This window comes from Paraburkholderia sartisoli (assembly GCF_900107685.1).
GTDB classification, from domain to species: Bacteria; Pseudomonadota; Gammaproteobacteria; order Burkholderiales; family Burkholderiaceae; genus Paraburkholderia; species Paraburkholderia sartisoli.
Map to the genome: position 1 here is coordinate 739384 of NZ_FNRQ01000002.1, position 115343 is coordinate 854726.

Here is a 115343-nt window from a genome sequence, read left to right on the forward strand (position 1 = left end):
ATCACGCTCACCACGGTCGGACATCGCCTGGGCGAAATATCCTGGTGGTTTCGCGCCGCGCTCGGGCAGATCGGCTGGCTGCTGCTGCCGGTCCTGGCTTTGCGGCTGCCGGGTCTCGTGCGCGACTACGCGCGCCTGTCGTGGGGCAAGGCTGTCCTGATCGGCGCCGCGTTGTGCGGCGTCGGGTGGTACGCCCTGCTCGTGCATCAGCATCACATCTTTCCATTCAACACGTGGACGACGGTCCGGGAATCAGGGCTGGGTCCGATATGGTTCTTCGACGCCAGATCCGGTGGCGACGTCCCTCCACTGCCCGCGGTGTTCTGGCACTTTGCGACGCTTTCGGGTTGCGTCGGCGGCGTGCTGCTTCTGCTCGACATCGCGCTCGGCGTCAGGTCGGTCGCCACACGGTATCGCGCGCGAAGGCACGATACCGCGCTGAGCGTCAGGACATACCTGCTGCTTTCCGCGGCGATCTACCTGGCGATCTGCGTTCTGGCCGGTTTCTACGACCGGTACCTGCTGCCGGCATTCCTGCCGCTGATCGCGTTCATCACGCTCGCGCCTTCATCGGATGATGCCGCGTGGCCGTCGTTCGGACGCCCGCGGATGTCATCGCGCACACGACACGCGTGGCTGTGGCCGCGCGCGGCGCTGGCGCTGTCGTGGTTTGCGTTGATCCTGATGGGCGGGTACGCCGTGGGCGGCACGCATGACTACATGAGCTGGAACCGCGCCAGATGGCTGCTGGCCGACACGTTGTTACAGCGCGGCATACCGGTCACGCAGATCGACGGTGGTTACGAATTCAACGGCTACTATCTGTACGACCCGAAAATCGATCTCGATCAGCCGCAACCGAAGAGCTGGTGGGTGCATGACAACCAGTACCTGATCCAGTTCAAGCCGATGGCCGGGTATCGCGTCATCGACAGCGCGGATGCCGGCGGCTGGCTGCCGCCGCTCAAAAGAAAACTCCTGACGCTTCAACGGGAATCGCCTTGATGCTGGAGAGGGGGGCCGCCCCCCTGTCTTCATGGGCAATGTACACGTCCTGGACAGTGGCATCGCCCTGGGTTCACATAAGCCCGTTTCGAACGGCGCCGCGCCCGGCCCCGACTCGATAAACCCACCCGGTCGCGCGAAGTATCGTGTGCCGGACTGTGTCTATCCCTGGAATGATCCTTGCGTCGGCGCACGCCGTCGGCTATAACATCCGAAGATATCGCTTCCCCGGATCTGCCCGTCGCGCACCGTCGGGCATTGTTTTGTGCGTCGCCCAGTATGCGTTTGCTGTCGTCAACAACATCGCCATAAAAGCAGACATGAACGGATCGCGGCGTTTGGCCGGCTTGCCGGCCACGCAGGGCTGGGTTCACGCCGCGCATCGGTTGATCGAATTGAAACAGGCCGTTCAACACAACCGAAACAAGCGAGGACACCGTGGATCTCGAAACCGTACGCGTATTCATCATGACCCGTGGCATCGACTTCGGCACCAAGGTGCTCGGGGCGATCGTGTTGTGGATTATCGGGCGCTGGGTCATCACGCTGATCGCCGGGCTGCTGCGCAAGCTCCTCGCGCGCAACGGGCGTGTCGACCCGACGCTCGCGCACTACCTCGGCTCGATTCTCAGCGCCTTGTTGAACCTGCTGCTGATTCTCGCGGTGCTGCAGGTGTTCGGTGTGCAGACGACGTCGTTCGCGGCGCTCCTCGCCGGCCTCGGTCTTGCCATCGGCACGGCGTGGGGCGGCCTGCTCGCGCACTTCGCGGCGGGCATCTTCATGCAGGTCCTGCGACCCTTCAAGGTCGGCGACTTCGTGACCGCCGGCGGCGTGACGGGCACGGTCAGCGAGCTTGGCCTCTTCGGCACGACGATCGTGACGCCGGACAACGTCACGACCATCATCGGCAACAACAAGATCTTCTCCGACACGATCTCGAACTACAGCGCGCTACCCGTACGCCGCGTCGAGCTCACGGCGAAGGTCGCGAACGGCGTCGATCCCATCGATGCGGCGAAGCGCCTGCGCGCCGCGATCGTGAAGATTCCGAACGTGGTGGAAACACCCGCACCGGATATCGAAGTGCTGTCGTTCACGCCGGAAGGGCCGCTGCTCTGCGTGCGGCCGTATGCGCACACGGATAACTACTGGCAGGTCTATTTCGACACGAACCGCGCGATCATCGAGACGTTCAGGGAAGCCGGCTATCCGACGCCCGAGACGCCCGTCGTGCGCCGCACGGCGACCTGACCCTGACCGGGCGCGCCGCCGCCTGAAGCACGCAACACCGTTTCGTCGGGCGGACCAGCGCAAGAACACAGGGACGCAAGGCCAAAAAAGAAACGGCGTCGCGGTTCACACTGCGACGCCGTTTGCCTATTCCCGCCGCGCGAAGCCGGCGAGCCGCGACATCACTGTCCGCCGGGCTTGCGTGCGGTGTTTGCGGGTGAGTCCTTGCGCATCATTTTCCACAGCGCGCCCAGCACGACCGGCACGATCGCGGCGCCGATACCCACCAGTACGATCACGTTCAGATACTGGCGAATGAACGGAATATTGCCGAAGAAGTAGCCAAGCAGCACGAGCAGCAGCACCCAGAACAGCGCGCCCGTGAAATTGAAGAACTGGAAGCGTCGCCCGCTCATGGCCGATGCGCCCGCCACGAACGGCGCGAACGTGCGCACCACCGGAATGAAGCGCGCGAGGACGATGGTCTTGCCACCGTGCTTCTCATAGAAGTCATGCGTCTTCTGAAGCGCGGCGCGATCGAGAAAGCGGTCGAGCCCGCGTATGTGGGTGTTGAACACCTTCGGACCGATCGCCCGGCCGATCATGTAGTTGACGGTGTTGCCGAGCACCGCCGCGACGAGCAGCAAGCCGATCAGAAGCGGCAGGCTCATCTCGCCCGTCGCGCAGAACGCGCCGCCGATAAACAGCAGCGAATCACCCGGCAGGAACGGCAGCACGACCAGCCCCGTCTCGCAGAAGACGATCAGGAACAGCACGACATAGACCCACGTGCCGTATTGATGGATGAACACACCCAGAAACTTGTCGATGTGCAGAACAAGGTTGAAGAACTGTAGCAGCGTGTCCAAAAGCGTCCCTTATATGCAGAAGTGCGGCGGGCAGCGAAAATGCGCCCGAAGCGGTGAAATTGACCGCGCCATGATACCGAAAGTGCCCGCCGGGCTGAATTAATTGAGTGCGCGCGGCCACATCCGGCGGCTGAACCCGGCGACGCTCGTCAAGTCGCTATAATTTCGGCATGTCAGAATTCTCCGAAAATCCCGTCGATGCCGTGGCGCCCGCCGCGGCCGGGACGCCCGCTTCACCCGCCTCGCGCCCGATGCGCGCGATCCAGCCCCTGCCCGACCAGTTGATCAGCCAGATTGCCGCCGGCGAAGTGGTCGAGCGGCCGGCTTCGGTGGTGAAGGAATTGCTGGAGAACGCGCTCGACGCCGGCGCGACGACGCTGCGCATCGTGCTCGACGAAGGCGGCGTCAAGCGCATTTCGATCACCGACGACGGCTGCGGCATCCCCGAAAACGAGTTGCCGCTGGCCCTGCTGCGCCACGCGACGAGCAAGATCCGCTCGCTCGCCGAACTCGAGGCGGTCGCGACGCTCGGGTTTCGCGGCGAAGCGCTGGCTTCGATTGCATCGGTGGCGGAGATGTTCATCACGAGCCGCACGGCGAGCGCGCCGCACGCGGTGCGCATCGACGCGCAGACCGGCGCGCTCACGCCCGCGGCCGGCACGCAGGGCACCACCATCGAAGTGCGCGAGCTGTATTTCAACACGCCCGCGCGACGCAAATTCCTGAAGAGCGAACAGACCGAACTCGGCCATTGCCTCGAGATGGTCCGCCGTTCGGCGCTCGCGCGGCCGGACGTCGCGATTTCGGTGCTGCATAACGGCCGTGCCGTCGAACACTGGAACGCCACCGATCCGGCGACGCGCGTCTCGAAGATCCTCGGCGAAACGTTCGCGACGGCGCATCTGCCGCTCGACGAATCGGCCGGGCCGCTGTCGGTCTACGGATGCGCGGGTCTGCCGACCGCGAGCCGCGGCCGGGCGGACCAGCAGTATTTCTTCGTCAACGGCCGCTTCGTGCGCGACAAGCTGCTCACGCACGCGGCGCGCGCCGCCTACGAGGACGTGCTGCACGGCGACCGCTACCCGTCGTACGTGCTGTTTCTCGACCTGCCGCCCGAAGCCGTCGACGTGAACGTGCATCCGTCGAAGATCGAAGTGCGGTTCCGCGATTCGCGCTCGATTCACCAGTTCGTGTTTCACGCCGTGCAGCGCGCGCTGGCGCGACACGCGGGCGCTTCGCCGGAAACGACCGCGGGCGGTCACGCCGCCCATATCGCACCGATGCCGATGCCGACGCCGAACCCCGCTTCGTTCGGCTCGACGCCGCTCGGCGGCGGTCTGCCGGGCGAAAGCGGCGGCAATACATGGCTGCGCCAGGCGCGTATGACGCAGGGCACGTTGCCGGTGGCTCAACCGCTCGCGCTTTACGACGCGCTGTTCGGCCGCAGGGACACGGGCGCCGGCACGTCGTCGGGCACGACCGCGCTCGAAGCGCGCGACGTCGACGGTAATGGCAACGGCATGTCGGCGTTTGCCGACGCGGCGACGGCGTTTCCATCCGGCTTCGCGGCCGGTGGCTCGCAGGCGTTCGACCCGGCTTCAACCGGCAGCGACGAGCAGCCGCTCGGCTTCGCGCTTGGGCAGATTCACGGCATCTACGTGCTGGCGCAGAACGCGCAGGGGCTTGTGATCGTCGATATGCACGCCGCGCACGAGCGCATCCTGTACGAGCAGTTCAAGCATGCGCTGTCCGACCGGACGATTGCCGTGCAACCGCTGCTCATCCCGCTGTCGATGCACGCCGATCCCGTCGAGATCGGCACCGTCGAGGAAGAACGCGCGACGCTCGACGCGCTCGGCTTCGATCTCGCCGTGCTGTCGCCGAACACGCTCGCGATCCGCGCGGTGCCCGCGCTGCTGAAAGACGCCGACCTGCAGGCGCTCGCGCGGGCGGTCCTCGCCGATCTGCACGCGTTCGGCGGCTCGCGCGTGTTGACCGAGCGTCAGCACGAACTGCTCGGCACGCTCGCGTGCCACCACGCGGTGCGCGCAAACCGGCGCCTCACGCTCGACGAGATGAACGCGCTCCTGCGCCAGATGGAGGCGACCGAACGCGCGGACCAGTGCAACCACGGGCGTCCGACGTGGTATCAACTGACGCTCTCCGACCTCGACCGGCTCTTCATGCGCGGCCAATGAGCGTGCGCATCTCCACTCGCCCTCGCGCAGAATGCGCCCGATGCGCTCGCACATGACGTCACACGAAACCACGCCGATCGCCTGCCTGCTCGGGCCGACCGCATCGGGCAAGACGGCCGCCGCGCTGGCGTTCGCGGCGCGACGGCCGGTCGAGATCATCAGCGTCGATTCGGCGCTCGTCTATCGCGAGATGGATATCGGCACGGCCAAACCCACCGCCGAAGAGCGCACACTCGCGCCGCATCATCTGATCGACATCGTCGATCCGGCCGATGCGTATTCGGCCGCCGATTTTCGTGCGGATACGCTGCGGCTCGTCGGTGAAATCACGGCGCGCGGGCGCGTGCCGCTGCTGGTCGGCGGCACGATGCTGTACTACAAGGCGCTGACGCAGGGGCTGAACGATCTGCCGGGCGCCGACCCCGACGTGCGCGCGACGCTCGACGCGGACGCCGCCCGCGAAGGCTGGCCCGCCCTGCACGCGCGTCTCGCGGCGGTCGACCCGGTCACGGCGGCGCGCCTTGCGCCCAACGATTCGCAGCGCATCCAGCGCGCGCTCGAGGTGTTCCTGCTGACGGGCCAGGCGATGTCGACGCTGCTGGAGGCGCCGGCACGCATCGACGAAGCCGCGCGGCCCTGGCGCTTCACGCCAGTCGCGCTGGAACCGTCGGACCGTAGCGTGCTGCATGCGCGCATCGAACGGCGCTTCGATGCGATGCTCGCGGCGGGCCTCGTCGACGAAGTGCGGCGCCTGCATGCACGCGACGATCTGCATCCCGGGCTGCCTTCGATGCGATGCGTCGGCTACCGGCAGGTCTGGTCGTATCTCGACGGCGAGACGGACTACGACACCATGCGCGACAAGGGCGTCTTCGCGACGCGCCAGTTGTGCAAGCGCCAGCTTACGTGGCTGCGCGCGATGCCCGAACGTGTGGTGATCGACTGCTGCGCGACCGATGCGACCCAGCAGGCGCTCGCGGCGATCGAAAGCGTCGTCGGCGACATGGCCGCGCGGTGACGGCGCAATAAAAAAGCCGCCTGACGGTTCAAGTCAGACGGCTTTTCCTGATTTCCTGAAGCAAAGATCAGCGCTATCAGACCACGACAGTCTGCGCCTCACCTTCCCTGCTCTGACGCACCGTGCCGATCTTCCACACCTGCTCGCCCGCCGCCGACAGCAAGCCGATCGCCTGCTCAGCGGCGTCAGCCGACACGATCACCGCCATCCCGATGCCGCAGTTGAACACGCGATGCATTTCCGCGTCCGCCACGCCGCCGTGCTTCTGCAGCCAGCCGAAGAGCGGCGGCAGCGGCCATGCGCGGTGGTCCAGCTCGGCCGTGAGGCCCTCGCGCAGCACGCGCGGAATGTTTTCGACGAGCCCGCCGCCGGTGATGTGCGCCATGCCCTTCACGGCGATTGTCTGCATCAGCGAGAGCAACGGCTTCACGTAGATGTGCGTGGGCGCCATCAGCGCATCGGCGAGCGAACGGCCGTCGAAATCGGCGTTCAGATCCGGATTCGCGCGCTCGATGATCTTGCGCACCAGCGAGAAGCCGTTCGAATGAATGCCGCTCGATGCCAGGCCCAGCACCACGTCGCCCGGGGCGATCGTGCTGCCGTCGATGATCTTGCTCTTTTCGACCGCGCCGACCGCGAAACCGGCCAAATCGTATTCGCCGTCCGGGTACATGCCCGGCATTTCCGCCGTTTCACCGCCGATCAGCGCACAGCCGGCCAGCTCGCAACCCTGCGCGATACCCTTCACGACCGTCGCCGCGGTACCGACGTCCAGCTTGCCGCACGCGAAATAGTCGAGGAAGAAGAGCGGCTCGGCGCCCTGCACGAGGATGTCGTTGACGCTCATCGCGACCAGATCCTGGCCGACCGTGTCATGCCTGTTCAGCTGGAACGCCAGCCTGAGCTTCGTGCCGACGCCGTCGGTGCCCGAAACGAGCACCGGCTCCTTATACTTTTTCGGCACTTCGAACAGCGCACCGAAACCACCGATACCGCCCAGCACGCCGTCGCGCAAGGTCTTTCTGGCAAAGGGCTTGATCGCGTCGACAAGGGCGTCGCCCGCGTCGATGTCCACGCCGGCGTCGCGATACGACAGGCCTTGGGCGTCAGGGGCGGATTTCGGTTGATTCATGGGGAAGAGCGGGAAGGTCGGTAAAATGCGATTTTACCCGATGCCGGCCGCGAGGCTGGAATTCATCCATTCGGACGATCCCAGGAAAACCCGCCTTGCAGCAGAATTCGCCTGTTCTGACGCCGTATCAGCGTCAAGCCTTCATCTGGGTCGCTATCGCGCTCGGGCTCGGCATCCTGTTGTGGCTGTTGAGCCCGGTTCTCACGCCGTTCCTGCTCGGCGCGATTCTCGCGTACATCCTGCAGCCGGGCGTCGCGTGGCTCGTGCGCCGGCGCGTACCGCGCGGCCTCGCCGCGCTGCTGATGATCCTGATTTTCGCGTTGCTGATGACAGCGCTCGTCCTGCTCGTGCTCGCCGTCGTGCAGAAGGAAGGTCCACAGCTGAAGCAGCAGGTGCCGCGGTTTTTCTTGCACGCGCATGACTGGCTGCAACCGAAGCTCGCGCTGCTCGGCGTCCCCGATACGCTCGATTTCGCGAGCGTGCGCGATCTGGTGATGGGTCAGCTGGAAGGCAGCGCGCAGACGGTCGCGCTCTACGCGTGGACCTCGATCCGCACCAGCAGCAACGTGATGATCTCGGTCGTCGGTAATGTCGTGATGGTGCCGCTCGTGCTGTTCTATCTGCTGTACGACTGGAACGCGATGCTTGCGCGCGTCCAGCTCTTCATTCCGCGCCGCTGGTACGACAGGACGATCCAGCTCGCCACCGACATGGACCACATGCTCTCGCAGTACCTGCGCGGCCAGTTGCTCGTGATGGGCGTGCTCGCCGTGTACTATGCGCTCGCGCTCTTCATCGCGGGCTTCGAGATCGCGCTGCCGGTCGGCATCTTCACCGGGCTCGCGGTATTTATCCCGTATATCGGCTTTGCGACCGGCCTGATTCTCGCGCTCGTCGCCGCCGCGCTGCAGTTCGGCGACTGGTACGGCTTCGGCGCGGTGGCGCTCGTCTATGGCGTCGGGCAGATTCTCGAAAGCTTCATCCTGACGCCGCGGCTCGTCGGCGAGCGCATTGGCATGCATCCGCTCGCGGTGATTTTCGCGCTGCTCGCATTCGGGCAACTGTTTGGGTTTTTTGGCGTGCTGCTCGCGTTGCCTGTCAGCGCGATCCTGTCGGTCGCGCTGCGCGAGATGCGCGCCGGCTATCTGGCCAGCGCGCTTTACAAGTAAGTAACTGACTCCGGTTTTTATTGTGCTTCGTCAACTGACGCTCGATCTCGGCACCCCACCGCCATCGACATTCGACAATTTCTTCGCCGGCACCAACGCCGAGCTGGTCACGCGCCTGCGTGAGCTCGAAGGCGCGCTCGCCGTCGGCCCGGTCGCCGACCGCACGTTCTACATCTGGGGCGAAACCGGCAGCGGCCGCAGCCATCTGCTGAAGGCACTGGTCGAGAACGCGCAGCCCGGCTTCGCGCGTTTCGCGAGCCCGCAAAGCGGCCTCGGGGCGTTCGCGTTCGACCCGCGGGTCGCGCTCTACGCGATCGACGACTGCGACGGCCTGTCGGGCGCGCAGCAGATCGCGCTCTTCAATCTCTTCAACGAGGTGCGCGCGCACCCCACGAGCGCGCTGGTCGCGACCGGCAACGCCGCGCCGATGGGCCTCGCGGTACGCGAGGACCTGCGCACGCGGCTTGGCTGGGGCCTCGTCTTCCACCTCGCGCCGCTGCCCGACGAGCGTAAGGCGGCCGTACTCAAGCGCGCCGCGCGCGAACGCGGCATCGCGCTCGCCGACGACGTCCCGGCTTACCTGCTCACGCACTTTCGCCGCGACATGCCGAGCCTGATGGCGCTTCTCGACGCGCTCGACCGCTTCTCGCTGGAACAGAAGCGCGCGGTCACCCTGCCGCTGCTGCGCGCCATGCTCGCGTCGCCCGAAAACGGTGCCGACCCCAGAACGGCGCCGTCTTCATCCGCTTCAAGTAAAATGGGCCCTCATGACTAACCTTGCACTCTTCGACCTCGATCACACGCTCATTCCCACTGATAGCGACCACGAATGGGGACGCTTCATGGTGAAGCACGGCATGGTCGACGCCGAAAACTTCGCGCGTGAAAACGACCGCTTTTTTGCCGACTACAAGGCCGGCCAGCTCGACATTCACGCGTACCTGGTCGCGATGCTCACGCCGCTGTCGAAGTACTCGCGCGCGCAACTGGCCGGATTCCACCAGAAGTACATGCACGAAGTGATCAAGCCCGCGATCGTGCCGGCCGCGCTCGAACTCGTGCGCGTGCATCGCGACGCCGGCGACCTGTGCTGCATGGTCACCGCGACGAACGAATTCATCACCGCGCCGATCGCCGAAGTGTTCGGCGTCGACAAGCTGATCGCCTGCGAAGCGGAAACCGTCGACGGTCATCCGCATTCGGACTACACCGGACGGCCTACTGGCACGCCGAGCTATAAAGAAGGCAAGATTGTCCGTACCGAGGCGTGGCTCGCTTCGCTCGGCAAGACATGGTCGGATTTTGAGCGCAGCTATTTCTACAGCGATTCGCACAACGACATCCCGCTGCTCGAAAAAGTCACCGACCCGATCGCGACCAATCCCGACGACACCTTGCGCGCCCACGCGCAGGCCAAAGGCTGGCGCATCCTCGAACTCTTTCAACCCACGTGATCAAAAAATTCATTCGCAAGCTGTTCGGACAGGATCCGGCACCCGCTGACGCCCCGAACGCCGGTACCGCGCCTTCCGGGGCAGACAAACCGGCTGGCACCCGCGCCGGCCGCAACGCCGCTGGCGCCGCGGCCGGTCCGGCCACGAAAGCACGCCGCAAGCCGGCGCGCGCCTCCGGCGCGAAGGCCGTGTCCGACCCGGACGTGCCCGTCATCATCTCGTCCGACATTCACGGCATCGATCCATCGCTGATCTCGAAGAACGCGATCCGCGTGACCGAGGGGTTGCAGCAGGCGGGCCACCGCGCGTTCATCGTCGGCGGCGCGGTGCGCGATCTGCTGCTCGGCATCGCGCCGAAAGACTTCGACGTCGCGACCGACGCCACGCCCGATCAGGTGCAAAAGCTGTTCCGCCGCGCACGCATCATCGGCCGGCGTTTTCAGATCGTGCATGTGCAGTTCGGCCAGGAAATCATCGAAACCTCGACGTTCCGCGCGCTGGTCGATCCGCCGGCCGCCGACGCCCCGCCGCCGCGCCGCCTGAAGCGCGACGAACTCGACCGCCGCACCCATGCGGTCGACGCAAGCGGGCGCGTGCTGCGCGACAACGTCTGGGGCGAGCAGCACGAAGACGCCACGCGGCGCGACTTCACGATCAACGCGATGTATTACGACCCGGCGACGGAGACGGTGCTCGATTACCACAACGGCATGGCCGACATGCGTGCGCGTCTCTTGCGCATGATCGGCGATCCGGCCACGCGTTTTCGCGAAGATCCGGTGCGCATGCTGCGCGTCGTGCGCTTCGCCGCGAAGCTCGGCTTCGAGATCGAGGACAACACGCGCGCGCCGATCGCCGAAATGGCCGACCTGATCAACAACGTGCCGGCCGCGCGTCTCTTCGACGAAATGCTGAAGCTGCTGCTCTCGGGTCATGCGCTCGCGTGTCTCACGCGTCTGCGCAAGGAGGGCCTGCACCACGGGCTGCTGCCGCTGCTGGACGTCGTGCTCGAACAGCCGCAGGGCGAGAAGTTCATCACGCTCGCGCTCACCAACACCGACGACCGCGTGCGCGCCGGCAAGCCGGTTTCCCCGGGCTTCCTGTTCGCCACGCTGTTGTGGCACGACATGCAGCAACGCTGGCAGCAATACGAGGCGAACGGCGAATATCCGGTGCCCGCGCTGCACCGCGCGATGGACGACGTGCTCGACATGCAGACCGAGAAACTCGCGATCCACAAGCGTTTCTCGTCGGACATGCGCGAGATCTGGGGCCTGCAGTTGCGCCTCGAAAAACGCTCGGGCCGCGGCGCGCTGAAGCTGCTGGAACACCAAAGATTTAGAGCAGGGTATGATTTCCTCCTGTTACGCTGCGAATCGGGCGAACTCGACGAGTCGGTCGGTCAGTGGTGGACGGATTTCATCGATGGAGACATCGCCGCGCGCGAAGCATTGCTCGCGCAAGGCGGGAAGGACCGGATGCCCAGAAAACGACGGCGGCGCAGCAGTGGCGCCAGAAGCCGCAAGCCGGGCGATGGAATGGAGGGCGGCACGACCGCAGGAACGCGTGAAGCCAGCGATGCGAGCCCCGACAGCTCGCACGAAGACTGACCGCGTCCGGCACGCGTCGTCGAACGTAAGTCGCAGGAAGCTATGCCATGACGGTTGCCTATCTCGGCCTCGGCGCGAATCTCGGGGACGCGCGCCAGACCCTGAAAGACGCTGTTGTGTGTCTCGCACAACAGCACACCATCGCCGTGCTCGCCAAGTCGAGCATGTATCGCACCGCCCCGATCGACGCGGGTGGCGACGACTATTTCAACTGTGTCGTGAAGATCGACACGACGCTCCCCGTGCGCCCTCTGCTCGCGCTGTGTCATACGATCGAGCATCACTTCGGCCGGGAGCGTCCCTTTCGTAACGCACCGCGCACGCTCGATCTCGACATCCTGCTTTTCGGCGACCACTGCATGGACGAGCCGGATCTGATCGTGCCGCATCCCCGTCTCACCGAGCGTGCGTTCGTGCTCGTGCCGCTCGTCGAGATCGACCCGACGCTAATCATTCCGCAGCGCGGCCGCGCCGCCTCATTTCTTGAAGCGGTCGCGTCGCAGCGCATCGAAAAAATGAAATCGCCCTGTCAGTGCCCGGTGCTCGGCGCGCTGACGGGCAGGAAAGCCGAATCGTCCGGAGGCGGTTGCCGATGAATTCCACACCGCTCACCGTCGTCGCGCCGGATCTGCGATCGCCGTTCCGCTATCTCGCGATCGAAGGCCCGATTGGCGTCGGCAAGACGTCGCTCGTGCATCGCCTCGCCGAGCGCTGGTCGATGCACGCGATCTACGAACGGCCGCAGGAAAATCCGTTTCTCGAGCGCTTTTACCGCGACACGTCGCGCTTTGCGCTGCAGACGCAGCTTCACTTCGCGTTGCAGCGCGCGCAACAGGTGCGCGACATCGCACAGGCGTGGTCGGCGGGTACCCCGCTCATCGCCGATTTCATGACGCAGAAGAACGACGTGTTCGCGCGTCTCACGCTGCCCGACGACGAATGGCAGCTGTATCGCGCGCTCGCCGCGCGGGTCGACGCGTCGGGGCCGGCGCCGGACATGGTCGTTTATCTGCAGGCGAGCCCGGAGGTGCTGTTTTCGCGCATCCAGAAGCGCGCGCTGCCGATGGAGCTACAGATTTCCGATGCGTATCTGCGCGCGCTGTGCGACGCATACAATGAATTTTTCTATCACTACGACGGCGCGCCCGTACTCACGGTGAACGCTGAACATCTGAATCCGCTCGAATCGGACGCGGACCTTGCACTTCTGATCGGACGCATGGAATCGATGCGCGGTCGCAAGGAATTCTTTGTCAAAGGCACGTCGCTGTAAGCGGCGTCGCGCTTCTTATTCCCACGGACTGTCATGACCTATTTGCAGGAAACGAGCCGCAACGCCGTTACCGTGCCGAAACTGCAGGCAATGCGTGAAGCCGGCGACAGGATCGCCATGCTCACCTGCTACGACGCAAGCTTCGCGGCGCTGCTCGATCGCGCGGGTGTCGACGTGCTGCTGATCGGCGATTCGCTTGGCAACGTGCTGCAGGGTCATTCGACGACGCTGCCCGTCACGCTCGATGACGTCGCCTACCACACGGCCTGCGTGGCGCGGGCGAAGCCGTCCGCGCTGATCGTCGCCGATCTGCCGTTCGGCACCTACGGCACGCCGGCCGAAGCGTTCGCAAGTTCCGTGAAGCTGATGCGCGACGGCGCGCAGATGGTGAAGCTCGAAGGCGGCGAATGGCTGGCGGATACCATCCGCTTTCTGGTCGAGCGCTCGATTCCGGTGTGCGCGCACGTTGGGCTCACGCCGCAATCGGTCCACGCGTTCGGCGGCTTCAAGGTGCAGGGCAAGACGGAAGCGGGCGCGAGCCAGTTGCTGCGCGACTCGCTTGCCGTCCAGGACGCGGGCGCGCAACTGATCGTGATCGAAGCCGTGCCGACGCTGCTCGCATCGGAAGTCACCAGACAGCTGAAAATTCCAACGATCGGTATCGGCGCGGGGCTCGACTGCTCGGGTCAGGTGCTCGTGCTGCACGACATGCTCGGCATTTTCCCCGGCAAGCGGCCACGTTTCGTGAAGGACTTCATGCAGGGCCAGACGGGGATTTTTGCCGCGGTCGAGGCGTATGTGCGGGCGGTGAAGGACGGCTCGTTTCCGGGAACCGAGCATACGTTTTGACGGTGATGGCGGGTGCGGCGGAGCCGCGCCCCGCTCCGCTGTTCACACCGGCTGGCAAGACCGCTTGCACCCCGTCCCGGTGCTTGCCGTTCAGCCTGCCAACTGCGCCGCTAGCGCTCCACGCAGCGCATTACACAGTACCAATGCTTCCGCGCGCTCCACGTCCGCGCGCACAAGAACACGCTCGGCGGCCTGCAGGTCGGTGTCCTCGAGCAGCACGCTACGCATCACCCCCGGCAGCACGCCCGATGACAGCGGCGGCGTCCACCAGCGCCCGTCGCACTTGACGAAGACTGTCGTGCGACCGCCTTCGGTCAGTTCACCACGGTCGTTGAAAAACAGCATGTCGAAGGCGCCCATCGACTCCGCTTCGTGCCACGCGCGATCATATTCCGCGCGACGCGTCGTCTTGTGGCGCAGCAGCGCGTCGCCTGCCTGCATCGCACTGTAACCGTGATCGGACGCAAACAGCACGCCGACCATCCCGCCCCGCAGCGGCGCCAGCAACGCGGCCGTTAGTTGCGTCGCGCCGCGCTTGTCGACTGCCAGCCGCATGCGGTGTGGCGTTTCTGCCGTTAGTTGCGAACACTGCGCGACGATCTGTTCACGCGTTGCCGCTTCGTCGAACGCGAAGCCGAGGTACCGTGCGCTCGCACCGATGCGCGCGAGATGCCGCTCCAGATGCCGCACGCCGTTTTCGCGCGTCGCGTACATCGTTTCGAACAGCTGGAAGCCCGGATCGGCTTCCGACAGAAATCGCGCTTTCAACCGGCACTCCGCGTATTCATCAGCGGCGACGCTGTCGAGCACGATGCCCGCGCCAATGCCCAGTTTGCCCTGCCGCGCGCCATCCAGACCGGACGCGCAGAGCGTCAACGTACGGATCGCGACGGAAAGGCAAAAATCGCCGCAGACGTCTTCCGTGTCTTGCGCCGGCGCGGGCAACAGCGACGGCGCATCGAGCCAGCCGATCGCGCCGGTATAAAGGCCGCGCGGCGTGCTTTCGAGCGCGTCGATCAACTGCATCGTGCGATGCTTCGGCGCGCCCGTGATCGAGCCGCACGGGAACAACGCCCGGATGATATCGGCGAAGGACGTGTACGCGCGCAGCCGCGCTTCGACGGTCGACGTCATCTGCCACACCGATGCGTAGGGCTCGACGGTGAAGAGCGCGGGCACGTTCACCGAGCCGGTCTCCGCGACCCGCGAAAGATCGTTTCGCAGCAGGTCGACGATCATCACGTTTTCGGCGCGATTCTTGGGATCGTTCGCGAGGAATTCGGCGAGCTGTCGATCGGTCAGCGGGTCCGGCGAGCGTGGCGCCGTGCCTTTCATCGGCCGCGCGTGCAGCGTGCGGCCTTCTTTTTCGACAAACAGTTCCGGCGAGCACGACAGCACCCACCGGTCGTCGGGCAACGCGATCAGCGCGCCGTAACGCACCGGCTGGCGCGCCCGCAGCCGTCGATACAGCGCGAGCGGCGTGCCGAACACGTCAAAATCGAGCCGGTACGTGTAGTTGACCTGATACGAATCGCCGGCACGCAGCGCTTCATGGACGCCGGCAATGGCCTGTTCGAACCCGGCTTTGTCGACGCTTTCACGCATGCCGCCAACGCCCGCCATCGAAGGCTCCGCTGCGCCGCCATCGCGCGCGGCGAGCCACGCATCGACTTCGTCGCGCGAGTGCTTTTCGCATCGTTCGAACAATAAAAAACGCAGCGTGGCATCGCCACGCTGCGTTTTTTGCGACCGGCTTGAGTCCTGAAGCACCAGATTCCGGCCGAATTCATAGTCACCGAGCACAACGGCGTGCAAACCGTCGCGCAGATCCGCCGCGACGGCGTCGCACACTGTGTCGAGCGCGCCGGCATCCGCGCACGCGCGCTCGCGCACAAAACCCGTGTACAGACGACTCGTCCGACGTGCCGCCGTCGAGTCGCAGTCGTCGAGCAACGCGAACACGGTGCCGCGTTCGTCAGTCACCATGGGTACCGCCAACCTCAGCCTTCTGTTAATCGAAGAAGCTCTTCACCCGGTCAAACCAGCTCTTGCTTTGCGGACTGTGCCGCGCGCCGCCCTCGATGAGCGACTTCTCGAACTGCTGCAGGATCTCGCGCTGGCCTTCGGTGAGCTTGACCGGCGTCTCGACCTGCACGTGTACGTAAAGATCACCCGCGATGCTCGAGCGCAAGCCCTTGATGCCCTTCGCGCGCAAACGGAACGTCTTGCCCGACTGCGTGCCTTCCGGCACCGTGAAGCTCGCGCGGCCCGCCAGCGTCGGCACTTCGATTTCACCACCGAGCGCCGCCGTCGTAAACGGAATCGGCATCTGGCAATGGAGGTCGTCGCCGTCGCGTTCGAACACCGTGTGCTGCTTGATGTGAATCTCGACGTACAGATCACCCGACGGACCGCCGTTGATACCCGGCTCGCCGTTGCCGGCCGAACGGATCCGCATGCCGTCGTCGATACCGGCCGGAATCTTCACTTCGAGCGTCTTGGTTTCCTTGGTCTTGCCTGCGCCATGGCAGTGTGTGCAAGGCTCGGGAATGTAAGTGCCAGTGCCGTGACACTTCGGGCAGGTCTGCTGGATGCTGAAGAAACCCTGCGACATCCGCACCGCGCCGGAACCGCTACAGGTTGGGCAGGTTTCCGGCTTGGTGCCCGGTTTCGCACCAGAGCCGTGGCAGATTTCGCACGAGACCCAGCTCGGCACGCGGATCTGCGTGTCGTAACCGTGCGCGGCCTGCTCGAGGGTGATTTCCATGCTGTAGCGCAGATCGGCGCCGCGGTACACCTGCGGACCCGCGCGGCCACCGCCGCGTGCCGCGCCACCGGCCGCCTGGCCGAAGATGTCGCCGAAGATGTCGCCGAAAGCGTCGGCGAAGCCACCGAAACCCTGTTGACCTCCGCCCATGTTCGGATCGACGCCCGCGTGGCCGTACTGGTCGTACGCCGCGCGCTTTTGCGAGTCCGAGAGCATTTCGTAGGCTTCCTTCACCTCCTTGAAATGCTCTTCCGCATCCTTGTTGCCCGGATTGCGGTCGGGGTGGTGCTTCATCGCGAGCTTGCGATAAGCCTTCTTGATTTCGTCGTCGCTCGCGTTCTTCGCGACGCCCAGAACCTCGTAGTAATCCCGTTTCGCCATTTCGGTTCAACGCCAGCCGCGCAATCCGGCGCGGCGGCTCCTTATGAATGCTGGAGTCTTCCGACTCGTCCGGCCGCGTTTTTATCCATTACAACGGACAAAATCCGCGCCCTCCATAAAACAAATGTGCCCGGAGAACCCAAAGGGCTCGCCAGGCGCGCTCATCATCGACTCGCGGTCACACGCCCGGACGGGCCGCGAACCGTTCTGCAGCCGGGCGGCGCATCGCTTCCAATGCGCCGCCTTGCGGTTGGCGTCCAACCCGGCCTAGTCCTTCTTCACTTCCTTGAACTCGGCGTCGACGACGTCGTCTTCCGGCTGGCTCGCGCCGCCCTGCGATTGACCCGCACCGGCTGCCGCACCCGCTGCACCTGCCGCACCCTGCTGGGCAGCCTGCATGTCGGCGTACATCTTTTCGCCCAGCTTCTGCGACGACGTTGCCACAACCTCGATCTTCGCTTCGATCGCAGCCTTGTCGCTCGAACCGCTCTTCAGCGTTTCTTCGAGGTCCTTCAGCGCGGCTTCGATCTTTTCCTTCTCTTCGGCTTCGATCTTGTCGCCGTACTCGGTCAGCGCCTTCTTCGTGCTGTGAACGAGCGCGTCGCCCTGGTTACGGGCATCGGCCAGCTCACGCAGCTTGTGGTCTTCTTCTGCGTTCGCTTCCGCGTCCTTCACCATCTTTTCGATTTCAGCCTCGGACAGACCCGAGTTCGCCTTGATCGTGATGCGGTTTTCCTTGCCGGTCGCCTTGTCCTTCGCGCCGACGTGCAGAATGCCGTTCGCGTCGATGTCGAAACTCACCTCGATCTGCGGCACACCGCGCGGTGCCGGCGGAATGCCTTCCAGGTTGAACTCGCCCAGCAGCTTGTTGCCCGACGCCATTTCGCGTTCGCCCTGGAACACCTTGATCGTCACGGCGCCCTGGTTGTCATCCGCCGTCGAGTAGACCTGTGCGTGCTTGGTCGGGATCGTCGTGTTCTTGTTGATCATCTTCGTCATCACGCCGCCGAGCGTCTCGATGCCGAGCGACAGCGGGGTCACGTCGAGCAGCAGCACGTCCGTACGGTCGCCCGACAGCACCTGGCCCTGAATCGCGGCGCCCACGGCGACGGCTTCGTCCGGGTTCACGTCACGGCGCGGCTCCTTGCCGAAGAACTCCTTCACCTTTTCCTGCACCTTCGGCATACGCGTCATGCCGCCGACGAGAATCACGTCGTCGATCTCGCCGACCTTCACGCCTGCGTCCTTGATCGCCGTGCGGCACGGTTCGATCGTGCGTTCGATCAGTTCTTCAACCAGCGCTTCGAGCTTCGCGCGCGTGATTTTCAGGTTCAAGTGCTTCGGGCCCGACGCGTCCGCCGTGATGTACGGCAGGTTGATTTCGGTCTGCGCGCTCGACGACAGTTCGATCTTCGCCTTTTCAGCCGATTCCTTCAGGCGTTGCAGCGCGAGCACGTCCTTCGACAGGTCGACGCCTTGTTCCTTCTTGAATTCGCCGATGATGTAATCGATGATGCGCTGGTCGAAGTCTTCACCGCCGAGGAACGTATCGCCGTTCGTCGACAGCACTTCGAACTGCATTTCGCCGTCAACGTCGGCGATTTCGATGATCGACACGTCGAACGTGCCGCCACCCAGGTCATACACCGCGATCTTGCGGTCGCCCTTTTCGGCCTTGTCGAGACCGAACGCGAGCGCGGCTGCGGTCGGTTCGTTGATGATCCGCTTCACTTCCAGACCGGCGATGCGGCCGGCATCCTTGGTCGCCTGACGCTGGCTGTCGTTGAAGTACGCGGGAACCGTGATCACGGCTTCGGTGACCGGCTCGCCGAGGTAGTCTTCAGCAGTTTTCTTCATCTTGCGCAGCACTTCCGCCGAAATTTGCGGCGGAGCCAGCTTCTGGTCGCGCACGTCGACCCATGCGTCGCCGTTGTCGGCCTTCATGATCTTGTACGGCATCAGGCCGATGTCTTTCTGCACTTCCTTTTCTTCGAAGCGGCGGCCGATCAGGCGCTTGACGGCGTACAGCGTGTTCTTCGGGTTCGTGACCGACTGACGCTTGGCCGGCGCGCCGACGAGAATCTCGCCGTCTTCCATGTACGCGATGATCGACGGCGTGGTGCGCGCGCCTTCCGAGTTTTCGATCACCTTGACCGAGTTGCCTTCCATGATCGCCACGCACGAGTTCGTGGTGCCGAGGTCAATACCGATGATTTTGCCCATTTTTCCTGATCTCCTGAACTTGGATCGCCGCGAAAGGCCCGCCGCCCTTGAGGACTGGCCGCGCATTTCGCCTTCAATTCATACCTGCACACAAAATAAGTGCGTCCGCATCGTTTTCAAGACCCTGAATGCAATGCGGTCATTAATATTTTTCAATCGCCCGGCCCGGCCATACGGTTTTCCGGTACAACGCCACCTTCGCCCGCCGCCGCTGCGCGGATTTTCGCCCGCGCGGCCGCCACGGCGGCTTCGAACTGGCCGATGCCGTGCCAGCCGGTTGCCCGGCCGAGGCGTTTGCCACGGTGGAAGAAAAACCACGTCGGCACGCCGTGCAACATGAAGCGACGGCCCAGTTCGCGATGCTCGTAGACGTTGCTGTGAAACCACCTGAGCCCGAGCGCGCGGATCGCGTCCGGCTGGGCCAGCATCGCTTTCTTCGCGATTTCGCAGTTAAAGCACTCGAAACCCCAGAAGAAGACGACCGCCAGCTCATCTCCGGCCGAGGCAAGACCGGCGTCGAACGTTTCGGCGCTCAACGCCTGCATGTCGAAGGCGGCAAACGCGGTGGCGTCGACGGGAATACGGGTCATGACGGCAATGGGCAATGCTACGGGCGGGACCTGGCGACTGACTGCCGCTGCCTACTTCGGCGCCGCGACGGTCACGAGCGCCGGACGCAGCACACGGTCGGCAATCACGTAACCCTTTTGCAGCACGGTGACGACGGTGTTCGCTTCCTGCTCGGCCGGCACCATCGAAATGGCCTGGTGGCGATGCGGATCGAACTTCTCGCCGACCGGATTCAGGGCGACGACACGACCCTTCTCCAGCGCGCCCGTCAACTGGCGCAGCGTGAGCTCGACGCCTTCGCGGACCTTTGCCAGGTCTTCCGAGTTGTCCGCGAGCGCGGCTTCGAGGCTGTCGAGCACCGGCAGCAGGTGTTCAGCGAAGCTCTCGATCGCGAACTTGTGTGCCTTCGCAACGTCGTCCTGACCGCGGCGGCGCACGTTCTCCGTTTCGGCCTTCGCGCGCAGGAAACTCTCCTGCAACTCGACAATCTTCGCCTGCGCTTCAGCGAGCGCCGTATCCGCGGACTCAGCGGGTGCCGCGCCTTCCGGCTGGGCGGCAGAAGCAGTGGCAACAGTGGCATCAGCGGCCGCGCGACCGGTTTCGTCCACGGGCGTGGGATTCTGGCTGGTGGGATTCTCTTGCGTGTTTTCCATGTCGCTGAAAGTCGTTAAAAAATAAAAGGCATCGCGGCGTCTTCATTCCATGTACGCCCTGACGGGCGTTGCACGGACACAACAAGCCGCCGCTCATCGACGGTGCAGATGGGGTCCGCGCTGGCGTTTTCAAGGCCATCCGCCCCTCCGTTTGCACCCGGATAGTGCGGTGAAACTGGCCGTTACAACAATCACAGGGCCGTCATCAGATTGAGATTGAGCCCGATGCGCGACTGTCCTAAACTCCACTCAAGCGTCCGAAAAGACACGTTTACCCTAACAGTCGTAATCTTCTTTTCGGATCGCAGCTGTCTTCACTGCTGTTATTGCCTTACCACCTGGCTAGAGCGCCGTTTCAATCCCGCATCCCCAAGGGGGTACCGTGAAACTGACCTTTGCAATTTCGGTGGTCGCCCTGGTACTCATCGCGGGCACCACGACCATATGTCTGTCCGGCGCCGTCAACGACAGCACGACGGAGTACGGCGGCGTGCATCAGACGATGGAAAAGCTCTTCAATCCCCACCTGAAAGTTTGTCGATAACGCGCCGGTCGCGCTTGGTCGGCCGGCCGTGCATGCTGGCGGCCGGTTCGCGATACGTCTTGCGCCGGTCCTGTTCCGCCAGCCGCTTTTCCCTGCCTTCGGCTGTTTCCGCGTAAAGCGTCTGCGCGACGCTCGCCGGGCCGCGCACATCACAGATGCCCAGCACTTCCAGTTGCCACAGAACCTGCTCGATCTGGATCTCGACCGGATCGCCCACCCGAACGTCCTTCGATGGCTTGACCGTCGCGCCGCCGATCCGCACGCGCCCTTTCTCGACCGCGTCCGCCGCGAGCGAGCGCGTCTTGAAGAAGCGCGCGGCCCACAGCCATTTGTCGATCCGCAGACGCGCACCCGGTTCGGTATCAATCCTGTAGTTCATTGAAGCATTTCCATCCTGACCGGTTATTCAGCCTGTTCCCGATCCGTTACCCGTTATCGGCCATCACACCTGGGCCATCACGCCTGAGCCACCGCGGCGCCCTGCGCAGACGCCGGCTGGATGACCGGCCAGCCCTGCAGGTGTTGCGCGACGATCTCGCCCAGCGCCGCGATCCACGGCGACGAAGCATTGACGCACGGGATACGGTGAAACTCCTTGCCACCCGCGTGAAGAAACTCGTCGCGCACCTCAAGCCCGATTTCCTCGATCGTCTCCAGACAATCCGCCGTGAAGCCGGGGCAAAACACGTCCGCGCGCCGCACGCCCGCCTGCCCGAGTTCCCTCAGCGTGGGCGCCGTATAGGGTTGCAGCCACTCGGCGCGCCCAAAACGCGACTGGAACGTGATGCGGCACTCCACCGGCGACAGGTGCAACGCGTTCATCAACAGCGCACCCGTCTGCTGGCATTGCTCGTGATACGGATCGCCGAGATCGAGCGTGCGTTTCGGCACGCCGTGAAAACTCAACACCAGCTTGTCGCCATTCGCGAAATCCGGATGGCCATGCGTCTGCCAGTAGTGCCGCACCTGCGCGGCGAGCGCGGCGATATACGCCGGATGGTCGCAATAGTGACGCACCGTGCGGACTTCCGGCTGGTTGCGCATGCGCCGCAGGGCAACAAATGCTTCGTCGAACGCCGTGGCCGTGGTGGACGACGAATACTGCGGATACATCGGCATCAACAGCACCCGCTCCGCGCCCGACAGTTTCACCTGCTTCAGCATCGCGGGAATGCCTGGCGTGCCATAGCGCATCGCGTAATCGACGATCACCTGATAGTCGTTCAGATGCAGCAGATGGCGCAGCGCTTCCACCTGCTTTTCGGTGTGAACACGCAGCGGCGAGCCCTCCGGCATCCATACGGCCGCGTACTTCTTTGCCGAAGTGCGCCCCCGAAACGGCAGGATCAAGAGCCGCAGGATCACCTGCCAGATCACGGCCGGAATCTCGACCACGCGCGGATCGGACAGGAACTGCGCGAGGTAGCGGCGCACGGCGCGCGGCGTCGGAGCATCCGGCGTGCCGAGGTTGATCAGCAACACCGCGACACGATGTGACGTGGCGGACTGCGAAGGCCGCTCGAGATCGAAACGCATATTCAGTTGGCCTCTCGGCGTGCTGCGGGGAAACGGTTCAGGTGAAGCCCATTATAGCAGCCCGGGTTTCCACCGATAGCTGGCCATTCGGCCAGTTGGCGCGGTGCGCGCCATCGCGCATCATGTGTCTCATGCGATGCGCGATGTGCGGTGCATGTGGGGGTTACTGCTGGCTGAGGCTCATCGAAAGCAGCCGCGCGGTGATGTCGACGATCGGAATGACACGGCTGTAGGCCATGCGCGTCGGCCCGATCACGCCGAGCGTGCCGACGATCTTTCCGTTCACTGCGTACGGCGCGGTAACAACGCTCATTTCCTCGATCGGCACAAGATTCGATTCACCGCCGATGAAAATCTGCACGCCCTGCGCGTGACTCGATACGTCGAGCAACTGAAGGAGGCTGGTCTTCTGGTCAAACACATCGAAAAGCTTGCGCAGCCGCGCCATGTCCGACGAAAGGTCGGCGACTTCGAGCAGATTGCGTTCGCCCGAAATCAGCACGGTCTCGCCCGTGTCGGTATCGTCGGTGCTCGCGGTCACGGCCGCGTGCATCAGCGTGGTCATGTCGCCGCGCAGCTCGTCGATCTCGTCGCGCAGGCGCCGGCGCACCTCGTCGAACGAAAGGCCCGCGAAGTGCGCGTTGATGTAATTGGAGGCTTCCACGAGCTGCGACGGCGAGAAGTCGCGCTGCGTGGCCATGATGCGGTTCTGCACGTCGCCTTCGGGCGTCACGATGATGAGCAGGATGCGCTTGTCGGACAGGCGCATGAATTCGATCTGCTTGAATACGTGGCTGCGCCGCGGCGTCAGCACGACGCCCGCGAACTGCGACAGGCTGGAAAGCACGCTCGCCGCCGCCGCGACGATTTTCTGCGGCTCGCCGCCCTGGAGCGTGGTCTTGACCGTGCGCATGACCGCCTCTTCATCAGCGGCGGATTCGACGGTCAGCATCGTGTCGACGAAGAGACGATAGCCGCGCGGCGTCGGAATGCGCCCGGCCGAGGTATGTGGGCTGATGACAAGGCCGAGATCCTCGAGGTCCGACATCACGTTGCGGATGGTCGCCGGGCTGAGCTCGAGGCCGGAATAGCGGGAAAGCGTGCGCGAGCCGACCGGCTGACCTTCGGCGATATAGCGCTCGATCAGCGTTTTGAGGAGGGTTTGTGCGCGAGGATCTAGCATGAGGGAAAATTTTAGCTCAACGGCGATACTTCAGGGAGCGATCACACAACGTTTCGCTACAGTCGCGGGTTCGCCGCGCCCGGCGTCTGGCGGCACGCCGCCGGGTGGCCCGTCATCAGTGGTGATTCACCATTCTAGCGACAAACCCGCAATGGCCGCGCGGCTGTGCCCGCCGGCGCGCAACGTACCGGCCAGGCGCCACCGCCCGTGGCGCGTTGCCGGGCGCGCTGTCCCGCGCGTTGTTCCGCGCAGGAGGCAGCAGGTGAAAGGTTCTTTTCGACACACAGCTATGGTGTAATGCCGGCATGCAAGTTACCAGCCAGTTCAAGACCGTTGCGCTAGTCGGGCGCAGCCACACGCCAGGCATCGGCGAGCCGCTGACCGAGCTCGCGTCGTGCATCGCGCGGCGCGGCTTCGACGTCGTGTTCGAAGCGGATACCGCTGAGGAAATCGGTGCGACCGGCTATCCGGCGCTATCTCCCGACGAGATCGGCGCGCGCGCGGACGTCGCGGTGGTGCTGGGCGGCGATGGCACCATGCTCGGCATCGGGCGTCAGCTCGCGCCGTACCGCACGCCGCTGATCGGCATCAACCATGGCCGGCTGGGCTTCATCACGGATATTCCGATTTCGGACATGCGGGAAATCGTCCCGCAGATGCTGGCGGGCAGTTTCGAGCGGGAAGAACGCACGCTGCTCGAAGCCCGCATCATGCGCGACGGCGAGCCGATCTATCACGCACTGGCGTTCAACGACGTGGTGGTCAACCGGAGCGGCTTCTCGGGGATGGCGGAACTGCGCGTCTCCGTCGACGGGCGCTTCATGTACAACCAGCGCTCGGACGGCCTGATCGTCGCCACGCCGACCGGGTCGACCGCCTATGCGCTGTCGTCGGCGGGGCCGATCCTGCATCCGCAGCTGCAGGGTCTCGTGCTCGTGCCGATCGCGCCGCACGCGCTGTCGAACCGTCCGATCGTGATTCCGGACGACTCGGCGGTCAGCATCCAGATCATTTCGGGTCGCGACGTCAACGTGAACTTCGACATGCAGTCGTTCACGGCGCTGGAACTGAACGACACGATCGACGTGCGCCGCTCGCGCCACACCGTGCCGTTCCTGCATCCGGTCGGCTACAGCTATTACGCGACGCTGCGCAAGAAGCTTCACTGGAACGAACACCCGTCGCTCGCGGACGATCCGCCGACGTGAACCGCTTGCACGACTCGCTCGTCGAACGCTCGCGCGAACGGCCAGCTTGCCGATTGACCTGTCCGGCGACATTGCCGGGCAACCACACAGGAAACAAAACGCAAAACCGCAACTCCGCGCAAGGACACGCAGCGTCACCCGCGCATCGAATTTGCCGCTAAAACAGCTAACCAGACCAGACTCCATGCTTCGCCATCTCTCGATACGCGACTTCGTGATCGTCGCCGCGCTCGATCTTGAATTCGACAGCGGCTTTACGGTTTTCTCCGGTGAAACGGGTGCGGGCAAGTCGATCCTGATCGACGCGCTCGCGCTGGCGCTGGGTGCCCGCGCCGACGCAAGCGTCGTGCGCACCGGCGAATCGCGCGCCGACATCACCGCCGGGTTCGCGACGCACGCGCAGGTCGAACACTGGCTCGACGAACAGGCGCTCGGCATCGAAGCCGACCCCGCCGACGGCACGCACGGCGGCACGGTCATGCTGCGCCGGGTGATCGATTCGAACGGCCGCTCGCGCGCCTTCATCAACGGCACGGCCGCCACGCTCACGCAGTTGCGCGAAGTCGGCGAAATGCTCGTGGATATTCACGGGCAGCACGCGCACCAGTTGCTGATGCGCCCCGACGCGCAGCGCGAACTGTTCGACACGCATGCCGGGCTGCTCGACACGGCGTCGAGCGTCACGCGCGCATGGCGCGGCTGGCGCGAAGCGGCGCAGGCGGTCGAAACCGCGCAGACACGCGATCGCGAGCTACAACTCGAACGCGAACGGCTTGCCTGGCAGCTCGCTGAACTCGACAAGCTCGCGCCGCAACCGGGCGAATGGGAAGAGATCAACGCGGAACATCATCGCCTGTCGCATTCGGCGAGCCTGATCGAAGGCGTGCAGGGCGCGCTTGGCGCGCTGTCGGAATCCGACGAGGCGATGCTCACGCACCTCGGCGCGATCATCTCGAAGGTGCGCGGTCTCGCGGAGATTGATCCCGCGCTCAACGACACGCTCGCCGCGCTCGAGCCCGCCGAAATCCAGTTGCAGGAAGCGGCCTACTCGCTCTCGCATTACGCGCAGCGGCTCGAACTCGATCCCGAGCGGCTCGCCCAGGTCGAGAAGCGCCTCGAGGCGCTGCATTCGATGGCGCGCAAATTCCGTCTTCAGCCGCAAACGCTGCCCGAGGAACACGAAACCCGTCGCGCGCAACTCGCCGCACTCGACGCCGCCGCCGATCTCGACAGCCTGCGCGCCGCCGAATCGAAAGCGAAAGACGCGTACCTCGCCGAAGCAAAAATCCTGTCGAAGGCGCGCGCGAAAGCAGCCAGGGCGCTCGGCTCAGCGGTGACGACGGGCATGCAGGAACTGTCGATGACGGGCGGCAGCTTCGAGGTCGCGCTCGTGCCGCTGCCGGAAGGCGGCGCACACGGCGCGGAGCAGATCGAGTTTCGCGTCGCGGGTCATGCGGGCGTTCCGCTGCGGCCGCTCGCGAAAGTCGCCTCGGGCGGCGAACTGGCGCGGATCAGTCTCGCGCTCGCCGTGATCGCGAGCGCGGCGAGCCTGACACCGACGCTGATCTTCGACGAAGTGGACACGGGGATTGGCGGCAGCGTCGCGGAAGTCGTCGGACGGTTGCTGCATCAGCTCGGGCGTGAGCGTCAGGTGCTGTGCGTCACGCATTTGCCGCAGGTGGCGGCGCGCGGCGACCATCACTTTCAGGTGGCGAAGAGCGGCAACGGCAAGGGCGGCACGACCAGTAGCGTCACGCCGCTCGACAGGTCGAGCCGCATCGAGGAAGTCGCGCGGATGCTCGGCGGCATCGAGATCACCGCGACCACCCGCAAGCACGCAAAGGAAATGCTGACGGCGTGAGCAGGGTCACCCAACGCCCACGCGCCACGCCATCTCCTGTCACCCGAACACGCGCTTCCACAACCCCAGCACCGCGTCGCGCCCGGCCTGCACCCGCTGCGGCTCGACCCGCGCCTTTTCCATGCCGTCGAGCCGCAACTGGTGTTGCAGCTTGCGATAGGTCCGGTACGCGGCCCCGACCGTCTCCGCTTCTTCCTCGCTCATCAGGCCGAGTCGCGACACCTCGCGCAGCAGCGCGATGTTCCCCGTGTTGCGGATCAGTTCGGGGTCGCGCGCGGCGTGCAGCAGCACCCAGTATTGAACGGTGAACTCGATATCGACCATCCCGCCGCGATCGTGCTTCAGATCGAAGAGCTCGGTGCGGTTCGGGTGCCCGGCTTCGACGCGCGCCCGCATCTCGACGATCTCCGCGGCAAGCGGCGCGGCGTCGCGCGGCGTCGTCAGCACCTGGGTGCGGATCGCTTCGAAGCGCGCGCCGATCTCCGCGTCGCCGGCGCAGTAACGTGCGCGTGACAGTGCCTGGTGCTCCCACACCCACGCGGTGTTCGCCGCGTCGCCTTCGCGCAGCTGGTAACGCCGGAACGCATCGAGATCGGTGACGAGCAGCCCCGATTCGCCGTTCGGCCGCAGGCGCAGGTCGACGTCGAACAGCGTGCCCGCGCCCGTCGCCATCGTGAGCCATGTGATGAGGCGCCGCGTGAACGTGGCATAGACATCGGCGGCTGCGTCGTCGGGGTCGTCGTACAGGAAGATCACGTCGAGGTCAGACGCGTAGCCGAGCTCCTTGCCGCCGAGCTTGCCGTACGCGATCACCGCGAAGCGCGGCACCTCGCGGTGCCGCTTCGCCACGGTCTTCCAGACGGCTTCGAGCGTCACGTCGAGCACGGCGTCGGCGAGTTCGGAGAGCCGGTCGCTTACGTGCTCGACGCTCAGATGCCCGGCCAGGTCGATCAGCAGGATGCGGAACACTTCCGCCTGGTGCGCGTGACGCAGCAGGTCCATCTGCTGCTCGACACCATCGGCCGCGGCGATCCGCGCGCGCAGCGTCCGCTTGAATTCGGGCCAGTCGAACGGGCTCGCGATGGCTTCGTCGTCGAGCAGTTCGTCGAGCAGCTGGGGATGGCGGATCAGATAGCCCGCCGCCCAGCGCGAACCGCCCAGCACCGACAGCACGCGATGCAGCGCCACCGGATATTCCGTCAGCAGCGCGAGATACACGCCGCGCCGGCTCACCGCTTCGAGCAGGTCGAAGAAACGCGCGATCGTGTCGCCGCGCCGCCCGGCCGGCTCCAGCGTGCCGGCCGCCTCGAGCGCGCGCTGCGCGACGATGTCGAAACGCTGCCGGCTGCGCTCGGCGAGCCCCGAGTAGCGCGACGAACGCCACACGGCACGCAGCCGGTCCAGCAGCTCGCCCGGCTCCCCGACGCCCAGCTCGACGATGCGGGCCCGCAGGGCCTCGTCGGCGCTTTCGTCATCGAGCGCGCTGCTCCACACCCATGCCGCCGCGCCGTCTTCCTGCGCGCCGCAGCCATTCTGGCCGCTCACCTTGTCGGCGAAAATTTCGTCGAACTGCCGCTCGACGCGTTCGCGATGGCCGTCGAGCACCGCCATCAACGCGGCGTAATCGTCGAAACCCATCGTCCTTGCGAGCTGCGCGCGTTCCTCCGGGTCGACCGGCATCGCGTGGGTCTGCGCGTCGTTGCGGTATTGCAGACGGTGTTCGAGGTCGCGCAGAAACCGGTACGCCTCCGTCAGCTCGGCACACACGGCCGGCGCGATCAGCCCGTGCGCCGCCGCGTGCCGCAGCACCATCAGCGTGGGCCGCACGCGAAAGCCCGCATCCTGCCCGCCGCGAATCAGCTGGAACACCTGCGCGCTGAACTCGATCTCGCGAATGCCGCCGCGGCCGAGCTTGATGTCGTCGGCCTTGTCGGGACGCATCGACGCACGACGCTGCGCCTCCTGGCGGATCTGCAGATGCAGCGAGCGGATCGCCGCGATCACGCCAAAGTCCAGATACCGGCGGTAGATGAACGGCGTGACGATCGCATCGAGCTGCTTCGACAGACGCTGTGCCGCATCGCTCTCGCCTTCCGAGACGAGCCGGCCCTTGATCCACGCGTAGCGCTCCCATTCGCGGCCCTGCACGTAGAAATACTCTTCGAGCATGCCGACGCTGCACACGAGCGGCCCCGAATCGCCGTTCGGCCGCAGCCGCATGTCGACGCGAAACACGTAGCCGTCGGCGGTGACTTCAGCGAGCGCGGCGATCAGCCGTTTGCCGAGACGCGTGAAGAAATCCTGCGTCGCGATGCCCGAGCGCTGGCCGCCGGCCGTCTCGCCGTCCTCTTCGTACAGAAAGATCAGGTCGATATCCGACGACACGTTCAGCTCGCGCCCACCCAGCTTGCCCATGCCGACCACGCCGAGCGTGAGCCGCTCGCCGTCCGGGCCGCGCGGCTCGCCATAGAGCGCCTCGAGATCGGCGGACAGCACGGCGAGCGCGCGCTGGATCGTCGCCTCGGCGAGATCGGTCATCGTGCCGGTGACCTCGGCGACGTCCGCGCGGCCCGACAGGTCGCGCTCCATGACGGCGCAGAACACCTCGGTGCGCAACTGGCGCAGCGCCTTTTTCAGTGCGTCTTCGGTGAGCGGCGCAGTGGGCGCGAGGCTGCCTGCGCCGGTCAGTTCGTCGAGCCGCGCGTCGATCTGCGCGCGGGTGACAGGCGCCGCCGCCAGCGCCGTCACGCGCGCCGCGAGTTCGGGTCGGGCCGCCACGGCGCGTGCCGCGTAGTGCGACCAGGCGGAACTCATCAAGGTGGAATCAGTCATCTAAGGTCTGGCTCGCTCGTTGCTTCATCGATTACGACGCAGGCAGCACGCAACAGCCTCGCGGGACGACTCCGGCGAAGTCGCCAGCCGGGCCTTCCGGATGACGCCGGCGTGTTGTCGTTTTGCGTCGCAAGGCTTGCTGGCCGGACGTTTCACCGGGCGCCCGTGGCCGTTGGCCTGTGTGTTACATTTCGTCGTCAGACCGCAAAACTACCATACGTCCACCCCGCCGCAGCATGTCCGAGCGAAACGAACCCGCCGACCCGCACGAGGCCGGACACGCCAGGCCCAGCAGCGGGAGCGACCATGTGGTGCTGCGCCATACGCTGCGAGTCGTTCTTGCGATCGCGCTGGTGCTGTACTTCATCGCGGTGGGCCTCTTCCTGGGTTTGCGTTACGCAGTCCTGCCGCGCGTCGATGCGTTCCGCCCGCACATCGAAGCCGCCGTCTCGTCGAAGCTGCACGCGCAACTGGATATCGGCCGGCTGGCGCCGCACTGGACCGGTTTCCAGCCCGGCATCGACATCACCAACCTCACGATCCGCGACCGCGACGGCCACACCGCGCTCACCATTCCGCACGCCACCGCGACGCTGTCGTGGCGCTCGCTCGTGCAGTTCGCGCCGGTGATGTCGAGCCTGATCGTCGACCAGCCCGACGTGCTGATCGCGCGCGGCACCGACGGCGTGATTTCGGTGGCGGGCGTGCCGCTGCCGAGCCGCCATACCGGCAACGACACGTTCACCACCTGGCTGCTTCGCCAGCAGGCGATCGTGCTGCGCGGCGGCACGCTACGCTGGCGCGACGCGCTTCACGACGCGCCCGAAATCAGGCTGCACGACATCCGCCTCGCGATCCTCAACGACGGCTTCGAGCATCGTTTCGCGCTGCAGGCGCCGGCCGAGGGCACCGTGCTGCACGGCCCGCTCGACTTTCGCGCGCACTTTCGCAACGCGCCGCTCTCGGCGGTCGGCAAGCCGGTCAACTGGAAGGGCGAGGCGTATCTGTCGACGGGCCCGGTCGATCTGCCGGCGCTCGCGCGCTATATGGATTTCCCGGTCGAGACCTACGCGGGCCGCATCGACAACGCCATCTGGATCGACTTCGCCGATGGCAAGATGACCTCCGCGGGCGGGCACCTGGCCGGCACCGACGTATCGATGCGCGTGCATCCGACGCAGCCGAAGCTCGACGTGCCCGTCGCCGATTTCACGTGGCACGTGGATCTGGCGAGCCGCGACTTCACGCTGCAACTGCGCGACCTGCACGCGGAACTCGGCCAGCCGCCGCTCGATGACGGCACGCCGGTCACGCGCTCGCTCACGTTCGCGACGCTGAACGCACGGTACCGGATGCCGAGCATCCAGCACGGCCAGCTGATCAGCGTCAACGGCGATCGCGTCGACCTCGGCATCCTCGCGGAATTCAGCCGGGCGCTGCCGTTGCCGCGCCGGCTGCTGAACAACCTCGTGCGCTTCAATCCACGCGGGCTGGTCGCGAATTACGTGATCGAAGTCGAGCGGGGCAAGCCCGACGCGGGCGAAGCCGCAGCCGAGCAGCGTTCGACGACGGCCGAGCCGATCGTGCGCTACCGCTTCAAGGGCGATCTGCAGGGCATCAGCGTGGCCGCGCAGGAACCGCCGCCCGGCCTCACGAAACTGAACCACCCGCGCGCGGGCATTCCGGGCGTCGAAAACCTGTGGGGCAGCGTGGACGCCGACGAGAACCACGGCTCCATCACGCTCGACACCGCGAAGGTCGCCGTCACGCTGCCAGGCGTATTCGACGATCCGCGCCTGCTCTTCGACCGGATGACCGGCCACGGCCAGTGGGAGATCAAGCCCGTCGCGCCGGGCGAGCAGCACAAGGCGTTCACGTTCAGCATGTCCGATTTCACGGTCGCGAACGCGGACGCCGCCGCGAAGCTCACCGCGAACTACACGAACCCCGGCCACGGGCGCGGCTCGCTCGATCTGAGCGCCGTGTTCGAGCGCGCCGCCGTGTCGCGCATTCCCCGCTATCTGCCCACCAGCATCAGCGAAAAGCTGCGCCTGTATCTCGGCCACGGTCTGGAGGCCGGCACGTCGCACGGCGCGACGATCGAGGTCCACGGCAATCTCGACAAATTCCCCTACTCGCGCGACCCGAGCGCCGGCATCTTTCGCATCGTCGCGCCGTTTCGCGGTGGCCGCTTCGACCCGTCGCCGTTTCCGCCGCGCACGCTGAAGGACGGCACGCCGAGCGTCTGGCCCGCGCTCGACGGCATCGACGGCAGGTTCGAACTGAAGGAAAACGTGCTGCGCTTCGACGTCGACCGCGCGCATTACAGGCGCGTCGCGCTCGGCAAGGTGTCGGGGAAGATCGGCGATCTCGGCAACAAGGCGTCGAGCTTCGTCATCGTGGGCGACGCGCGCGGCCCGCTCGCCGACATGCTCGACTACGTGAACCGCAGCGCGCTCGGCGGCATCTCGAAGCACGCCGGCGAAAAGCTGCGTGCCGAAGGCCCGGCGACGCTCGCGCTCAAGCTGACGCTGCCGCGCACGCCGATGCCGCACGTTGCCGTCGAAGGCGCGCTCGGGTTCCAGAACAACGCACTCGCGATGGAGAAAGTGCCGCCGCTCTCGCAGATCAACGGCAAGCTGCATTTCACGGAGCACACCGCGCGGACCGACCGGCTGTCCGCGCGCTTTCTCGGTGGCGAGCTCCGTGCGAACGGCGGATACCGGCGGGACGGCACCTACGCGTTCGACGTCGCCGGCCACGTCAGCGTCGACGCCGCGCGCGGGCTGAACCTGCGCGGCCCGGCCACGCAGGTGCTCGCGCACATGAGCGGCAGCGCGCCGTACCAGGTCAGCATTCACGGCGCGAAGGGCCGCCTGCCGGACGTCACCGCGAATTCCGATCTGACCGGCCTCGCGCTGGACCTCCCCGCGCCGTTCAACAAGCCGGTGGGCGAGCCGATGCCGCTGCGTTTCACGTTCCGGCCGCCCGCGGCCAGTTCGACGGCGGACGCTCCGGGTGCTCCGGGTGCGCCCGGGCTGTCGGGGAAGGCGGGCTCGTCCGCTCCGGTTGCGGGATCGACGGGAACCGCGGGAACCCCAGGAACAACAGGAACAACCGGCGCAACCACGACAACCGCCCCCAGCGACGCCGGCCTGCAACGCGCCGACCTCACCTTCGGCCCGATCACCGCGACTTATCTGCTGCGCCACGACCCGAACGCGCCGCTGACGGTCGTACGCGGCGCGATCGGCGTCAACAAGCCGGCCGACCTGCCGACCGAAGGCGTCACCGCCGCGGCCGACATCGAGCATTTCAACGCCGACGCGTGGCGCGCGCTCATCGCGCAGATGCGCAGCGGCAGCAAGGACGCCATGCAGCCCGGCGTGCCGAATGCGACGGCGCAGCAGTTCCTGCCGACCCGCTTCGCGGTTCACGTCGGCACGCTCACGCTCCTCAAGCGCCACTGGGACAACCTCGTGGTCGGCGCCTCGCGCGACGCCGGCAAGTGGCAGGCAAACGTCGGATCGAGCCAGGTGTCGGGCTACGTGTCGTGGCTGCCGGGCGCGACGAAGGGCTCGCCCGGCACGTTGCAGGCGCGCTTCGCGAAACTCGTGATTCCGTCGGCGAGCGAAAAGGATCTGTTCAGCCGCGCGATGTCGGTGCCGGCGCAGAACATGCCGTCGGTCGATCTGGTCGTGAACGAGCTGATCGTGCGCGAGCGCAACCTCGGCCGGCTGGAAGTCGACGCGCACAATTTCGACGAAGGCGGCGTGCCCGTCTGGCAACTGGACAAGCTCGACGTCAGCAACCCGGCCGCGACCCTGAGCGCGACCGCGAAGTGGCGCACCGACGAGACGATTGCCGGCGGCACCGGAGAAGCCGCGCCACGCCGCACGGCGGTCGATTTCAAGCTCGACATCAAGGACGCGGGCGCGCTGCTCGAACGCGCCGGCGTCGCGCACGCGATCAAGTACGGCACGGGCACGTTGTCGGGCCAGCTCGCGTGGATCGGCGGGCCGACCGCCATCGACTACCCGACGCTCGAAGGCACGCTCGCCCTCGACCTGCGCCACGGACAGATCCTGAAGGTCGATCCGGGCGTCGCCAAACTGCTCGGCGTGGTGAGCCTGCAAAGCCTCGCACGCGTCGCCACGCTCAACTTCCGCGACGTGATCGGCGAAGGCCTGCCGTTCGAGCGCGTGACGGGCGCGGCGAAGATCGACGACGGGGTCGGCCGCACGGACAACTTCGAGATGGTCACCGCGCCGGCGCGCGCCAACATGACGGGCACCATCGACCTCGCCCACGAAACCCAGGACCTGCGCGTCCACATCACGCCGACGGTCAGCGCGGGCGCCGGCGTGATCGCGGCGGCGATCATCAATCCGCTGTTCGGCCTTGGCGCGCTGATCGCGGATTTCGCGCTATCGCAGTCGATCAGCCACGCGTTCGCGATGGACTACGCGATCACCGGCCCATGGGCCAAACCGCATGTCGAGCGGGTCCATGACGATCGCGGTAAGATGACCGAACCGGTTCCGACCGCCGTCCACTGAACGCTGATCCGGCCCCTGCCCGTGCTGCTGCGCCGTGGCAGGCCAGGCAGACAGGTACCGGCGGTGGTGCCATGAATTGTCCCGGCGCGTGTCCCGCCCGCGAAGTGTGCGGAACCGGAACGCGCGCCGCCCAGCCGGGAGTCTTTCGAAACGCCCATGAGCGATCAACACGCCGCTTCACAACCCGCTGCACAGCCCGCTGCACAGCCCGCTTCTCTGCCATCTTCACAGCCCTTCCCTGCGTCGTTCCGGGTCGCCGCGCTCCAGATGGTGAGCACGCCGGAGCGCGACCGTAACCTCGCCGAAGCCGGCCGCCTCATCGCCGAAGCAGCCTCTGACGGCGCGCAGCTCGTGCTGCTGCCCGAATACTTCTGCTTCATGGGGTTCAAGGACACGGACAAGCTCGCCGTGCGCGAAGCCTGGGGCGACGGTCCGATCCAGCGCTTTCTCGCCGACGCGGCGCGCCGCCACAAGCTCTGGATCATCGGCGGCACGCTGCCGCTCGTCGCGCCGGAAGCCACCCGCGTGCTGAACACGACACTCGTCTTCGATCCTGAAGGCCGGGAAGCGGCACGCTACGACAAGATTCACCTCTTCAACTTCGAAAAAGGCGAGGAGTCGTTCGACGAGGCGCGCACGATCCGCCCCGGCGACTCAGTCCGCACCTTCGACGCGCCGTTCGGCCGGGTGGGCCTGTCCGTCTGCTACGATCTTCGTTTTCCGGAGCTGTATCGCCGGATGGGCGATTGCGCGATGATCGTCGTGCCGTCCGCGTTCACGTACACCACGGGCCGCGCGCACTGGGAAACGCTGCTGCGCGCACGCGCGGTCGAAAACCAGTGTTACGTGCTCGCCGCGGCCCAGGGCGGCAAACACGAAAACGGCCGCCGCACGTGGGGCCACAGCATGCTGGTCGACCCGTGGGGTGAGATCGTGGCCGTGCGGGACGAAGGCGCGGGCGTCGTGGCCGGCAATCTCGAACGCGCGCGCATCGATGAAGTTCGCCAGAGCCTGCCCGCCTGGCGGCATCGCGTGCTGACATGAGCCCTTAGCTAACATGAGCCGACAACCCCATCGCCGGACAGACTGACCTTGAAAGCGCCGCGCCGAAGATCCATCTGACACCTGACACCTGACACCTGAAATCGGCGCGCTCCGACCGAATCCTTTGCATTGAAAAGACCAGACCCCGCATGAATATCATCGAACCCGGCATCCGTAACCTCGCGACCGCCAAGGACGTGCTCCTCACGCCGTATGGCCTCGACGAAGGCATTCTCATCCGCACCCTCGGAGAGATCTTCACGCACCGCATCGATTACGCCGACCTGTATTTCCAGGCGACGCGCAGCGAAGCGTGGAGTCTCGAGGAAGGCATCGTCAAATCGGGCAGCTTCAGCATCGACCAGGGCGTCGGCGTGCGTGCCGTGTCGGGCGACCGCACGGCGTTCGCGTACTCGGACGATCTTTCGCCCGAGGCGATCCGTCAGGCGGCGCTCGCCACGCGGTCGATTGCAAAGGCCGGCGGCGGCAAGCAGAAGATCAAGGTAGCGTCGTCGCTGACCGGCATCGCCGGGCGCGACCTGTATCTGCCGTCCGATCCGCTGCACTCGCTCGACGCGACCGCCAAGGTCAAGCTGCTGGAGCGCATCGAACAGATGGCGCGCGGCCGCGATCCGCGCATCAAGCAGGTGATGGCGGGCCTCGCCGGCGAATACGACGTCGTGCTGGTCGCGCGCAGCGACGGCGCGCTCGCCGCGGACATCCGTCCGCTCGTGCGCGTGTCGGTCACCGTGATCGCCGAGCAGAACGGCCGGCGCGAGATCGGTAGCGGCGGCGGCGGCGGACGCTTCGACTACGGCTATTTCACCGACGAAATCCTCTCGGGCTACGTCGACAACGCGGTACACGCGGCGCTCGTGAACCTCGACGCGCGTCCCGCGCCGGCCGGCGCGATGACCGTCGTGCTCGGGCCGGGCTGGCCGGGCGTCCTGCTGCACGAAGCGATCGGCCACGGTCTGGAAGGCGACTTCAACCGCAAGGGTTCGTCGGCATTTGCCGGACAGATCGGCGAGCAGGTGGCGGCCAAAGGCGTCACGGTCGTCGACGACGGCACGCTGCCGAACCGCCGCGGCTCGCTCAACATCGACGACGAAGGCAATCCGACGCAGTGTACGACGCTGATCGAGGACGGCATCCTGAAGGGCTACATCCAGGACACGCTGAACGCGCGCCTGATGAAAATGCCGGTCACCGGCAACGCGCGCCGCGAGTCGTACGCCGCGCTGCCGATGCCGCGCATGACCAATACGTACATGCTGAACGGCGACAGGGATCCGCAGGAAATCATCGCATCCGTGAAGAACGGGCTGTATGCGGTGAACTTCGGCGGCGGCCAGGTGGACATCACGAACGGCAAGTTCGTGTTCTCGGCCTCCGAGGCGTACATGATCGAGAACGGCAAGATCAGCTATCCGGTCAAGGGCGCGACGCTGATCGGCAGCGGCCCGGAATCGCTCAAGTTCGTGAGCATGATCGGCAACGACATGAAGCTCGACACCGGCGTCGGCGTGTGCGGCAAGGAAGGCCAGAGCGTGCCGGTCGGCGTGGGCCAGCCGACGCTGCGCATCGATCGCATGACCGTCGGCGGCACGGTCTGATTAGCGGCGTCGCGCACGTTTCGTGCATTGATTACATGAAACGTGCGGGATATCCGCATTTTTAGCGTCCGATGCTTGTCACGCGCGCTTGAGCAGGTTATAAAGCCAGTCAACCTTTTTCGACGAGCAACATTTTTCGCCATGTCTTTCGCCAGGTTTTATTTTTACTTTTTCTGGTATCTCAGACCGCTGGCGGATCGAGAGGGGTGTTAGTACGCGAAACACCGAGAATTCCCGAAAAACCGCCAGCGAGTCTGGCGGTTTTTTTTCGCCCGTCCGCTTTTGCCCATTAGCCGTTGAACACCCTTGAGTTTCGTTTGCCGCGGTCTTGAGATCATTCCCGCGCGAACACGCTACGAACTGAATCCTGGAGAACAAGCATGCCCCCGCACAACACCGACGATGTCCGCATCCGGGAACTGAAAGAACTGACGCCGCCGGCGCACCTGATTCGCGAATTCGCGCTCGACGAAAACGTGTCGAACACGATCTATAACGCGCGCCAGTCGATGCATCGCATCCTGCACGGCATGGAAGACCGTCTGATCGTCGTGATCGGGCCGTGCTCGATTCACGACACGAAGGCCGCGCTCGAATACGCCGGCCGCCTGATCGAACAGCGCAAGCGCTTCGCGGGGGAACTCGAAATCGTGATGCGCGTGTACTTCGAAAAGCCGCGCACGACGGTCGGCTGGAAGGGTCTCATCAACGACCCCTACATGGACAACAGCTTCAAGATCAACGACGGCCTGCGCACCGCGCGCGAGCTGCTGCTGAAGATCAACGAACTCGGCCTGCCGGCCGGCACCGAATACCTCGACATGATCAGCCCGCAGTACATCGCCGACCTGATCTCGTGGGGCGCGATCGGCGCGCGCACGACCGAGTCGCAGGTTCACCGCGAACTGGCGTCGGGCCTGTCGTGCCCGGTTGGCTTCAAGAACGGCACGGACGGCAACGTGAAGATCGCCGTCGACGCCATCAAGGCCGCCTCGCAGCCGCACCATTTCCTGTCGGTGACGAAGGGCGGTCACTCGGCGATCGTGTCGACGGCGGGCAACGAGGACTGCCACATCATCCTGCGCGGCGGCAAAACGCCGAACTATGACGCGCAAAGCGTGAACATCGCCTGCGCCGACATCGGCAAGGCGGGTCTCGCGGCGCGCCTGATGATCGACGCGAGCCACGCGAACAGTTCGAAGAAGCACGAGAACCAGATTCCGGTGTGCGCGGACATCGGCCGCCAGATTGCTTCGGGCGACGAACGGATCGTCGGCGTCATGGTGGAATCGCATCTGGTGGCGGGCCGCCAGGATCTGCAGGAAGGGTGCGAGCTGACGTACGGCCAGAGCATCACCGACGCCTGCATCGGCTGGGACGAAAGCATCGCCGTCCTCGAAGGGCTGGCCGAATCGGTCAGGCAGCGACGCATCGCGCGCGGCAGCGGTAACTAGGCGCGTGTTTTATCCTCTAACCTCGCCAGATGTAGACATGCGGGCTCGCTAGCGCCCGCTTCTGGCGATCCATGCCGCCCGGTCGAAGCGACCCGGCGGCATTTCTTTTGTACGCGCCGCCCGGCGTGCATACATCGGATTTGTGACGCTTTCAGGCGTCCGTTCCTTTCATTTTTCTACTTCGCTCGCGCCGTTGCCCAGGATTCGTCCTATGCCGAAAAGCCTGTTGCGACGCAACAGAAATTGATCGAGTATCTGGAGTGCCGTCTCGTTGCGCCGGCTCTGCCGCGTACGGCTGCACCGCTGTCTCCTGTCTGGCTGATTCCTGTCCCGAGCGTCCCGCATTGCCTGCGCGGCGCGCGCCCGAACCCTCTTTTCGGAGATCTCATGAAAATCGAAGAAGTCCGCGAAACCGCATTCTCGATGCCGCTGACGAGCCCGGCTTACCCGATCGGACCGTACCGGTTCGTCAATCGCGAATTCATGATCATCACGTATCGCACGGATATCGAGAAGCTGCGCGCGCTCGTGCCGGAGCCACTCGAGGTCTATACGGATCTCGTGCATTACGAGTTCATCCGCATGCCGGATTCCACCGGCTTCGGCGATTACACGGAGAGCGGCCAGGTCATCCCGGTCAGGTTCAACGGCAACGCGGGCGTCTATACGCACGCGATGTATCTGGACGATCATCCGCCCATCGCCGGCGGGCGCGAGTTGTGGGGCTTTCCGAAAAAGCTGGCGTCACCGAAACTGGAAACGCATATCGACTCACTGGTCGGCACGCTGGATTTCGGCCCGGTGCGCATCGCAACGGCCACGATGGGCTACAAGCACACCACGCTCGACGCGGAAGCCGAACGCGTGAAAATGAGTGGCGACAACTACCTGCTGAAGATCATTCCGCATGTGGACGGCACGCCGCGCATCTGCGAGATCGTTCGCTATCGTCTGAAGGACGTCACCGTCAAAGGTGCGTGGGGTGGCCCGGCTTCGCTCGTGCTGTCTTCGCATGCACTCGCACCCGTGGGCGATCTGCCGGTGCTGGAAGTCGTCGAGGCGCGGCACATCATCGCCGATCTCACGCTGGCGCTCGGTGAAGTGGCATTCGATTATCTGTCGGCCGATCCGCAGAACCGCTAGAACGACGCGTGCCGGAACCCATCCCGCCGGGCCTGGCCCGCGTGCTTCACAACGAGGCTAGAAAATGACAACCCAGTCTGACCAGAATCCGTCCCCGTCGCTCAGTGAAAGCGTCTCGCAGCACTATGAAACCGTGGCGCTCGTCCTGCAGGGGGGCGGTGCGCTCGGCTCGTATCAGGCTGGCGTCTATGAGGGGCTCGCCGAGGTTGGCATCCATCCGGACTGGGTCGCGGGCATCTCGATCGGCGCGTTGAACACGGCGATTATCGCGGGCAATGCGCCGGAGAAACGCGTCGATGCGCTGAAGCAGTTCTGGGCCACGATCTGCCAGCCCGCTTCGCCGCTGACCTTCTGGCCGGCCGCGCTGGAAACGCAGCTCTTTGGCATTTCCGACTCGTTTCGCCAGGCGTTTTCGTCGTGGTATGCGACCCGCGCGCTGCTGGATGGCCAGAAGGGCTTTTTCACGCCGCGCTTCCCGCCGCCAGTCGGGCTGCGAACGCTCAATGTGGCCGAGGCCAGCTATTACGACACCCGCGCGCTCAAGGGTACGCTGGAGCGGTTCGCCGATTTCGACCGTATCAATCACGGCGGCATGCGCGTGTGCGTCGGCGCGGCGAACGTCGCCACGGGCAACCTCACGTTCTTCGACAACGCGCACCTCACGTTGCGGGCGGAACACTTCATGGCGTCCGGCGCGTTGCCGCCGGGTTTTCCAGCCGTTGAAATAGACGGCCAGTTTTACTGGGACGGCGGGCTTATTTCCAACACGCCGCTTTCGGAAGTGCTGGGGCAAACGCCGCGACGCGACACGCTCGCGTTCCAGGTCGACTTGTGGAGCTCGCAGGGCACGCTGCCGTCGAACATGGGACAGGTCGACGACCGCGCAAAGGATATCCAGTATTCCAGCCGGACGCGGGCCGTCACGAATAACCTGCGGCGCACACAACTGCTGCGCCGCACGCTTCGGGAGGTGCTGCGTCATGTGAGCCCGGAAGCGCTTGAAAACGACCCGTGGTGCAAGATCGCCGCACGCGTGTCCACGGACAAGCGCTACAACGTCGTGCAGTTGATCTACAAGGACAAGCCGTACGAAAACCAGTTCAAGGATTTCCAGTTCGGCTACAACACGATGCTGGATCACTGGGCGACGGGTCTTGCCGATATCCGCGAAACGCTCGCGCATCCGGAATGGCTCGATCTTCCGCAGAACGAGGCGGGTTTCGCATCACGCGACGTACACGCGCCGGGCAGCAGCGACCAGTTCGGGCCAAAGACAGGCGCGGAGCGCGAGGCCGGCGTCTAGCGATCGTGCTGCCACAGCACGTCCGTGCCGCCGTCGGCGCGATTCAGCACGCGCGCGAGCACGAACAGCAGATCCGACAGCCGGTTCACGTACTGACGCGGCGCGGCGTTGATGGTCTCGATCTGGCCGAGCGCGACGATCGAGCGTTCGGCGCGGCGGCACACCGTCCGGCACACGTGCGCGATGGCTGCGGCGCGCGAGCCGCCGGGCAGGATGAACTCCTTGAGCGGCGGCAGCGTTGCGTTGTATTGCGCGAGCCACGCGTCGAGTTGTGCGAGCTGCGCGTCGGCGATCATGGTATGGCCGGGGATGCAAAGTTCGCCGCCAAGATCGAACAGATCGTGCTGGATCGCGAAGAGCGCCTGCCGCACGTCGTCGGGCAACACTTCGCACAGCAGCACGCCGAGGTTCGAATTCAGCTCGTCGACGTCGCCGATCGCGGCGATCCGCGCGTCGTCCTTGCGCACGCGGCGGCCATCGCCCAAACCGGTGGTGCCGTCGTCGCCGGTTCGGGTGGCGATTTTGCTCAGGCGATTGCCCATGATGATTTCCTTTAATGGATGTCGATGCGGCGATGCATGGTCCATGCCCTGCCAATGCCACGGCCATCGCACCCCGGCGATCCCCTGGAAAGGGCTCATGTTGCGCGCGGCATCGGCAGAGCGGCCAGGCCATCGCGCCATTATAGGTTTGTCAGGCGCGACCCGCGCCAGGCGGGCGATCAGCGTAAAATGGACCGCAACAATCGAATCATTCGAACATCTGTCCGCTTTCAGGAGACACGCGTGAATCATCCTGTGCCACCGGCACCGCTGCGCCGTCCGTTCGCCGCTGAACTGCTGGTCGAACTGAAGGCCGCATTCGCCGATCGCGTTTCGACATCCGATGCCGTGCGCGCCCATCACGGCCGCGACGAATCCCCGTTCGATCCGCAATTGCCGGACGCCGTTGTCTACGCCCGCACGACCGAAGAAGTGCAGACCATCGTCAGGCTCTGCGCGCGGCACGACGTGCCCGTCATTCCGTATGGCAACGGGTCGTCGCTCGAGGGCCATCTGCTTGCGGTCCAGGGCGGCGTGTCGATCGACCTGTCGGAAATGAACCGCGTGCTGGCGATCAATGCGGAAGACCTCACCGTCACCGTCGAGCCCGGCATCTCGCGCAAGCAGTTAAACGATGCGCTGCGCGACACCGGCCTCTTCTTCCCGATCGACCCGGGCGCGGACGCGAGCATCGGCGGCATGTCGGCGACGCGCGCGTCGGGCACCAACGCCGTGCGCTACGGCACGATGCGCGAGAACGTACTCGGCCTGACCGTCGTGCTCGCCGACGGCCGTATCATCAAGACCGGCACGCGCGCGCGCAAGTCGTCCGCGGGCTATGACCTCACGCGTCTCTTCGTCGGCTCGGAAGGCACGCTCGGCGTCATCACCGAAATCACCGTGCGGCTCTATCCGCAACCTGAAGCGGTGTCGGCGGCGGTGTGTACGTTTCCGTCGATGGGCGACGCGGTGCGCGCCGTCATCGAAACGATCCAGATCGGCGTGCCGATCGCGCGCGTCGAGTTTGTCGATTCACTCGCGATCCGCTCGATCAACCGGCATTCGAACCTGACGCTGCGCGAGGCGCCCACGCTGTTCTTCGAGTTCCACGGCACCGAAGCCGGGGTGAAGGAACAGGCCGAACTCGTTCAGGACATCGCTTCGCAGAACCACGGCGAAGGCTTCGAATGGGCGACGCGGCCGGAAGACCGCAGCCGCCTCTGGAACGCGCGGCACAACGCCTATTTCGCGATGCTGCAACTGAAGCCGGGCTGCCGCGCCGTGACGACGGACGTGTGCGTGCCGATTTCACGCCTTGCGGAATGCGTCGTCGAGACCGAACAGGATCTGAAGGAATCGCCGCTCCCCTGCCCGATCGTCGGCCATGTGGGCGACGGCAATTTTCACGTCGCGATCCTGATCGATCCCAACAAGCCGGAAGAGCTCGTCGAAGCCGAACGGCTCAATCACCGGATTGTCGAGCGCGCGCTGCGCATGGACGGCACGTGTACCGGCGAGCATGGCGTCGGGCTGCACAAGATGGGGTTCCTGGTCGAGGAGCACGGCGAAGACACGGTCGACACGATGCGCGCGATCAAGCACGCGCTCGACCCGCGCAACCTGATGAACCCGGGCAAGATTTTTTCCTGGGCGGCATGACCCGACGGGCAAACCGGCATTCCACGACCGCGCGCCCGCAGAAGGAGGAGACATGAACGCACCCGGCGAACTTTCGCCTGAAGTTCTCGCCCGGCGCCAGCGCGAAGTCGTGCAGGCGCTGATGGCCGTGCTGCCGACCCACTGCCTGCTGTATCGCGAGGAAGATACCGTCGCCTACGACTGCGACGGCCTCGCCGCGTATCGCCGGCTGCCGCTCGCGGTTGTGTTGCCGGAAACGGAATCGCAAGTGCAGCGCATCGTGCAGATCTGCCATCGGCTCGACGTGCCGATCGTGCCGCGCGGCGCGGGCACCGGCCTGTCCGGCGGCGCGCTGCCGATCCGGCACGGCGTTGTCGTGTCGCTCGCGCGCTTTCGCAAGATCGTCGAAGTCGATTCCTACGCGCGCACCGCGACTGTCCAGCCGGGCGTGCGCAACCTCGCCATTTCGGAGGCCGCCGCGCCGTACGGCCTTTACTACGCGCCCGATCCTTCTTCGCAGATTGCCTGCACGATCGGCGGCAACGTGTCGGAAAATTCCGGCGGCGTGCATTGCCTGAAGTACGGCCTCACCGTACACAACGTGCTGCGCGTGCGGGCCATCACGATGGAAGGCGAGATCGTCGAGTTCGGCTCGCTCGGGCCCGACGCGCCCGGCCTCGATCTGCTCGCGGTGCTGATCGGCAGCGAGGGCATGTTCGCGATCGTCACCGAAGTCACCGTCAGGCTGATCCCGAAACCGCAAGCCGCGCAGGTCATCATGGCGAGCTTCGACGACGTCGTGAAAGGGGGCGACGCGGTCGCCGGCATCATCGCGGCGGGCATCATTCCGGCCGGCCTCGAAATGATGGACAAGCCGGCGACGCGAGCCGTCGAGGAATTCGTCAACGCCGGTTACGACCTCGACGCGGCCGCCATTCTGCTATGCGAATCGGATGGCACGCCGGAAGAAGTCTCCGAGGAAATCGTCCGCATGACGGCGGTGCTGCGTGAATGCGGCGCGACGCGCATCCAGATTTCGCGCACGGAAAGCGAGCGGCTCAAGTTCTGGTCGGGCCGCAAGAACGCGTTTCCGGCCGCCGGGCGCATCTCGCCCGACTACTACTGCATGGACGGCACGGTGCCGCGCCGCAGTATCGGGCCGCTGTTGTCGCGCATCAGCGAGATGGAGAAAAAATACGCGCTGCGCTGTATCAACGTGTTCCACGCGGGCGACGGCAACATGCATCCGCTGATCCTCTTCAACGGCAACGATCTCGACGAATGGCACCGGGCAGAAGCGTTTGGCTCGGACATTCTGGAATGCTGTGTCGAGCTGGGCGGCACGGTGACGGGCGAACACGGTGTGGGCATCGAGAAGATCAACTCGATGTGCGTGCAGTTTTCTCCCGAAGAGCGCGACGCGTTTCACGCGGTCAAGCGCGCCTTCGATCCGCCCGGCCTCCTGAATCCCGACAAGGGCATTCCAACGCGCGCCCGCTGCGCCGAATATGGCCGGATGCACGTGCGCGGCGGCTTGCTGCCGCATCCGGAGTTGCCGAGGTTCTAGCGCGGCCTGTACGGTCGTACACCGGCCGCTCCACCGGGTTGCTGCTGCGCGCCGTGCCGTGCGCGCAGCCCCGCGGCCCGGACGGGAGGCGCCTCAGGGCCGCCCCCGGGTTGCCAGCGCCGCCCTGCCCGGTACAATCGGGCGAAACACAACTATGCAGGACGCCATGGAAGAGGACGACATCGTCGCCGTTTGGTCCGAACGTATCCGTTCGGCCAGCGCCGAAGGACGCGCGGTGCGCATTCGCGGCGGCGGCACGAAAGACTGGTACGGCCAGAGCCTGGAAGGCGACATCCTCGACACGCGCGCGCATCGCGGCATCATCGCTTACGATCCGGCGGAACTCGTGATCACGGCGCGCGCCGGCACGCCGCTCCTCGAAATCGAAGCGGCGCTCGCGGAACACCGGCAGATGCTGGCGTTCGAACCCCCGCACTTCGGCCCGCAGGCCACGCTCGGCGGCTGTATCGCGGCCGGCATTGCCGGGCCGCGACGCCCTTCGGCCGGCGCGGCGCGCGACTTCGTGCTCGGCGCGGTCATCATGAACGGCCATGGGGAAACGCTGCATTTCGGCGGCCAGGTCGTGAAGAACGTCGCGGGCTATGACGTGTCGCGGCTCATGGCCGGCTCGCTCGGCACGCTCGGGCTGATACTCGAACTGTCGGTGAAGGTGCTGCCGCTTCCCGTCGCCGAGGCGACGCTCAAGTTCGACATGAACGGCACCGACGCCGTGCGCAAGCTCAACGAATGGGGCGGCCACCCGCTGCCCATCACCGCGAGCGCATGGCGCAACGGCACGCTTGCCATGCGCCTTGCCGGCGCCGAAGCCGCGGTCAAGTCGGCGCGCACGTCGCTCGGCGGCGAAGTGGTCGACGCGGTCGAAGCGGAGCGCTTCTGGGCGGGGCTGCGCGAACAGACCGATCCGTTCTTCTCCGCGATCGCGCCGGGCCACGCGTTGTGGCGCCTCGCGTTGCCGTCGATAACCGAGCCCCTGCAACTGCCGGGCGCGCAACTGATGGAATGGGGCGGCGCGCAGCGCTGGTGGATCACCGACGCCGACGCGCAGACCGTGCGCATCAGCGCGAAACAGGCCGGCGGCCACGCGACCATCTTCCGCACCGGACACGGCTTCGACCGCAGCGCAGGCGTGTTCACGCCGCTGCCCGCGCCGCTGATGAAAATCCATCGCGGCCTGAAGGCCGCATTCGACCCGGCCCGCATCTTCAATCGCGGCCGGCTCTACCCCGACTTCTGAGCGCGCGATGCAAACCAACCTCGCGGACTTCATTCGCAACACGCCCGACGGCGATGAAGCCGATTCCATCCTGCGCAAATGCGTGCATTGCGGCTTCTGCACGGCGACCTGCCCCACGTACCAGCTGCTCGGCGACGAACTCGACGGACCGCGCGGCCGCATCTACCTGATCAAGCAGATGGTGGAAGGCGCGCCCGTCACGCGCAGCACGCAGATGCACCTCGACCGGTGCCTCACCTGCCGCAACTGCGAGTCGACGTGCCCCTCGGGCGTGCAGTACGGACGCCTTGTCGAAATCGGCCGCAAAGTGGTCGAGGAGCATGTCACGCGGCCTCCCGGCCAGCGCCTGTTGCGCCGCATGCTGGCGAGCTTCCTGCCAAACAGCGCGCTCTTCACGCCTGCGATGCGGCTCGGCCAGCACGTGCGCCCGCTCCTGCCGAAAAAGCTGCGCGACAAGGTCCCCGCCCGGCAACCGCTGCTCGAATGGCCGACGGCCCATCACCCGCGCAAGATGCTGATGCTGGCCGGTTGCGTGCAGCCTTCGATGATGCCGAACGTCAACACCGCGACCGCGCGCGTGCTCGACGCGCTCGGCATCGAGACCGTCGTCGCGCCGGAGGCGGGCTGCTGCGGCGCGATCCGTTTGCACCTCGGCTATAACGACGAAGCACTCGACGACATCCGCGCCAACATCGACGCGTGGTGGCCGCACGTCGAAGCCGGCGTCGAAGCGATCGTGATGAACGCGTCCGGTTGCGGCGCGACGGTACGCGAATACGCGCACCTGTTGCGCGGCGACCCGGCGTATGCGGACAAGGCGCGGCGTATCGTCGAGCTCACCCGCGACATCTGCGAAATCCTGCCCGATTTCGAAGAGTCGCTCGTGGCGCTCGCGCATCGCCGCTCCGTGCATACGGTCGCGTTCCACCCGCCGTGTACGCTGCAGCACGGCCAGCAGGTGCGCGGGCGCGTCGAGCATCTGCTCACCGCGCTTGGCATCGAGGTGCGCCTGCCCGCCGACAGCCACCTGTGCTGCGGTTCGGCCGGCACGTATTCGCTCACGCAGCCGACGCTTTCCTACACGCTGCGCAACCAGAAGCTCGAACGGTTGCGCTCGCTGGAGCCGCAGCTGATTGTTTCGGCCAACGTGGGGTGTATCGCGCATCTGCAGAGCGGCACGTCGATTCCGGTCAGGCACTGGATCGAGCTGCTTGAGCATATGCTGGCGCCCTGACGTTTTCTACCTGGCCGTCCGGATGACTCGGCAGCGAGGGATGGCGTCCGTATAATTCATTCCGTCGCGTTGCTGTGTGCCCAACTGTCTCATGCCCGATCTCATTCATCACCTCGACGCGGTGCGTCAGCGCATCGCGCTTGCCGCTCGCGTCGCCGGTCGCGACCCGCGTTCGGTTGAACTGCTCGCGGTGTCGAAAACGTTTCCCGCTGAAGACGTGCGCGCGGCGCACGCCGCCGGGCAACGCGCATTCGGCGAAAACTACGTGCAGGAAGCCGTCACGAAAATCGAGGCGCTTGTCGACCTGCGCGCGAATCTCGAATGGCATTTCATCGGCCCGCTGCAATCGAACAAGTCGAAACCCGTCGCGGAGAATTTCGACTGGGTTCATTCGGTGGATCGCCTGAAGATTGCCGAGCGCCTGTCCGCGCAACGGCCGGACGGTCTGCCGCCGCTCAACGTCTGCCTGCAGGTGAACGCAAGCGGTGAGGCGTCGAAGAGCGGCGTTGCGCCCGGCGAAGCGCTGGAACTGGCCCGCGCCGTCGCCGCGCTGCCCCGGCTGAGGTTGCGTGGCCTGATGTCGATTCCCGAGCCCGCGGGCGACATGGACGCACAACGTGCGCCGCATCGTCTGCTGCACGCGCTCTTTGAACAGCTTCGCGCAGAAGGGCTCGCGCTCGATACGTTGTCCATGGGCATGTCGGGCGATCTCGAAGCGGCCGTCATCGAAGGCGCGACGATCGTGCGCATCGGCACGGCGATCTTCGGCGCGCGCGACTACCCGAACTGAACTGAACACTTCACGGAACATCATGAAAATTGCTTTCATTGGCGGCGGCAACATGGCCGCGGCGCTTATCGGCGGTCTCATCAAACGTGGCGTCGCGCCGGCCGACCTGTATGCGATCGATCCCAACGAAGAAGCGCGCGCGCGCAATGCGCAGCAATTCGGCGTGGGCACGGGCGCCGCGGCTGACGCCGCGCTCGCTTCGTTCGACGCCATCCTGCTCGCGGTCAAGCCACAGATCCTGAAGAGCGTCGCTGCGAGCCTCGCGCCGTTTCTGCGGGCGGAGCAGCTCGTCATCAGCATTGCCGCAGGCATTCGTGCCGACGACCTGTCGCACTGGCTGAACGGCCATGCGCGCGTCGTGCGCACCATGCCGAATACGCCGGCGCTGATCGGCATGGGCGCGACGGGCCTGTTCGCAACGCCGGGCGTCGACGAAGCGGGCCGCGCGCTCGCCACCCAGGTTCTCGGGGCGGTGAGCCATACCGTGTGGTTCGACGACGAAGCGAAGATCGACGCCGTGACCGCCATTTCAGGCAGCGGCCCGGCGTACGTGTTCTATTTCATCGAGGCGCTGGAAGAAGCCGCGCGCCAGCTCGGCATGGACGCGGCGCAGGGGCGCGCGCTTGCCGTCGCGACGTTCACGGGCGCGGCGCAACTGGCCGCGCAGTCCAGCGAGTCGCCTGCCGTTCTGCGTGAACGCGTGACGTCCAAAGGCGGCACGACGGCGGCGGCGCTTGCATCGTTCGATGCGTCGGGCGTGAAAGACGCGATCGTGCGCGGCGCGCTGGCCGCGGACGCGCGGGCCAAGGCAATGGGCGACGAATTCGGAAAACAGTGACGGGCGTGTCCACTTCGGGCGGCCGGTTGTGGTCAACCGGTTGTGGTCATCGCGTGACGCAGTGACCCTGCCCGCGGCGACCGCAATTAACCTCGCTGGCCGCCCATGGCATCTGTGGCCTCAAAACGCTCCAGCGGCGTAGTGCGCGGCGATCCCCGCGAACAGCATGCCGCCCAGCCAGTTGTTATGACGAAACGCCGCGAAGCACGGCATGCGCTCGCGGTTGCGGATGAGCGTGTAGTGATAGATCGCGCATCCGGCCGCCGCCGCCCAGCCGATCCAGTACAGCACGCCGAAGCCCAGCACGATGCCAATGCCGACGTAGATGCCAAGCGTCATCGCGTAGCAGAGCATGATCGCGAACACGTCGAAGCGGCCAAAGGTGAGCGCGGAGGTACGGATGCCGATCTTGATGTCGTCGTCGCGATCGACCATGGCGTATTCGGTGTCGTACGCGACCGACCAGAACACGTTGGCAAGCAGCATCACCCACGCGAGCGCCGGCACGTGGTTCTGGATGGCCGCGAAGGCCATCGGAATGCCAAAACCGAACGCGATGCCGAGGTAGGCCTGGGGAATCGCGAAGAACCGCTTCGTGAACGGGTACGAGCCCGCGACAAAAAGCGCCGCCACCGACAGTTCCTTCGTCAGCGTATTGAGCGGCAGGATCAGCAGAAACGCGATCAGCGACAGCCCGGCGGCGAGCGCCACGGCCTCCCACGCCTGGATCTTGCCCGACGTGATCGGCCGGTTCTCGGTGCGCTTCACGTAGCGGTCGAAATCGCGGTCGGCGTAATCGTTGATCGCGCAGCCAGCCGAGCGCATCAGGATCGTGCCGACCACGAAAATGACGAGCAGGGAAAACGACGGATGACCGTCCGACGCGATCCACAAGGCGTTGAGCGTCGGCCACAGCAACAGCAGACTGCCGATGGGCTTGTCCATGCGGACAAGGCGGAGATAGAGCGGAAGTCGGGCGAACATGGGAAGCCGGTTAGGAGCAATGCCGACATTCTAGAGCAGCACGGCAAACGTCGGCCCGCAACGCCGCATGCGTGCGCCGGGCGAGTGTTTTTGCATCACCGGAAAAATCAGCCAGAGCGCGGCTAAAAGCAAAAACGGCCTGCCGGGCGTTAACCTGGCAAGCCGTTCTGTCCGGCTTTGTCAGCCGTGCCGCGCGTCACAACCATGCGATCAAACGCAGCGCCAGATTCTCTTCGTCATCTTCAAGGTTCCTTTGTCGGCATTATCGCCGGCTCAGGCCCCGAGCGTTCCACATATCCGACTGTCCGAATTTGCGCGGCCACCTCTTCGTCGTGAAGAATCACCACTGCCTGGTCTTTCATGATGTCTGCGTCCCTTGCGCGGCCTGTATCAGTCCGTGCCTCGCCAGCATGCTTCGCAAGCGGGGCTGGGCCGCTCGCACCGGTAGCGAATCGGCGAGTTCGATCAGCGGCACTATCCGCCTCTTGACCTTTTCAACATGGTTTTGCGCGATATCCGCGATCCGGTGATCGAGATACGGGTTGAGAAACCGCTCACGCACGCTCTCGAGATAGCGCCCGGCGCGACTGCGCAAGTCGATTGCGGCGAATACTCCGAGGACTTCTTCCTGCCACACTGCTTCGATCCCGTCACGCAGGCGTGCGTCGTTCATCGCATCGAGGACCGTCTCCGAGGGGGCGCGGCGCTCGCTGAGCCACTGATCGGCGAGCCAGGTATGGCCCAGATTGAGGAAGAACAGTTTCAACCGCTCGTAACTGCGCAGATCATCCGTGAGCACGATATCTTCGTGCAGGCAGGGCAGCTCCATGCCGGTGCGCTGTTCGATGGCCCATAACGCATAGGGCTCTGCCACCGCGCCGACCGGATCGATCGGCTCGGACACAATCCGGTCGACCAGGGAGTTCACCCATACGCAGTCCTCCCGTAAATAATCGAGAAAAGCGCGAGGCAGCGCCCATCGTTGCGCGAGACCGAGTACGACATTCCGCAAGGTGTCGCCATTGTTCGAGACGAGTTCGCACGGAAAGATTGACACGCCGGCACAGGGCCTCTCGGACCATCGTGCATAAAGCAACGTCAGCAGTTTGGCGGGATAACTGCGCGGTGCCTGCGTAGTGTTCACCAGCAGGGCGGTCGAATCGCGCTCGTCGAGCCGATAGCCTATGTCACCCGTGTTCGATACGATGACGCGCACGTCTTCAATCGTCGCGCGACGGATCGCGGCCCAGTCTTGATCGGCAACCCAGGCCGTGCGCACGGCGTGGCATTCGATCATCTTGTCCACGACCGAACCGCCTTCCACGCCGCGAATTTTCACTGGGTAACTACCCGCTTGCGAGAGCGCGGCGACACGCGCACGGCTTGATGGATTACCGGTCGTCTGCACAACACTGATGCCGCCGATCGCATCTCCGCGCTCAAGCGCCTGAGACACAAACAGGGCGACATGAGCCAGGAGGAATCGGCTCGTCCCAAACTGAAGTACAGGTTCGCTCATCCTTCCCGTCCTGACTGGTCCGCCACCATCGATCAGCACTCCACTAGCGCCTTCACCACGGTCTGCCCTGGCTCGAGCAGACGCGCAAACGCGTCCGGTACGTCTGCAAGCTGCATGCGGTGCGTGTTGAGTGCCTGGTCTGGAATGCGTCCCGCGCGCATCGCCTCAAGCACGGTCTCGAAGTCAGCAAGCGTCGCGTTGCGGCTCGCGAGCAGGGTGGTTTCGCGCTTATGGAACTCGGGATCGGAAAACGTCACCTGACCCGGAACGATCGAGATGAGTGTGTATTTGCCCCCATGCGCGACGAAGCTGAAGCCGCGGTTCATCGCGTCGATGTTCCCTGTCGCATCGAAGACGGCGTCGAAGAACTCGCCGTCCGTTAACGATGCGAGCTGCTTTGCGTCGTCCACGCCGACCGCGACGGCGGCATCCACGCCGAGGTGCGACTGGCAGAATGCGAGGCGATCGGCACGCGTGTCGAGACAGGTCACGGCGGCACCGCGCAGCTTCGCGAAGATCATCGCGGCCATGCCGATCGGGCCCGCGCCGACCACCAGCACCCGCTGACCAGCCAACACATCCGTGCGTCGCACCGCATGTGCCCCGATGGCGAGGAATTCAAGCATCGCGGCCTGATCGAGCGTCACGCCTTCGGCCTTATGCACGAACTGGGCCGGCACGCTCAGGTACTCGGTGAGTGCGCCGTCGCAATGCACGCCCAGCACCTTGATGTTGACGCAACAGTTCGTTTTGCCCTGCCGGCACGCTACGCAGTGCCCGCAGGACAAATAGGGCATGACGTAGATGCTGTCGCCGGCGGAAAGTCCCGAGTCGCGCTCTGCTTCGACGACCACTGCGGAAAGTTCGTGGCCCATCACGCGCGGATACTCCAGATACGGCTGACTCCCGGTGAAAATGTGCAGGTCGGTGCCGCAAATTCCGACACGACTCACGCGCAGCAGCACTTCGCCGTTCCCGCGCGCGGGTACATCGCGCTGCTGTACGCGCAAGACGCCTGGGGATTCGCAAATGACACTAAGCATGGTGGTTTCCTTTTGATCAAGTTAAGTGCGACAGGTCATTACGCCGATGCGGTAGAAACGGCATGCATTACCACCGAACACGTCCGGAAGTGCCGCAGCGCCGAAAAGGCGCTCGCAGTCGTCTTCGCACGTCGAAAGCCACTCGCCGTAGCCGCCGTAGCGTGCTGCGACGCACAGCACGGAATAGTGCTGGTGAGCATCGATGCGCTGCATCACGCGCCTTCCTCCGGAACCGGCGCATTCGCAGCAATCAGCCCTTCGTTGCTGAGCGCGGCCCAAAAGCTTGCTGGCACGCGTTGCTCGAGCCACACGATGTTCTGCTGCAACTGGGCGATACTGCGTGCGCCCACCACGCAAGAGACGACGGCAGGATGAGCAAACGGAAACTGCAGCGCAGCCGCCGGGAGGGGAACCGCAAAACGCTCGCAAAGTTCGGACAGCCGCCGGACCTTCTCGACGACTTCGGCAGGCGCGTCCGCATAATTGAACCTGCCGTTGCCGGCGAGCACGCCGGAATTGAACACACCACCCACGACGATGGCAGTCCCCACACGCGCGCAGACATCAAGCAGCGGCTCCAGCGCGGTTTGTTCAAGCAGCGTGTAGCGTCCGGCGAGCAGGATGGCGTCGAGCGCCGCCTCATTCATCGCATCGGCTGCGACTTCCCACTCATTGACGCCAAGACCGATCGCGCGAACCTCGCCACTCGCGCGCAGTTCAGCCAACGCGCGGAATCCGCCACCCGCAACCAGCTGATCCCAGTAGTGGGTATGACGCTCGCCATGCGTCATCACGCCGATGTCGTGTACATAGAGGATATCGATCCGCGGGTTCCCAAGCCGCTGCTGGCTATCCTCATACGAGCGCATGATGCCGCCGTAGCTGTAATCGAAGACGGGCCGGAAAGCGAGCGGTTCGGCCCAGCCATCATCGCCAGGTCGCACGCTCGCATCGGGCCGCATCAGGCGACCTGCTTTCGAACTTAGCGTGAACGCGTCGCGCTCGCGCGTCGCGAGCGCGTGACCCACGCGCCGCTCGGAGAGCGTGTAGCCGTAGTACGGGGCCGTATCGAAATAGCGCAGGCCCACGGACCACGCCGCCTCGACGAGCGCGGTCGCGTCAGCGAATGACATAGGACGGTAGAGGCCGCCGAGCTGGGAGCAGCCGAGGCCGAGGGCCGTCAACTGTAGCCCGCTGCGAGGCAAGGCACGCATTTCATGAGCGTTCATAAACCAGGGAGCTATCGTGAACAGGTATATCGTCGGACGCGGCGAAGGACCGGACCTGCAGCAACGCGACCTGGCGTCGATGCAGGTCCCCGGTCTCGTCAATAGAGGACGTTCTTTGCGTCCTGGGAGTCGAGGTTCTGCTTCTCGACCAGGACGACGCCCGTATCGACCTGCTTCGCGACGGGTTTGTGTTCGATGACGTTCACTACGGTCTGAATGCCCTTGTATCCCATCTGATAGGATCCCTGAACGGCGATCGCCTGAATCGTGCCATCGCGTACGAAGTCCTGCAGGTCCTGGTTGCCGTCGAAGCCGATGGCAACCAGTTTGCCGGCCTTCCCGGACTGTTTGAGCGCGCGGCCCATCCCGATTGCAGTGGGTTCATTGGCGCCGAAAATACCATTCAGATCGGGATTCGCCGAAAGCACGTCGGTCGTCTGATTCAACGCGTTAGCCATCTGCGACTGCGAGTAGTACGGCCCGACAATTTTCAGCTTCGAGTGAGCAGCGATGTACTTGCGGAAGCCCCCGACGCGCCCGATTTCCGATCCGGCTCCAGGCACGTAAGACATAATGGCGATCTTGCCCGTCTGACCGACGCGATCGATCAGCGCCTTCGCGCACAGTTCTCCGGCCTTCTCGTTGTCGGTGGACAGGAACGACTGGTAATACTGCTTGCCCGCATCCGAAAGTGCCGAGTCGATCAGCACGACTGGAATGTGCGCCTCCCATGCCTTCTTGAGGGCCGGCACAAGTGCATCAGGATCGGACGGTGCGAGCACGATGCCCGCGACGTGCCGGTTGACTGCATTCTCGACCATATTGACTTCGTCGGCGACGGCCGTTTCAGCAGTCGGTCCCTGGAAGGTCATCGTATAGCCCTTCGCGCCGCCGAGCGCGGCATTCGCGCCTTTCTGCACGTTTTGCCAGTAATTCGAATTGACCGTCTTGACAATCACTGCGATCTCGCCGCCTGCCGCATAAGCAGCCGTCGTGAACATCGTGCACAGCAATGCCGCTACTGCCCGTAAAGGAAACTTCTTCATGTCTCGCTCCTATGTCGCGTGGTTGAACTTCTTGTGGTCACAGCTTCCGGCTTCGCAACTGGTCGATCCAGACGGTGCCCAGAATCACAACGCCGATAATGATCTGCTGAATGAAACTGGATACCCCATTCATGTTCAGACCGTTGCGAAGAACTCCGATCACGAACGCGCCGATCACGGTGCCAGAGATCGCGCCCACGCCACCCATCAGGGACGTGCCTCCGATCACCGCGCTCGCGATCGCGTCGAGCTCGTACATGACGCCTTCGTTGGGCTGGCCGGTCACGAGCCGGGACATCAGCACGCATCCGGTCACACCGGCCAGCACTCCTGAGAAAACGTAAGTGAAGAGCGTGACGCCTCGAACGTTGACGCCGGAGAGCCGGGCTGCCTCCGCATTCGAGCCGACGGCGTAGATGTGACGGCCGAGCGAAGTCTTCGAGAGCAGCACTGAACCCACGACGAACAGCACGATCATGATGACGACGGGGTATGGAATACCGGGAAAGGTCGTGTCCGGAAAGCCGTCAGCACCGATATGGGAGAGGCGGAACAACGCGCCGTTGCCGAGCGCGCCAAACGCATCGCCAAGATCGGAGACGGGGCGCGCCCCAGTGATCTCCAGTGCAAGACCGCGTGCGACCAGCATCATGCCGAGCGTCGCGATGAATGGCGGCAAGCCCATGCGCGTCACGCAAATACCGTTGACGAGCCCGCACAGGCCACCCACCGTGATCCCGCCGAGCATGGCAACGGGCACCGGCACGCCGGCTTTCACGAGCAGCGCCGCCGACACCCCCGCGAGCGCGAGCACCGAGCCCACGGAAAGGTCGATGCCGCCCGTGATGATCACGCAGGTGGCGGCGACGCCAAGATACGCGATGGATGTCACTTGCAAGCTGACGGTCATCATGTTGCCGACCGAGAAGAAAGCCGCGCTCGAAATCGAGAACGCGATCACAAGTGCTACCAGGCTGCCCAAGGCCGCAAACTTCTGGATGAGGTCGCGACGCCGCTGTCGTGCCGTCCGGTCGACGGACTGGGTCCGGTCCGATGTCATTTCAAGCATGTGTATGCCCCGAAGCAAAGTGCATGATTTCCTCCTGACTGGTCTGTTTCGTTTCGAGAACCGCCGTCATATGGCCCTCGTGAAATACGGCAATTCGATCCGTCATCCCAAGCAGCTCCGGCAACTCCGAACTGATCAGCACGACACCGACGCCATCTGCCGCGAGCCTGTCCATCAGCCCGTAAATGGCAAACTTCGCTCCCACGTCGATACCGCGCGTGGGCTCATCGAAGAACAGGATCTTCGATCCGCGGTAGAGCCACTTGCCGATCACGACCTTTTGCTGGTTGCCGCCGGACAGGTTGCGTACGATCTGGTCGACAGATGGTGTGCGGATAGCCAGTTCCTGCACGTAGCGCCGCGCGACCGCGGCCTCTTCTCTAAAACGCAGGAAGCCGGCGCGCGACGAAATGGCCCGCACGTTCGCAAGCGTGATGTTCACGGCGACAGGCATCGGAAGCGCGAGACCTTCCAGCTTGCGGTCTTCCGACAGGTAGGCGATGCCGTGGCGAATGGCTTCACGCGGCGAACGTATCGTCACGGGCTGACCGTGAAGCGCAATCGTGCCGCCGTCGAGTCGGTCGGCACCGAAGATCGCGCGAGCGACTTCGGTACGGCCTGCGCCCATGAGGCCGGCGAAGCCGAGAATCTCGCCCTTGCGAAGCTCGAATGAAACCGGACCGAAGACACCTGCCCGGCTCAGGTCGCGCACGCTCAGCAGCACGGTGTCGGTGGGCCGCGACTGCCGCGGCGGGTACGCGTCTTCAAGAGAACGTCCCACCATGCGGGCGACGATGTCGTTCACGCTCAGCGCGGAAAAGTCGTCGGTAGAGATATGACGGCCATCGCGCAGTACTGTCACGCGGTCGACGATTTGCGCCATTTCGTCGAGACGGTGCGAGATGTAAAGGATCGCTACGCCTGCCGCTCGCAACTCCTTGATGATCCGGAAGAGCTGAACCGTTTCCGATTCGGTGAGCGACGACGTCGGCTCATCCATGATCAGCACATGGGCGTCGAGCGACAGCGCCTTCGCGATTTCCACCATCTGTTGCTGCGCGATGGACAGCGCGCCAACCCGTGTTGTCGGGGCCACGTTTAGACCCACGCGGGCGAGACAGCGCGCCGCATTGGCATTGAGCTTGCGGAAGTCGACAAACGGCCCGCGTTTGGGCTCGCGTGCGAGGTACAGGTTTTCCGCCACTGTCAGGTGCGGTACGAGGTTGAGCTCCTGATGAATAATCGCGATGCCGGCCGCCTGTGCCTCGGTCGTCGATTGAAACCGCACCGGCTCGCCGCGATAGCGAATGATGCCTTCGTCGGGTTGGTACTGGCCGCTGATGATCTTCATGAGCGTGGATTTACCCGCCCCGTTCTCTCCGCAGACGGCGTGGACCTCTGCGCGCCGAAGATCGAGGCGGATGCCGTCGAGCGCGACGACACCCGGGAAGCGCTTGCCGATACCCTCCAGGCGCAGGATCTCCCGCTCGGGGCGCTTTTCGGGCGCGGCGGCAAGGCGGGTTGGATCGTGAAGCATTGTCATTGCGTCTCCTGTCGAACGGCCGACCTGGCGCTGCGTACTGGTCAGTCCAATTTTGACGAATTAAACAATACTTGATTGTATTGGTCAAGCCAAATGACATTATTACAATTGGTCTTACCTATATCGTAAACCCGAAACCAAGGTCGAATCGCCCGCCACACGTCTACTTCTCCGATTATGTTAGACTTGTGGAGGAGCATTCATTGCCGCTCATGCATTGCTAACCATCTGCAATATGAAACCGACAGAACCAAAGCGGCTTTACCAATCCGTCGCCGACCAGATACTGCTGCTGATTCGTCAAAGCGAAATTCAGGCAGGAGAACGGCTGCCGCCCGAGCGGGAGCTTGCGTTGAAGCTCGGCGTGTCGCGTCCATCGCTGCGCGAAGCGCTCATCGCGCTGGAAATTGGCGGCCAGGTCGAGATCAGGATGGGGTCGGGCGTCTATGTGCGCGATGGAAGTGCGGACAACATTGGTGTGATGGGCGCGCTTGGTGATAGTCCGTCGGAACTGATGCAGGCGCGCGCTGCGATCGAAGGCAGCGTCGTCGTGCTGGCCGCGGCGCGCATGACGGCGGCCACGCTGGATCGTCTGCGCCGCACGATCGACCGGATGCGCAGACTGGCGGCAGCGGGTAAAACGCCCGTCGAGGCAGACCGGCAATTCCACATGCTGATCGCGGAAGCCGCGGGCAACTCGGTGCTCAGCCGCTTTGTGGGCGAACTGTTCGACAGTCGCCATGATCCGATCGCGGCCGCGATGCGGGGCCACACAGAAAGCGCTCACACCTGGACCGCGGCGGCGCAGGAACACGAGGACGTACTGAGGGCCCTGCAGGCCAGCGACCCCATTGCCGCGCAAACAGCAATGCGCGCGCACCTCAGGGCTTCCGAAGAGCGATGGATTAGCGGCGCGTTGAAGCAGGACACGAATTGAAGAGCACTTGCAGGCGGCATGCTGCGCCGGCACTGTCAAGTTGACGCGCATCGACTGCGTGTCTGTCTAAAAAATAGTTATCCTTATCAGATAACTCGCCCAGCTGCGGCTGAGGCAGTCCAGCCATGCCATGCGGCGAGACGTTCCTCCACAATGACGCGGTGACATTCCGCGTTCATCCGATGTCTGGGTAGTGCGAAGTGCTGCCGGATAACTACGCAGTTGATCCGCAATGATCTTCCGCGGTACCGGGTTTGATCGCAGCATTCGTCGAAATTAGCGCTTGGCCGCAGCCTTGGCGCACTTGGCGAATCCAGCACCGAACTTGTCACACCAGCAACGGATCGTTTCGTACGTGATCACGACCGGGCGCCTGCGCCGCGGCGTATTCACCAACGTGCCCGAGTTGATCAAGGCAATCGACGAATACATCGCTCACCACAATACCAACCCCAAGGCGTTCATCTGGACCAGGACCGCTCGCGACATCCTGCAGAAGATCATTCGCGCAAATAGCCGCTGAAGTTCCAGACAGAATGGAACACTACGCTAGAGCAGCACGGCAAACGTCGGCCCGCAACGCCGCATGCGTGCGCCGGGCGAGTGTTTTTGCATCACCGGAAAAATCAGCCAGAGCGCGGCTAAAAGCAAAAACGGCCTGCCGGGCGTTAACCTGGCAAGCCGTTCTGTCTGGCTTTGTCAGCCGCGCCTCGCATCACAACCATGCGATCAAACGCAGCGCCAGATCACCGCTGCACGATCAGGCCAGCATCGAACGCAGCATCCACGCGGTCTTTTCGTGCGTCTGCATGCGTTGCGTCAAGAGATCGGCGGTCGGTTCGTCGTTGGCTGCTTCCGTCGACGGGAAGATTCCGCGCGCCGTGCGCACGACTGCTTCCTGGCCTTCGACGAGCTGGCGAATCATCTCTTCGGCGGCCGGCACACCGTCGGCTTCCGGAATCGACGAAAGCTTCGCGAATTCCTTGTAGCTGCCCGGCGCATGCACGCCCAGTGCGCGGATACGTTCGGCGATCAGATCGACGGCCGTCGCGAGTTCGGTGTATTGCGTCTCGAACATCAGATGCAGCGTGTTGAACATCGGACCCGTCACGTTCCAGTGGAAGTTGTGGGTCTTCAGGTACAGCGTGTAGGTATCGGCAAGCAGACGCGACAGCCCCTCCGCGATCTTCTTGCGATCCTTGTCGGTGATACCGATATTGACGTGCTGAACAACCTGTTTCCTGGCCATGATGACTCCTTTTAAGAGTGATACGAACCGGTCGGCACGCTCGGGATTGCATGCTCGATCCCGAACGCTGAGTGCCCGACAGTGTAGCCTGGACAGTCCCACATGCGCGCACTGGCTGACCGTCGCCCCCGCGCCGGTCAGCCGCCGAAAACGTGCTGCAGCGCCTGTGCGGCGATCACCGCGAGACCGCTCGTGACGATCGCGAGCCCCACCATTTTTCTCGCCACCGTCGCGCCGTGCGCGTGCGCCTGCGCGACATAACGTGCGCCGCCCGTTGAGCGGACGCCGTTCGTACGGTTCATTGCATGCTGCACTGTCCGGTTCATGATCCTTCTCCTTCGATTCAAACCCGGCGGCGCGCCGATGCGCACCGCCATGCCGCCTGACTTCAGTTAACACTTTGCATCCTGCTCCGCGAGCTTCGCGATCGCCGCGACGACGCCTTCGGCATACGCCGGATCGATGCGACGAAAATACCCGATCTGACGCGCCACGATCTCGTCCGGCACGCCGCTGATGTGCCGCGCGATGTTGCCGAACAGGCGCTCGCGTTGTGCCGCATCGAAAATCCGGAACAGCGCGGCCGGCTGGCTGTAGTAGTCGTCGTCTTCCCGATGGTCGTAGCGATCGACGTTACCGGCGACGAGCGCCGGCTCCGCCGCGTTGCGATCCTGCGCGAACTCACCGAAGCGGTTCGGCTCGTAGTTCACCGTGCCGCCCAGGTTGCTGTCGGTGCGCATGCCGCCGTCCCGATGGAACGCATGCGGCGACGCGACGCGCGACGCATTCACCGGAATCTGGTGATGGTTCACGCCCAGCCGGTAACGCTGCGTGTCGCCGTACGAAAAGAGGCGTCCCTGCAACAGGCGGTCCGGCGAAAACCCGATACCCGGCACGACGTTCGCCGGCGAAAACGCGGCCTGCTCGACATCCACGAAGTAGTTGCCGGCATTCCGGTTCAATTCAAGGGTGCCGACGTCGATCAACGGATAGTCCTTGTACGGCCACACTTTCGTGATGTCGAACGGGTTGTAGCGATACGTCGCGGCATCCGCTTCCGGCATCACCTGAATGCAGAATCGCCACTTCGGAAAATTCCCGCTGTCGATGTTCTCGACCAGGTCGCGCTGCGCGCTTTCGCGGTCGGCGGCGATCACCTGCGCGGCTTCGGCGTCGATGTAGTTTTCGATGCCCTGCATCGACCTGAAGTGGAACTTCACCCAGAAGCGCTCGTTGTTCGCGTTGATGAACGAGTACGTGTGCGAGCCGAAGCCGTGCATCGTCCGGTAGCTCCGCGGAATGCCACGGTCGCTCATCACGATCGTCACCTGATGCAGCGACTCCGGATGCCGCGACCAGAAGTCCCACGCCGCGACGTTGCTGCGCGTGTTCGTGTACGGGTCGCGCTTTTGCGTATGGATGAAGTCCGGAAACTTCAACGGATCGCGAATGAAGAACACCGGCGTGTTGTTGCCGACCACATCCCAGTTGCCCTCTTCCGTGTAGAACTTGATGGCGAAACCGCGCACATCGCGCTCGGCGTCGGCGGCGCCGCGCTCACCGGCGACGGTCGAAAAGCGCATGAAGAGCGGCGTTTCCTTGCCGACCTGCGCGAACACCTTCGCTTTCGTGAAGCGCGAGATGTCGTGCGTGATCTTCAGCGAGCCGAACGCGCCGGACCCTTTTGCATGGACGCGCCGCTCGGGAATCACCTCGCGGTCGAAGTGCGCCAGCTTCTCGATCAGCCAGACGTCCTGCAGCGCGACCGGGCCGCGCGGGCCGGCGGTCATCGAATTCTGGTTGTCGGCGACGGGCGCGCCGGCGGCGGTGGTGAGTTTGCGTTCAGACATCCTTCTACTCCTGGCTTTTATCCGAAATTGAGCGGTATGGCGGTAGCGGCGAACTTCAGGCCGAAATCGCGCGATCGACGAGAAGCGCGAACGCCACGGTGCGCAGCGATGCGGCGAGGGTCTGTACCGGGAGCGTCGTGGCTTGCCGGGCAAGCGGGGATTGGGCTTGATTCATCGGTTCCTCCGGGTGTGTCGGATCGGGCGATCCATGGAGGAAACTATAACTATGGCTATCGAATTATAGAATTTGATTAAATATATCTATTTGATAGCGGAAGCCCTGAATCTGGATGGGCTTCTTCTGGCCGCGCGGCGCGATGCCGGCGGCCAGTGCAACGGATGCGATGCGAATGCGAAACGGATGCGATGCGGCCGCGCGCGTTAGCTGACCGCTGCGGGCTGGTCGAGCTTGCTCACGCCGGACAGGTCGCAGGCGCTGATGGCATCGCAGATGGCGTCGATGGCGGGCATCCGCGTGAAGCTCTTGCGCCACGCCAGCACGACGCGACGGTCGGGCACCGGATCGTCGAAATGCACGTAGCTGAGGAGCCCCGAGTCGACGCCGCCCGCATGCGGCTTCACCTCGGTCACCGACATGCGCGGCAGCACGGTGATGCCGACGCCGCTCGCGACCATATGGCGGATCGTCTCGAGCGAAGAACCCTCGAACGTTTTCTGGATGCCGTCGGCGTTTTGCGAAAAGCGCATCAGCTCCGGACACACGCCCAGCACGTGATCGCGGAAGCAATGCCCGCTGCCGAGCAGCAGCATGGTTTCCTGCTTCAGGTCGCTCGGGTCGATTTTCGGGCGCGTCTCCCATGCGTGGCCCGACGGCAGCGCGACGACGAACGGCTCGTCGTACAGAGGACGCAGCATCAGGCCAGTTTCCGGGAACGGCAGCGCCATGATGGCGACGTCGATTTCGCCCTGCTTGAGCAGCTCGATCAGCTTGAGCGTGTAGTTTTCCTGCAGCATCAGCGGCATCTGCGGGACGCGCTGGATCATCTGCTTGACGAGCGTGGGCAGCAGATACGGCCCGATCGTGTAGATCACGCCCAGACGCAGTGGCCCGACGAGCGGATCCTTGCCCTGCTTGGCGATTTCCTTGATGGCGAGCGTCTGTTCCAGCACGCGCTGCGCCTGCGAGACGATCTGCTCGCCCACCGGCGTCACGCTGACTTCGCTCGTGCCGCGCTCGAAAATCTGCACGTTCAGTTCGTCTTCGAGCTTCTTGATCGCCACCGACAGCGTCGGCTGGCTGACGAAACACGCTTCGGCCGCCCGGCCGAAGTGCCGTTCGCGGGCAACCGCGACGATGTATTTCAATTCAGTGAGCGTCATTGGGGACCAATCAGAGCGATGGATTCGATAGGTTTCTGTTATACACCTATGGGGCCAATTCGCCAACCCGGATTGACTTTGATACGGGGCAAAACCGCTGACGCCCCGCCAGGCCCGGGTTACGGGGGCGCGGCGGGCGCCAGAAACATCAGGCCTTCAGATAGTGCTCGCGCGCGCCGAGCCAGCGGGCAAGGTGCTGGGTGACGACATCCGGGTACTCGTCGAGCAGACGCGCGGCCGCTTCGCGCGCCGGCTCGATCAGCCAGCCGTCCTGTTCGAGATCGGCAAACCGCAGCATGGCCGCGCCCGACTGCCGCGCGCCCAGAAACTCGCCGGGCCCACGGATTTCGAGGTCGCGCCGCGCGATTTCGAAGCCATCGGTCGTTTCGCGCATGGTCTGCAACCGTGCGCGGGCGGTTTGCGACAGCGGCCCGGTATAGAGCAGCACGCACACCGACGCCGCGCTGCCGCGCCCCACCCGCCCGCGCAGCTGGTGCAGCTGCGCGAGACCGAAGCGCTCGGCGTGCTCGATCACCATCAGCGATGCGTTCGGCACGTCGACGCCCACTTCGATCACCGTCGTCGCGACCAGCAGTTGCACTTCGTTGCGCGTGAAGGCGTCCATCACCGCGGCTTTCTCCGCGGGCGCGAGGCGTCCATGCACGAGGCCGACGTTCAGTTCCGGCAACGCCGCGATCAGCGTTTCGTACGTTTCAACCGCGGTTTGCAGCTGGAGCGTCTCGCTTTCCTCGATCAGCGGACAAACCCAGTAGACCTGGCGCCCGGTCAGCGCCGCCTCGCGCACGCGGCCGGTCACTTCCTCGCGGCGCGCGTCGGACACGAGTTTGGTCAGGATCGGCGTGCGGCCGGGCGGGAGTTCGTCGATGGTGGAAACGTCGAGGTCCGCGTAGTAAGTCATCGCGAGCGTGCGCGGAATCGGCGTTGCCGACATCATCAGTTGATGCGGCTGGAAGTCGCGCGCGCCGTCGCCGGCGTTCCGCCCCGGAGGAAGTCCGCCTGGGGGACGCGCCTTCGCGCGCAGCGCGAGCCGCTGTTCGACGCCGAAGCGGTGCTGTTCGTCGACGATCACGAGGCCAAGGCGCGCGAATTCGACGGTGTCCTGGATGATCGCGTGCGTGCCGATCACGAGCTGCGCGGTGCCGAGCGCGGCGGCTTCGAGCGCGGCGCGCTTGTCTTTCGCCTTCAGGCTGCCGGCGAGCCACGCGACGCTCACGCCCAGCGGTTCGAGCCAGCCGCGCAGCTTGCGCGCGTGCTGTTCGGCGAGGATTTCGGTCGGCGCCATCAACGCGGCCTGATAGCCCGCGTCGATCGCCTGCGCGGCGGCGAGCGCCGCGACGACCGTCTTGCCGCTGCCGACGTCGCCCTGCAGCAGACGCTGCATCGGGTGCGGCTGCGTCAGATCCTGCGCGATCTCCGCCGTGACGCGCTGCTGCGCGCCCGTCAACGCGAACGGCAACGCGTCGAGCAGGCGGGTGACGAGCGACGCCCGATCCGCCGGCCCGCGACGCGCCATCGCCGGCGCCGCGCGCGTGCGCCGCTCTTCGTGCGCGCGCTTGAGCGACATCTGCTGCGCGAGCAGTTCCTCGAACTTGATGCGCGCCCATGCCGGATGCGTGCCGTCGATCAGCGCGTGCTCGTCGGAATCCGCGTTCGGATGATGCAGCATGCGTACCGCGTCGATCAACGACGGCACACCCAGCGGCTGAAGGTACGCCTGCGCGACCGACGCGGGCAGCAGTTCCGGCAGCGCGGTGCGCGACAGCGCGTTGTCGATCGACTTGCGCAGATAGGCCTGCGTCACGCCGGCGGTACTCGGATAGACCGGCGTGAGCGCCTGCGGCAGCGGCGTTTCTTCCTCGACGACCTTCACCGCCGGATGCACCATCTCCATGCCGAAGAAGCCGCCGCGCACGTCGCCGCGCACGCGCAGCCGCTGGCCGATCGCCATCTGCCGGACCTGCGAGCCGTAGAAGTTGAGAAAGCGCAGCACGAGTTCGTCGCCGGCATCGTCGCGCAGCTTGACCAGCAACTGGCGACGCGGACGGTAGGCGATCTCGTTGTCGAACACGACGCCTTCGGTCTGCGCGAGGTCGCCTGGCAGCAGTTCGCCCACGGGCGTGAGCGACGTTTCGTCCTCATAGCGCATCGGCAGATGCAGCACGAGATCGATGTCGCGCGTGAGGCCAAGTTTGGCGAGTTTGTCGGCGGTTCGGGGGAGCGCCGCAGCGGGTTTTTTCGCGCTCGCCTGATCGTCCGCCTGCGCGGGCGTTGCCGCGGCAGCCGCCGCCTTGCCGCGCGCGGCGCGGCGTTTCGGCGCGGCGCTCACTTCTTCGGTATCGGCAGGCATACGGCGTTCGGGCAAGGGCATGTGTCGCTTCGCAAGTACAATATCGGCTTTCCAGTGTGGCGCAGCGCGGCTGCGCTCCGTCTGCCGGCAGATCCGGCGGATCGCTCACGCGGGCTGGCGCTGCAATGTTTCGCAATCATAGCCGCTCGCCGCCCGGCACCGGTTCAATTCAGCATCGATTCACATCCAGTCCTTCCGCATGTTCACGCTTTCCGATTTCGATTTTGTCCTGCCGCCCGAGCTGATCGCGCAGACCGCGTTGCCCGAGCGCAGCGCGAGCCGTCTGCTCGAAGTGGACGGCTCGAGCGCGCCCGCCCGCTTCAACGACCGCGGCTTCGCCGAGCTGCCCGCGTGCATCGCGCCCGGCGATCTGCTGGTCTTCAACGATACCAAAGTCCTGAAAGCACGCTTCCTCGGCCAGAAGGCCAGTGGCGGCAAGATCGAAGTGCTGGTCGAACGGCTGACTGGCGAGACGACCGCGCTCGCGCAGATCCGCGCGAGCAAAAGCCCGGCGCCCGGCACGACGCTGCGTCTCGCGGATGCGTTCGACGTCACGGTCGGCGAGCGCGTCGAGCCGTTCTACACGCTGCACTTCCCGGCGGACTGCCTGACGCTGATCGAGCAGTACGGCCGGCTGCCGCTGCCGCCCTACATCGAGCACGACCCCGACGCGACCGACGAGACGCGCTATCAGACCGTGTTCGCACAGAACCCGGGCGCCGTCGCCGCGCCGACCGCGGGCCTGCACTTCGACACGTCGCTGCTCGCGCGTCTCGACGAGAAAGGCATCGAGCGCGCGACGCTGACGCTGCATGTCGGCGCGGGCACGTTCCAGCCGGTGCGCGTCGAGAACCTCGACGAGCACAAGATGCACAGCGAGTGGTACCAGTTGCCGCAGACGCTCGTGGACCGCATCGCCGCGACCCGGGCGCGCGGCAACCGCGTGATCGCGGTCGGCACGACGTCGATGCGCGCGCTCGAAGCCGCAGCGCGCAGCGCCGAGGAAGCCGGCCGCCCGCTCGCCGCGACGAGCGCCGAAACGGACATCTTCATCACGCCGGGCTACCGGTTCCGGATCGTCGACCGGCTGGTGACGAACTTCCATCTGCCGAAATCGACGCTGTTGATGCTGGTGTCGGCGTTCGCCGGGGTCGACACGATCCGCGCCGCCTACGCGCACGCGATCGAGGAGCGGTACCGCTTTTTCAGCTACGGCGACGCGATGCTGCTCACGCGCCGCGACGCGTGATTCACCGCGGCCCGGACATCACGTAACGGGCCGCTTCAGTTTCAACCCGCCGTCGCGCGAGGCGCGACGGCGTTCTTCATCTGCGCCGGACTGTTTTCCGGTGGCACAGGAGTCTTTTCATGACCGACGGTCATCAGCACGCAACACAAACCGCACGCCCGGACAACGGCCTCAAGTTCGAACTGCTCACCACCGACGGCGAGGCGCGCCGCGGCCGCGTGACGCTCAATCACGGTGTCGTCGAAACGCCGATCTTCATGCCAGTGGGCACGTACGGCACGGTGAAGGCGGTCCAGCCGCGCGAACTCGAGGAGATGCACGCGCAGATCATCCTCGGCAACACCTTTCACCTGTGGCTGCGCCCCGGGCTCGAGACGGTCGCCGCGCACGGCGGCCTGCATGCCTTCATGGGCTGGAAAAAGCCGATCCTGACCGATTCAGGCGGCTTTCAGGTGTTTTCGCTCGGCGATCTGCGCAAGATCACCGAGGATGGCGTCACGTTCGCGTCGCCGATCAACGGCGACAAGCTCTTCCTGTCGCCGGAAGTGTCGATGCAGGTCCAGAAGGTGCTGAACTCCGACATCGTGATGCAGTTCGACGAATGCACGCCGTACGCGACCAACGACGTCCCGACGTCCCACCAGGAAGCGGCTGATTCGATGCGCATGTCGATGCGCTGGGCGAAACGTTCGATCGATGAATTCAACCGCCTCGGCAATCCCAACGCGCTCTTCGGCATCGTTCAGGGCGGCATGTTCGAGGATCTTCGCGACGAATCGCTCGCGGGCCTGTCGGACATCGACTTCCACGGCTTCGCGATCGGCGGGCTTTCCGTGGGTGAGCCGAAGGAGGACATGATGCGCGTGCTGAACCACATCGCGCCGAAGCTGCCGGCGAACAAACCGCATTACCTGATGGGCGTCGGCACGCCGGAGGATCTGGTCGCGGGCGTGGCTGCCGGCGTCGACATGTTCGACTGCGTGATGCCGACCCGCAATGCGCGCAACGGCTGGCTCTTCACCCGTTTCGGCGACATCAAGATCCGTAACGCGACGCACCGGAACTCGCTGCGCCCGCTCGACGAGCGGTGCGGCTGCTACACCTGCCGCAATTTCACCCGCGGCTATCTGCACCATCTGCATCGCGTGGGCGAAATTCTTGGCGCGCAGTTGAACACGATCCACAACCTGCATTACTACCTGGAACTGATGCAGGAAATGCGCGACGCGATCGAAGCCCACATGTTCGATGCGTTCCGCAAACTGTTCCACGAGAACCGGGCGCGCGGCGTCGAAGGGCCTGCCTGACGGCGTTTCCACGTTGCGGGCAAGGCCGTGCCGCCCGCAAACGCCCGCCCATTAACGCACAGGGCGAAATCCGCAGAACCATGCGCCCATATGCCGGAACAAACCTTACAATCATCTTTCGCAACGTATGACCAGGCTGCGCTTATCGCAAATAACAGCTTGATCGGAAAGCGCATTTCATGTGCAGTTGCGGCTTATCGCCGGTGGTAGAATAACCGGCTGCATTTTTTGATCATAACGGAGAGACCAACGTGTCGTTCATTTCCAATGCCTTCGCGCAAGGCACCGGTGGCGCAGAATCGAGCCTGATGAGTTTCCTGCCCCTGATCCTGATGTTCGCCGTGCTGTATTTCATCATGATCCGTCCGCAAATGAAGCGCCAGAAGGAACACCGCAACATGCTCGCTGCGATGGCCAAGGGCGACGAAGTCGTCACGAACGGCGGCATCGTGGGCAAGATCACCAAGGTGAGCGATGCTTACGTTGGCGTCGAGATTTCTGAAGGCACTGAAATCACCGTGCAGAAAGCTTCGGTGACGCAGATTCTCCCGAAAGGCACGCTCAAGTCGCTGTAAGGCCTGCTCTTTCGCGTCCGGCGCGGCCTCGCCGGAACCGCAAACGGCTCACGCCGCGGTTTCCGCGCTCATCGCCGGACGCATCGCCTGAAAGCCTGGAAAATCGGACCGGGCTTCCAGGCCAACCTTCCCGTTGGGCCATCCCCATGAATCGTTACCCCCTCTGGAAATATGTCGTGATGCTGGTGGCGCTCGCCATCGGCCTCGTGTACACGTTGCCGAACTTCTTCGGTGAAGCGCCGGCGGTCCAGGTGTTGAGCGGCAAGGCCACGGTCAAGCTCGATTCGACCACGCTCACGCAGATCGAAGCCGCGCTCGCTGCCAGCCAGATCAAACCGTCCGCCGTCACGTTCGACAATTCGTCGACCAACGCGAACATCCGCGTGCGTCTGACGGACACCGACACACAGCTGCGCGTGAAGGACCTGCTGCAGAAGTCGCTGAACGCCGATCCCAACGATCCGCAGTTCATCGTCGCGCTGAACCTGCAAAGTGCGTCGCCCGGCTGGCTGACCGCGCTGCACGCGCTGCCGATGTATCTCGGTCTCGATCTGCGCGGCGGGGTCCACTTCCTGCTGCAGGTGGACATGGCCGGCGCGCTGAACAAGAAGCTCGACTCCGACTCCTCCGACGCCCGCACGCTGCTGCGCGACAAGAACATTCGCGACGGCGGCGTGAACCGCGTGAACCAGTCGGTCGTCGTCAATTTCGCCGACGCGGACGTCGCCGAAACCGCGCGCAAGCAGCTTGCCACGGGCATCAACGAACTCCAGTGGGTCACGCAGCCGAATCCGGCGGGCGGCGTCCAGGTGGTCGGCACCTTCACGCCCGCCGTGCAGAAGACGGTCGAAGACTCGGCGCTCAAGCAGAACATCACCACGCTGCACAACCGGGTGAACGAACTGGGCGTCGCCGAACCGGTGATCCAGCAGCAAGGCGCCGACCGCATCGTGGTCGAGCTGCCGGGCGTGCAGGACACGGCCAAGGCGAAGGACATCATCGGCCGTACGGCGACGCTCGAAGCGCGTCTGGCCGACCCGGTGAACACGCATCCGAACCCGAACGATCCGGTGCCGCCGGGCGACGAGCTCTTCACGCAGGGCGCACAGACGCCGGTGCTGCTGAGAAAGCAGATCATCTTCACGGGCGACCGGATTATCGATGCGTCGTCGGGCTTCGACGAGCATCAGCGTCCGTCGGTGAACATCCGCCTCGACAGTCGCGGCGGCCGCGCCGTGGCGTCGGTGTCGCGCGACAACATCGGCAAGCCGATGGCGATGGTGCTGTTCGAGAAGGGCAAGGGCGAAGTGCTGACGGTCGCGACGATCCAGTCGGAACTGGGCGACCGCTTCCAGATCACCGGCCAGCCGACGCCGCAGGCCGCGGCGGATCTGGCGCTGCTGCTGCGCGCCGGCTCGCTGGCGGCGCCGATGGACATCATCGAGGAACGCACGATCGGCCCGAGCCTCGGCGCCGACAACATCAACAAGGGCTTCCACTCGGTGGTGTGGGGCTTCGCGGCGATCGCCGTCTTCATGATCGCGTACTACATGCTGTTCGGCCTGATCTCGATGATCGGACTGTCGGTGAACCTGCTGCTGCTGATCTCGATTCTCTCGATGCTGCAGGCCACGCTGACATTGCCGGGTATCGCCGCTATCGCGCTCGCGCTCGGTATGGCGATCGACGCGAACGTGCTGATCAACGAGCGCGTGCGTGAAGAACTGCGCCACGGCGCGCCGCCGCAACTGGCCATCCAGAACGGCTACTCGCATGCATGGGCGACGATTCTCGACTCGAACGTGACCACGCTGATCGCGGGTCTCGCGCTGCTCGCGTTTGGTTCGGGTCCGGTGCGCGGCTTCGCGGTCGTCCACTGTATCGGCATCATGACGTCGATGTTCTCGGCGGTGTTCTTCTCGCGCGGTATCGTGAACTTCTGGTACGGCGGCAAGAAGAAGCTGAAATCGCTGGCGATCGGTCAGGTGTGGCGTCCGACGCCCGTCGAAGGCGACGCTGCGTTCCTCGGCCACGACGATACCGCAACCGACACGGCGCAGGCCGTCGCTGCCGCCAGCCCACGCGCTGCCGCGAAAACCGGTGCGGCGCGCACCGGCAAGCCGGTTGTCCGCCGTCGCAACGATCCGGGCAGCGCGCCCCGGAAACCGGGTTCATCCCGCTGAGTCCCGGAGAAAGAGACCATGGAATTTTTCCGCATCCGCAAGGATCTTCCGCTCATGCAGCGCGCGTTGATTTTCAACGCGATCTCGCTCCTGACGTTTATTGCCGCCGTGTTTTTCCTTTTGCATCGCGGGCTGCATCTGTCGGTGGAATTCACCGGCGGCACGGTGATCGAAGTGCAGTATCCGCAGGCCGTGCCGCTCGAACCCGTGCGCGACACGCTCGGCAAGCTCGGTTACGCCGACGCCCAGGTGCAGAAGTTCGGCACCTCGCGCGACGTGCTGATCCGTCTGCCGCTGAAGTCGGGCTTCACGTCCGCGCAGCAGAGCGACCAGGTGATGGCCGCGCTGAAGGCCGATGACGCGCAGGTGCAGTTGCAGCGCGTCGAGTTCGTCGGTCCGCAGGTCGGCAAGGAGCTCGCCACCGATGGCCTGCTCGCGCTGGCGTGCGTGGTCACCGGCATCGTGATCTATCTGTCGTTCCGGTTCGAATGGAAGTACGCCGTCGCCGGCGTGATCGCCAACCTGCACGACGTGGTGATCATTCTCGGCTTCTTCGCGTTCTTCCAGTGGGAGTTCTCGCTGTCGGTGCTCGCCGCCGTGCTCGCGGTGCTCGGTTACTCGGTGAACGAATCGGTCGTTATTTTCGACCGGATCCGCGAAACGTTCCGCCGCGAACGCAAGATGACGGTCATCGAGGTCATCAACCACGCGATCACGAGCACGATGTCGCGCACGATCATCACCCACGGCTGTACGCAGATGATGGTGCTGTCGATGTTCCTGTTCGGCGGCCCGACACTGCATTACTTCGCGCTGGCGCTGACGGTCGGTATCCTGTTCGGTATCTACTCGTCGGTGTTCGTCGCCGCGGCGCTTGCGATGTGGCTCGGCGTGAAACGTGAAGACCTGATCAAGGACAAAAAGGAACGTCACGACCCGGACGATCCGAACGCAGGCGCGCAGGTTTAAGCCGCGGGTTCAGGCATTACCCTTCGCGACAACGCAGGGGCATATGACAAAGGCCGGTTCGAAAGAACCGGCCTTTGTCGTTTACCGCATGGCCTTTAGAGGCTGCGCAGCGGACACGTCATTTGAACCCGAGCTTGCGCCGCGCCGCGATCAACGCGACGAGACTGATCACCGCCGCGAACATCATGTAAAAGCCCGGCGCCGTTTTCGTTCCGGTCGCGCTGATCAGCCACGCGATGATGAACGGGCCGAAGCCGCCAAACACCGTCACCGCGATGTTATACGCGAGCGACATGCCGGTCGTGCGTGTCGCCACCGGAAAGATCTCCGAGAGCAACCCCGGCAGCGCGCCGAAGTAACCCGTCATCAGAAACGCGAAAACGATCTGGATCGCGATGAGCGTTTCGAACGTCGGATGCGCGACGAGATACGCGAACGCCGGATAGATCAGCACCAGCAGCAACACGGCTGAAACCAGCATGATGCCGGTTCGTCCGTGGCGGTCGGACACGTGTCCCACGACCGGCGCGAACACGAGCTGGATCGCGCCGACGAGCAGGATCGCCGCGAACGATACCGAAGGCGACAAACCCAGTTGCTTGACGCCGTAGGTCGGCATGAAGAGCACGAGATAGGTCGACACCGTGCCGAGCACCACGAGGCCGATCGCGATCGCGAGGCGCAGCTTGTGGCTCGCGAAGGTATCGCGCAGCGGCGTCGTGGTAGTTTCGGCGGCGAGAAATTCCGGCGTCTCGTCGAGGCGCGTGCGGATGTACCACGCGACCGGCCCGATCAGCAGCCCGAAGAAGAACGGCACGCGCCATCCCCACGACATCATCTGTTCCGGCGAGAGCCTGCCCGTCAGCACGACGCCGAAGAGCGCCGCGAGCAGCGTCGTCAGCCCCTGGCTCGCGATCTGCCAGCTCGCGAAGAAACCGCGCCGGCCCGGCACGTGCTCGGCGAGAAACGCCGTCGCGCTGCCGAACTCGCCGCCGGCGGAAAAACCCTGCATTAGCCGCGCGAGCACCAGGATCAGCGGCGCGGCAAGACCGATCGTCGCGTACACCGGAAGGATCGCGATGATCAGCGTGCCGGCCATCATCAGCAGGATCGAGAGCGTCAGGGCCGCCTTGCGCCCTGCCCGGTCGGCGTACGCGCCGAGCACGATCGCGCCGAGCGGGCGCATGAAGAACGAGACGCCAAACGTGCCAAGCGTGACCAGTAGCGAAATGGTGTCGTTACCCGCGGGGAAAAACAGCTTCGAGATAGTGACCGCGAAAAACCCGTAGACGACGAGATCAAACCACTCCAGCGCATTGCCGATCGACGCGGCGACTACGATGCGCCACGAGCTGTGCCGTGCCGCTGCGGCGCTTGCGGCCGTCGTTGCATTCATTCAGATCTCCCGTGCGCGCGAATAGTGTCGTCGCCCGCCTGGATGCGCGCACAACCAGTTGGGCGGTAACGCACTGTGTACCTGAAAAAATAACTTCGCGCGAGCGGCAGATGCAGCACCCGGATATCGCGCCCAAAGCGGGACGCCTGAAACAAAACACCCCACTGGCGTCATCCGCCAGTGGGGTGCAAGGTCGTGCCAGCCAGGCCCAGTGCCGCGCCATCCCGGGATGGGAAAACGCGAAAGCCCGGAAAACCGTTACTGCTTGATGCCTTCAGACTGGATGTGCAGCTTCGTCTGCATGCTGAAGCCATACTTCTTGCCGAAGTCCATGCCGAAGTCGGCACGGTCGAACGTCGTGGCGGCTTCCACGCCGCACACTTCGCGCTTGAGCACCGGATGCTGCATGCACTTGAACGATTCGATCTTCAGGTTCACCGGCTTCGTCACGCCGTGCATCGTCAGCGTGCCGATCACTTCGACAGGCTTGTCGCCGTCGAACTTGATCTCGGTGCCCTTGTAGGTCGCAGCCGGGAACTTCGCGACGTCGAAGAAGGCGTCCGATTTCAGATGTTCGTCGAGCTTCGGGTTGCCGGTGCTCACCGAAGCCGGATCGACCGTGACGTCGACCGTGCCGGTCTTCGCCGCGCGGTCGAGCGTGACCGTGCCCGTGCTCTTCGTGAACTTGCCGCGCCACACCGACAGGCCGCCGAAGTGGTCAGCCTCGAAGCTCGGATACGTGTGCGTGGGGTCGAGTTGATAGGTATCGGCGGCGAACGCGCCGATCGAGAGAGTCGACGCCAGAGCGGCGATCAGCAGATGTTTCTTCAATTCATGCTCCTTCAGGTATCCAGGCGCGCCGCACGAAAGGACGGCGCGAAAACAATGAGAACGGCAGACAGTGCTTACTTGTGTGCTGCAACGAGATGAAACTTGATGACCACTTCGTCGGCCACGACCGACGTATCTTTCCATTCACCCGTGCCGACCTCGAACTGCGAGCGCCTGATGGGCAGCGAGCCGTCGAAGGTCTGCGTCGCGCCCTGCTGCACGACGGTGACCGGCACCGTGACCGTCTGCGACTTGCCCTTGATCGTGAGCTTGCCGGTCACCTTGAACTGGTTGCCGCCGGCCGGCGCGATCGCGCTCGAAACGAACGTCGCCGCCGGGTAGGTCTTCGAGTCGAACCATTCCTTGCCGCGCACCTCGTCGTTGTAGCTCTCGTCGCCGAGGTCGTAGCTGCCGGTATCGATGGAAATCTGTGCCGTGCCGGCCGCCGGCCTGGCCGGATCGAACGTGATCTGCGCGGTGAACTTGCCGAACTTGCCTTCGACCGGCACGTTCATCTGTTTCGACGTCGCCGTGACGGTGCTCTTCGACACGTCGACCTGGGCGAACGCGCCGCCCGCGACAGTCAGCGCGACGGCCGTGAAAGCCGCGAGCAGGGTGCGATGCAATGAAACCTTCATGTGTGTCCTATTTGAGGAAAGGGATCATGCGCGACAGCAGGCCGTCGCGATCCACCAGCTGGTGCTTGAGCGCCCCGGCAACGTGCAGGACGACGAGCGTGAGCAGGCCGTAATTGAGCGTCACGTGAACGACCTTGAGGATGGCTTTCAGATGCGGGTCCGGCGCGATCAGCAACGGCAGGCGCACGAGACCGAGATACACGACCGGGATATTCGACGCCGAGCTGTACAGATAGCCCGACGCCGGGATCGCGATCATCAGCACATACAGCAGCACGTGTACGAGCTGCGCGGCGATCCGCTGCCAGCCGGCCATGCCGCCCGGTAACGCGGGCGCCGCATGGGTCGCGCGCCACAGGATGCGCAGCACGGCGAGCGCGAACACGGTCACGCCGATCCACTTGTGCCACGAGAAATAGCGCAGCTTGGTGGGCGTGAAGCCCGGGATGTCGGTCATTACCCAGCCGAGCGCGAATCCGCAGACAATCAGGAGCGCGATCAGCCAGTGAAACGCAATCGCGGTCCCGCTGTAATGGTCGGGCGTGCTGGGGGCCGCGACGGAAGAATGAAATGCCATGACGGATCACTGACGCAAACAGGGTTAACGGGGCCACGGAAGCACTTATTCCAGCCCCCGCGGATGCAGCCCGACGCGGGCCGGTCAGCAACCATGTTGCATGGGACCAGAGTAAGCGCTTTGCACGGGATCATGCGTAGCGCATCGCAAAAGGCGCATGCCGATACCAAGGCCGCCATGCTACCGCAAGCCGGCAAAGCGGGTTGAGCGCGGCCGTGCAACAGTGCGTCGCGTGGATGGAACGATTTGGGGCCGGAAAGTGTCCGAAGCGTGTGCGCACCACCCGCCCCGGATGCGCGGGAGCAACAATTCTCGAATCCGGCGGCCAGGGTGTTTGGTAACATGAGCGCAGCTTGTGGGCGAAAGCACCCAGCAGCACCGTTCTCCGGGTCGCCGTCTTCGTACACGTTGGTGAAAGGTCGTGCCGGTTTGTATTGCGGATTCCTGTCCACGCTGTCTGTCTTCACTCCTACATGGAACATGACCACCTGATCGCGTGCCACGAGTGCGACGCGCTGTTCAAGAAGCCGCGGCTCGACCGCCGCTCGCTGGCGCGGTGCCCGCGCTGCAAGGCAACGCTCTACCGGAGCGCGTCGTCGCGCATCGACAACGTCGTCGCCATGACGCTGGCCGCGCTCTTCACGTTCCTCATCGCGCAGGCGTTCCCGATCGTCGAACTCGAAACCAGTGGGATCACGTCGCAGACCACGCTGTTCGGCGCGATCGTCGCGTTGTGGAACGAGGACATGCAGATCGTCGCGGTGATGGTCTTCTGCTCGACGACGCTCTTCCCGCTCACCGAACTCCTCGCCCTTCTCTATGTGCTCGTGCCGGTGCGCGCGGGCTATGTGCCGCCGCTCTTTAACCGCGTGCTGCGCGCGATCCAGTTCGTGCGGCCGTGGGGCATGATCGAGGTGTTCATGCTCGGCGTGCTGATCACCATCGTGAAGATGATCAGCCTCGCGCGCGTGATTCCCGAAGCCGCGCTCTTCGCCTTCGGCGCGCTCACGCTGATGTTCGCGGTCGTCGTCACGTTCGATCCGGGCACGCTGTGGGATATCGCCGATACCTTGCCCCGGGAGCGTCTGCGGCGCATCCGGCGTCTCAAGGCAGCGCGGGCCGCCGGCCATCCACCGGCCCCCCATCAGGGATGAAAGCGGGATGAAATACATCACAGCCAAACGCGCGGGCTTCGTCAGTTGCCATGCATGCGGGCGGGTCGAACCGTGGCAACGGACGGCGCAGCATCAACAGTGCGGGCGTTGCGGCGCGACCCTGCACCGCCGCACCCCCGACAGCCTGATGCGCGTATGGGCGCTGCTCATCGCGGCCGCGCTGCTCTATATTCCGGCGAACCTGCTGCCCGTCATGCATACAGCATCGCTCGTCGGCGCCGAGGATGACACGATCATGAGCGGCGTGGTCTACTTCTGGACCTCGGGCGACTGGCCGCTTTCCATCATCGTGTTCATTGCCAGCATCCTGGTGCCGATGCTCAAGCTGAGCGTGCTCGCGCTGCTGACCATCACCGCGCAGCGCCGCTCGAAGTGGCGGCCCGACCAGCGCACGAAGCTCTACCGGATCGTCGAGCGGATCGGCCGCTGGTCGATGCTCGACGTGTTCGTCGTGACGCTGACGGTCGCGCTGGTCCGTTTCAAGTCACTCGCGGTGATCACCGCCGGCCCGGGCGCGCTCGCGTTCGGCTCCGTGGTGATCCTCACGATGCTGGCCTCGATGCAGTTCGATCCGCGCCTCATCTGGGATTACGTCGATGAGCGCAAAGACAGAAAAACCACAGGGATCAAACCATGAATAGTCCACAAGGACCGAATCCGCCGCCCGATCTGCCGGATCCCGAGATCGAGCCGCCGCGCCGCAGCTGGCTGCCGTCGCTCGTCTGGGTGATTCCGCTGATCGCGGCGCTGATCGGCGTCGCGCTCGTCGTCAAGTCGGTCTCCGGCAAGGGGCCGACCATCACGATCAGCTTCGTGAGTGCCGAAGGGCTCGAGCCCGGCAAGACGCAGGTCAAGTACAAGGACGTCGACGTCGGCTCCGTGAAGACCATCAAGCTTGCGAAAAATCTCTCGCACGTGAGCGTCGAGGTGCAGCTCACCAAGGAAGCCGAGGATTTCGCCGTGAAAGGCACGCGCTTCTGGGTCGTGAAGCCGCGCGTGGGCGCGAGCGGCGTGTCCGGGTTGAGCACGCTGCTGTCTGGCGCGTATATCGGCGTCGACCCCGGGCGCACGGAAGACACGCAGAAAGACTTCGTCGGGCTGGAGACGCCACCGCCGATTACCGGCGACCAGAAAGGCCATCAGTTCACGCTGCGCGGCGAGTCGCTCGGCTCGATCGACATCGGTTCGCCGATCTACTACCGGCGCGTGCAGGTGGGCCAGGTGGTGGGCTTTTCGCTCGACAAGGACGGCACGGGTGTAACGATGCAGGTGTTCGTCAGCGCGCCGTTCGACCAGTATGTCGGCACCAATACGCGCTGGTGGCACGCGAGCGGCGTCGACGTCCGGCTCGATTCGAGCGGCTTCAAGCTGAACACCCAGTCGCTGGCCACGCTGATCGTCGGCGGTCTTGCGTTCCAGGCGCCGCCGGGGCAGCCGCCCGGTCCGCAGGCGCAGAACAACACGACGTTCCGCCTCGGCTCCGACCAGGCCGACGCGATGCGTGATCCGGACGGCGAACCGGTGCGCGTGGTGATGAACTTCAACCAGTCGCTGCGCGGACTGGCGGTGGGCGCGCCGATCGACTTCCGCGGCATCGTGCTCGGCGAGGTCACGGCCATCGGCATCGACTACGATCCGAAGGCGCGCAACTTCAGGATGCCGGTGACGATCAACATCTATCCGGGACGTCTCTCGCGACGCGCGCGCGGCCCTGTGCCGGAACCGGGCAGCGCGGCGAGCCACGAACTGCTGGAGCGGCTCGTCAAGCACGGCCTGCGCGGCCAGCTGCGCACGGGCAACCTGATCACGAGCCAGCTGTACATCGCGCTCGACATCTTCCCGAAAGCGCCGCCCGCGAAGATCGATATCAACAGCGATCCGATGGAGTTGCCGACGATCCCGAACTCGCTCGACGAACTGCAGGTTCAGGTCGCGGATATCGCGAAGAAACTGGATGCGGTGCCGTTCGACCAGATCGGCAGCAACCTGAACACCGCGCTGAAGAACGCCGACCAGCTGTTCAGGCGGCTCGACACCGAAGTCGTGCCGGAGGCGCGCGACACGCTGGCCGCCGCGAAGCAGACGTTCGGCTCGGCCGAAGCCACCTTGCAGCAGGATTCGCCGCTGCAATCGGACGTGCATCAGGCGCTGCAGGAACTGACGCGCACGCTGCAATCGCTGAACGCGCTGTCGGACTACCTCGAACGTCATCCGGAATCGCTGCTGCGTGGCAAAACAGGAGATAAACCATGATGTTCGCCCGGCTGTTTCATCCGGCGCGCGCCGCTAGCCGTGTTGCTGTCCGCGCAGGGTTTCGCGCCGTTGCCCATGCCGCTGGCCGCGCCAGCCTTCCCTCCGTCACGGCGGTGGCCGTGGCCGCCGGGGTGCTGGCGCTTGCGGGCTGCGCGTCGCCAGTGAGCCGCTTCTACACGCTCAATGGCAACGACACCGGCACCGGCGCGCCAGCGTCCACCCGCCCGGCCGGCAGTTCGTCGATGCTGATCGAGGTGCCGCCCGTCGACGTGCCGCCGCAGGTCGCGAAATACCAGTTCGTGGTGCAGACGGGCCCGACGCAGGTTCAGGTGCTCGAACAGGAACGCTGGGCGTCCCTGCCGGGCGACGAGATCCGTCGCGCGCTGTCGTCGGACCTCACCGCCCGGCTCGGCGCGATCGACGTCTACGGCACGCCGTATCCGGACGGCGCGCCGGTGTATCGCGTCAGCGTGAACGTGCAGCGCTTCGAGTCGTGGCCGGGCTCGCATGCGCTGATCGACGCCGTCTGGAGCGTGCGCGCGGTGCGCACGCAGGCGGTGCTGACCTGCCGCAGCGTCGTGAGCGAGCCGGTCGCGGCTGGCTACGACGCGCTGGCGGAAGGCCATCGTCGCGCGGTGCAGGAAATCTCGACGGAAATCGCCGCCGGCGTGCAGGCGCTCGCCGCCGCGCCGCAGACGCGGACCGCCGTGCCCGTGAAGGGCGCGTCGTCGACCATGACGACCGGCGCGGGTGTGATCAAGGTGCCGTGTCCAACGCCTCAGGGAGTCGCGCCGGCTGCTTGAGGTGAGTGGCCAGACTGGCTGGCGGAGGCACCTGCCGGAAGCCTCCGTCTGAAACGTCAGGCATGGCGCGCCACCGGCGCGCGCATTGCTGCCGACGGCCGGACACAGGAAGTGCTCGCCTGAATCATCCGTCCGGCATAGCGCACCACCGTCGCGCGCCGTGTTGCCGACGGCCCGATGCAGGAAGCCTCCGCCTGAACCATCCGTCCGGCATGGCGCACCGCCATCGCGTGCCTTGCTGCCGACAACCGGACGCAACTGACCGCGCCGATCACGCGGCCGGCCTTACCTGCATGGCCGGCACGACGGCCATGAGCGCATCCGCCGACCGCGTACAATACGGGCTTCCCTCCAGGCCTTCCGGCAACCTCAATGTCCTTCGATTTTTTCGCCCCCTGCCCACGCGGCCTTGAAGCCGCGCTCGCGTCCGAACTCGCCGAAATCGGCGCGCGCCATCTGAACGGCGCCCCGTTCGCACCCGGCGCGCAGGTCCCGGGCGGCGTGCATTTCCGCGGAGGATGGACCGCCGGCATGGCCGCCAACCTGCATTCGCGGATCGCGAGCCGCGTGCTGCTGAAGATCGCCCACCGCCCGTATCGCGCCGAGCAGGACATCTACGCGCTCGCGCTCGAACAGCGCTGGGAACAGTGGTTCTCCGCGAACGAAACGCTGCGCGTCGACGTCACGGCGATCAAGTCGCCGCTGCGCAGCCTCGAATTCGCGACGCTACGCGTCAAGGACGCGATCTGCGACCGTCTGCGCGAAAAGAGCGGCGCGCGCCCGAGCATCGACACGGCCGAACCCGACGTGCGCGTGTTCGCGTTCCTCACCGCAACCGACTGCACGCTGTATCTCGACACGTCCGGCGATCCGCTCTTCAAGCGCGGCTGGCGGCTCGACAAGGGCGCGGCGCCGCTGCGCGAAAACCTCGCGGCCGGCATCCTGCGCCTGACGGGCTGGACCGCCGGCACGCCGCTCTATGACCCGATGTGCGGCAGCGGCACGTTCCTCGCCGAAGCGGCGCAGGTCGCGCTGAACATCGCGCCGGGCGTCGAGCGCCGGTTTGGTTTCGAACGCCTGAAGCAGTACGACGCCAACGCGTGGCAGACGCTGAAAGTCGCCGCGGTGGACGCCAAACGCGCCGCACGCGGCTCGCGCGCCGACCTGCAGATTTTCGGCAGCGACATTTCCGGCGACATGCTCGACAAGGCGCGCGCCAACTTCGAGCGCGCGGGTCTGAACGTGCCGCTCAAGCAGGTCGACGCGCGCGGCATGACGCCGCCGGTCGGCACGCCGGGCATCCTCGTCGCGAATCCGCCGTACGGTGAACGTATCGAGGTGCGCGGACGCGGCCCGCGCGGCGAAGTGCGCGAAACCGGCCGCGAAAGCCGCGAGGACGAAGGCTTCAAACGCGTCCACACCGATGCACCCGACAGCGAGTTCTTCAAGTCGTTCGGCGATGCGCTCAAGCAGCGCTTCACCGGCTGGCACGCATTCGTCCTGACGTCGGATCGCAAGCTGCCCGGCCAGATGCGCCTGCGCGAATCGACCAAGACGCCGCTCTTCAACGGCGCGCTCGAATGCCGTCTGTTCCGCTTCGACCTGATTGCCGGCAGCGTGCGCCAGCGCCCGGCCGCCAGTGTCACCAACCCCGGCGATACCGCTGAAGGTCAGCGCTAGCCTTTCCGTTCCGGCGCGCATCAGAACAACGCGGCGACGGGCATCTGCCCCGTGCGCCGCGTTTTTTATTGCCCTCGAATATTCGCGGTCGCTCAAGGCTACTGACAGGACGATGTCAGTAGCCCGGCAGCACACTTCAGTCACGCCATCCGGCATCTTGCACGGAGCGGCGCACTACCAAGGAGCGTGTCATGTCAGCAGCTGATTCCCGCGTTATCGCCTGGTTTGAAATTCCGTCGACCGACTTCGATCGCGCGGTGCGTTTCTACGAAACCGTCCTCGGCAACCCGATGCGCCGCGAAGACTTCGGCCAGCCGATCGCCCTCTTCACCTATGGCGAGCAGGCAACGGGCGGTTGCGTGGTCGGCGGCACGTCGCTGAAGCCGTCGGCGGCCGGCACGATGGTGTATCTCAACGCCACGCCCGACGTGAACACCGTGCTCGCGCGCGTCGAGAAGGCCGGCGGCAGGGTGGAAGGTCCGGCCATCCAGTTGCCGGGCGACATCGGCTACATCGCCTTCATCGCCGATACCGAAGGCAACCGCATCGGCCTGCATTCGCAGCACAACGGCTAGAGGATCGCGTCCCCGGGCGGACCCGCGTGGCAGGCCCCGTCCTGGGACGCGCGGAGCACGTCATGCGGCGCTATCATCGCGGAGGCGTTCCCGCCCTGTTACCTCCACGCAGGACAACTCCGATGACGCGTCGCGCCGACCGCCTTTTCCAGATCGCCGAACTGCTGCGCGGCCGCCGGCTGACCACCGCGCAGCAGCTTGCCGAATGGCTGAAGATCTCGCCGCGCACGGTGTATCGCGACGTGCGCGACCTGCAACTCTCCGGTGTGCCGATCGAAGGCGAGCCCGGCATCGGCTACCGGCTCGCCCGCTCGGCCAGCCTGCCGCCGCTCACCTTCACCGCCGAGGAACTCGCCGCGCTCGCCGCCGGCGCGCGCATGCTCGAAACGTGGGGCGGCGCGAGTTTCGCTTCGGGTGCGCGCGGCGCACTCGCGAAGATTGCCTCCGCGATGCCCGCCGACAAGCGCGCGACGCTCGAACGCGCGCCTTTCTTCGCGCCATCGTTTCACGTCAAGGGGGAATTCTCGGAGAAGGTGGACACGCTGCATCGGGCCATCGACAATCATCGCGTGGTGAGCTTCGCCTACGTCGACCGGAACGAAGCCGCGACGGAGCGGCGCGTGTGGCCGCTCGGGCTCGTCTACTGGGGCGCGCGCTGGACGATCGCCGCGTGGTGCGAACTGCGCGAAGGGTTTCGCAACTTCGACGTCGAGCGCATGCAGGACGTCGCGTTGCATGAAGCGTTTCCGGATACGGAAGGCCGCAGGCTGGCGGATTTCATGCGGCATGTGGAAGCGAAGCCGCGGTGAACCGGTTCGCGTCGCGAGCGCCTGACCCGCGACACGGACCGTTACATCACACGGCTCAATCCACCGCCTTCACCATATCCTCGATCACTTTCTTCGCATCGCCGAAGACCATCATCGTCTTGTCCATGTAGAAGAGATCGTTGTCGAGCCCCGCATACCCCGCCGCCATCGAGCGCTTGTTCACGATGACCGTGCGCGCCTTGTAAGCCTCGATGATCGGCATCCCCGCGATCGGCGACTTCGGATCGTTCTTCGCCGCGGGATTCACGACGTCGTTCGCGCCGAGCACCAGCACCACGTCCACCTGACCGAACTCGCCGTTGATGTCGTCCATTTCGAAGACCATGTCGTACGGCACTTCGGCTTCGGCCAGCAGCACGTTCATGTGGCCCGGCATCCGGCCGGCCACCGGGTGAATCGCGTACTTCACCTCGATGCCCTTCTCGACGAGCTTGTCGGTCAGCTCCTTCAGCGCATGCTGCGCGCGCGCCACCGCGAGCCCGTAACCCGGCACGATCACGATCGTTTCCGCGTTGCCCATCATGAACGAAGCGTCTTCCGCCGAACCCGACTTGACCGGGCGCTGCTCCGTCGCGCCGCCCGCCACGGCCGCGCCGCCTTCGTTACCGAAGCCGCCCAGGATCACGTTGAAGAACGAACGGTTCATCGCGCGGCACATGATGTACGACAGGATCGCGCCCGACGAACCCACGAGCGAACCCGCGATGATCAGCATCGGATTGTTCAGCGAGAAGCCGATGCCCGCCGCCGCCCAGCCCGAGTACGAGTTGAGCATCGACACGACCACCGGCATGTCCGCGCCGCCGATCGGGATGATGATCAGCACGCCGAGCGCGAACGCGATCGCCGTCATGATGATGAACGGCAGCCATGCCTGCGTGAGAAAGAAGATCACGCCGAAGCCGATCATCCCGAGCGCGAGCAGCAGGTTGATCAGATGCTGGCCCGCGTAGACGACGGGCGCACCCTGAAAGAGCCGGAACTTGTACTTGCCCGACAGCTTGCCGAACGCGATCACCGAACCGGAGAACGTGATCGCGCCGACGAACGTGCCGATGAACAGCTCGACGCGATTGCCGTAGGGCAGGAATCCCGCGTACGGCGCATCCTCGACGCCGAGCCCGAATGCGGCCGGCTCCGACACCACCGCGTACGCGATACACACCGCGGCGAGACCGATCAGCGAGTGCATCGCGGCGACGAGTTCTGGCATCTTCGTCATCTCGACGCGCGCGGCGACGAACGCGCCAACCGCGCCGCCCACGATCAACGCGGCGAACAGCAGGCCGAGACCGAGGGCGAGATTCGAGCCGAGTCCGGCGGCCTGCTTCGTGATCAATGCGATGGTCGTGAGAATCGCAATCGCCATCCCGACCATGCCGAACAGATTGCCGGTGCGCGCGGTCTTCGGATTCGACAGCCCCTTGAGCGCCTGGATGAAACACACCGACGCAACGAGATATAACAGCGTGACGACGTTCAGGCTCATTACGCGTTCTCCTTCGCGGTGTTGCCTGGCGCCGCCAGCTTCTTCGGTTCTTTCTTGCGGAACATCTCGAGCATTCGCCGCGTCACGAGAAATCCGCCGAACACGTTCACCGCCGCCAGCCCGACCGCGAGCGTGCCGAAGAACTTGCCGGTCGTGCCGAGCGTGAGCCCGGCGGCGAGCATCGCGCCGACGATCACGATCGCGGAGATCGCGTTGGTCACCGCCATCAGCGGCGTGTGCAGCGCGGGCGTGACGTTCCAGACGACGTGGTAGCCGACGTAAATCGCCAGCACGAAGATGATCAGGTTGATCACCGTATGGTTGATGACTTCCATGGTTGCCCCTTATGCCTTGCGTGTCACGGCGCCGTCGCGGGCCAGCAGCGTGGCCGCGACGATATCGTCCGCGAGATCGATGTTCAGTGCGCCTTCCTTCGTGACGATCAGCTTCAGGAAGTCGAGCAGGTTGCGCGCGTAAAGCGACGACGCGTCGGACGGCACCATCGACGCCAGATTCGTGTAACCCACGATCTGCACGCCGAACTTCGTGACGACCTTGTCCGCTTCGGTCAGCGGACAGTTGCCGCCGCGCTGCCCTTCATACTCGGGACCGCGGCCCGCGGCCAGATCGATCAGCACGGAACCCGGCTTCATCGCCTGCACGGTTTCGACGGAGATCAGCGTCGGCGCGGGACGGCCCGGAATCAGCGCGGTGCTGATGACGATGTCGGCCTGCTTCGCGCGCTCGTGAACGAGCACCGACTGGCGCGCAAGCCACGAGGCCGGCATCGGCCGCGCGTAGCCACCGACGCCCTGCGCGGCGTCGCGCTCTTCGTCGGTTTCGTAGGGCACGTCGAGAAACTTCGCGCCGAGCGATTCGATCTGCTCCTTCACCGCCGGACGCACGTCGGACGCCTCGATCACCGCGCCGAGACGTTTAGCAGTCGCAATCGCCTGCAGCCCGGCCACGCCCGCGCCGAGAATCAGCACGCGCGCCGCCTTCACGGTGCCCGCCGCCGTCATCAGCATCGGCATGAAGCGCGGGTACAACGTCGCGCCGAGCAGCACCGCTTTATAGCCCGCAATGTTGGCTTGAGACGACAGTACGTCGAGACTTTGCGCGCGCGTCGTGCGCGGCGCGGCTTCGAGCGCAAATGCAGTCACGCCAGCAGCGGCGAGCTTTGATGAGTTTTCTGAATTAAAGGGGTCCAGCATCCCGACGAGCGTTGCGCCGCGCCTGAGCATCGGCAACTCGGTATCGGTGGGCGACTGGACCTTGAGAACGAGATCGGCGCCGAACGCAGTGGGCGCGTCGACAAGTTCCGCTCCGGCGGCCGCAAAGGCTTCATCAGTAAAGCTCGCGCCGGTGCCGGCGCCGCTTTGAACCGTGACTCTGTGACCTTGGGAAACGTACTTTTTTACCGTCTCGGGCGTCGCGGCAACGCGGGTTTCGTACGGCCGCGTTTCGGCTGGCACTCCGATGTGCATCGTTGAATCCTCCTCGACTTCCTGTTGTTTCGTACAGTTCTGCCGACGAGGCACGCCGGCCTGGATATTGCATCAGCTAACTGCTTCACTTTAACCGAAACCCGCCGATAGACAGAAACCAGGGGCGATCCGGGTATCCAAACAGTTAATCCCAGGCAATCCGGCCGCGGATCGCCTGTGGGCACCTTGCCGGCAGCCCCTCGCCATAGACGGTAAAATGCGATCCCATGAAACCGGAATCCTGGGCTCCACACGTCACGGTCGCGGCGATCGTCGAGCGCGACGGGCGCTTTCTCGTCGTCGAGGAACACACCGACGACGGGCTGCGGCTGAACCAGCCGGCCGGCCATCTGGAAGCCGGCGAAACGCTCGTCGAAGCGGTGATCCGCGAGACGCTCGAGGAAACCGCGCATCCGTTCACGCCTCACGCGCTCGTCGGCGTTTATATGACGCATTTCGCGCGGCCGGCGCGCGAAGGCGTCACGTATGTGCGCTTCACGTATTGCGGCGGCAGCGGCGAACCCGAGGCGGGTCGCGCGCTCGATCCGGACATCGTGCGCACGCTGTGGATGAGCGCCGACGAATTGCGCGCATGTCCCGAACGGCATCGCACGCCGCTCGTCATGCAATGTATCGACGATTACCTCGCCGGCCGGCGCATTCCGCTCGACTTCGTGCACACGCACTCGGTCGGACCACCCCGGCCAGTTAGCACACAGAAGTAGCAGGCAGACAATGAGCAAGCAGAAAGTCGTAGTGGGCATGTCGGGCGGCGTCGATTCGTCGGTGACCGCGTGGCTGCTGAAAGAACAGGGATACGACGTCGTCGGTCTTTTCATGAAGAACTGGGAAGACGACGACGACAGCGAGTACTGCTCGACGCGGCAGGACTGGATCGACGTCGTCTCGGTGGCTGACCTGATCGGCATCGACGTCGAGGCGGTCAACTTCGCCGCCGAATATAAAGACCGCGTGTTCGCCGAATTCCTGCGCGAATACTCGGCGGGCCGCACGCCCAACCCGGACGTGCTGTGCAACGCCGAAATCAAGTTCAAGGCGTTCCTCGATCACGCGATGTCGCTCGGCGCGCAGACTATCGCGACGGGTCACTACGCACGCGTGCGCGAACGCGAAGGCCGTTTCGAGCTGCTGAAAGCGTTCGACCACACGAAGGACCAGTCGTACTTCCTGCATCGCCTGAACCAGGCGCAACTGTCGAAAACGCTCTTTCCGCTCGGCGAGATGCCGAAGACGAAAGTGCGCGAGATCGCTGAACAGATCGGCCTGCCGAACGCGAAGAAGAAAGACTCGACCGGCATCTGCTTTATCGGCGAACGACCGTTTCGCGACTTCCTGAACCGATATCTGCCGACGAAGCCCGGTCCGATGAAGACGACCGATGGCAAGGTCGTCGGCGAACATATCGGCCTTGCGTTCTATACGTACGGCCAGCGCAAGGGCATCGGTCTTGGCGGCAGCAAGGACGGCAGCGGCGAGCCGTGGTTCGCCGCGGGCAAGGACATCCCGTCGAATACGCTATACGTCGCGCAGGGGCACGACCATCCGTGGCTGCTCAGCCACTCGCTGGGCGCGGGAAACACGAGCTGGGTGGCAGGCGAGGCGCCGCCGGAAGACTTCGCGTGCGCGGCCAAGACGCGCTATCGCCAGGCGGACGCGGCATGCACGTTCAGCACCGCCGGGCTCGCCGAAGGCCATTTCGGCCTGCACTTCGACGACGCGCAATGGGCTGTCACACCAGGGCAATCGGCGGTGCTCTACGATGGCGACGTGTGTCTTGGCGGCGGCATCATCGAGCATGCCGCGACGGCGCAGCCGCTCACGCGTGCGCCGCGGAGCGCCGCGTTGCTGGGTGCGGCGCGCTAGCGCATCGGTGGTCTCGCGATCTGTCATCCGTGATTCGTCAGCCTGTGGCATCGGGTAGCCGGTTTGCTTCGACATAAGAATCAGAAAGAAAGCAGTCGTTCGATTCACCCGCGGCGAGGCGCGTGTACGCCGAAGCATGGCGTTGCCCGCGCCGCGCGTGCTGCGGCGATATTCACTGCAATGGAGTCTTCATGTTCTCTCGACGTTATGTGGCGATGTGGTGCGCGATCGTGCTGCTGGCCGCCTGCGCAACGCTCGCCGCGCTGCATCACCTTTCGTGGTTCTGGATCGTCGTGCCGCTGGCGCTGGTCGCGCTCGGCATCTTCGACCTGACGCAGGAACGCCACGCGATCCTGCGCAATTACCCGCTCTGGGGCCACTTCCGTTTTCTGTTCGAATTCATCCGCCCGGAGATCCGCCAGTATTTCGTCGAAGGCGATACAGAAGAGCGTCCGTTCTCGCGCGCCCAGCGCAGCATCGTCTACCAGCGCGCGAAAAACGACGTCGACAGCCGGCCCTACGGCACCGAGCTCGACGTGAAAGCGGTCGCGCACGAATGGATCAGCCACTCGCTCGCGCCGACAAAACTCGACAGCCATGACTTTCGCATCGTCGTCGGCGCAGAGCGCGCGCAACCTTATTCGATGTCGATCTTCAACGTGTCGGCGATGAGCTTCGGCTCGCTGTCGGCGAACGCGATCATGGCGCTCAATCTCGGCGCGAAAAAAGGCAACTTCGCGCACGACACCGGCGAAGGCTCGATGTCGAAATATCACCGCGAACACGGTGGCGACATCATCTGGGAAATCGCGTCGGGCTACTTCGGGTGCCGCAACGACGACGGCACCTTCAGCGCGGAAAAATTCGCGAAGCAGGCGAGCGAACCGCAGGTGAAGATGATCGAAATCAAGCTGTCGCAAGGCGCGAAGCCCGGGCACGGCGGCGTGCTGCCGGCGGCGAAGATCACGCCCGAAATCGCGGAGACGCGTGGCGTGCCGATGGGCCGCGACTGCGTGTCGCCCGCGACGCACTCCGAGTTCTCGACGCCGCGCGGGCTGCTCGAATTCGTCGAGCGGCTGCGCACGCTGTCAGGCGGCAAGCCGACCGGCTTCAAGCTGTGCATCGGACATCCGTGGGAGTTTTTCGGCATCGCGAAAGCGATGCTGGAGACGGGCATCGTGCCGGACTTTATCGTCGTCGACGGCGCGGAAGGCGGCACGGGTGCGGCGCCGCTGGAGTTCACCGATCACGTCGGCGTGCCGCTGCAGGAAGGGCTGCTGCTCGTGCATAACACGCTCGTCGGCATCGGCCTGCGTGACCGGGTCCGCGTGGGCGCGAGCGGCAAGATGATCACCGCGTTCGATATCGCGAAGACGCTCGCGATCGGCGCCGACTGGGTCAACGCGGCGCGCGGCTTCATGTTCGCGGTCGGCTGCATCCAGGCGCAGACATGCCACACGGGCCGCTGCCCGACCGGCGTCGCGACACAGGACCCGGTTCGCCAGCGCGCGCTCGTGGTGCCGGACAAATCGGACCGCGTGTTCAACTTCCATCACAACACGCTGCATGCGTTGCAGGAAATCATCCAGGCCGCCGGCCTCGAACATCCGGCCGATCTGCGCGCGCATCACATCGTGCGGCGGGTGTCGTCGCATGAAGTGCGGTTGATGTCGGATCTGCTCAAGTATCTGGAGCCGAACGATCTCGTCAGCGGCAACTACCGGTATTCGCTGTATGAAAAGTGGTGGCCGGTCGCGCGCAGCGATTCGTTTTCGCCGAAGCGCGTGCCGCCCCTGAAGCAGCCGGCGCAACCGCAGACCGTGTAGAGCGGCACAAAGAAGAAAGCGCGTGCCCGAAACCCGGGACACGCGCTTTTATGCCACATAGCCTGCCTGTCGCTACACGCGACATCCGCGAAAGATCACGTCGGCGTCGGCCGCCACTTCAGCAGACGATGCTCGACCGCCGTCAGCAGATAATCCGCCGCGAGTGCGACCACCGCGAGCACGATCATCGCCGCGAACACGCCGCTTGCGTTGAACGCGCCCTGCGCGGTCGAGATCAGCAGCCCGATACCCTGCTTCGAACCGAGAAACTCGCCGACCACCGCGCCAACCAGCGCGAAGCCGAAGCTCACGTGCAGGCTCGCCAGAATCCAGCTGAGCGCCGACGGAATCACCACCGACGTCGTCACCTGACGGCGCGACGCACCCAGAATCTGCGCATTCGCGATCATGTAGCGGTCGGCTTCGCGCACGCCCTGGAACGCATTGGCGAACACGACGAAGAACACCATCACCACCGCGAGCGCCACCTTCGACGCCATGCCGAGGCCGAGTGCAATCACGAACACCGAGCCGAGCACCACGCGCGGAATCGAGTTGGCGATCTTGATGTACAGGCTGAACACGTCCGAGAGCAGCTTGTTGCGCCCGAGCACGATCCCGCAGACGATGCCGCCCGCCGCGCCGATGAGAAACCCGATGATCGTCTCTTCGAGCGTCACCCAGACCTGCGTCAGGAGCGGGCCCTGTGACGTGCCGTTCGCGAACCAGTCGATGATCTGGTCGAAAATCGCCGACGGCATCGAAAAGAAGAACGGATCGATCCATTTGAGCCGCGCGAACAGTTCCCAGCCGCCGAGCACGACGACCAGCACCGCGACGCGCAGGCCGATCACCAGCGCGTGGCGCTGGCGGATGCGCTTTTGCGCAAGGAGCTCGACCTGGGCGAGCGTCGCTGGATCGATGCCCGCAGGCATCGCCCGTTGAGAAGTGGTAGTAGACATAGCCTCGCTTTCTCCGCTTTTTCCTGATTAACCGATCTGGACTTCTTCACGCAGGTCGTGCCAGATGTCGCGCGCAATGTCGATGAAGTGCGCGTCATAACGCACCTCCGACGTGACACGCGGACGCGGCAGATCGACCTCGTACACCTTCTTGAGCGTGGCGGGCCGCGCGGTCAGCACGAACACCCGGTCGGCGAGCGCGATCGCTTCCTCGATATCGTGCGTGACGAACACCACCGAGCCCGTGCCCGACCACAGCTGCAGCAGCTCGTCCTGCATCAGCGTGCGGGTCTGCATGTCGAGCGCCGAGAACGGCTCGTCCATCAGCAGGATTTCCGGCTTGTTGATGAACGTCTGCGCAAGCGCGACGCGCTTGCGCATGCCGCCCGACAACTGATGCGGATAATGCTTGCCGAACTTGTCGAGACCGACGCGGCGCAGCCATTCGTTCGCTTCGTCATGCGCGGCCGATTTCGAGCGGCCGCGATACAGCGGACCGGCCGCGACGTTGTCGAGCACCGAGCGCCACGGGAACACGGCATCCGCCTGGAACACGAAGCCGATGCGCGGATCGATGCCGTCCACCGGCGCGCCCATCACGCGCACCTCGCCGGTGGTCGGTTTCAGCAGGCCCGTGATCAGGCTGAGCGTCGTCGATTTGCCGCAGCCCGTCGGCCCGACGATCGCGACGAACTCGCCCCGCGCGACAGCCATGCTGAAGTCGCGCAGCGCGATCGTCGCCTTGCCGTCGGGGGAAATGAAGCGGCACGATACGTTGCGCAGCTCGATGGCTGGCGTGCCGTGTGACAAAGGTTGATTCATCGCCTGTCTCGTGGGTTGCTGGGTAATCGAATGTCTGCCGGCGCGTTACTTCGCCGCCGTCTTGAGCGTCGACACGAACTCGTCCGTATAGGTCTTCGCGAGATCGATGTGCTTGCCCTTCACCGAAGGATTGAACGCGGAGAGCACCTTCAGCACCGTTTGCGGGCCGTCGGCGGGCATCTTGCCGTCCTTCGTGAACATCGGCAGCGACGCCTTCAGCGCCGCCACGTACAGTTCCTTGTTGCTGCCGTAGTAGTCCTTCGGCATCTTCGCGGCGATGTCCTCGGCGCTGTGCGTCGCGATGAAGTTCAGCGTCTTCGCGAACGCCCGGGCAAGCTTGCCCGCTTCGTCCTTGTGCGATTCGGCCCACGCGCGCTGCACGTAGAAACTCGACGCCGGATAGGTGCCGCCAAGCGCGGCCCGCGTGCCGTCGAGCGTGCGCATGTCGACCAGCACCTTCGCGTCGCCGGTCTTCAGCAGCTGCGAGACGGTCGGCTCGGTCGTCATGCCCGCGTCGATACGGTTTTGCTGGATCGCCGCGATGAAACTGTTGCCGGCGCCGACGGGCAGCAGCGTGTATTGCGTCGACGCAATACCGCCGCGCTGCGCGAGATATTGCGTGAGGAAGGCCGTCGACGAACCGAGGCCCGTCACGCCGAGGGTCTTGCCCTTCACGTCGGCCATGCTCTTGACAGTGGCGGACGCCTTCGTCGACACCATTTCGACTTCGCCCGGCACCTGGCCAAAGACGACGAGCGCCTCGATTTCCTTGCCCTTGCTCTGCAGGTCGATGGTGTGGTCGTAGAAGCCCACGACGCCCTGCACCGCGCCCGCGAGCAGTTCGTTTTCGGCATCGACGCCCGCCGGCTGCGACAGCAGTTCGACGTCGAGCCCTTCGTCCTTGAAATAGCCGAGCTGTTCGGTCAGCTTGGCGGGCAGATAGATGATCTTGGTGGCGCCACCGACCATGATCGTGAGTTTCTCGGCTTGAGCAGCAGTCGAGGCGGCGGCAAGGGCGAAGGCAACGCCCGACACAACGGCGAGTTGGCGCAAGGTACGCATCAAGCAGTCTCCTGAGGTTGGTTCGCCGCAATCGTGACGCGCGGCGTTTTCTGGTGAATGAGGCCGATTATAGGAACCGGAAACCTTCTGCGAGCTTTCTGGCCCTTCAGGAAAACATGGGTGTTAACCCGTGGACGTGCCGTGGACGTGCCGTCGCCCGCGGCAAAGGATGAAGGAAGCGCGCAAACCGCCCGTTTTACGGCACAATCGACGGCCTGATTCCCGCCGTTGCCACCATGAAGCTGCTGCTGATCGAAGACAACCCTACGCTCGCGCACTGGCTCGCGAAGATGCTCGAACACGAGACGTTCGCGCTCGACGCGGTGCAGGACGGCGACGCCGCCGACCAGCTGCTGCGCACGAACCACTACGACGTCGTGCTGCTGGACCTGAACCTGCCGAAGCTCTCGGGCAAGAACGTGCTGCGCCGCCTGCGCCAGCGCGGCGACGCGACGCCGGTGCTGATCCTGACCGCGAGCGGCTCGATCGACGAAAAGGTCGAGCTGCTCGGCGCCGGCGCGGACGACTATCTGGTGAAGCCGTTCGAAGTGCGTGAACTGGTCGCGCGCATCAAGGTGCTGATCCGGCGGCAGACGCCTTCGAAGGCGAGCGAGGTAGTCTGCGGCGATCTCACGTTCGACATCGACACGCGCCAGTTCCTGCTGCGGGGCGCGCCGCTCAACGTGACGCCGCGCGAGCGCACGGTGCTCGAAACGCTGATCCTGCGGCTCGGCAAGACGGTGTCGAAACCGGCGCTGGTCGATGCGATCTTCACGCTCTCCGACGAACCCAGCGAAGACGCAGTCGAAATCTACATCTCGCGGCTGCGCAAGAAGCTCGACGGCAGTTCGGCCGTGATCGTCACGCTGCGCGGGCTCGGCTACCTGCTGCGCAAGAAAGAAGATGACCAATAGCCTGCGCATGCGCCTGCTGTGGTGGCTGCTCGTGCCGCTCGCGCTGTACGTGTTCGTCACCGGCAAGGCCGAACACGAGAACGCACGGCGCACGGCGGATCTGGTGCAGGACAACCAGCTGGTTTCGTCGGCGCGGATGATCGCCGGAGACGTGACGTGGGTCGACGGCTATCTGCGCGCCGACGTGCCCCCCGCGGCGCTCGAAGTGTTCGCGTCGCCATACGGCGACCAGGTGTTCTACAGCGTGAGCGTCGAGGGCGGCCGGCTGCTCGCCGGCAATCCGGATTTCCCGCGCAGCGGCCGCCGCACTGCCAGCACCCCCGATTATTACGACGCCGACCTGCACGGCCAGCCGGTGCGCGCCGTCGCCTTCGTCCGGCAAATGTACGACAACGGCGCGACGCGGCGCGTGCTGGTGTCGGTCGGCAAGACCGTGCGCTCGCGCGACGCGATGGCGCAGCAACTGTGGCAACCGCAACTCGTGCGGCAGATCGAAATGGTCGTGCTGGCGGTGGCGCTCGTGTGCATCGGTCTCACGTTCGAACTGCGGCCGCTGATGAAAGTGAAGGACGACGTCGCCGACCGCGATCCGATGCAGCTCGCGCCGATTCGCGTCGAGCGGCTCCATACGGAACTGCGGCCGATCGTCGACGCCATCAATCAATGCATCGCGCGCCTCGGCGTGCAGGTGGCCGCGCAGCGGCGCTTCATCGCGGATGCCGCGCATCAGTTGCGCACGCCGCTCACGCTGCTTGGCACCCAGCTGCAGTTCGCGCGCCAGCACGGCGGCATCGAGCCCGGGCTCGCCGAAGCGCTCGCGGCGATGCACCGCAGCAACCGGTCGATGGTGGGTCTCACCAACAAGCTGCTGCTGCTCGCGCAGGCCGAGGCGGCTGACTACACCCGGCTCGCGAGCGAACCCGCCGACCTCGCCGCGATTGCGAAAGACGTGGCCGAAGATCTCGCGCTCCTCGCGCAGACGCGGGAAATCGACCTGGGGGCTGAACTCGATGGACCGGCGCCGGTGACCGGCCATCCGGGATTGCTGTCAGCGCTGGTCGCGAATCTCGCGGAAAACGCGATCCGCTATACGCAGGCGGGCGGCCATGTGACGGTGGCCGTCCGCACCGACGGCGCGACGGTCACGCTGGTGGTATCGGACGATGGACCCGGCATTGCGCCCGAAGCGCGCAGCCGGGTGTTCGAGCCGTTCTACCGTGCCTCCGCCGATACCGAAGGCACCGGCCTTGGCCTTGCAATCGTCCGCGAGATCGTGCAGGCGCATCGCGGCGAGATCACGCTCGAGCCCGGCGCGGGCGGCCGCGGCGTGACCGCGACCGTGACGCTCGCCGCGGCGCGAAGCCCGGCGCAACCCGAGGCATGACCCGGGGCGCCAGATGCAGGCTCAGATTGACGGCACGGTATCGATGAACGACTGGCGCAGCGACAGCTTCTGGAAGTGCCGGTCGAGATCGGGATACGGGTCGCGCCAGTTCAGCTCGGGCAAGCGGAAATCCAGATAGCCGAGCGCGCAACCGACCGCGATGTCCGCGAGCGTGTAGTGATTGCCGGTACACCAGGTCTTGCTGCCGAGCCCGCGCGACATCGCCGCCAGACCGTCGTCGATCTTGTGCCGCTGCCGCGCAATCCAGGCTTCGCTGCGATGTTCCTCCGCGCGCTGCGTGCTTTCCACGCGGATCAGGACGGCGGCGTCCAGCATGCCGTCCGCGAGCGCCTCCCAGCAACGCACCTCGATACGCTCGCGGCCCGGCTGCGGAATCAGCTTGCCGACCGGCGACAGCGTATCGACGTACTCGCAGATCACGCGCGAATCGAAGACCGCTTCGCCGTCGTCCATCACGAGACACGGCACCTTGCCGAGCGGGTTGAAGGTGTGAATCGTGGTTTCCGGCGCCCAGACGTTCTCGAGCACCAGCTGATAGTCGATCTTCTTTTCGGCGAGCACGATCCGCGCCTTGCGGACAAACGGACTGGCAAACGAACCAATGAGTTTCATGACACTGCCCTGTTTGGAATCCGGCGGAAGTATAACGTTGGTTTGAGTCGATCCCGACGCCGCCTGGCGTCTTGTGATGCGCGCCGCACGGCGCTGTGGACGGATTGCAACATTGCGCCGGCGACGCGCCGGGGTCGAGCTGGCCGGATGGCTAACGCAGCGCCCGCTGGCCGGCCTCCGCGGGCATTGGGCGCTACAATCGCACGATGAACCCGCTGACCGAACCCCAGATTGCCGTCGACGTCTACCGCAAGCGCCGCGAGCGCGTGCTCGCCACGCTGCGCGCGAATGGCGGCGGCGTCGCCATCGTACCCACCGCGCCCGAGGCGCTGAGGAACCGTGACGCCGACTATCCGTACCGGCACGACAGCTATTTCTATTACCTGACAGGCTTCACGGAGCCCGAGGCGCTGCTCGTGCTGGACGCGAGCGCCGGGCCGGACGCGCCCGCTTCAATCCTCTTCTGCCGCGCGAAAAACGTCGAGCGCGAAACGTGGGAAGGCTTTCGCTTCGGGCCCGAAGGCGCGCGCGAGGCGTTTGGGTTCGATGCCGCTTTCGCCTTCGACGAAATCGACGCGCAACTGCCGCGCGTGATCGCGAACAAGCCCGCGCTGCACTACGCGCTCGGCGCTTCGGCTGCGCTCGACGGCCAGGTGCGCGGCTGGCTCGAAGCCGTCCGCGCGCAGGGCCGCAGCGGCGTGAGCGCGCCCGCGGCGGTTCACGACCTGCTGCCCGTGCTCGACGAAATGCGCCTCTTCAAGGACGCGCACGAACTCGCGATCATGCGTCGCGCCGGCCGGATTTCGGCCGGGGCGCACCGCCGGGCGATGGCCGCCTGCCGGCCTGGCGTGCGCGAGTACGAACTCGAGGCGGAGCTGCTCTACACGTTTCGCAAACACGGTGCGCAGGCGCCGGCGTATGGCTCGATCGTCGCGGCCGGCCCGAACGCGTGCGTGCTGCACTACCCCGCCGGCAACGCGATCGCGCAGGAAAACGACCTGATCCTGATCGATGCCGCGTGCGAACTCGACGGCTATGCGTCCGACATCACGCGCACGTTTCCCGCCAGCGGAAAATTCACGCCGGCGCAGCGCGAACTGTATGACATCGTACACGCCGCGCAGCAGGCGGCGATCGACGCCACGCGCCCGGGCGCGACGTTCGACGCGCCGCATCAGGCGGCCTTGCGCGTGCTGTCGCAAGGTCTGCTCGACACGGGCATTCTCGAGCGCGGGCTCTTTGCTGGCGTCGACGAAGTCATCGCGGAGCGCGCCTATGCGCCGTTCTACATGCACCGCACGGGTCACTGGCTCGGCATGGACGTACACGATTGCGGCGACTACCGGGAGCGCGGCGCACCGCCGGACGAAACCGGCGCGCTGCCGTGGCGCACCTTGCAGCCATCGATGACGCTGACGGTCGAACCGGGTCTCTACATCCGCGCGTCGGACAAGGTACCCGAGCGCTACTGGAACATCGGCATCCGCATCGAAGACGACGCGGTCGTCACCGAAACGGGCTGCGAGCTGCTGACGCGCGACGTGCCGGTCAAGGCGGACGAGATCGAGGCGCTGATGCAGGCCGCGCAGGTCGGCGCGGTATAGGACAGGAACGCAGGAATGAATGAAGTAGCCCAACCGGCAACGGAATCGCCGTTCGATTTCGACATCGCCATCGTGGGCGCGGGCCCGGTCGGCCTCGCGCTTGCGGGCTGGCTCTCGCGGCGCAGCGCGACGCGCGCGCTTTCCGTCGCTTTGATCGACGCGCGCGCCCCCGCCGATGCCGTGTCCGACCCGCGCGCGATCGCGGTGTCGCATGGCAGCCGGATGATCCTCGAGCCGCTGCGCTGGCCCGGCGACGCCACTGCGATCCAGCGGATTCACGTGTCGCAGCGCGGCCACTTCGGCCGCACGGTCATCGATCACGCCGAGCACGACCTGCCCGCGCTCGGCTATGTGCTGCGCTATGGCTCGATCGTGCATGCGCTCGATGAAACGGTGCGCGAGACGCCGGTACACTGGTTGCGCTCCACGTCGGCGCTGCCGTCCACGCAGGAGCACGATGGCGTCACGTTGCCGCTGGAAAGCGCGCACGTGAAACGCACGGTGCGCACGCGGATTCTCGTCAACGCGGAAGGCGGCCTCTATCACGAGCAGAAGAGCGGTAACGGCGCCTCGCGCGACTACGGGCAGACCGCGCTGGTCGGCACGGTCACGGTGTCGGCGCCGCAGCCGCACGTCGCGTGGGAACGCTTCACCCCGGGCGGCCCGATTGCGCTGCTGCCGATGGGCGGCGTGCGCGGCGCGGATTACGCGCTCGTCTGGTGCAGTTCGCCGGATGAAGCCGCCCGCCTCGCGCAACTCGACGACGCCGCATTCCTGCAGGCGCTCGGCGCGGCGTTTGGCGACCGCATGGGCGCCTTCACGCAGATCAAGGGCCGCGCGTCGTTCCCGCTCGGCCTGAATGCCGTCGACACGCTCGTCAAGGGCCGCGTCGTCGCGATCGGCAACGCCGCGCAGACATTGCATCCGGTCGCGGGACAAGGGCTGAACCTGGGCTTGCGCGACGCGCACGCGCTCGTCGACGCGCTCGCGCAGCACGGCGCCACGCCGCTCGCGCTGGCCGCCTTCGCGGCGCGCCGCTCGCTCGACCGCCGCCTGACGATCGGCGCCACCGACACCCTTGCGCGCCTCTTCACCGTCGACTTCCCGCCGCTCGCCACGCTGCGCGGGCTCGCGCTGACCGCGCTCGAATTCCTGCCGCCGGTCAAGACCGCGCTCGCGCGGCAAATGATGTTCGGCCAGCGCCGCTGAGCGCCGGCGCGGCCCGCGCGCCCGGTGGGCTGCCGGCGCGCCGGTCCGTAGCGAAGGCGCTTGCATGGAAGATTTAATGGCTTACGTCCCTGGCAAGTCGTCTGTCAGGAACCCGTTAACGGTAAAATGGCTGTTTTCCTACGTACCTCGCCATCGCGCGGATCGGCCACGATCGCGCGAGAACGCTTCCGTCATGCCCATTCTCGGTTCGCACAATCTGCGCAACAACCTGTTCGTCGCCCCGATGGCCGGCGTGACGGACCGGCCGTTCCGCCAGCTGTGCAAGCGGCTGGGCGCGGGCTATGCCGTCTCGGAGATGGTGGCGTCGAACGCGCAGTTGTGGAAAAGCGAGAAAACCATGCGCCGCGCGAACCACGCGGGCGAAGTCGAACCGATCGCCGTGCAGATCGCCGGCGCCGATCCGGAGATGATGGCCGAAGCGGCGCGCTACAACGTCGCGAACGGCGCGCAGATCATCGACATCAACATGGGCTGTCCGGCCAAGAAGGTGTGCAACGTCGCCGCGGGCTCCGCGCTGCTGCAGAACGAACCGCTGGTTCAGCAGATCGTCGAGGCCGTCGTGGGCGCGGTGGGCACCGGCCCCGATGCGGTGCCCGTCACGCTGAAAATCCGCACGGGCTGGAACCGCGACAACCGGAATGCGCTCAACATCGCGCGGCTCGCCGAAAACGCGGGCATCTCGATGCTGACGGTACACGGCCGCACGCGTGCCGACCTGTATCACGGCGACGCCGAATACGAAACCATCGCCGCCGTGAAGGGCGCGGTGCGCATTCCAGTGGTCGCGAACGGCGACATCGCCACGCCGCAGAAGGCCCGCGACGTGCTGGCCGCCACGGGCGCCGACGCCATCATGATCGGCCGCGCGGCGCAGGGTCGCCCGTGGCTCTTCCGCGAGATCGAACATTTCCTGCAGACGGGCGAACTGCTGCCGCCCCCGCGCATCGACGAGATCCAGCAGGTGATGAACGAACACCTGGAAGATCACTACGCGTTCTATGGCGAATTCACCGGCGTGCGCACTGCACGCAAGCATATCGGCTGGTACACTCGCGGCCTTTCTGGCGCCAACGTGTTCCGGCACCGCATGAATACGCTGGACACCACGCGCGAACAACTGCTCGCCGTCAACGAATTTTTCGACGCCCAAAAGGCGGTTTCCGACCGCCTCATCTACGTCGAGGACACGGTCGGCGAGCTGGACAATAACGACCGACTGGCAGCATGAGCAGACACAACATCGAACGATGCGTCCGCGACAGCCTGGACATGTACTTCCAGGATCTCGACGGCTCGAACCCGCACGATATTTACGACATGGTCGTGTCGTGCGTAGAAAAACCGATGCTCGAGGTGGTGCTCGAGCAGGCGGGCGGCAACCAGTCGCTGGCCGCCGAGTATCTCGGCATCAACCGCAATACGCTGCGCAAGAAGCTGCAACAGCACGGTTTGCTGTAGCGGATCCGTCGTCACTTCACGCGCCCCGTCACGTCTCTCCCCGGCTTTCTCATCATGATCAAGCAAGCGCTCATCTCCGTTTCCGACAAGACCGGCATCGTCGATTTCGCCCAATCGCTGTCGGACCTCGGCGTCAGGATCCTGTCGACCGGCGGCACCGCGAAACTGCTCGCGGACGCGGGTCTCGCGGTGACCGAAGTCGCCGATTACACCGGCTTTCCGGAAATGCTCGACGGCCGCGTGAAAACGCTGCACCCGAAGGTTCACGGCGGCATTCTCGCGCGCCGCGACCTGCCGGAACACATGGCCGCGCTTGAGAAACACGACATCCCGACGATCGACCTGCTCGTCGTGAACCTGTACCCGTTCGTGCAGACCGTGTCGAAGGCCGAGTGCTCGCTGGAAGACGCAATCGAGAACATCGACATCGGCGGCCCGACGATGCTGCGCTCGGCCGCGAAGAACCATCGCGATGTGACGGTCGTGGTCGATCCGGCGGATTACGCGGTGGTGCTCGACGAAATGCGCGCAAACGCCAATTCGGTCGGCTACAAGACGAACTTCCGTCTCGCCACCAAGGTGTTCGCGCACACGGCGCAGTACGACGGCGCGATCACGAACTACCTGACGAGCCTCACCGAAGAACTGCAACACTCGTCGCGCAACACGTATCCGGCGACGTTCAACCTGGCGTTCGACAAGGTGCAGGATCTGCGTTACGGCGAAAACCCGCACCAGAGCGCGGCGTTCTACCGCGACCTGGTGGTGCCGGCGGGCGCGCTTGCGAACTACAACCAGCTGCAGGGCAAGGAACTGTCCTACAACAACATCGCGGACAGCGACGCGGCGTGGGAATGCGTGAAGACGTTCGACGTGCCGGCGTGCGTGATCATCAAGCACGCGAACCCGTGTGGCGTGGCGATCGGCGCGGACGCGAACGAAGCGTACGCGAAGGCGTTCCAGACCGATCCGACTTCCGCGTTCGGCGGCATCATCGCGTTTAACCGCGAAGTCGACGAAGCGGCGGCGCTGGCCGTCGCGAAGCAGTTCGTCGAAGTGCTGATCGCGCCGTCGTTCAGCGCGGCCGCACGCCAGGTGTTCACGGCGAAGCAGAACGTGCGTCTGCTCGAAATCGCGCCCGGCGACGGTCACAACACATTCGACCTGAAGCGTGTGGGCGGCGGTCTGCTGGTGCAATCGCTCGATTCGCGCAACGTGCAGCCGCGCGAACTGCGCGTCGCCACGAAACGCCACCCGACGCCGAAGGAAATGGACGACCTGCTCTTCGCATGGCGCGTCGCGAAATACGTGAAGTCGAACGCGATCGTGTTCTGCGGCAACGGCATGACGCTTGGCGTCGGCGCGGGCCAGATGAGCCGCGTGGATTCGGCGCGCATCGCGAGCATCAAGGCGCAGAACGCCGGATTGACGCTGACCGGCTCGGCCGTGGCGTCCGATGCGTTCTTCCCGTTCCGCGACGGCCTCGACGTGGTCGTCGCCGCGGGCGCGACGTGCGTGATCCAGCCGGGCGGCTCGATGCGCGACGACGAAGTGGTCGCCGCCGCCGACGAACACAACATCGCGATGGTGCTGACGGGCGTGCGTCACTTCCGCCATTGATTCAGGCTGGCTTGCCGGAATCGCCGGATACGGCGAACAGCCCCGGCTTGATGGCTTGACCCGGAACGGCCCGACAGGTTTTCCTGTCGGGCCGTTTTCCTTGGGCCATACACGACGCAGCCTGCGCTTCCACATCTCCGCTCTCGCGGCATTTATTGCCACGCCGCCCACCCCACCGCCCGCATTGCCGCCTGTTCGTTGTAGTATCGCAAGCACTTGTTCCACATCGCACCTCATGAGAATTCTCGGCATCGACCCTGGTTTGCGCGTCACCGGCTTTGGCGTGATCGACCAGACTGGCCATCAACTGACCTACGTCGCGAGCGGCGTCATCAAGACGGCCGATGCCGATCTGCCATCGCGCCTCGGCACGATCTTCGACGGTATCTCGACGCTGATCCGTCAGCACGCGCCCGATCAGTCGGCGATCGAAAAGGTGTTCGTCAACGTCAACCCGCAATCCACGCTGCTGCTGGGCCAGGCGCGCGGCGCCGCGATCTGCGGGCTGGTGGCGGGCGGCGTACCGGTCGCCGAGTACACCGCGCTGCAACTGAAGCAGGCAGTGGTCGGCTACGGACGCGCCACCAAGGAGCAGATGCAGCAGATGGTCGCGCGCCTGCTAAGCCTTTCCGGCGTGCCAGGCACCGACGCCGCCGATGCGCTCGGCATGGCGATCTGCCACGCGCACGGCGGCAGCACGCTGAGCACGCTCGGTGGCCTCGCGCCTTCGCTGGCGAAGAAAGGGTTGCGCGTGCGGCGTGGGCGGCTCGTCGGCTGAAACGAAGCCACCGCGCCGTGCGTTGCGCGGACACAGCAGGCACGCCGCGATCAACCCGCATTCACGCCGCTTCACCCGGGCCCTCACCGTAGCCGCCCTGCCGCAAGACGCGCTGCGCTACACTCGCGCTTTACTTCACCATCGAACTCACCATGATCGGTCGCATTGCCGGCGTCCTGCTGGAAAAGAATCCGCCGCATCTGCTCGTCGACTGCAACGGCGTCGGCTACGAAGTCGACGTGCCGATGAGCACGTTCTATAACCTGCCGGCAACCGGCGAGCGCGTGGTTCTTCTCACGCAGATGATCGTGCGGGAAGACGCGCAGCTGCTGTACGGCTTCGGCACCGCCCAGGAACGCACGACGTTCCGCGAGCTGCTGAAGATCAGCGGTATCGGCGCACGGATGGCGCTCGCCGTGCTCTCCGGCATGAGCGTTCATGAACTCGGCCAGGCCGTCACGTTGCAGGACGCCGCGCGCCTCACACGCGTTCCTGGCATCGGCAAGAAAACGGCCGAACGCCTGCTGCTGGAACTGAAGGGCAAGCTCGGCGCCGATCTGGGCGCGATGGCGAGCGCGGCCTCCGCATCCGGTCACGCCGGCGATATCCTGAACGCACTGCTCGCATTGGGTTACTCCGAAAAAGAAGGGTTGGCGGCCATCAAGAACGTACCGGCCGGCACCGGCGTTTCCGACGGCATCAAGCTCGCGCTGAAAGCATTGTCGAAGGGCTGACAGCACGCCCAGGGTCCGCTTCAACGCGACGACGGTTAAAGCTTCGCACGCCGCCTCGCGCTTTGCACCCTGGCCGTTCGGCCAGCTTTCGCGGCGGGCATCGCGCGGTACAATGTCTGCATGATCGAAACCGACAAACTCGCCGCCGAACGCATCATCGCCGCCACGCCCACGTCGCCGAACGAAGAAGCGTTCGAACGCGCGTTGCGCCCGCGCCAGCTCGACGAATACGTCGGACAGGAAAAGGTACGCGGCCAGCTCGAGATCTTTATCGAAGCGGCAAGGCGCCGCTCCGAATCGCTCGACCACGTGCTGCTGTTCGGGCCGCCGGGTCTCGGCAAGACCACGCTCGCGCACATCATCGCGCGTGAAATGGGGGTCAATCTTCGGCAGACATCCGGGCCCGTGCTCGAGCGCGCGGGCGACCTCGCGGCGCTGCTGACCAATCTCGAAGCAAACGACGTGCTTTTCATCGACGAAATCCACCGGCTCTCGCCGGTCGTCGAGGAAATCCTGTATCCGGCGCTGGAGGATTACCAGATCGACATCATGATCGGCGAAGGTCCGGCCGCGCGCAGCGTGAAGCTCGATCTCCAGCCGTTCACGCTGGTCGGCGCCACGACGCGCGCCGGCATGCTGACGAATCCGTTGCGCGACCGTTTCGGTATCGTCGCGCGGCTGGAGTTCTACAACGCCGAGGAGCTTGCGCGCATCGTCAGCCGGTCGGCATCGTTGCTGGGCGCGCAGATTCATCCGGATGGCGCGTTTGAAATCGCAAAGCGCGCACGCGGCACGCCGCGGATCGCGAACCGCCTGCTGCGGCGCGTGCGCGATTTCGCGGAAGTGAAAGCGGACGGCAACATCACCGCGAAAGTCGCCGACGCGGCGCTCGAGATGCTCGATGTCGATCCGGTCGGCTTCGACCTGATGGACCGCAAGTTGCTCGAAGCGATCCTGCACAAGTTCGACGGCGGCCCGGTGGGCGTCGACAACCTGGCAGCCGCGATCGGCGAAGAGCGCGATACGATCGAAGACGTGCTCGAACCGTACCTGATCCAGCAGGGCTTCCTGCAACGCACGCCGCGCGGCCGCGTGGCGACGTTGCTGACGTATCGGCACTTCGGCCTGTCCGCGCCGGAGTCATCGAGCCCGGTGCGCGACCTTTGGGATTCGGGCGCGCCCTGATCCTCGGGGCGCGCGAACGATGTCCCGGGCAGGAGTATTCCGCCGATGTCAGATCAAGCCAGCCAGCCGAACGATCGCGCGAGTTTCGCCGCGCTGGTGGCAAAACGTGTCCGCACGAGGCTCGCGGCCGGCGTCACCCATCTGACAAGCGGCAGCGGCCCGTCGCTCGACTATTCGTCGCCGCCCGGCGATCCGGGGCTGTTTGGTCCCGATGCCGTCTGCTGGAAAGTCCACGCCGACTTCACGTCGATGATGGCGGGCGGCGTTAGCGCGTTGTTGTTGCAGGCGCTGCACCCGCTGGCGCTGGCCGGCGTATGGGATCACTCGTCGTTTCGCACCGACATTCTCGGCCGCCTGCGCCGCACCGCGACGTTTATCGCCGGCACGACTTACGGCAATCAACGTGATGCGCTCACCCTGATCGAGCGTGTGAAGCGGATCCATCTCGGCGTGACCGGCACGGCGCCAGATGGCCGCCCGTATCGCGCAAGTGATCCTGCACTGCTGACGTGGGTGCATGTCGCGGAAGTATCGAGCTTCCTCACCGCTCACCTGCACTACGTGAACCCGGCCCTGCCGGGCGAGGCGCAGGATCAGTACCTTGCCGAGACGGCGCGCATCGCCGAAATGCTCGGCGCCACGGGGGTTCCCCGTTCGCGAGCTGAAATCGACGCGTACCTGATCGCGATGCAGCCCGAACTGGAGGCCAGTTCGCGTACGCGTGAAGTCGTGAGAATCCTGATGAACGCGCGGCCGCCAGGCGCGATGATGCGGCCGGCAGGCGCCCTGATACTCAACGCAGGCGTCGACCTGCTGCCGCCATGGGCGAAGGCGATGCTCGGGTTCGACACGTTCGCCGGCGTGCGACGCGCGCTGGTGCGACCGGGCGTGAAACTCGTCGCGCCGGTGATGCGCTGGGCACTGGTGAATGGCGTATCGAAGCGCGCACGCCGGCGTGTGGCGACGCCGCGCGGATGAGCCTGATCAGACGTGAGGCTTTACGCGTCGACAGGTGGCGAGCACAACCTGACGCGCGCTACAGCACCTTTCGGAAACCGTCGTCATCGCTAGTTCCACCGAGATGTTCGACATCGGCCCACGATACGACCGCCGCCACCCCGCCGTCGAAGTTCACGACGTTCACGCTCGTGTTGAGCAGCGCATAGTTACGCGGTGCATCGAGCGGCAGGCTGTTCGCGAACCGGTACACGCAATCGAGCACGCCGCCGTGCGCCACGCACGCGATCCGGCCATCCGGGTGCGCCGCGACAAGCGGTTCGATCGCGTGGACGACGCGGTGATAAAACATGCGCATCGATTCGCCTGCCGGCGGCGTGAAGCCAGGATCGCGGGTTTGCCAATGCGCGTATTCGTCCGGAAAACGCACGGCGATCTCGTCGCTGTCGTGTCCCTGAAACGCGCCAAACGAACGCTCGCGCAAACCGTCGCGCAGCTCGATCCGCATGCCGAGCGCATCGGCGATGGGTTGCGCGGTTTGTTGCGCACGCATCAGGTCGCTCGAATAGATCGCGTCCAGCCGCGCGCCCTGCTCCGCCTCGCGTGCAAGCCGTTTCGCCAGCTTGCGGGCCTGTTCGATACCATGCGTTGCCAGTGGAATGTCGGTGTGCCCCTGGATGCGCTTGATGCGGTTCCAGTCGGTCTCGCCGTGGCGGATGAAGAGAATCTGCGTGGTCATCGGATACACGCCCTGGTCGGATGCAGAAGCGTCATTGTCGCAAAAAACGGCAATGCGAGACGCCGCGCTGGGTCTTCAGGGACGTGTCTGAAGCCAGAACGTGACCGGGCCGTCGTTGACGAGCGACACCTGCATGTCGGCGCCGAACTCGCCGGTCTCGACAACCGGATGCTTCGCACGCGCGGCGGCGACGAAATAGTCGAAGAGACGGCGGCCCTCGTCGGGCGGCGCGGCGGGCGTGAAGCTCGGGCGCAGGCCACTGTTGGTATCGGCGGCGAGCGTGAACTGCGACACGAGCAGCAGGCCGCCCGCACCGCCCGCTCCGTCGATGTTCTGCACGGACAGGTTCATCTTGCCCGCGGCGTCGCTGAACACACGGTAGCCGAGCAGCTTCGCGAGCAGTTTGTCGGCGACGGCATCGGTATCGCCGCGCTCCGCACAGACGAGCGCCAGCAGGCCCGCCCCGATCTCGCCCGTCACGCGATCGCCAACGCACACGCTGGCGCGCCGCACGCGTTGAATCAGCGCGATCACGCCGGATTCCCTGATACGGCGACCCACGCGAATCCAGCCATGACGTGCAGACGCTTGAAGATCATCAGGCCGTCAACGTCACGCGTGCAAAGCGGCGCTTGCCGACCTGCACGACGAACTCGCCCGCTTCGACCTTGAGGCCCTTGTCGGACACCGTCGCGCCGTCGATCTTCACGCCGCTCTGCTCGATGTTGCGCAGCGCCTCGCTCGTCGAGGACACGAGCCCCGCCTGCTTCAGCAGCTGTCCGATCGCGAGCGGCGCGCCGGCGAGCGTGACCGCGGGAATATCGTCGGGCACACCCCCCTTCGCGCGATGATTGAAGTCTTCGAGCGCGCGCTCGGCATCGGCCGGCGAGTGAAAGCGGGCGACGATTTCCTGCGCGAGCATCACCTTGAAATCACGCGGGTTACGGCCGCCTTCGATCTCGCGCCTGAAGCCGGCGATTTCGTCCATCGGACGGAACGACAGCAGCTCGAAGTAACGCCACATCAGCACATCGGAGATGCTCATGAGCTTGCCGAACATATCGGCCGGCTTTTCGCTGATGCCGACGTAGTTGTGCTTCGACTTCGACATCTTCTCGACGCCGTCGAGGCCTTCGAGCAGCGGCATCGTCAGGATGCACTGCTGTTCCTGGCCGTACTGCTTCTGCAGTTCGCGACCGACGAGCAGGTTGAACTTCTGGTCCGTGCCGCCCAGTTCGAGGTCGGCGTTCAGCGCGACCGAGTCGTAACCCTGCATCAGCGGATACAGGAGTTCGTGGATCGAGATCGGCACGCCGCCCTGGAAGCGCTTCGTGAAGTCCTCGCGTTCCAGAATGCGCGCGACCGTGTAGCGCGACGCGAGCTTGATCATGCCGTCGGCGCCGAGCGGCATCGACCATTCGCTGTTGTAGCGGATTTCAGTTTTCTCGCGGTCGAGCACGAGCGCGGCCTGATCGAAATACGTCTTCGCGTTCGACTCGATCTGTTCGCGCGTGAGCGGCGGACGCGTTGCGTTGCGACCCGACGGATCGCCAATCAGCGACGTGAAATCGCCGATCAGGAAAATGACCGTGTGCCCCAGATCCTGCAGCTGGCGCATCTTGTTCAGCACGACGGTGTGGCCGATGTGAATGTCGGGCGCGGTCGGATCGAGGCCCAGCTTGATGCGCAGCGGCGTGCCCGTGGCCGCGCTCTTCGCGAGCTTTTGCGCGAACTCGTCTTCGATCAGCAGTTCGTCGACGCCGCGTCTGGCGACGGCGAGCGCGTGACGAACCTCGTCGGTGATCGGGAAAGCGGGGGTGGGCGTTGAAGTGGACTCGGAGCTCATGCTGGAACGTGACGTCGAAAAGGGAGATTGTCCCATAGTTGGCGCGGGCGGCCGGCGCCGGGACGGACACCGGATTTTACGTGATTCGCCCCGCGAGGCCGAGCTTTCGCGGGCGCGCGCCTTTCCTCGCGGCCCGTTGCGCTGTTAATCTGTTAAAACAGTTCGCAATAAACGGCACAAGGAGCAAAACGTGGCGCGAGACACGGCAGATGGCGTGTATATCGGATTGATGTCCGGCACGAGCATGGACGGCGTTGATGGCGTCGCAGTCGAATTCACCCAGGGCAAGCCGCCGGTGGTCAAGGCCGAAGCGTTCGTCGGCTTTTCGGAAGGCTTGCGTGACGCGCTGTTCGCGCTGCAACAGCCCGGCGAGAATGAAATCGAACGTGAAGCGCTGGCCGCGAACGCGCTCGCCGCGCGCTACATGGTGTGCTGCCACGAGCTGATGCGCAGCGGCAACCTGTCGGTCAGCCATATCCGCGCGATCGGCGTGCATGGTCAAACCGTGCGGCATCGTCCGGAAAAAGGCTACACACGCCAGATCAACAATCCGTCGCTGCTCGCCGAGATGACCCACGTCGACGTGGTCGCCGATTTCCGTTCGCGCGACGTCGCCGCCGGCGGTCAGGGCGCACCGCTCGTGCCGGCGTTTCACGCGACGGTGTTCGGCAGGAAGGGCGAGACGCGCGTCGTCTGCAACCTGGGCGGTATCAGCAACATCACGATTCTTGGCGCGGCCGGCGGCGTACGCGGCTTCGATTGCGGGCCCGCCAACGCGTTGCTCGACGAATGGGCGCATCGCCATCTCGGCAGACCGTTCGACGAAGGCGGCGCGTTCGCGGCCAGCGGACAGGTGCATCGCCCGCTGCTCAACGCGTTACTCAACGAGCCGTTCTTCGAACAGCAACCGCCGAAGAGCACCGGGCGCGACCTGTTCAATGCCGCGTGGATGGACGCGAAGCTCGCGCCCTTCGCCGCGGTCAGCCCGGCCGACGTGCAGGCGACGCTCACGGCGCTCACCGCGATCACGATTGCGCGCGAAATCGAGCGCCACGCGTCCGATAGCCGGGCGGTCTATGTGTGCGGCGGTGGAGCGCGCAATCCTGAGCTACTCAAAGCGCTGAAGGCGGCGCTCGAGGAAAGCGGCGTGAGCGGCGTGCCGGTGATGACCACCGAAGCGCTCGGCGTGCCGCCTAACCAGGTGGAGCCACTGGCGTTCGCGTGGCTCGCGATGCGCTGTCTCGCGCGCGAATCGGGCAACCTGCCGGCCGTCACGGGTGCCGCCGGCGAGCGGGTGCTGGGAGCGATCTATTCGCGTTGAGCGGCGGGTGCGCTGCCTTCGATTGAAACACCGGAGGCAATAAAAAACGGGGCTTTTCAGCCCCGTTCTGGTCCATCCCTCTCCGGCGTAGCGCCGGTCGGCTATCCCGGTTGATCAGACCGAGAACGACGAGCCGCAGCCGCAGCTTGTCGACGCGTTCGGATTCTTGATCACGAACTGCGCGCCGTTGATGTCATCCTTGTAATCGATCTCGGCGCCGACCAGGTACTGGTAGCTCATCGAATCGATCAGCAGCTGGACGCCGCTCTTGTTCATCACGGTATCGTCTTCGTTGATGGCTTCGTCGAACGTGAAGCCATACTGAAAGCCCGAGCAGCCGCCGCCCTGCACGAACACGCGCAGCTTCAGTTCCGGATTGCCTTCTTCGTCGATCAGCTGCTTGACCTTGTCAGCCGCTGCGTCGGTGAAAACGAAGGGGCTTGGCATCTCGGTCACGGGGGTGTCGGTGACTGCGTTCATTCGAACTCTCCAAATAAGCTTCTAGCCGCTATTGTAGGGCTGATCTCAATATCGTGCTGAAGCCCTGTGAAATCAAGGGCTTCGTGTAGGGGTATTTGGCGCACCGGCTTCAGGCAAAGCGAATACCGGGACACCCGCATACGCACGCCAACCCATGAAAAAAGCCGCCGACGCATACGCGAAAGCGGCTTTTTTGCAGCAGATTCGCCCGAAGACGAATCTGACCCAAAGCGATTAACGCTTCGAGAATTGCTTCCTGCGGCGTGCCTTGTGGAAGCCGACCTTCTTACGTTCGACTTCACGGGCATCACGCGTCACGAAACCAGCGCTCGACAGAGCCGGCTTCAGCGTTGCGTCGTAGTCCATCAGCGCGCGGGTGATGCCGTGGCGAACCGCACCGGCCTGACCCGTTTCACCGCCGCCCGACACGTTGACCTTGATGTCGAACGTGGTGGCGTGGCTCGTCAGTTCCAGCGGCTGGCGCACGATCATCAGCGACGTTTCGCGCGAGAAGTAATCGGCGATGGGCTTGCCGTTCACAATGATGTCGCCCTTGCCTGCCTTGATGAAGACACGTGCAACGGCGCTCTTGCGGCGGCCCGTACCGTAATTCCAGTTACCGATCATGTGGGCTCCCCTTAGATCTCGAGCGCTTTCGGCTGTTGTGCCGAATGCGGATGCGTTGCGTCTGCGTAGACCTTCAGCTTCTTGATCATCGCGTAGCCGAGCGGGCCCTTCGGCAGCATGCCCTTGACCGCTTTCTCGAGCGCGCGGCCCGGGAAGCGTTCCTGCATCTTGCCGAACGTCGTTTCATAGATACCGCCCGGGTAGCCCGAGTGGCGGTAGTACTTCTTGTCAGTAGCCTTGTTGCCCGTGACCTTCAGCTTGCCGGCGTTGATAACGATGATGAAATCACCGGTGTCGACGTGCGGAGTGAATTCAGGCTTGTGCTTGCCGCGAAGACGGTGTGCCACTTCGCTGGCGACACGCCCGAGAACCTTATCCGTCGCGTCAATCACGTACCATTCACGCGTAACCTCATGGGCTTTTGCGGAAAACGTCTTCATGATCGATCCAAAAAAATTGCTGCGCCCAATGTATTTTTTCCTGCTTGTAGTGTGCGCATCGAGGCGCGTGCAGGCTCTCCCTGGTTCTTCCTCCGCGGGCGCGGATGCGGAAAAGCCCTGAATTATAAAGGAAATTGCCACGCGACGTCAAAGATTGCGGCAAAAGGCACAGGAGACGGGCCCGGAATCCGCAAAACAGGCAAAAGGCAGGCGAAAAAAAGCCCGAACGGTTGGTTCGGGCTTAATCCACCAAAGGAGGAGGTGGAGGAGACAGCGGAGATTGTCGAACTGCGACAACCAATGGAATCGGTTATATGAGCCGACCTTGTGCAACGCAAGAATATTTGCATGGTGAAATACGATTTCATGATGTAAAACTATAACGCCACCCATTTGCATGGGCAAAAACCCTTATCAATCAACGCACGCGGGCGCTCCGGCGCTGTCGGCAGGTTGCGACGGCTAGAGTAAAACCTCTAACATCATCAGAACAATCCCGAGGCCGGCAATGCATGGCGCATCGCACCATGCAAGGCGTTCGCGACCGGACCAGAGCGCCCGGACAGGCCCGGACATCCCTTGAACCGACGGGCTACAATGCCCATCTTGAATTCAAGCGGAACGCGCTGGAGCACGGGAATGGAATGCAAAGTGAGCTGGATGGGGCAGGACGGGATGGCTTTCGCGGCCGAAACGGGTAGCGGCCATCTGGTCATGATGGACGGCGCGCCGGAAGGCGGCGGCCGTAATCTGGCGCCGCGTCCGATGGAAATGGTGCTGCTCGGCACGGGCGGCTGCACGGCGTACGACGTCGTGATGATCCTGAAAAAGAGTCGCCAGGAAATCGCCGGGTGTTCGGTCACGCTGAAGGCCGAGCGCGCGAGCGAAGACCCGAAGATCTTCACGAAGATCCACTTCCACTTCACCGTGACGGGCAAGAACCTGAATCCAGCGACCGTGGAACGCGCGATCAACCTGTCGCACGACAAATACTGCTCGGCGTCGATCATGCTCGCCAGATCGGCCGAATTGACGCACTCGTTCGATATCGTCGCGGGCTGATCCGGGCCCCACGACATCAGCCATGCGTGTTGCGCGCGCACCAAAGAAAAATGCCAGCGTCGATGACTCGACGCCGGCATTTTTTTGTTCGGGTGGCAAAGCAGGCCGATAAGCCGGATTCTGTGCACGCACTGCGCCCGAAGGTGCGATGCGCGTGGCAGCCATTCCTCTAGGCGCGCCATTGCTGACGCGCTCAAGCTTCCTACCCGCAGACGAGACGGGGGCCCCATCCTGCATCTCGAAGATGCGCGTCTGCCTACTTGGAATTGCTCCGGGTGGAGGTTACCGTGCCGGTCTGTGTCGCCACAGCCGCGGTGCGCTCTTACCGCACCGTTTCACCCTTACCTGATCCCGGCTTGCGCCGGGCCATCGGCGGTCTGTTCTCTGTTGCCCTGTTCCGCGTGTCACCACGGATGGCCGTTAGCCATCACCCTGCCCTGTGGAGTCCGGACTTTCCTCGCCCTCTCTGGTCGAAACCGCGGAGGCCGCGACTGCCTGGCCTGCTTTGCTGGCGCCGATTCTAACATCGCACGGCAAAGCCGCCGTTTATCGGGCCCGCCGGCCGGGTCGGAAAACTGCGGTGTCGTCGTAGAACGTCGGGCTTTCGTTCGCCGCCCACCAGCCTGGAATGCCCAGCACCGGAAGCGGCGCGAACACGCGCCCGTTCAGCTCGCCCGCCGCCGAGAGCGCCTCGCTCACCGCGCCGTCCAGCCACGCATCGCGCGCGCTCACGCTCCACGAGAAATAGTCGGGCGGCACGTCGACGATCCATGCATGCGCCGTGCATGCCTTATATGGTGCGACCAGCTTCTCGAGCAGCGCGTGACCAAAGCACCGCACCTCGCATCGCGTGCCCCACGCCGCGCGATCCGCGACGAACAGCGCGCGCCAGTCGAACGCGCGCAACGCCGCGCCGGGCGATGGATTGGTACACGCAAACAGCACGGCGTTTTCGTCGAACAGTGTCAGCGCGTCGCGCGTGGCGCCGCGGGTCGGGCCGACGCCGAACACGTCGATCGCCGCCGACTGCCGGGCGTTCAGCGTCGCCTTGATCCGCGGAAACTGGAACCAGACGAGCGCGTTGAAGAAGTCGTGAAGATTGTGGCGGGTCGGCACGCCGCCCGTCGACGCGATATGCGCTTCGTACGCCGAGCCGGCCGGAAGGTCGTCCTGCGCGATGAAGGCCAGCGGCTGGCCGCGGCCGGTCGTCTGGTGCGAGCGGCCCGCGTCCGCGTTCATCGCGGCGAGCAGCGCAGGCGCACCGGCCAGCGCCGCCCGCTGCCAGCGCTCGCCGCGCGCGACGAATTGCGCGAACCACGGCGTGCGCCAGTCGATCCGCGCGAACGGCGTTTCCATCTGCGAAAGACAATCCGGCAACGCCAGGTCAGACACAGGATTCACCGCCGATGCGTCGAACGCGGCATGCGCCGAAGCCGCCACAAGCGAATGCGTCGCGGCATCCTCCCGGGTTGCGTCGAGGCCGCCTGGCTCCGTGCTCACCGACCACGCCCCCGCATCGCCAGACCGACGCTCAGACGAGGCGCCAGCCGATTGCCTCGCCGCCGCGCAGCGGCACGACCGGCGTGTCGCCCGCGACGACTTCAGCCGGCAGCGTCCACTGTTCGCGCCGCAGCGTCACCGTCTCGGCGCTTCTCGGCAGCCGGTAGAAGTCCGCGCCGAAGAAACTCGCGAAGCCCTCGAACCGGTCGAGCGCACCCGCGTTATCGAACGCTTCCGCGTACAGTTCCAGCGCGTGCAGCGCCGTGTAGCAGCCCGCGCAGCCGCACGCATGCTCCTTCAGGCCCTTCGGATGCGGCGCGCTGTCCGTGCCGAGGAAGAAGCGCGGATTGCCCGAGGTCGCGGCCTCGACGAGCGCGACGCGATGCGTCTCGCGCTTCAGCACCGGCAGGCAGTAGTAATGCGGACGGATGCCGCCCTGGAAAATCGCGTTGCGGTTGTACAGCAGATGGTGGGCCGTGATCGTCGCGCCAAGCAGTTCGGGCGCGGCGCCCGCATCGCGGATGTAGTCGACGGCATCTTTCGTCGTGATGTGTTCGAACACCACTTTCAGCGCCGGAAACGCGCGGCGCAACGGCGTCATCACGCGATCGATAAACACCTTCTCGCGATCGAAGAGGTCGATCGACGCATCCGTCACCTCGCCATGCACCAGCAGCGGCATGCCCGTTTCCTGCATCGCCTCGAGCGTCTTCGCGCACTTCATGATGTCGGTGACGCCCGCGTCCGAGTTGGTGGTCGCGCCCGCCGGATACAGCTTCACGCCATGCACGAAGCCGCTTTCGCGCGCGCGGCGGATTTCGTCGGGCGGCGTGTTGTCGGTGAGATACAGCGTCATCAGCGGCTCGAACGTCACGCCCGCCGGAATCGCGGCCACGATCCGCCCGCGATACGCCGCGGCCTGCGCGGTGGTCGTCACCGGCGGCTTCAGGTTCGGCATGATGATCGCGCGGCCGAACTGGCGCGCGGTGTGCGGCAGCACGGCCGCGAGCATCGCGCCGTCGCGCACGTGAAGGTGCCAGTCGTCCGGGCGGGCGATCGTCAGGGAATCGTGGGAAACGTTGGAAGCTGTCATGGCGAAAGAAGTGACGAGCGCCGCAAAACGGTTAAACGGTTCAATCGACGTCGGCAAACCGCAACACTGTGGCCTGAACACCCGTCAATTTCATTGTTTGCCGCTTCTGGCTCGGTGATATGCTTGGAAAATCATCATTGTAACGGCTCACTCCGTTCACCCGTGGCTTTCGCAACATGTGCCAACTACTCGGAATGAACTGCGCCGCGCCGACGGACGTCACGTTCTCGTTCACCGGTTTTGCCGCGCGCGGCGGCGTCACCGATCACCACGCAGACGGCTGGGGCATCGCCTTCTTCGAAGACAAGGCCTGCCGGCTCTTCATCGATCACCAGTCGTCGGCCACCTCGCCCATCGCGGAGATGGTCAAGCGCTATCCGATCAAGTCGAAGAACACGATCGCGCATATCCGCAAGGCGACGCAAGGTCATATCCAGCTCGAAAACTGCCATCCGTTCATGCGCGAACTGTGGGGGCGTCACTGGATCTTCGCGCACAACGGCGATCTGCAGGATTACCAGCCGTTCCTCACGGGCGTCTATCAGCCGGTCGGCACCACCGACAGCGAACTCGCGTTCTGCGCGTTGCTGCAAGGCCTGCGCAAGGAATTCCCGGGCTCGCAGCCGGGGCTCGATGAACTCTTCCCCGCACTCGAAAAACTGACGCGCGAGATCACGCAGGCCGGCGTGTTCAATTTCCTGATGTCGAACGGACAGGCGCTCTTCGCGCACTGCTCGACGCGCCTCTATTACCTCGTGCGGCGCTGGCCGTTTTCGACGGCGCATCTGGTCGACGCCGACGTGTCGATCGACTTCGCGAAGTACACGACGCCAGAAGATCGCGTCGCGGTGATCGCCACGCAGCCGCTCACCGACAACGAAGTGTGGACCGCGTTCGAACCCGGCGACCTGCTGATGTTCCAGCACGGCGAAGTGATCGCCCGCACGAATGTGCCGGTGCCGCAGGCCGTGCTCGACAAGCTGCGCGATCCGGCAAGCGACCGCTCGGCCTCGGCGCCGACGCCGGTCGTCCAGGAGCCGATGCCCGCGACCCTCGATCTCGAATCCGACGACGCCGCCGCGTTCGAATCCTGAAACGCGCGCCAATCGGCCGCTGCTGGCAACGCCCGCGCCCAGTAAAAAAGCCGCTTCTTTCGAAGCGGCTTTTTCTTGTGCCCTGGGTGCGGCGCGCCGAACCCTCAGTGCAGGATCTTCGCCAGAAAATCCTTCGCGCGATCCGACTTGGGATTGTCGAAGAATTCGTCTTTACGGTCGTCTTCGACGATCAGGCCACGGTCCATGAAGATCACGCGGTGCGCGACTTTCTTCGCGAAGCCCATTTCGTGCGTGACGCACATCATCGTCATGCCTTCCTGCGCGAGTTCGACCATCACGTCGAGCACTTCGTTGATCATTTCCGGATCGAGCGCTGACGTGGGCTCGTCGAACAGCATCGCGATCGGATCCATCGAAAGCGCACGCGCAATCGCCACGCGCTGCTGCTGACCGCCGGACAGTTGCCCCGGATACTTGTCCGCCTGCGCGCGCAGGCCGACGCGATCCAGCAGCTTCAGGCCCTTCGCATTCGCTTCGTCTTTCGAGCGGCCGAGCACCTTGATCTGCGCAAGCGTCAGGTTCTCGGTAATCGACAGATGCGGGAACAGTTCGAAATGCTGGAACACCATGCCGACTTTTGCGCGCAGCTTCGACAGATTCGTCTTCTTGTCGACAAGCGACTGGCCGTTGATGACGATCTCACCCTTCTGGAACGGCTCGAGGCCGTTCACGGTCTTGATGAGCGTCGACTTGCCCGAACCCGACGGCCCGCACACGACCACCACTTCGCCTTTTTTCACTTCCGTCGTGCAATCGGTCAGCACCTGGAACTGGCCGTACCACTTCGAAACATTCTTGATAGAGATCATCTTGCGACCTTTTTCTGAAGACCCTTGACAAGGCTCGACGCGACCACGCAAATCACGAAATAGCACGCGCCGGCGAACAGTACCATCTCGACGTTGGTGCCGTCGCGATCGCCAATATTCGTTGCCGTACGGAAGAAATCCGCGAGGCTGATCACGTACACGAGCGACGTATCCTGAAAGAGCACGATGGCCTGCGTGAGCAGCAGCGGCACCATCGCGCGGAACGCCTGCGGCAACACGATGAGGCGCATCGCCGTGCCGTACGTCATGCCGAGCGCGAACGCCGCATTGATCTGCCCGCGCGGCACCGCCTGAATGCCGGCGCGGATGATCTCCGAATAGTAAGCCGCTTCAAAAAGCGAGAACGCGACCATCGCCGACGCCAGACGGATGTCGATATCCGCCGAAAGGCCGAGCACGTTCTGCAACACCTGCGGGACGATCAGGAAGAACCGCAGCAGCACCATCACGAGCGGAATCGAACGGAAGACGGTGACGTAGCCCTTCGCGAACCA

General features: G+C 64.9%; 102 protein-coding genes, 1 other RNA gene and 1 pseudogene (2 of these 104 only partly in view). 56 read left to right on the forward strand and 48 right to left on the reverse strand.

Annotated elements, in window-relative coordinates; translation table 11 throughout:
* Positions 1–1005 carry the 3' portion of a glycosyltransferase family 39 protein gene (locus tag BLV45_RS10580; RefSeq protein ID WP_090532482.1) on the forward strand. It extends 765 nt beyond the left edge of the window, so 1005 of the gene's 1770 nt are visible here — the last part of the coding sequence; its start codon lies off the left edge, out of view; its stop codon occupies positions 1003–1005.
* Positions 1006–1443: 438 nt separating this feature from the next.
* Positions 1444–2256 carry a mechanosensitive ion channel family protein gene (locus tag BLV45_RS10585; RefSeq protein ID WP_090532483.1) on the forward strand — a complete coding sequence of 271 codons (813 nt, stop codon included), beginning with the start codon at positions 1444–1446 and terminating at the stop codon, positions 2254–2256.
* Positions 2257–2417: 161 nt separating this feature from the next.
* Here BLV45_RS10585 and BLV45_RS10590 read toward each other — a convergent pair whose 3' ends face one another.
* Positions 2418–3104 (reverse strand): VTT domain-containing protein, encoded by a 687-nt coding sequence (locus BLV45_RS10590; protein WP_090532485.1) that lies wholly within the window; start codon positions 3102–3104, stop codon positions 2418–2420.
* Between the two features lie 170 nt (positions 3105–3274).
* Between BLV45_RS10590 and mutL the strand changes: the two genes are divergently transcribed.
* Together mutL and miaA are read left to right on the forward strand one after the other, a co-directional pair.
* On the forward strand, positions 3275–5302 hold the full coding sequence (gene mutL / locus BLV45_RS10595; protein ID WP_090532487.1) for a DNA mismatch repair endonuclease MutL: 2028 nt from the start codon (positions 3275–3277) through the stop codon (positions 5300–5302).
* Positions 5303–5354: 52 nt separating this feature from the next.
* The gene (gene miaA / locus BLV45_RS10600) at positions 5355–6320 is read left to right on the forward strand and encodes a tRNA (adenosine(37)-N6)-dimethylallyltransferase MiaA (RefSeq protein WP_090532892.1); all 966 of its coding nucleotides are present in this window, start codon (positions 5355–5357) and stop codon (positions 6318–6320) included.
* A gap of 76 nt (positions 6321–6396) precedes the next feature.
* Here the strand turns inward: miaA and purM are convergent, their stop codons facing one another.
* Positions 6397–7452 (reverse strand): phosphoribosylformylglycinamidine cyclo-ligase, encoded by a 1056-nt coding sequence (gene purM, locus BLV45_RS10605; protein ID WP_090532490.1) that lies wholly within the window; start codon positions 7450–7452, stop codon positions 6397–6399.
* Between the two features lie 95 nt (positions 7453–7547).
* Here purM and BLV45_RS10610 point away from each other — a divergent pair, with 95 nt between their 5' ends.
* The 7 genes from BLV45_RS10610 to panB are packed head-to-tail and all read left to right on the forward strand — an operon-like array spanning position 7548 to position 13807.
* Positions 7548–8621 carry an AI-2E family transporter gene (locus BLV45_RS10610; RefSeq protein ID WP_090532492.1) on the forward strand — a complete coding sequence of 358 codons (1074 nt, stop codon included), beginning with the start codon at positions 7548–7550 and terminating at the stop codon, positions 8619–8621.
* Between the two features lie 22 nt (positions 8622–8643).
* Positions 8644–9396: a DnaA regulatory inactivator Hda gene (gene hda / locus BLV45_RS10615; RefSeq protein WP_090532494.1), complete on the forward strand. Its 753-nt coding sequence runs from the start codon at positions 8644–8646 to the stop codon at positions 9394–9396.
* Positions 9389–10075, forward strand: coding sequence for a histidinol-phosphatase (locus BLV45_RS10620; protein WP_090532496.1), 687 nt, complete (start codon positions 9389–9391; stop codon positions 10073–10075). The genes hda and BLV45_RS10620 overlap by 8 nt, the downstream gene beginning before the upstream one ends.
* Positions 10072–11685 carry a polynucleotide adenylyltransferase PcnB gene (gene pcnB / locus BLV45_RS10625; RefSeq protein WP_090532498.1) on the forward strand — a complete coding sequence of 538 codons (1614 nt, stop codon included), beginning with the start codon at positions 10072–10074 and terminating at the stop codon, positions 11683–11685. The genes BLV45_RS10620 and pcnB overlap by 4 nt, the downstream gene beginning before the upstream one ends.
* 47 nt (positions 11686–11732) lie before the next feature.
* A complete protein-coding gene (gene folK / locus BLV45_RS10630) occupies positions 11733–12281 on the forward strand; it encodes a 2-amino-4-hydroxy-6-hydroxymethyldihydropteridine diphosphokinase (protein WP_090532500.1) in 549 nt (182 codons plus the stop codon).
* Positions 12278–12958: a deoxynucleoside kinase gene (locus tag BLV45_RS10635; RefSeq protein ID WP_090532503.1), complete on the forward strand. Its 681-nt coding sequence runs from the start codon at positions 12278–12280 to the stop codon at positions 12956–12958. The genes folK and BLV45_RS10635 overlap by 4 nt, the downstream gene beginning before the upstream one ends.
* A gap of 33 nt (positions 12959–12991) precedes the next feature.
* A complete protein-coding gene (panB, locus tag BLV45_RS10640; RefSeq protein WP_090532506.1) occupies positions 12992–13807 on the forward strand; it encodes a 3-methyl-2-oxobutanoate hydroxymethyltransferase in 816 nt (271 codons plus the stop codon).
* 90 nt (positions 13808–13897) lie between these two features.
* Here the strand turns inward: panB and pabB are convergent, their stop codons facing one another.
* From pabB to grpE, 5 genes are all read right to left on the reverse strand, one after another.
* A complete protein-coding gene (gene pabB / locus BLV45_RS10645) occupies positions 13898–15793 on the reverse strand; it encodes an aminodeoxychorismate synthase component I (RefSeq protein WP_090532510.1) in 1896 nt (631 codons plus the stop codon).
* Positions 15794–15818: 25 nt separating this feature from the next.
* Positions 15819–16955: a molecular chaperone DnaJ gene (gene dnaJ, locus BLV45_RS10650; protein ID WP_090532512.1), complete on the reverse strand. Its 1137-nt coding sequence runs from the start codon at positions 16953–16955 to the stop codon at positions 15819–15821.
* A gap of 267 nt (positions 16956–17222) precedes the next feature.
* Entirely contained in the window at positions 17223–19178 is a 1956-nt protein-coding gene (gene dnaK / locus BLV45_RS10655) for a molecular chaperone DnaK (protein ID WP_090532514.1), read from the reverse strand.
* A gap of 152 nt (positions 19179–19330) precedes the next feature.
* Positions 19331–19768, reverse strand: coding sequence for a thioredoxin family protein (locus BLV45_RS10660; RefSeq protein WP_090532516.1), 438 nt, complete (start codon positions 19766–19768; stop codon positions 19331–19333).
* Positions 19769–19819: 51 nt separating this feature from the next.
* The gene (grpE, locus tag BLV45_RS10665; protein WP_090532517.1) at positions 19820–20401 is read right to left on the reverse strand and encodes a nucleotide exchange factor GrpE; all 582 of its coding nucleotides are present in this window, start codon (positions 20399–20401) and stop codon (positions 19820–19822) included.
* A gap of 382 nt (positions 20402–20783) precedes the next feature.
* Between grpE and BLV45_RS27495 the strand changes: the two genes are divergently transcribed.
* Positions 20784–20945, forward strand: coding sequence for a hypothetical protein (locus BLV45_RS27495; RefSeq protein WP_176954122.1), 162 nt, complete (start codon positions 20784–20786; stop codon positions 20943–20945).
* Here the strand turns inward: BLV45_RS27495 and BLV45_RS10670 are convergent.
* The 3 genes from BLV45_RS10670 to hrcA form a co-directional block, all read right to left on the reverse strand.
* The gene (locus BLV45_RS10670; protein ID WP_090532519.1) at positions 20917–21324 is read right to left on the reverse strand and encodes an RNA-binding S4 domain-containing protein; all 408 of its coding nucleotides are present in this window, start codon (positions 21322–21324) and stop codon (positions 20917–20919) included. The two genes, BLV45_RS27495 and BLV45_RS10670, sit on opposite strands and share 29 nt — an antisense overlap.
* Positions 21325–21401: 77 nt before the next feature.
* Entirely contained in the window at positions 21402–22481 is a 1080-nt protein-coding gene (gene hemH, locus BLV45_RS10675) for a ferrochelatase (RefSeq protein WP_090532521.1), read from the reverse strand.
* A gap of 163 nt (positions 22482–22644) precedes the next feature.
* Positions 22645–23664: a heat-inducible transcriptional repressor HrcA gene (gene hrcA, locus BLV45_RS10680; RefSeq protein WP_090532523.1), complete on the reverse strand. Its 1020-nt coding sequence runs from the start codon at positions 23662–23664 to the stop codon at positions 22645–22647.
* Between the two features lie 305 nt (positions 23665–23969).
* Here hrcA and BLV45_RS10685 point away from each other — a divergent pair, with 305 nt between their 5' ends.
* Both BLV45_RS10685 and recN read left to right on the forward strand, forming a co-directional pair.
* Entirely contained in the window at positions 23970–24872 is a 903-nt protein-coding gene (locus BLV45_RS10685; protein WP_090532525.1) for an NAD kinase, read from the forward strand.
* Positions 24873–25056: 184 nt separating this feature from the next.
* Positions 25057–26733, forward strand: coding sequence for a DNA repair protein RecN (recN, locus tag BLV45_RS10690; RefSeq protein WP_090532527.1), 1677 nt, complete (start codon positions 25057–25059; stop codon positions 26731–26733).
* Positions 26734–26772: 39 nt separating this feature from the next.
* Here the strand turns inward: recN and glnE are convergent, their stop codons facing one another.
* A complete protein-coding gene (gene glnE, locus BLV45_RS10695; protein WP_090532529.1) occupies positions 26773–29565 on the reverse strand; it encodes a bifunctional [glutamate--ammonia ligase]-adenylyl-L-tyrosine phosphorylase/[glutamate--ammonia-ligase] adenylyltransferase in 2793 nt (930 codons plus the stop codon).
* 236 nt (positions 29566–29801) lie between these two features.
* On the opposite strand from glnE, the gene BLV45_RS10700 reads away from it, so the two are divergent.
* The 6 genes from BLV45_RS10700 (at position 29802) to BLV45_RS10725 (ending at position 40684) form a co-directional block, all read left to right on the forward strand.
* The gene (locus BLV45_RS10700) at positions 29802–34124 is read left to right on the forward strand and encodes a YhdP family phospholipid transporter (protein WP_090532531.1); all 4323 of its coding nucleotides are present in this window, start codon (positions 29802–29804) and stop codon (positions 34122–34124) included.
* Between the two features lie 156 nt (positions 34125–34280).
* Complete coding sequence (locus tag BLV45_RS10705; protein WP_090532533.1) at positions 34281–35168, forward strand: carbon-nitrogen hydrolase family protein; 888 nt, start codon at positions 34281–34283, stop codon at positions 35166–35168.
* A gap of 149 nt (positions 35169–35317) precedes the next feature.
* Positions 35318–36784 (forward strand): metalloprotease TldD, encoded by a 1467-nt coding sequence (gene tldD / locus BLV45_RS10710; protein ID WP_090532535.1) that lies wholly within the window; start codon positions 35318–35320, stop codon positions 36782–36784.
* Between the two features lie 380 nt (positions 36785–37164).
* On the forward strand, positions 37165–38238 hold the full coding sequence (gene aroG, locus BLV45_RS10715) for a 3-deoxy-7-phosphoheptulonate synthase AroG (RefSeq protein WP_090532537.1): 1074 nt from the start codon (positions 37165–37167) through the stop codon (positions 38236–38238).
* Positions 38239–38625: 387 nt separating this feature from the next.
* Positions 38626–39381, forward strand: a complete 756-nt coding sequence (locus tag BLV45_RS10720) for an acetoacetate decarboxylase (RefSeq protein ID WP_090532539.1) — start codon at positions 38626–38628, stop codon at positions 39379–39381.
* Positions 39382–39445: 64 nt separating this feature from the next.
* Positions 39446–40684: a DUF3734 domain-containing protein gene (locus tag BLV45_RS10725; RefSeq protein ID WP_090532540.1), complete on the forward strand. Its 1239-nt coding sequence runs from the start codon at positions 39446–39448 to the stop codon at positions 40682–40684.
* Here the strand turns inward: BLV45_RS10725 and BLV45_RS10730 are convergent.
* The gene (locus BLV45_RS10730) at positions 40681–41226 is read right to left on the reverse strand and encodes a cob(I)yrinic acid a,c-diamide adenosyltransferase (RefSeq protein ID WP_090532543.1); all 546 of its coding nucleotides are present in this window, start codon (positions 41224–41226) and stop codon (positions 40681–40683) included. The genes BLV45_RS10725 and BLV45_RS10730 overlap by 4 nt on opposite strands.
* 243 nt (positions 41227–41469) lie before the next feature.
* Here BLV45_RS10730 and BLV45_RS10735 point away from each other — a divergent pair, with 243 nt between their 5' ends.
* From BLV45_RS10735 to proC, 6 genes are all read left to right on the forward strand, one after another.
* Positions 41470–42885 (forward strand): FAD-linked oxidase C-terminal domain-containing protein, encoded by a 1416-nt coding sequence (locus BLV45_RS10735; protein WP_090532545.1) that lies wholly within the window; start codon positions 41470–41472, stop codon positions 42883–42885.
* 52 nt (positions 42886–42937) lie between these two features.
* Positions 42938–44431 carry an FAD-linked oxidase C-terminal domain-containing protein gene (locus BLV45_RS10740; RefSeq protein ID WP_090532547.1) on the forward strand — a complete coding sequence of 498 codons (1494 nt, stop codon included), beginning with the start codon at positions 42938–42940 and terminating at the stop codon, positions 44429–44431.
* Positions 44432–44597: 166 nt separating this feature from the next.
* Complete coding sequence (gene glcE, locus BLV45_RS10745; RefSeq protein ID WP_090532549.1) at positions 44598–45686, forward strand: glycolate oxidase subunit GlcE; 1089 nt, start codon at positions 44598–44600, stop codon at positions 45684–45686.
* 7 nt (positions 45687–45693) lie between these two features.
* The gene (glcF, locus tag BLV45_RS10750; RefSeq protein ID WP_090532551.1) at positions 45694–46920 is read left to right on the forward strand and encodes a glycolate oxidase subunit GlcF; all 1227 of its coding nucleotides are present in this window, start codon (positions 45694–45696) and stop codon (positions 46918–46920) included.
* Between the two features lie 91 nt (positions 46921–47011).
* A complete protein-coding gene (locus BLV45_RS10755; protein ID WP_090532555.1) occupies positions 47012–47710 on the forward strand; it encodes a YggS family pyridoxal phosphate-dependent enzyme in 699 nt (232 codons plus the stop codon).
* 22 nt (positions 47711–47732) lie between these two features.
* Complete coding sequence (gene proC / locus BLV45_RS10760; RefSeq protein ID WP_090532557.1) at positions 47733–48548, forward strand: pyrroline-5-carboxylate reductase; 816 nt, start codon at positions 47733–47735, stop codon at positions 48546–48548.
* A 120-nt stretch (positions 48549–48668) separates the two neighbouring features.
* Here proC and ubiA read toward each other — a convergent pair whose 3' ends face one another.
* The 8 genes from ubiA to BLV45_RS10800 all read right to left on the reverse strand — a co-directional run bounded on the left by ubiA (position 48669) and on the right by BLV45_RS10800 (position 56975).
* Entirely contained in the window at positions 48669–49532 is an 864-nt protein-coding gene (gene ubiA / locus BLV45_RS10765; RefSeq protein WP_090532559.1) for a 4-hydroxybenzoate octaprenyltransferase, read from the reverse strand.
* Between the two features lie 358 nt (positions 49533–49890).
* Entirely contained in the window at positions 49891–51051 is a 1161-nt protein-coding gene (locus BLV45_RS10770) for a mannitol dehydrogenase family protein (protein ID WP_090532561.1), read from the reverse strand.
* Positions 51052–51083: 32 nt separating this feature from the next.
* Positions 51084–52094, reverse strand: a complete 1011-nt coding sequence (locus BLV45_RS10775; RefSeq protein WP_090532563.1) for a zinc-binding alcohol dehydrogenase family protein — start codon at positions 52092–52094, stop codon at positions 51084–51086.
* A gap of 21 nt (positions 52095–52115) precedes the next feature.
* Entirely contained in the window at positions 52116–52307 is a 192-nt protein-coding gene (locus BLV45_RS10780) for a hypothetical protein (protein ID WP_090532565.1), read from the reverse strand.
* Complete coding sequence (locus tag BLV45_RS10785) at positions 52307–53323, reverse strand: aldo/keto reductase (protein WP_090532566.1); 1017 nt, start codon at positions 53321–53323, stop codon at positions 52307–52309. Before BLV45_RS10785 ends, BLV45_RS10780 begins: the two co-directional genes overlap by 1 nt.
* A 98-nt stretch (positions 53324–53421) precedes the next feature.
* The gene (locus BLV45_RS10790) at positions 53422–54369 is read right to left on the reverse strand and encodes an ABC transporter substrate-binding protein (RefSeq protein WP_090532569.1); all 948 of its coding nucleotides are present in this window, start codon (positions 54367–54369) and stop codon (positions 53422–53424) included.
* A gap of 37 nt (positions 54370–54406) precedes the next feature.
* Positions 54407–55438 carry an ABC transporter permease gene (locus BLV45_RS10795; RefSeq protein ID WP_090532571.1) on the reverse strand — a complete coding sequence of 344 codons (1032 nt, stop codon included), beginning with the start codon at positions 55436–55438 and terminating at the stop codon, positions 54407–54409.
* Positions 55431–56975: a sugar ABC transporter ATP-binding protein gene (locus BLV45_RS10800; protein WP_245753202.1), complete on the reverse strand. Its 1545-nt coding sequence runs from the start codon at positions 56973–56975 to the stop codon at positions 55431–55433. Before BLV45_RS10800 ends, BLV45_RS10795 begins: the two co-directional genes overlap by 8 nt.
* A gap of 241 nt (positions 56976–57216) precedes the next feature.
* On the opposite strand from BLV45_RS10800, the gene BLV45_RS10805 reads away from it, so the two are divergent.
* On the forward strand, positions 57217–57918 hold the full coding sequence (locus tag BLV45_RS10805) for a FadR/GntR family transcriptional regulator (RefSeq protein ID WP_090532575.1): 702 nt from the start codon (positions 57217–57219) through the stop codon (positions 57916–57918).
* A gap of 201 nt (positions 57919–58119) precedes the next feature.
* Here BLV45_RS10805 and BLV45_RS27840 read toward each other — a convergent pair.
* From BLV45_RS27840 to recG, 6 genes and pseudogenes are all read right to left on the reverse strand, one after another.
* Positions 58120–58290 (reverse strand): annotated as a pseudogene (locus BLV45_RS27840) (IS6 family transposase); the annotation flags it as partial.
* A gap of 388 nt (positions 58291–58678) precedes the next feature.
* Positions 58679–59167, reverse strand: coding sequence for a Dps family protein (locus BLV45_RS10815; RefSeq protein ID WP_090532578.1), 489 nt, complete (start codon positions 59165–59167; stop codon positions 58679–58681).
* 137 nt (positions 59168–59304) lie between these two features.
* Positions 59305–59493, reverse strand: a complete 189-nt coding sequence (locus tag BLV45_RS10820) for a hypothetical protein (RefSeq protein WP_143130414.1) — start codon at positions 59491–59493, stop codon at positions 59305–59307.
* 66 nt (positions 59494–59559) lie between these two features.
* Positions 59560–61017 (reverse strand): catalase, encoded by a 1458-nt coding sequence (locus BLV45_RS10825; protein ID WP_090532582.1) that lies wholly within the window; start codon positions 61015–61017, stop codon positions 59560–59562.
* A gap of 381 nt (positions 61018–61398) precedes the next feature.
* A complete protein-coding gene (locus BLV45_RS10830) occupies positions 61399–62358 on the reverse strand; it encodes a LysR substrate-binding domain-containing protein (RefSeq protein ID WP_090532584.1) in 960 nt (319 codons plus the stop codon).
* A gap of 148 nt (positions 62359–62506) precedes the next feature.
* On the reverse strand, positions 62507–64747 hold the full coding sequence (gene recG / locus BLV45_RS10835) for an ATP-dependent DNA helicase RecG (protein ID WP_090532586.1): 2241 nt from the start codon (positions 64745–64747) through the stop codon (positions 62507–62509).
* A 178-nt stretch (positions 64748–64925) separates the two neighbouring features.
* On the opposite strand from recG, the gene queA reads away from it, so the two are divergent.
* From queA to secF, 5 genes are all read left to right on the forward strand, one after another.
* Positions 64926–65975: a tRNA preQ1(34) S-adenosylmethionine ribosyltransferase-isomerase QueA gene (gene queA, locus BLV45_RS10840; RefSeq protein ID WP_090532589.1), complete on the forward strand. Its 1050-nt coding sequence runs from the start codon at positions 64926–64928 to the stop codon at positions 65973–65975.
* A 119-nt stretch (positions 65976–66094) separates the two neighbouring features.
* Positions 66095–67282: a tRNA guanosine(34) transglycosylase Tgt gene (gene tgt / locus BLV45_RS10845; RefSeq protein WP_090532591.1), complete on the forward strand. Its 1188-nt coding sequence runs from the start codon at positions 66095–66097 to the stop codon at positions 67280–67282.
* Positions 67283–67533: 251 nt separating this feature from the next.
* Entirely contained in the window at positions 67534–67857 is a 324-nt protein-coding gene (gene yajC / locus BLV45_RS10850; protein WP_090532593.1) for a preprotein translocase subunit YajC, read from the forward strand.
* Positions 67858–68003: 146 nt separating this feature from the next.
* A complete protein-coding gene (gene secD, locus BLV45_RS10855; RefSeq protein WP_090532595.1) occupies positions 68004–70040 on the forward strand; it encodes a protein translocase subunit SecD in 2037 nt (678 codons plus the stop codon).
* Between the two features lie 18 nt (positions 70041–70058).
* Positions 70059–71009 (forward strand): protein translocase subunit SecF, encoded by a 951-nt coding sequence (gene secF / locus BLV45_RS10860; RefSeq protein WP_090532597.1) that lies wholly within the window; start codon positions 70059–70061, stop codon positions 71007–71009.
* Positions 71010–71127: 118 nt separating this feature from the next.
* Here the strand turns inward: secF and BLV45_RS10865 are convergent, their stop codons facing one another.
* From BLV45_RS10865 to BLV45_RS10880, 4 genes are all read right to left on the reverse strand, one after another.
* Positions 71128–72405: an MFS transporter gene (locus BLV45_RS10865; protein ID WP_090532599.1), complete on the reverse strand. Its 1278-nt coding sequence runs from the start codon at positions 72403–72405 to the stop codon at positions 71128–71130.
* Between the two features lie 258 nt (positions 72406–72663).
* Positions 72664–73224 carry a YceI family protein gene (locus tag BLV45_RS10870; protein WP_090532894.1) on the reverse strand — a complete coding sequence of 187 codons (561 nt, stop codon included), beginning with the start codon at positions 73222–73224 and terminating at the stop codon, positions 72664–72666.
* An 86-nt stretch (positions 73225–73310) separates the two neighbouring features.
* Positions 73311–73874: a YceI family protein gene (locus tag BLV45_RS10875; protein WP_090532601.1), complete on the reverse strand. Its 564-nt coding sequence runs from the start codon at positions 73872–73874 to the stop codon at positions 73311–73313.
* A 7-nt stretch (positions 73875–73881) separates the two neighbouring features.
* On the reverse strand, positions 73882–74451 hold the full coding sequence (locus BLV45_RS10880) for a cytochrome b (protein ID WP_090532603.1): 570 nt from the start codon (positions 74449–74451) through the stop codon (positions 73882–73884).
* 473 nt (positions 74452–74924) lie between these two features.
* Here BLV45_RS10880 and BLV45_RS10885 point away from each other — a divergent pair, with 473 nt between their 5' ends.
* From BLV45_RS10885 to BLV45_RS10915, 7 genes are all read left to right on the forward strand, one after another.
* On the forward strand, positions 74925–75605 hold the full coding sequence (locus BLV45_RS10885) for a paraquat-inducible protein A (RefSeq protein ID WP_090532605.1): 681 nt from the start codon (positions 74925–74927) through the stop codon (positions 75603–75605).
* A 7-nt stretch (positions 75606–75612) separates the two neighbouring features.
* Positions 75613–76263, forward strand: a complete 651-nt coding sequence (locus BLV45_RS10890; RefSeq protein ID WP_090532607.1) for a paraquat-inducible protein A — start codon at positions 75613–75615, stop codon at positions 76261–76263.
* The gene (locus BLV45_RS10895; RefSeq protein ID WP_090532609.1) at positions 76260–77879 is read left to right on the forward strand and encodes a PqiB family protein; all 1620 of its coding nucleotides are present in this window, start codon (positions 76260–76262) and stop codon (positions 77877–77879) included. Before BLV45_RS10890 ends, BLV45_RS10895 begins: the two co-directional genes overlap by 4 nt.
* Positions 77876–78682 carry a PqiC family protein gene (locus BLV45_RS10900; RefSeq protein WP_090532611.1) on the forward strand — a complete coding sequence of 269 codons (807 nt, stop codon included), beginning with the start codon at positions 77876–77878 and terminating at the stop codon, positions 78680–78682. The genes BLV45_RS10895 and BLV45_RS10900 overlap by 4 nt, the downstream gene beginning before the upstream one ends.
* 372 nt (positions 78683–79054) lie before the next feature.
* Positions 79055–80362 (forward strand): THUMP domain-containing class I SAM-dependent RNA methyltransferase, encoded by a 1308-nt coding sequence (locus BLV45_RS10905; protein ID WP_090532613.1) that lies wholly within the window; start codon positions 79055–79057, stop codon positions 80360–80362.
* Positions 80363–80553: 191 nt separating this feature from the next.
* Positions 80554–80937, forward strand: coding sequence for a VOC family protein (locus BLV45_RS10910; protein ID WP_090532615.1), 384 nt, complete (start codon positions 80554–80556; stop codon positions 80935–80937).
* 62 nt (positions 80938–80999) lie between these two features.
* A complete protein-coding gene (locus BLV45_RS10915) occupies positions 81000–81746 on the forward strand; it encodes a helix-turn-helix transcriptional regulator (protein WP_090532617.1) in 747 nt (248 codons plus the stop codon).
* Positions 81747–81801: 55 nt separating this feature from the next.
* On the opposite strand, the gene BLV45_RS10920 is transcribed toward BLV45_RS10915, so the two are convergent.
* Genes BLV45_RS10920 through BLV45_RS10930 form a run of 3 tightly spaced genes read right to left on the reverse strand, consistent with a single transcriptional unit; the run spans position 81802 to position 84743 of the window.
* Positions 81802–83256 (reverse strand): NAD(P)(+) transhydrogenase (Re/Si-specific) subunit beta, encoded by a 1455-nt coding sequence (locus tag BLV45_RS10920; RefSeq protein WP_090532619.1) that lies wholly within the window; start codon positions 83254–83256, stop codon positions 81802–81804.
* Positions 83256–83591: an NAD(P) transhydrogenase subunit alpha gene (locus BLV45_RS10925; RefSeq protein WP_090532621.1), complete on the reverse strand. Its 336-nt coding sequence runs from the start codon at positions 83589–83591 to the stop codon at positions 83256–83258. The genes BLV45_RS10920 and BLV45_RS10925 overlap by 1 nt, the downstream gene beginning before the upstream one ends.
* 9 nt (positions 83592–83600) lie before the next feature.
* Positions 83601–84743 (reverse strand): Re/Si-specific NAD(P)(+) transhydrogenase subunit alpha, encoded by a 1143-nt coding sequence (locus BLV45_RS10930; protein ID WP_090532623.1) that lies wholly within the window; start codon positions 84741–84743, stop codon positions 83601–83603.
* Positions 84744–84970: 227 nt separating this feature from the next.
* Here BLV45_RS10930 and BLV45_RS10935 point away from each other — a divergent pair, with 227 nt between their 5' ends.
* From BLV45_RS10935 to BLV45_RS10945, 3 genes are all read left to right on the forward strand, one after another.
* Complete coding sequence (locus tag BLV45_RS10935; protein WP_090532626.1) at positions 84971–85468, forward strand: NUDIX hydrolase; 498 nt, start codon at positions 84971–84973, stop codon at positions 85466–85468.
* A gap of 10 nt (positions 85469–85478) precedes the next feature.
* Positions 85479–86627, forward strand: a complete 1149-nt coding sequence (gene mnmA / locus BLV45_RS10940) for a tRNA 2-thiouridine(34) synthase MnmA (RefSeq protein ID WP_090532628.1) — start codon at positions 85479–85481, stop codon at positions 86625–86627.
* A 191-nt stretch (positions 86628–86818) separates the two neighbouring features.
* Positions 86819–88453, forward strand: a complete 1635-nt coding sequence (locus tag BLV45_RS10945; RefSeq protein ID WP_090532631.1) for an FMN-binding glutamate synthase family protein — start codon at positions 86819–86821, stop codon at positions 88451–88453.
* A 95-nt stretch (positions 88454–88548) separates the two neighbouring features.
* Here the strand turns inward: BLV45_RS10945 and BLV45_RS10950 are convergent, their stop codons facing one another.
* Genes BLV45_RS10950 through BLV45_RS10960 form a run of 3 tightly spaced genes read right to left on the reverse strand, consistent with a single transcriptional unit; the run spans position 88549 to position 91299 of the window.
* Positions 88549–89415 carry an ABC transporter permease gene (locus BLV45_RS10950; RefSeq protein ID WP_090532633.1) on the reverse strand — a complete coding sequence of 289 codons (867 nt, stop codon included), beginning with the start codon at positions 89413–89415 and terminating at the stop codon, positions 88549–88551.
* 27 nt (positions 89416–89442) lie between these two features.
* The gene (locus BLV45_RS10955) at positions 89443–90237 is read right to left on the reverse strand and encodes an ABC transporter ATP-binding protein (protein WP_090532634.1); all 795 of its coding nucleotides are present in this window, start codon (positions 90235–90237) and stop codon (positions 89443–89445) included.
* A gap of 45 nt (positions 90238–90282) precedes the next feature.
* Entirely contained in the window at positions 90283–91299 is a 1017-nt protein-coding gene (locus BLV45_RS10960) for an ABC transporter substrate-binding protein (protein ID WP_090532636.1), read from the reverse strand.
* A gap of 236 nt (positions 91300–91535) precedes the next feature.
* Here BLV45_RS10960 and BLV45_RS10965 point away from each other — a divergent pair, with 236 nt between their 5' ends.
* Positions 91536–92213, forward strand: a complete 678-nt coding sequence (locus BLV45_RS10965; protein ID WP_090532638.1) for a response regulator — start codon at positions 91536–91538, stop codon at positions 92211–92213.
* A complete protein-coding gene (locus BLV45_RS10970; RefSeq protein WP_090532640.1) occupies positions 92203–93597 on the forward strand; it encodes a sensor histidine kinase in 1395 nt (464 codons plus the stop codon). The genes BLV45_RS10965 and BLV45_RS10970 overlap by 11 nt, the downstream gene beginning before the upstream one ends.
* A 21-nt stretch (positions 93598–93618) precedes the next feature.
* Here BLV45_RS10970 and BLV45_RS10975 read toward each other — a convergent pair whose 3' ends face one another.
* Complete coding sequence (locus BLV45_RS10975) at positions 93619–94230, reverse strand: glutathione S-transferase C-terminal domain-containing protein (RefSeq protein ID WP_090532642.1); 612 nt, start codon at positions 94228–94230, stop codon at positions 93619–93621.
* Positions 94231–94436: 206 nt separating this feature from the next.
* On the opposite strand from BLV45_RS10975, the gene BLV45_RS10980 reads away from it, so the two are divergent.
* The 9 genes from BLV45_RS10980 (at position 94437) to BLV45_RS11020 (ending at position 103817) form a co-directional block, all read left to right on the forward strand.
* The gene (locus tag BLV45_RS10980; RefSeq protein ID WP_090532645.1) at positions 94437–95834 is read left to right on the forward strand and encodes an aminopeptidase P N-terminal domain-containing protein; all 1398 of its coding nucleotides are present in this window, start codon (positions 94437–94439) and stop codon (positions 95832–95834) included.
* Between the two features lie 15 nt (positions 95835–95849).
* Positions 95850–97043, forward strand: a complete 1194-nt coding sequence (locus tag BLV45_RS10985) for a UbiH/UbiF/VisC/COQ6 family ubiquinone biosynthesis hydroxylase (protein WP_090532646.1) — start codon at positions 95850–95852, stop codon at positions 97041–97043.
* 193 nt (positions 97044–97236) lie between these two features.
* The gene (gene dusB / locus BLV45_RS10990; RefSeq protein WP_090532647.1) at positions 97237–98292 is read left to right on the forward strand and encodes a tRNA dihydrouridine synthase DusB; all 1056 of its coding nucleotides are present in this window, start codon (positions 97237–97239) and stop codon (positions 98290–98292) included.
* Complete coding sequence (locus tag BLV45_RS10995) at positions 98289–98522, forward strand: Fis family transcriptional regulator (RefSeq protein WP_090532649.1); 234 nt, start codon at positions 98289–98291, stop codon at positions 98520–98522. The genes dusB and BLV45_RS10995 overlap by 4 nt, the downstream gene beginning before the upstream one ends.
* A 54-nt stretch (positions 98523–98576) precedes the next feature.
* Entirely contained in the window at positions 98577–100142 is a 1566-nt protein-coding gene (gene purH, locus BLV45_RS11000) for a bifunctional phosphoribosylaminoimidazolecarboxamide formyltransferase/IMP cyclohydrolase (protein ID WP_090532651.1), read from the forward strand.
* A 235-nt stretch (positions 100143–100377) separates the two neighbouring features.
* The gene (ruvC, locus tag BLV45_RS11005; RefSeq protein WP_090532653.1) at positions 100378–100920 is read left to right on the forward strand and encodes a crossover junction endodeoxyribonuclease RuvC; all 543 of its coding nucleotides are present in this window, start codon (positions 100378–100380) and stop codon (positions 100918–100920) included.
* 152 nt (positions 100921–101072) lie between these two features.
* Complete coding sequence (gene ruvA, locus BLV45_RS11010) at positions 101073–101654, forward strand: Holliday junction branch migration protein RuvA (RefSeq protein ID WP_090532655.1); 582 nt, start codon at positions 101073–101075, stop codon at positions 101652–101654.
* A gap of 120 nt (positions 101655–101774) precedes the next feature.
* Positions 101775–102839 carry a Holliday junction branch migration DNA helicase RuvB gene (ruvB, locus tag BLV45_RS11015; protein WP_090532657.1) on the forward strand — a complete coding sequence of 355 codons (1065 nt, stop codon included), beginning with the start codon at positions 101775–101777 and terminating at the stop codon, positions 102837–102839.
* A gap of 45 nt (positions 102840–102884) precedes the next feature.
* Complete coding sequence (locus tag BLV45_RS11020) at positions 102885–103817, forward strand: oxygenase MpaB family protein (RefSeq protein ID WP_090532659.1); 933 nt, start codon at positions 102885–102887, stop codon at positions 103815–103817.
* Positions 103818–103875: 58 nt separating this feature from the next.
* On the opposite strand, the gene BLV45_RS11025 is transcribed toward BLV45_RS11020, so the two are convergent.
* The 3 genes from BLV45_RS11025 to tyrS form a co-directional block, all read right to left on the reverse strand.
* Complete coding sequence (locus BLV45_RS11025; protein WP_090532663.1) at positions 103876–104535, reverse strand: histidine phosphatase family protein; 660 nt, start codon at positions 104533–104535, stop codon at positions 103876–103878.
* A gap of 75 nt (positions 104536–104610) precedes the next feature.
* Positions 104611–105069, reverse strand: coding sequence for a D-aminoacyl-tRNA deacylase (gene dtd, locus BLV45_RS11030; protein WP_090532664.1), 459 nt, complete (start codon positions 105067–105069; stop codon positions 104611–104613).
* 64 nt (positions 105070–105133) lie between these two features.
* Positions 105134–106381 carry a tyrosine--tRNA ligase gene (tyrS, locus tag BLV45_RS11035; RefSeq protein ID WP_090532666.1) on the reverse strand — a complete coding sequence of 416 codons (1248 nt, stop codon included), beginning with the start codon at positions 106379–106381 and terminating at the stop codon, positions 105134–105136.
* A 190-nt stretch (positions 106382–106571) separates the two neighbouring features.
* Between tyrS and BLV45_RS11040 the strand changes: the two genes are divergently transcribed.
* The gene (locus BLV45_RS11040; protein ID WP_090532668.1) at positions 106572–107702 is read left to right on the forward strand and encodes an anhydro-N-acetylmuramic acid kinase; all 1131 of its coding nucleotides are present in this window, start codon (positions 106572–106574) and stop codon (positions 107700–107702) included.
* A gap of 114 nt (positions 107703–107816) precedes the next feature.
* On the opposite strand, the gene erpA is transcribed toward BLV45_RS11040, so the two are convergent.
* From erpA to rplM, 3 genes are all read right to left on the reverse strand, one after another.
* A complete protein-coding gene (gene erpA, locus BLV45_RS11045; protein WP_090532670.1) occupies positions 107817–108182 on the reverse strand; it encodes an iron-sulfur cluster insertion protein ErpA in 366 nt (121 codons plus the stop codon).
* A gap of 234 nt (positions 108183–108416) precedes the next feature.
* Positions 108417–108809 carry a 30S ribosomal protein S9 gene (gene rpsI, locus BLV45_RS11050; protein WP_090532672.1) on the reverse strand — a complete coding sequence of 131 codons (393 nt, stop codon included), beginning with the start codon at positions 108807–108809 and terminating at the stop codon, positions 108417–108419.
* An 11-nt stretch (positions 108810–108820) separates the two neighbouring features.
* A complete protein-coding gene (gene rplM, locus BLV45_RS11055) occupies positions 108821–109249 on the reverse strand; it encodes a 50S ribosomal protein L13 (RefSeq protein ID WP_042321008.1) in 429 nt (142 codons plus the stop codon).
* Between the two features lie 639 nt (positions 109250–109888).
* Between rplM and BLV45_RS11060 the strand changes: the two genes are divergently transcribed.
* Positions 109889–110311, forward strand: a complete 423-nt coding sequence (locus tag BLV45_RS11060; RefSeq protein WP_090532674.1) for an OsmC family protein — start codon at positions 109889–109891, stop codon at positions 110309–110311.
* Positions 110312–110404: 93 nt separating this feature from the next.
* Here the strand turns inward: BLV45_RS11060 and rnpB are convergent.
* From rnpB to pyrC, 3 genes are all read right to left on the reverse strand, one after another.
* Positions 110405–110818: RNase P RNA component class A (gene rnpB, locus BLV45_RS11065), an RNA gene on the reverse strand.
* A 39-nt stretch (positions 110819–110857) separates the two neighbouring features.
* Positions 110858–111667 (reverse strand): DUF3025 domain-containing protein, encoded by an 810-nt coding sequence (locus BLV45_RS11070; RefSeq protein WP_090532896.1) that lies wholly within the window; start codon positions 111665–111667, stop codon positions 110858–110860.
* A 175-nt stretch (positions 111668–111842) separates the two neighbouring features.
* A complete protein-coding gene (pyrC, locus tag BLV45_RS11075) occupies positions 111843–112904 on the reverse strand; it encodes a dihydroorotase (protein WP_090532898.1) in 1062 nt (353 codons plus the stop codon).
* Positions 112905–113080: 176 nt separating this feature from the next.
* On the opposite strand from pyrC, the gene BLV45_RS11080 reads away from it, so the two are divergent.
* A complete protein-coding gene (locus tag BLV45_RS11080) occupies positions 113081–113998 on the forward strand; it encodes a class II glutamine amidotransferase (RefSeq protein WP_090532676.1) in 918 nt (305 codons plus the stop codon).
* A 104-nt stretch (positions 113999–114102) separates the two neighbouring features.
* On the opposite strand, the gene BLV45_RS11085 is transcribed toward BLV45_RS11080, so the two are convergent.
* Positions 114103–114828 carry an amino acid ABC transporter ATP-binding protein gene (locus BLV45_RS11085; protein WP_090532678.1) on the reverse strand — a complete coding sequence of 242 codons (726 nt, stop codon included), beginning with the start codon at positions 114826–114828 and terminating at the stop codon, positions 114103–114105.
* Positions 114825–115343, reverse strand: the 3' portion of a protein-coding gene (gltK, locus tag BLV45_RS11090; RefSeq protein ID WP_090532680.1) for a glutamate/aspartate ABC transporter permease GltK. 159 nt of this gene lie beyond the right edge of the window; 519 of the gene's 678 nt are visible here — the last part of the coding sequence; its start codon lies beyond the right edge, outside the window; the stop codon is at positions 114825–114827. Before gltK ends, BLV45_RS11085 begins: the two co-directional genes overlap by 4 nt.

Coding starts and splice junctions, on each gene's coding strand:
- mutL (WP_090532487.1), top strand. CDS start 3,275: ATGTCAGAATTCTCCGAAAATCCCGTCGATGCCGTGGCGCCCGCCGCG.
- miaA (WP_090532892.1), top strand. CDS start 5,355: ATGACGTCACACGAAACCACGCCGATCGCCTGCCTGCTCGGGCCGACC.
- purM (WP_090532490.1), bottom strand. CDS start 7,452: ATGAATCAACCGAAATCCGCCCCTGACGCCCAAGGCCTGTCGTATCGC.
- BLV45_RS10620 (WP_090532496.1), top strand. CDS start 9,389: ATGACTAACCTTGCACTCTTCGACCTCGATCACACGCTCATTCCCACT.
- folK (WP_090532500.1), top strand. CDS start 11,733: ATGACGGTTGCCTATCTCGGCCTCGGCGCGAATCTCGGGGACGCGCGC.
- BLV45_RS10635 (WP_090532503.1), top strand. CDS start 12,278: ATGAATTCCACACCGCTCACCGTCGTCGCGCCGGATCTGCGATCGCCG.
- panB (WP_090532506.1), top strand. CDS start 12,992: ATGACCTATTTGCAGGAAACGAGCCGCAACGCCGTTACCGTGCCGAAA.
- pabB (WP_090532510.1), bottom strand. CDS start 15,793: ATGGTGACTGACGAACGCGGCACCGTGTTCGCGTTGCTCGACGACTGC.
- dnaJ (WP_090532512.1), bottom strand. CDS start 16,955: ATGGCGAAACGGGATTACTACGAGGTTCTGGGCGTCGCGAAGAACGCG.
- dnaK (WP_090532514.1), bottom strand. CDS start 19,178: ATGGGCAAAATCATCGGTATTGACCTCGGCACCACGAACTCGTGCGTG.
- BLV45_RS10660 (WP_090532516.1), bottom strand. CDS start 19,768: ATGACCCGTATTCCCGTCGACGCCACCGCGTTTGCCGCCTTCGACATG.
- grpE (WP_090532517.1), bottom strand. CDS start 20,401: ATGGAAAACACGCAAGAGAATCCCACCAGCCAGAATCCCACGCCCGTG.
- BLV45_RS10670 (WP_090532519.1), bottom strand. CDS start 21,324: ATGAACTACAGGATTGATACCGAACCGGGTGCGCGTCTGCGGATCGAC.
- hemH (WP_090532521.1), bottom strand. CDS start 22,481: ATGCGTTTCGATCTCGAGCGGCCTTCGCAGTCCGCCACGTCACATCGT.
- hrcA (WP_090532523.1), bottom strand. CDS start 23,664: ATGCTAGATCCTCGCGCACAAACCCTCCTCAAAACGCTGATCGAGCGC.
- BLV45_RS10685 (WP_090532525.1), top strand. CDS start 23,970: ATGCAAGTTACCAGCCAGTTCAAGACCGTTGCGCTAGTCGGGCGCAGC.
- recN (WP_090532527.1), top strand. CDS start 25,057: ATGCTTCGCCATCTCTCGATACGCGACTTCGTGATCGTCGCCGCGCTC.
- glnE (WP_090532529.1), bottom strand. CDS start 29,565: ATGACTGATTCCACCTTGATGAGTTCCGCCTGGTCGCACTACGCGGCA.
- BLV45_RS10700 (WP_090532531.1), top strand. CDS start 29,802: ATGTCCGAGCGAAACGAACCCGCCGACCCGCACGAGGCCGGACACGCC.
- BLV45_RS10705 (WP_090532533.1), top strand. CDS start 34,281: ATGAGCGATCAACACGCCGCTTCACAACCCGCTGCACAGCCCGCTGCA.
- tldD (WP_090532535.1), top strand. CDS start 35,318: ATGAATATCATCGAACCCGGCATCCGTAACCTCGCGACCGCCAAGGAC.
- aroG (WP_090532537.1), top strand. CDS start 37,165: ATGCCCCCGCACAACACCGACGATGTCCGCATCCGGGAACTGAAAGAA.
- BLV45_RS10720 (WP_090532539.1), top strand. CDS start 38,626: ATGAAAATCGAAGAAGTCCGCGAAACCGCATTCTCGATGCCGCTGACG.
- BLV45_RS10725 (WP_090532540.1), top strand. CDS start 39,446: ATGACAACCCAGTCTGACCAGAATCCGTCCCCGTCGCTCAGTGAAAGC.
- BLV45_RS10730 (WP_090532543.1), bottom strand. CDS start 41,226: ATGGGCAATCGCCTGAGCAAAATCGCCACCCGAACCGGCGACGACGGC.
- BLV45_RS10740 (WP_090532547.1), top strand. CDS start 42,938: ATGAACGCACCCGGCGAACTTTCGCCTGAAGTTCTCGCCCGGCGCCAG.
- glcE (WP_090532549.1), top strand. CDS start 44,598: ATGGAAGAGGACGACATCGTCGCCGTTTGGTCCGAACGTATCCGTTCG.
- glcF (WP_090532551.1), top strand. CDS start 45,694: ATGCAAACCAACCTCGCGGACTTCATTCGCAACACGCCCGACGGCGAT.
- BLV45_RS10755 (WP_090532555.1), top strand. CDS start 47,012: ATGCCCGATCTCATTCATCACCTCGACGCGGTGCGTCAGCGCATCGCG.
- proC (WP_090532557.1), top strand. CDS start 47,733: ATGAAAATTGCTTTCATTGGCGGCGGCAACATGGCCGCGGCGCTTATC.
- ubiA (WP_090532559.1), bottom strand. CDS start 49,532: ATGTTCGCCCGACTTCCGCTCTATCTCCGCCTTGTCCGCATGGACAAG.
- BLV45_RS10770 (WP_090532561.1), bottom strand. CDS start 51,051: ATGAGCGAACCTGTACTTCAGTTTGGGACGAGCCGATTCCTCCTGGCT.
- BLV45_RS10775 (WP_090532563.1), bottom strand. CDS start 52,094: ATGCTTAGTGTCATTTGCGAATCCCCAGGCGTCTTGCGCGTACAGCAG.
- BLV45_RS10780 (WP_090532565.1), bottom strand. CDS start 52,307: ATGCAGCGCATCGATGCTCACCAGCACTATTCCGTGCTGTGCGTCGCA.
- BLV45_RS10785 (WP_090532566.1), bottom strand. CDS start 53,323: ATGAACGCTCATGAAATGCGTGCCTTGCCTCGCAGCGGGCTACAGTTG.
- BLV45_RS10790 (WP_090532569.1), bottom strand. CDS start 54,369: ATGAAGAAGTTTCCTTTACGGGCAGTAGCGGCATTGCTGTGCACGATG.
- BLV45_RS10795 (WP_090532571.1), bottom strand. CDS start 55,438: ATGCTTGAAATGACATCGGACCGGACCCAGTCCGTCGACCGGACGGCA.
- BLV45_RS10800 (WP_245753202.1), bottom strand. CDS start 56,975: ATGCTTCACGATCCAACCCGCCTTGCCGCCGCGCCCGAAAAGCGCCCC.
- BLV45_RS10805 (WP_090532575.1), top strand. CDS start 57,217: ATGAAACCGACAGAACCAAAGCGGCTTTACCAATCCGTCGCCGACCAG.
- BLV45_RS10815 (WP_090532578.1), bottom strand. CDS start 59,167: ATGGCCAGGAAACAGGTTGTTCAGCACGTCAATATCGGTATCACCGAC.
- BLV45_RS10820 (WP_143130414.1), bottom strand. CDS start 59,493: ATGAACCGGACAGTGCAGCATGCAATGAACCGTACGAACGGCGTCCGC.
- BLV45_RS10825 (WP_090532582.1), bottom strand. CDS start 61,017: ATGTCTGAACGCAAACTCACCACCGCCGCCGGCGCGCCCGTCGCCGAC.
- BLV45_RS10830 (WP_090532584.1), bottom strand. CDS start 62,358: ATGACGCTCACTGAATTGAAATACATCGTCGCGGTTGCCCGCGAACGG.
- recG (WP_090532586.1), bottom strand. CDS start 64,747: ATGCCCTTGCCCGAACGCCGTATGCCTGCCGATACCGAAGAAGTGAGC.
- queA (WP_090532589.1), top strand. CDS start 64,926: ATGTTCACGCTTTCCGATTTCGATTTTGTCCTGCCGCCCGAGCTGATC.
- tgt (WP_090532591.1), top strand. CDS start 66,095: ATGACCGACGGTCATCAGCACGCAACACAAACCGCACGCCCGGACAAC.
- secD (WP_090532595.1), top strand. CDS start 68,004: ATGAATCGTTACCCCCTCTGGAAATATGTCGTGATGCTGGTGGCGCTC.
- secF (WP_090532597.1), top strand. CDS start 70,059: ATGGAATTTTTCCGCATCCGCAAGGATCTTCCGCTCATGCAGCGCGCG.
- BLV45_RS10865 (WP_090532599.1), bottom strand. CDS start 72,405: ATGAATGCAACGACGGCCGCAAGCGCCGCAGCGGCACGGCACAGCTCG.
- BLV45_RS10875 (WP_090532601.1), bottom strand. CDS start 73,874: ATGAAGGTTTCATTGCATCGCACCCTGCTCGCGGCTTTCACGGCCGTC.
- BLV45_RS10880 (WP_090532603.1), bottom strand. CDS start 74,451: ATGGCATTTCATTCTTCCGTCGCGGCCCCCAGCACGCCCGACCATTAC.
- BLV45_RS10885 (WP_090532605.1), top strand. CDS start 74,925: ATGGAACATGACCACCTGATCGCGTGCCACGAGTGCGACGCGCTGTTC.
- BLV45_RS10890 (WP_090532607.1), top strand. CDS start 75,613: ATGAAATACATCACAGCCAAACGCGCGGGCTTCGTCAGTTGCCATGCA.
- BLV45_RS10895 (WP_090532609.1), top strand. CDS start 76,260: ATGAATAGTCCACAAGGACCGAATCCGCCGCCCGATCTGCCGGATCCC.
- BLV45_RS10900 (WP_090532611.1), top strand. CDS start 77,876: ATGATGTTCGCCCGGCTGTTTCATCCGGCGCGCGCCGCTAGCCGTGTT.
- BLV45_RS10905 (WP_090532613.1), top strand. CDS start 79,055: ATGTCCTTCGATTTTTTCGCCCCCTGCCCACGCGGCCTTGAAGCCGCG.
- BLV45_RS10910 (WP_090532615.1), top strand. CDS start 80,554: ATGTCAGCAGCTGATTCCCGCGTTATCGCCTGGTTTGAAATTCCGTCG.
- BLV45_RS10915 (WP_090532617.1), top strand. CDS start 81,000: ATGCGGCGCTATCATCGCGGAGGCGTTCCCGCCCTGTTACCTCCACGC.
- BLV45_RS10920 (WP_090532619.1), bottom strand. CDS start 83,256: ATGAGCCTGAACGTCGTCACGCTGTTATATCTCGTTGCGTCGGTGTGT.
- BLV45_RS10925 (WP_090532621.1), bottom strand. CDS start 83,591: ATGGAAGTCATCAACCATACGGTGATCAACCTGATCATCTTCGTGCTG.
- BLV45_RS10930 (WP_090532623.1), bottom strand. CDS start 84,743: ATGCACATCGGAGTGCCAGCCGAAACGCGGCCGTACGAAACCCGCGTT.
- BLV45_RS10935 (WP_090532626.1), top strand. CDS start 84,971: ATGAAACCGGAATCCTGGGCTCCACACGTCACGGTCGCGGCGATCGTC.
- mnmA (WP_090532628.1), top strand. CDS start 85,479: ATGAGCAAGCAGAAAGTCGTAGTGGGCATGTCGGGCGGCGTCGATTCG.
- BLV45_RS10945 (WP_090532631.1), top strand. CDS start 86,819: ATGTTCTCTCGACGTTATGTGGCGATGTGGTGCGCGATCGTGCTGCTG.
- BLV45_RS10950 (WP_090532633.1), bottom strand. CDS start 89,415: ATGTCTACTACCACTTCTCAACGGGCGATGCCTGCGGGCATCGATCCA.
- BLV45_RS10955 (WP_090532634.1), bottom strand. CDS start 90,237: ATGAATCAACCTTTGTCACACGGCACGCCAGCCATCGAGCTGCGCAAC.
- BLV45_RS10960 (WP_090532636.1), bottom strand. CDS start 91,299: ATGCGTACCTTGCGCCAACTCGCCGTTGTGTCGGGCGTTGCCTTCGCC.
- BLV45_RS10965 (WP_090532638.1), top strand. CDS start 91,536: ATGAAGCTGCTGCTGATCGAAGACAACCCTACGCTCGCGCACTGGCTC.
- BLV45_RS10970 (WP_090532640.1), top strand. CDS start 92,203: ATGACCAATAGCCTGCGCATGCGCCTGCTGTGGTGGCTGCTCGTGCCG.
- BLV45_RS10975 (WP_090532642.1), bottom strand. CDS start 94,230: ATGAAACTCATTGGTTCGTTTGCCAGTCCGTTTGTCCGCAAGGCGCGG.
- BLV45_RS10980 (WP_090532645.1), top strand. CDS start 94,437: ATGAACCCGCTGACCGAACCCCAGATTGCCGTCGACGTCTACCGCAAG.
- BLV45_RS10985 (WP_090532646.1), top strand. CDS start 95,850: ATGAATGAAGTAGCCCAACCGGCAACGGAATCGCCGTTCGATTTCGAC.
- dusB (WP_090532647.1), top strand. CDS start 97,237: ATGCCCATTCTCGGTTCGCACAATCTGCGCAACAACCTGTTCGTCGCC.
- BLV45_RS10995 (WP_090532649.1), top strand. CDS start 98,289: ATGAGCAGACACAACATCGAACGATGCGTCCGCGACAGCCTGGACATG.
- purH (WP_090532651.1), top strand. CDS start 98,577: ATGATCAAGCAAGCGCTCATCTCCGTTTCCGACAAGACCGGCATCGTC.
- ruvC (WP_090532653.1), top strand. CDS start 100,378: ATGAGAATTCTCGGCATCGACCCTGGTTTGCGCGTCACCGGCTTTGGC.
- ruvA (WP_090532655.1), top strand. CDS start 101,073: ATGATCGGTCGCATTGCCGGCGTCCTGCTGGAAAAGAATCCGCCGCAT.
- ruvB (WP_090532657.1), top strand. CDS start 101,775: ATGATCGAAACCGACAAACTCGCCGCCGAACGCATCATCGCCGCCACG.
- BLV45_RS11020 (WP_090532659.1), top strand. CDS start 102,885: ATGTCAGATCAAGCCAGCCAGCCGAACGATCGCGCGAGTTTCGCCGCG.
- BLV45_RS11025 (WP_090532663.1), bottom strand. CDS start 104,535: ATGACCACGCAGATTCTCTTCATCCGCCACGGCGAGACCGACTGGAAC.
- tyrS (WP_090532666.1), bottom strand. CDS start 106,381: ATGAGCTCCGAGTCCACTTCAACGCCCACCCCCGCTTTCCCGATCACC.
- erpA (WP_090532670.1), bottom strand. CDS start 108,182: ATGAACGCAGTCACCGACACCCCCGTGACCGAGATGCCAAGCCCCTTC.
- rpsI (WP_090532672.1), bottom strand. CDS start 108,809: ATGATCGGTAACTGGAATTACGGTACGGGCCGCCGCAAGAGCGCCGTT.
- rplM (WP_042321008.1), bottom strand. CDS start 109,249: ATGAAGACGTTTTCCGCAAAAGCCCATGAGGTTACGCGTGAATGGTAC.
- BLV45_RS11060 (WP_090532674.1), top strand. CDS start 109,889: ATGGAATGCAAAGTGAGCTGGATGGGGCAGGACGGGATGGCTTTCGCG.
- BLV45_RS11070 (WP_090532896.1), bottom strand. CDS start 111,667: ATGGAAACGCCGTTCGCGCGGATCGACTGGCGCACGCCGTGGTTCGCG.
- pyrC (WP_090532898.1), bottom strand. CDS start 112,904: ATGACAGCTTCCAACGTTTCCCACGATTCCCTGACGATCGCCCGCCCG.
- BLV45_RS11080 (WP_090532676.1), top strand. CDS start 113,081: ATGTGCCAACTACTCGGAATGAACTGCGCCGCGCCGACGGACGTCACG.
- BLV45_RS11085 (WP_090532678.1), bottom strand. CDS start 114,828: ATGATCTCTATCAAGAATGTTTCGAAGTGGTACGGCCAGTTCCAGGTG.